The following is a 115343-nucleotide window of genomic DNA, read 5'->3' as shown; positions in this document are numbered from 1 at the left end:
GTTATTTTTCCTTATTTTTCAGTACCTGTGTGTGTAATATATTTTTGTTGAAACGGTTTTAAATGAAAACGCCTATTCAAATCTAAATATTGAATAGGTCGTTTTTAAATGAAACTTAAAAACAGAATTCTTAATTATTAAAAATATAATTAAGAATATTTGCGCCCATTTTTAATGCTTTTTCACGAACATCAAGTGGATCGTTGTTCACTTCTGGATCTTCCCAACCGTCTCCTAAATCACATTCGTAGGTGTAAAGCAATACTAATTTGTTTTCGACAAATATCCCGAAGGCTTGCGGTCGTTTTCCATCATGCTCATGTATTTTTGGCAATCCGTTTGGGAATGAATATGGTTTTTGAAAAATGGCATGATTGGATGGGATTTCAATCAGGTTATTATTTGGAAATATTTTTTTTATTTCTTTTCGTATGTATTGATCCATACCGTAATTATCATCAATATGGAGAAATCCTCCAGCGAGTAAATAATTTTTAAGATTACTACTGTCAGCATCACTAAAAACAACATTTCCATGTCCTGTCATGTGAACATAGGGATAGGAGAATAAGTCAGGACTGCTGGGTTCAACAGTTGATGGTTTTGTTTTTATTCGGGTATTGATATTGGCATTACAATATTTTATCAAGTTGGGCAATGATGTAGGATTTGCATACCAATCACCGCCGCCGCTATATTTTACCAAAGCAATTTCTTGCGAAAATGTTGGTATTGAAAACAATAACAGGAGATAAAATAGTTGTTTCATAATGATTAAAATCGGTTTTTATTCTTCCTCATTGACAAAAACTACGCTATGACAGGCAACAATTGCTGCAGTTTCTGTTCTTAATCTAGTATTGCCTAATGAAACCGGAATAAAACTGTTTTCTAGAGCCAAAGCGATTTCTTTTTCCGAAAAATCACCTTCTGGTCCTATGAGTAATGTTATATCTTCATTGGGTTTCAAAACTGATTTTAGTGTTTTTTTATCCGTTTCTTCGCAATGTGCAATCAGTTTTAAACCTTCTCTTTCAAGTTTAATAAATTCTTTGAAGGTTATGGCATCATTTAATTTGGGTAAATACAATTCATTAGATTGCTTCATTGCAGCCAACAAAATCTTATCAAATCGTTCATTATTAATGACTTTTCGCTCAGAATGATCACAGATAATTGGTGTGATTTCGTGTATGCCTATTTCGGTTGCTTTTTCAAGAAACCATTCGTAACGATCATTCATTTTAGTTGGCGCTACCGCCAAATGCAAATGAAATTTTGAAGCTGGTGCTTTTTCGAAAGAAAGGATTTTAACGGTGCATTTGCTATCCGAAGCCAATGTGATTTCAGTTTTAAATAAAAAACCCAAACCATTGGTTACAAATAATATATCGGTATCTTTCTTTCGTAATACTTTAATAATATGTTTGCTTTCTTCTTTATCAAAAGAAAAAGTTTCGGTAGATTCAGTAATATTTGGATTGTAAAATAATTGCATAATTTATAATTGTATTCTTGCTTTAGAAACAACAGATGAAGTTTCAAATTTTTGGGATAAAAACTTTTGATAACCTACAATTCCAATCATTGCAGCATTATCGGTAGTGTATTCAAATTTAGGAATAAAGGTTTTCCAACCGTATTTATTCTCTGTTTCTTTTAATGTATTTCGGATTCCAGAATTTGCAGAAACTCCTCCGCCAATAGCTATTTGCTTAATTCCGGTTTCCTTTACTGCCAATTTTATTTTGTCCATTAAAATTTCAATAATCGTATGTTGAATGGATGCACAAATATCATTGAGGTTTTCGTCAACAAAATTGGGGTTTTCTAATTTTTTCTTTTGAATAAAATATAAAATAGCCGTTTTTAGACCTGAAAAGCTGAAATCTAATCCCGGAACTTTTGGTTTTGTAAATGCAAAGGCTTTAGGATTTCCTAATTGTGCATATTTGTCAATTAAAGGACCGCCAGGATAGGGAAGTCCTAGTATTTTTGCACTTTTATCAAAAGCTTCGCCAACCGCATCATCAGTGGTTTCTCCAATTACAGTCATGTCAAAATAATTGTCCACTTTTATAATTTGAGTATGTCCGCCGCTTATGGTCAACGCCAAAAAAGGGAAAGTTGGTTTTTCATATCCTTCTTCGTCTATAAAATGGGCCAAAACATGCGCTTGCATATGATTTACGGCAATTAAAGGAATTTGCAAGGCCAAAGCAATTGATTTTGCAAACGAACTTCCCACTAAAAGGGACCCCATCAGTCCTGGACCTTGTGTAAAGGCAATTGCCGATAGCTGTTCTTTTTGTATATTTGCATTACGAAGCGCTGCATCGATTACCGGAACTATGTTTTGTTGGTGGGCACGAGAAGCGAGTTCAGGAACAACGCCTCCATATTGATTATGTATAAGCTGATTTGCAACAACATTTGACAATACTTTATCGTTTTGTAAAATGGCAGCTGCGGTATCATCACAGGAACTTTCGATGGCAAGAATAAAAACCTCAGGATTTTGCATAAAAAGGCACAAATTTTGAATTACATTTGACAAGTCGATTATAAAAATCGTTTTGTAGCAGCCAAAATTAAAGAATTTTTATTTAAGGTGCTTCCGTTTCCAAAGGCAAAAATGAAATATTAGAAAATTTAAATAGTATATAGGTATCAAAAAAATTAAAAAAATAGTATTTCGTTCTCTACTTGGACTAATCCTACTTTTGTTGGTACTCGGTATTGCTCTTACCATGCCATTTGTTCAAACAAAAATTGCTCAATATTTTACAAATAGTATCAATAAAGATTTTGGGACTAATATTAATATTGATGAAGTCGCCATTTCGGTTTTTGGAGGTGTAAAGTTTAAAAAGGTATTGATTCGTGATCATCATAAAGATACTTTAATTTATGCCAATAGAATTTCAACCACTATTTTAGAAGGTAAAAAAATGCTCGATGGAGATTTAATCTTTGATGATTTAGATTTACACGGGCTACTTTTTAATTTGAGAACGTATAAAAACGAAAAGCAATCCAATCTCGATAAGTTTATTGCAGCTTTTGAAACAGGAAAACCATCAAGCAAGAAGTTTCTACTAAAAGCGAATGCATTAAAAATTTATGATGGTCATTTTATTTTGACGGATGACAATCGCGAGAATCCTAAGGATTTAGATTTTACTAAACTGAATGCTTCAGTAACTGATTTCAAAATATACGGTCCGGATGTTACCACAATGATTAATAGAATGTCGTTTTTGGATTTTCGCGGTTTGTATGTTAAAAATTTAAGTTCCAAATTCAGTTATTCAAAAAAGAATATAAAACTGGAAAATTTTGATTTGTTGACTAAAGAATCAACCTTGAAAGGGACTGTTTTATTAAAATATAAAATTGAAGATTTTTCTAATTTTACGGATAAAGTGCAGTTTGATATAAAATTAGACGCAGCATCAATTGCTTCGAATGACATTCGTTATTTTTATAAAGAATTAGGCAGGAACCAACATTTTTATACTAAAGCGAGTATAAAAGGGACACTTAATGATTTAAAATTTAAAAACTTAGAGTTAGTTGATGATCGTAAAACACAAATTAATGGGGACATCGATTTTAAAAATTTGTTTGCTAAAAAAGGGCAAAAATTTTCGATGTATGCTAAGTTTGATAAGTTAACGTCCAGTTATGATGATTTAATCGTAATACTTCCCAATATTTTAGGAAATAAATTACCGACTTCTTTAAAGAAATTAGGAAGATTTACCGCCACAGGAACGTCTAATGTTTCAACAACTGCTGTTGACGCTGATTTTTCTATGATTACCGCATTGGGAAAAGTGACTTCTAATTTAGCAATACAAAATATTGATGTAATTGATAAGGCTTCCTATTTAGGGAATGTTATTTTAGAAAATTTTGATATTGGGACATTATTTGATCAAAAGGAGTTAGGTAATGTAAGTTTGAATATTGATGTAGACGGAAAAGGTTTTAAAAGGGAATATCTTAATACTGCAATCAAAGGAGATATTAGTCAAATCGATTATAAAAACTATAATTATACCAATATTGTTGTCAATGGAACGCTTAAAAGTCCTAATTATAAAGGTCAAATATCTGTAAATGACCCTAATTTGAGTATGACTTTTGATGGTTTATTGGATTTAAGTAAAAAAGACAGCCGATATGATTTTCATATAAATGTTGAAAACGCCGATTTAACTAAATTGAAATTAGTAAAAGATTCTGTTTCTATTTTCAAAGGGGACGTTGTGGTGGAAGCTTCGGGAAATAATATAGAGAATTTTCAAGGAAATGTTTATATTAATAAAACGTCTTATCAAAATACAAAGGGAATTTACAACTTTGATGATTTTACAATAATTTCCAGTTTTGACCAAAACAGAATCCGAACCATAACAGTAAACTCTCCGGATATTGTTGAAGGTGAAATTGTAGGTAAATATGAATTCAATCAGTTGGAGAATTTAGTAAAAAATTCTTTGGGAAGTCTTTATACAAATTTCAAACCAAGTAAGGTCAAAAAAGGGCAGTTTCTTAAATTCAATTTCTCGATTTATAATAAAATCATCGAAATATTTTATCCTGATATTTCAATCGGTTCTAATACTATAGTTAAAGGAAATATAAATTCTGATAATCAAGAGTTTAAACTTAATTTTAATTCGCCTCAAATAGTAGCCTCTGATAATACATTTGATAATATAAGAGTTTCAGTAGATAATAAAAATCCACTTTATAATGCTTACATTGAATTGGATAGCATAAAAACGAAATATTATAAAATTCGTGATTTTAGTGTGATAAATGTGACCATGAAAGATACTTTGTTCTTTCGTTCAGAATTTAAAGGCGGTTCAAAAGGGGAGGATTATTATAATCTGAATTTATATCATACCATCAATAAAGACAATAATAACGTTGTTGGAATCAGTAAATCAGAAGTTAAATTCAAGGACTATCTTTGGTTTTTGAATGAAAATGAAACGCCAAATAATCAGATTGTTTTTGATAAATCATTTAAGAATTTTGACATTGACAATATAATATTGTCGCATGAAAATCAGTCTATTTCGTTAATGGGTGCTTTTAAAGGCTCTAATGTCAAGGATTTGAAATTGAGCTTTAAAGATGTAGATTTAAACCAAATTACGCCCTTCAATAATAAATTTGTTGCACATGGTAATATAAATGGCGAGGTAAATTTCAAGCAAAATAATAATGTTTATCAGCCTACATCTTCTATAGTAATCGATAATTTGAATGTCAATAAAACAGATTTAGGTACTTTGAATTTTGAAATTGAAGGGGATGAAAGCCTTAGAAAGTTTACCATAAATTCTAATTTAGAAAATAAAAATTTTGAATCTTTTAATGCCAATGGAAGCTTTGAAATAGTTAACAAAGAAACTATTCTGGATTTAAAACTAAAATTCGAAAAGTTTAACATTGCAACTCTTAACTCGCTTGGCGGGGAAGTTTTATCGAATATTAGAGGTTCTATTTCCGGTAATGCCACGATTGAAGGAAATCTTAAAAAACCGAATATTAATGGGCGTTTATTTTTGGATGATGCGGGTATAACTATTCCGTATTTGAATGTTGATTATGCATTGAGCAACAATACCATTATTGACCTTACCGATGAGAAATTTCTGTTTAGAAATAATACGCTTACGGATACAAAATACGGAACGATAGGGAAATTGAACGGAAGTATTGAACATAATAATTTTGCAGATTGGAAGCTGGATTTAGCCATTAATTCCAAAAGACTTTTAGCGTTAGATACTCAAGACAGTGAAGATGCCGCTTATTACGGAACTGCTTTTATTGACGGTATAGCCACTATAAAAGGTCCAACAAATTCTTTGTTTATAAAAGTTGACGCAAAATCTGAAAAAGGAACAGCTGTAAAAATCCCTATTAATAATGCCGAAAGCGTAAGTGATAATGTTTTTCTACATTTTGTGACCGCTCAAGAAAAATACAATCTAGAAAACGGAATTACGGATAATTCCAGAAACTACAACGGACTGGAATTAGAGTTTGATTTAGATATTACACCGGATGCTGAAGTAGAAGTAATTTTGGATCGAAATACTGGTCATGGAATGAAAGGGAAAGGTTTTGGATCTTTATTGTTTAAAATAAATACTTTAGGAAAATTCAATATGTGGGGAGATTTCCAGGCGTATGAAGGAACCTATAATTTTAAATATGGAGGACTTATTGATAAGAAATTTGCAGTTAGAAAAGGTGGTTCTATTTCTTGGGAAGGAAATCCGATGAGAGCACAATTAAACCTTGAAGCGGTATATAAAACTACAGCAAATCCTGCTGTATTGTTAGATAATTCATCGTTTAACACTAAAGTTCCTGTTGAAGTAGTGATTGGTATTCGAGGCGATTTGACGAGTCCGGAACCTGATTTTAATATTGAATTCCCAACAGTAAGTAATGTTTTGAAATCAGAAATTCAATATAAATTAAACGATAAGGATGTAAGACAAACTCAAGCTTTGTATTTATTATCATCTGGTGGTTTTTTAAGTCCGGAAGGAGTGAGTCAATCGGATTTTTCAGGAAGTTTATTTGAAACAGCTTCTAGTATACTTGGTGGAATCATACAATCGGATGATGAGAAATTTAAAGTAGGTCTTAATTTCATTGGTGCGGATAGAAGAATAGGAAAAGAAACTGACGGAAGATTTGTAGCTACAATTTCATCAAAAATTAATGAAAGAATTACGATTAATGGAAAACTCGGAGTTCCTTTTGGAGGGATTAATGAATCAGCAATCGTAGGAGATGTTGAAGTTTTGTATAGAGTAAATGAAGACGGAACACTTAATTTACGTCTTTTTAATAAAGAGAATGATATTAATTATATAGGTCAAGGAATTGGATATACACAAGGTTTAGGGGTTTCTTATGAGGTCGATTTTGATACTTTTAAAGAGCTAGTCAATAAAATTTTTAAAAATCTAAAAATAGACCGAGCTACTGTTCCTGTTGCCGAAGATCAAGATTCTGATATGTCTCCGGATTATATTAATTTTTCTAAATCAAATAAATCCGTTCCCAAAAAGATCAAGAAAAATCAAGAAGGTTTGCTTCCTGAGGAAAACTAATAGTTGGTCTTTTTGAATACAAAAACTACGAATTCTGAATAAAAATGCATTTTAATGTTGCTGGCGATTAATATTTCGAACAGTCAATCGCTGTATAAAATCATAATTATTTTTTAAAGTTTACAGAAGAAAACGCTCTTTTTGTATCTTAGTAACAAATAGTTAATGTATTGTCTTGATTTTTAATCAAAAAAACAAGCGAATTGTTAATTATCAAATAAAAATCGATTATTTTTCAATTTTGTTAAATAAAATCCTTTTTATTTTGTTTTTCCAAAAACTTATCAACGAAAACGTTTGAATTTGGAACGGTTTACTAATTTATTAAAAACACAGCTTTAAAAGTGCTGAATGTTTGCTAATTTTACACTTTAATACTTAAATAATGCCAAAAACAATAAAAAAAGTTGGCGTTCTAACTTCGGGAGGAGACTCGCCAGGAATGAATGCAGCTATTCGATCAGTTGTTCGAACATGTGCTTATCATAATATAGAATGCATAGGGATTTATAGAGGATATCAAGGAATGATTGAAGGTGACTTCAAAGAAATGGGACCTCGAAGTGTAAACAACATTGTAAATAAAGGAGGGACGATTCTTAAATCGGCTCGATCTTTAGAATTTAAAACTCCAGAAGGAAGAAAAAAAGCACACGAAAATCTTACTAAAGCAGGAATTGACGCTTTAGTGGTAATAGGAGGTGACGGAACTTTTACCGGAGGTTTATTATTCAATACTGAATTTAATTTTCCAGTAATGGGAATCCCGGGAACTATTGATAATGATATTTTTGGGACGAGTCATACTCTAGGGTACGATACTGCTTTAAATACTGTAGTTGATGTAATTGATAAAATTAGAGATACTGCAAGTTCTCACAACCGATTATTCTTTGTAGAAGTAATGGGAAGAGACGCTGGGCATATCGCTTTGAATGCAGGTATTGGTGCAGGAGCCGAAGAAATTTTAATTCCTGAAGAAGATTTAGGTTTAGACCGATTATTAGAGTCACTGCAAAAAAGTAAAGCTTCAGGAAAATCATCCAGTATAGTTGTTATTGCTGAAGGAGATAAAATTGGGAAAAATGTATTCGAATTAAAAGATTATGTTGAAGCCAATTTGCCTGAATATGATGTTAGAGTTTCAGTTTTAGGTCACATGCAACGAGGTGGTTCCCCATCTTGTTTTGACAGAGTCTTAGCCAGTAGATTAGGTGTAAAAGCCGTTGAATCTTTATTGGAAGGAAAGTCAAATTATATGGTTGGATTGCAAAATGATAAAGTAGCGTTAACGCCTTTAGAACAAGCAATTAAAGGAAAAACAATGATTGATAGAGAATTATTGAGAGTTTCAGACATTATGTCTACATAAGTGGTTAAAGTTTATTGTGAGGAAATTAGACTTTAGGTTGAGTTAATAAAAATAAACAAAAAAATTAAAGTAAAATGTCAAAAGTAAAATTAGGAATAAACGGATTTGGAAGAATTGGAAGAATTGTTTTCAGAGAATCTTTCAACAGAGATAATGTAGAAGTTGTAGCAATCAATGATTTATTAGATGTAGATCACTTGGCTTACTTATTAAAATATGATTCAGTTCACGGTCGTTTCAATGGAACTGTTGAAGTTACTGATGGAAAACTTTTTGTAAACGGAAAAAACATTCGTATTACTGCTGAAAGAAATCCTGCAGATTTAAAATGGAATGAAGTTGATGTTGATGTAGTTGCTGAATGTACTGGTTTCTTTACAACTATTGAAACTGCAAACGAGCACATCAAAGGTGGTGCAAAAAAAGTAATTATTTCAGCTCCTTCTGCTGATGCTCCAATGTTTGTAATGGGAGTAAACCATGAGGAAGCTTTAGCAACTGATATGGTTGTTTCTAATGCATCTTGTACTACTAACTGTTTAGCTCCATTAGCTAAAGTTATCAATGATAACTTTGGAATTGTTGAAGCGTTGATGACTACTGTTCACGCAACAACTTCAACTCAAATGACTACTGATGGTCCTTCTAGAAAAGACTGGAGAGGTGGACGTGCTGCTTCATGTAACATCATCCCATCTTCTACAGGTGCTGCTAAAGCAGTAGGAAAAGTTATTCCTTCATTGAACGGAAAATTAACAGGTATGTCAATGCGTGTTCCTACAACTGATGTTTCTGTAGTTGATTTAACTGTAAAAGTTGAAAAAGAAACTACTTACGAAGAAATTATGGCTGTATTGAAAAATGCTTCAGAAACTACAATGAAAGGTATCTTAGGATATACTGAAGATTTAGTTGTTTCTCAAGATTTCGTTTCTGATTCAAGAACATCTATCATTGATGCTAATGCAGGAATTGGATTGAACTCTACTTTTTTCAAAATCATCTCTTGGTATGATAATGAATATGGTTATTCTAGCAAATTAATTGATTTATCTGTACATATTGCAGGGTTAAAATAATTCTTTATATTTACAAATCCCGTTATATTATATTTAACGGGATTTTATTTTTTGTTTACTTTTTTGAATGTAAATTTTATACTGCACACATTTTAAACTAGAAAAACGAAACACAAAAACCAAAAAAACCAAAAAAAATGAGATTATTAGTTGATAGTGGTTCTACTAAAGCCGATTGGATTGCGATAGATGATGCCGGAAAAGTATTGTTCACCACACAAACATTAGGATTAAATCCAGAAATTCTAGATGGAGATGAAATTATTGAACGTCTAAATGATCGTTTTGATATATTGCAAAATAAAAAAGAGGCCACTCATTTATTTTTCTATGGCGCAGGCTGTGGAACTGATAGAATGAAAATTTCACTTTCACAAATTTTTCAAAACTATTTTCCTAACGCAATTATTGTAGTTGAAGAGGATACTTATGCTGCAGTTTACGCTACAACACCTAAAGGCGAAAAAGCTATTGTCAGCATATTAGGAACCGGATCTAACTGTAGTTATTTTGATGGAAAAGAATTGCACCAAAAAGTACAATCATTAGGATATATCGTTATGGATGATTGTAGCGGTAATGTTTTTGGAAAAGAATTAATCAGAAAGTATTATTTCAATAAAATGCCAAAAGAATTGGCAGTAGAATTTGAGAAAGAATACGATTTAGATCCTGATGCTATTAAAAGTAAATTATACAAAGAAGCAAATCCTAATGCTTACTTAGCAACATTTGCAAAGTTCTTAATTCAACATAAAGACACTGAGTTTTGTAGAAAAATAATTTTAAAAGGAATGAAATCTTTTGTAAAAAATTATATTAAACAATTTGATAATTGCAAGGAAGTACCTGTTCACTTTGTGGGATCTATTGCATTTTATTTGAAAGATGAATTGCAAGAGACTTTCGATAAATATGAATTACAATTAGGTAATGTACTTAGAAGACCAATTGATGGACTTATTGCGTATCATATTGCCAACAAATAAAAATCTAAATGATTGCAATACTCAACTAAAGTATTGCAATCATTGAAATTTCAACATTTACATTTTTTGGCAAACAAGCCACTTGAACCGTTTCACGAGCTGGAGCGGTTTTTTCGTTAAAATAAGAACCATAAACGGTATTTATTTTTCCAAAATCATTCATATCCATGATGAATATGGTTGTTTTTACAACATTTTCAAATGACATTCCTGCTGCTTCAAGTACGGCTTTCATGTTTTGCATTACTTGCTCGGTTTCCGCTTCAATAGTTTCCGTAGTCAATTCTCCAGTTGCAGGATTAATTGCAATCTGACCAGAAGTATATAGCGTATTTCCTTTAAGAACAGCTTGGTTATAAGGCCCGATTGGTGCCGGAGCATTTTCTGTAAAAATTATCTTTTTCATAAAACAATATTTTTATATAGTAAAAAGTTTAAGAATCAATTATCGGTTTATGGTACTTCGCTTATCCCATTTGATATCACTAAGAACACCAGATTTTATTCCGATAAAGAAACCCCAATTTGCATTTGTTCCAAATGGAGACCAATTGAAATCCATTCTCCAACTCAATAAATCCCTTTCAAAACGAAGCTGTGTGAAAGTAACTCCTTTTTGTACAAAATCATAACCTGTAGATACACCGGCTTTCCATTTTGGAGTTATGTCAGCATTTGCTGAAATCATTATAGAATTACCAATGATTTTATTTTCTCTATTGTTATTCCCGTACGTCAAGGAATAAGCAAATGTCATGTCCCAAGGCAACTTTGAGTTGAAAAATTCCGAGATTTTATCTTCACCTTCGTCTTCATCCTCTTCTTCAAATTGACTTCTTCGACTGTCACCTAAATCAGTATTTGTCCCAAATAAATCATCTTCACGACCACCATTTCGTTGACTTTGGGTATTCTTGTCCTTATCGGTTTTGTCTTTGCCCTGGCTCGAAATCGAATAATTTAAAGTCATATTCGAACTTGTCATTCTAAAAAGACTTCCGCCATTATCAATGTTGAACACATTTATTCGGTTTCCTGAATTGTCAATGGCATAAGGGTCTAATGTAGCACCAAAATTGACATTCATTTTGTTGTCTAATAATGTTGTACCACCGCTAACTCTTATTGGAGCAAAAGCAAGCGTAGTTACGCCATCTGCATCAAGATTATAACTAGTGGAAAGGTTCAAGTTATTAAGCAGCATTATTTTTTTAGGTTCTACTTTAGTACTGTCTTTGTCTGTAACTTTTGCTTCAAAAGTATTGCTCAAATCAAAACCTAAAGTATTGGAATTATTTAATCCCGGAGCACCAAAAATTCCGCTTTCAAATCTGGAATATTGTTTCATTGTCCCGCTAGCGTCTGAAGCATAGGTGTCGTAGTATTTTTCAAAACTAGGAGTATAGCCATACGATACAGATGGTCTCATGACGTGTCTTATCGATTTGATTTTTTTGTCATTACCAAAATTAAAAGTTCCATATATAGTTGTTCCTACGCTGGATGAAAAGGAGTACGTTCTAAAAGCGTCAAATCCATTTATGGTTTTATCAACAACTTTACTTTGGTCAACATCATAACTTCTTTCAATTGTTTTGGTATACCAAATTTCCTCGTAGTTCATGGAAGTAGAGGCACTGAAATATTTAAATAATTTAAAATTGGTGCTTAATGGAATGCTGTGTTGAAAACCAACTTTTGCATCTCTAAACATTTGTGGTTTAAAGAATAAGGAGTCAGTAGTTACAATACTATTTCTACCGTTTAAATTGTATTGTAAATTGATGTTTTTGAAAAAACCTTTCTTGACTCCATCTTTACTTACAAAAGGATAAATCCTGTCAACACTCAATTGTAGTGTTGGCAAAGTCATATTGATTTCTTCTGTTTGTGTATTTTGAGAGTGTGTTGCGGTCAAAGACATTCTGACTTGTGGAACCGAAGTAAATGTTTTTGAATACGATATCGAAGAGCTTAATGTATTATTAAGATTCGAACCAATATTAACCTGATTGATGGATTGCTTGAAGTATTTACTACTTCCAAGATTCACAGAGGCTGAAAAACTGGAATTAGGATTTGATTTAGAATCTTTGGAATGAGACCATTGAATGTTATAAATATTTTGTTTCAAATAATCAGGATATCCTCTTTCACTGGTGATTAAATTTTCGAATCTAATGTTTAAGTTTCCTCTATAATTATATCTTTTGGCATAACTGGATTCAAAACGCAAACCATAACTTCCATTGGTATAATAATCTCCCAAAACGGTTAAATCATAATTGTCGCTCAACGCAAAATAATATCCTAAATTTTGAAGAGAAAATCCACGATTGTTGGAGTCGTTATAGCTGGGTAAAATCAATCCTGAAATGCTGGTTTCTTTACTCATTGGAAAAAAAGCAAACGGTAAAGCTATAGGAGTAGGAACATTTGCAATGACCATATTAGTCAATCCGGTAACTACTTTTTTACCGGGAATAAATTTTACTTTGTTGGTTTGGAAATAATATTCAGGATTGTCAACATCTTTTGAAGTGGTGAAACGAGCTCCTTTTAAAAAATAAACGGAGTCATTTTCTTTTTTTGTTATAGAAGCTTTAATTTTAAATTCTCCTTGATCTGATCTGGAATTCCAGATTAAAGCTTTTTTTGTTTTAAAATTAAAACGAATAGAATCTGGTTCTACCACATTTGCGCCTTGCTTGAAATTTGGGTATTGTGTGTAAGCACCAGTTGAATCTTTAATACGTCCTGCGTAAACTTCATTTTTCTCATAATCCATAACGATTATACCAGATTTCAATTCGACATCTTGATAATACAGTTCTGCTTTATCATACAATGTGATGAGCTTTTTCTTTTGGTCAATTTTAGCATATTGATCCGCTTTGTATCTCACCTTTCCATCAAGAAACGCTTTTTGAGGTTTTACAGTGTCTTTTTTTATGGAGTCAGCTTCTTTTTTAACAGATAAAGGAGCAGTATTTTTTTTGCTAGTATCTAAATTGGTAGTGTCTGCTTGTTTTTTTGCGGATATAGCCGTCTTTTTTTTTGTTATATCTTGAGAATATAATTTACCACACCCCAATGACAGGAAAAATGATAATAAAACGATATTAAATAAGTTTGTATGCAAAGGTTTAAATGCTATTTTTGTAAAATTATGGCCTGTTTTTTGACATGTCAAACTTACATATAATTTTTTGTCAAAAATAGCCAAATAAAAAATTTTATGAGGGTAGTGTTTTAATTAAATTAACTTTTGGATTTATGCGTATTACATATAAAATAAAAATAATATTAACTTTTATTTTGACGATAATTTCTTTGTCGAGCTTTAGTCAATCCAATATTTTCAAGGTAACTTTAGATGCAGGCCACGGAGCACATGATTTTGGTGCTGTTTATGAAGGGCGTGTAGAAAAAAATATTGCCTTGGCAGTAGTTTTGAAAGTTGGAAAAATATTAGAAGCAACACCACAGATTAATGTCAACTATACCCGAAAAACAGATGTGTTTATTGATTTAATTGAAAGAGCGAATATTGCCAATAGATTTAACGCTAATATTTTTGTTTCGATTCATTGTAATGCCAATAGAAATACCGCTGCCGATGGAACTGAGACCTACGTAATGGGTTTAAGTAAAGTAGCGTCAAATCTTGAAGCTGCTAAAAAAGAGAACTCTGTAATAACATTAGAGAAAGATTACAAACAAAAATACGAAGGATTTGATCCGAACTCTCCGGAGACTATGATAGGAATGACTTTGATGCAGGAAGAATATTTAGACAATAGCATTTCATTGGCAAGTAAGGTAGAAGATTCTTTTGCAGATTTAGGAAAAAAAATTAGAGGAGGAGGAGTAAAGCAAGCACCTTTTATGGTACTTCATAAAGCTTACATGCCTAGAGTATTAATCGAAATGGGATTTATCTCGAATTCTATTGAGGGAAATATATTAAATTCTGAAGACGGTCAAAATGAAATTGCCAAAGCTATCGCTGATGCAATTATTAGTTATAAAAAAGAATATTTTGGCAATGGTGAAACTGAAATTTTTGAAGAGTTGCCTTCGCAAAAAATCAACGAAAAACCTATAAGAGATACAGTTTCTCCTGCTAAACCAAAAATGATTCCACAACCCACAGCAGAATCTTTACAAGTAAAAAAAACGATTGATAATGCTAAGCCTTTATTTAAAGTGCAGCTTTCAGCCAGTAGTAAAAGATTAGATTTAATTCCAAGAAATTTTAATGGACTTAAGAATATTTCTGTAGCCTATGAAAACAGGGTTTACAAATATATGTATGGTGAAACCTCAGATTATGATGAAGCAAAAAAGCAACTAAGCGAGGCGAAAGAAAAAGGATATAATTCTGCGTTTTTGATTGTATTTAAAAATGGAGAGAAAGTTAATATCCAAGACGTAATTAAATAGTAATAGCTTATCTTTTTTATATTAAATTTGTAAAAAAAATACTTATATTTTGAAAATAACCAGAGGATTCAAAACCACAATTTTAGCGCTATTTCTATTTTTCTGCTCAAATACTTTTTCTCAATCCAATCAAAAGTTTACGGTTATTTTAGATGCGGGTCACGGAGGTAAAGATCCGGGGAATTCCTATCATGGCTTTGTTGAAAAAGAAATTGCTCTTAAAACGACTTTGAAATTAGAAAAATACCTCAAAAAAGATAATAATATTCAAGTTGTTTATACCAGAAAATCAGATGTTTTTATAGAATTAAAGGATAGACCAAAAAAAGCAAATAGTATTGATGCTAATTTATTTGTTTCTATCCATTGTAATTCTGTTGATAACCCAATTCCCTTTGGGACAGAGACTTTTGTAATGGGTTTGGCAAGAAGTAAAGGTAATTTAGAAATTGCTAAACAAGAAAATTCGGTGATATTACTGGAGAAAGATTACAAGCAAACCTACAAAGGTTTTGATCCTAAGAATCCTGAAACCTTGATTGGATTAAAAATTCTGCAAGAAGATTATTTAGATCGAAGCATAAATCTGGCTTCAAAAATTGAGAGTAATTTTAAAAATAAATTACATCGAAAATCAAGAGGTATAAAACAGACTCCACTATGGGTTTTGGATGCAGCTTATATGCCAAGTGTATTGATTGAATTGGGTTTTTTATCCAATAGCGAAGAAGGTCTTTATTTAAATTCAGAGGAAGGACAAAATAATATGGCAGAAGCTATTGCATCAGCGATTATTGCTTACAAGAAAGAATATTTTGGAACGCCATCCAATGATGATTATGAAGAGCTGCCATCTAAAAAAGTAGTCGAAAATGAGATAAAAGATACTTCAAAGAGTATTAAATCAAAACGAATTATAGAAAAACAAGTTTCGCAAAAGCAAGAGTCGAAAACACAAAATTCTGATGTAGTTTTTAAAGTTCAATTTGCCGCCGGAAATAAAAATATTAAATTAAATCCTTCAAATTTTAAAGGATTAAAAAATGTTTCGATGACAACAAGCAATGGATCTTTATATAAGTATGCATATGGCTTAACATCAGACTATAACACTGCAAAAGAGGATTTGAAAGTTGTGAAATCCAAAGGATATACTTCAGCGTATATAATTGCAATTAAAGATGGAAAGAATATTAGTATTCAAGAAGCACTTAAATAATTACAACAAGTCAAATATTTTATATTAAATTTGTAAAAAATACTTAAATTTTGAAAATAACACGAGAAATTAAAACTGCTATTTTAGTAATTGCATCTATTTTATTGTTTATCTGGGGCTACAGTTTTTTGAAAGGAAGAGACCTTTTTACCAATTACAAAACATTTTATGTCGAATATAAAAGTGTAGAAGGTTTAGCCACATCTGCACCCGTTACGCTAAACGGATTAGTTATTGGTAAAGTTAGCAGTATTACAATTGATGAAAACACAGGTGTATTATTAGTTGAATTACAATTAAAAACTGATTTTCCAATTTCTAAATCGAGTACAGCTTCTATTTATGAGCCAGGATTTATCGGAGGAAAACAAATTGCAATTATTCCTAATTTTGATGATAAAACATTAGCTGTTGATGGTCAAAAATTACAAGGCGGGGTAAAATTAGGACTAACAGATAAAGTTGGAGATCAATTAGCACCACTTCAAGAAAAATTAGAAAAGTTATTGGGAAGTACTGAAAAATTAATTTCAGGATTGAATAATGTTTTAGACGAAAAAGGTCAGCATGATTTAAAACTTACCTTAGCGGAATTGAGCAAGACTATTGAGCAATTTCATAAAGCTTCTTTAAGCGTTAATACATTATTAGATGCTAACAAAACTCAAATCAATGGAGTTGTTACTAATTTTAATAAAATATCCGGAAATTTTTCTAAAATATCTGATTCGCTGAATAAAGCTGATTTGGGTAAAACGGTTAAAAATCTAAATGCAACTTTAGCCAGAGTCGATGGTATTATGACTGGTTTAGAATCTGGTAAAGGATCTATGGGCAAATTATTGAACGATGAAGCTTTCTACCAGAATATTAAAAGTTCCACAAAAGAATTAGAATTATTATTGCAGGATGTTCGACTTTACCCAACTAGATATGTAAATATTTCTTTGTTTGGAAAGAAAAACAAGCCTTATGTTGCTCCTGTAAACGATTCTATACCTAATGTAAAAAATTAGCAATTATGAGCTATTTAGACAATATTTTATTTGCCATTCTATTGGTAATTGGTTTTGGATATTTTTTCAACAGTGTTAAAAAAATTAGAAGGAATATCAATCTTGGAACCGATGTAAATCGTTCAGATAATCCCAAAGCACGATGGACTAATATGGCCATGATTGCTCTTGGTCAATCTAAAATGGTGAAAAGACCTATTGCTGGAGTATTGCATATTATTGTCTATGTAGGTTTTGTAATTATAAACATAGAATTATTAGAAATTATTATTGACGGACTTTTTGGGACGCATCGTGTTTTTGCTTTTTTAGGAACTATGTACGATGTACTGATTGCTTCTTTCGAAATTTTGGCTCTTTTAGTTTTAGTTGCAGTTGCTTCTTTTTGGATAAGAAGAAATATCATCAAACTAAAGCGATTTGCTAATCCTGATTTGAATGGAGCACCTAAAAACGATGCTAATTACATCTTGTATTTTGAGGTAGTTTTAATGACATTGTTTTTATTGATGAATGCTTCTGATTTGCATTTACAGCATGTACCTGGAGGTTTTTCTCATTTCATTAAAGCAGGTTCATTTCCAATAAGCCAATTTATTGAGCCATTATTCAATGGAATGTCAAATGAATTAGTGATGCTTCTTTCCGAAATATTCTGGTGGTTGCATATTACCGGAATTCTGATTTTCATGAACTATCTTTATTTTTCTAAACATTTACATATTCTGTTAGCATTTCCAAATACGTATTTTGCGAATCTAAATCCTCAAGGACAATTTGATAATTTAGAATCTGTTACTAAGGAAGTAAAACTAATGATGGATCCAAATGCTGATCCTTTTGCAGCAGCACCAGTAGATGAAAATGCGGTTCCAAGTAAATTTGGAGCCAGTGACGTTCAGGATTTAAATTGGGTTCAGTTATTGAATGCTTATACCTGTACCGAATGTGGTCGTTGTACTTCATCTTGTCCTGCGAATATAACAGGAAAAAAATTGTCTCCACGTAAAATCATGATGGATACAAGAGATCGATTGGAAGAAGTAGGAAGAAATATTGATGCCAATAAAGGTGTTTTTATTCCGGATAACAAAACATTATTGAACGATTATATCACTCCTGAAGAACTTTGGGCATGTACATCATGTAATGCGTGTGTAGAGGAATGTCCTGTAGATATTAGTCCGCTTTCAATTATCATGGATATGAGACGCTATTTAGTAATGGAACAGAGTGCTGCACCAATGCCAATTAATGCAATGATGACTAATATAGAGAATAACGGTGCGCCATGGCAATACAATCAGCAAGACCGATTGAATTGGAAAAACGAATAGTCGTTAAATCGTTTAATTGGTTATTTGTTTAACGAATAACCGATTTATAAATTAAGAATTTGTGATTAACCAAATAAGCAAATAACCGAATCAACAAAATAGTATGTCAGAGAATTTAATAGTGCCAACTATGGCCGAAATGTTAGCTCAAGGGAAACAACCAGAAGTTTTATTTTGGGTAGGTTGTGCTGGAAGTTTTGACGATAGAGCAAAGAAAATAACGAAGGCATTTGTTCGAATTTTAAATCGTGCCAATGTTCCTTTTGCCGTTTTGGGTACTGAAGAAAGTTGTACCGGTGATCCTGCAAAAAGAGCCGGAAATGAGTTTTTGTTTCAAATGCAAGCCATGATGAATATCGAGGTTTTGAATGCATACGAAGCAAAAAAAATTGTTACTGCTTGTCCGCATTGTTTCAATACTTTAAAAAATGAATACCCAGAATTAGGCGGAAAATATGAAGTTGTTCATCATACTGAGTTTTTGAAATCGTTGTTAGACGACGGAAGATTAACCATTGAAGGAGGACAATTTAAAGGAAAACGAATTACGTTTCATGACCCTTGCTATTTAGGAAGAGCCAATAATGTGTATGAAGCGCCAAGAGATTTGATTCTTAAATTGGATGCTGAATTAGTAGAAATGAAACGTTCTAAAGCAAACGGTTTATGTTGTGGTGCCGGTGGTGCCCAAATGTTTAAAGATGCTGAACCTGGAAACAAGGAAGTCAACATTGAAAGAACCGAAGACGCATTAGAAACAAAACCAGAAATTATAGCTGCGGGTTGTCCTTTTTGTAATACCATGATGACTGACGGTATTAAAAACAAAGAAAAGGAAGGCGAAGTAAAAGTTATGGATATTGCTGAATTAATTGCTAATGCACAAGATTTGTAATTATGAAAAAAATATTTTTTATTCTAATTGTACTTTGCAATTCAGTGTCATATTCTCAGGATATTTTTGATGTTATTGGAAAAGAAACTTGTGAATGTTTAAATGCAAAAAAGATAGATTATTTTAAGATGAATAAAAAGGAGATGCAGACCCAAGTTGGAGTGTGTATGATACAAAGTTATTCTTCTCATCTTTCAGAATTTAAACCGGAAGATAAAATAAGTTTTGATGATGAAAAAGGAATGCAAAACTTAGGAGAAAAAGTAGCAATGAAAATGATGGTTAGTTGTCCCGAAATTATTATGGAAATGGGCAAAAGATCTATTGATGAAGATGATTCTATAGAGGAAGTAAAAGAGATTGCTTTTATTGAAGGTGAAGTAACTGAAATAAAAACCGAACAATTTATCACACTTCAGGTAAAAGATAAAAATGGAAGAAATTTTAGTTTTCTATTATTAGATTACTTTGAAACAGCCTCTTTATTAACTAATAATGAGATTAATAAAAAAGATAGTATAAAAGTGAGTTATACTGAAATTGAACTCTTTGATCCAAAAAATAAAGAATTTAGATATTTTAAAGTTATAACTGATTTAGCAAAAAAGTAAATTTTTAATTTTCTGAAAATCTAGAAAAAAATAATATTATGTACGTTCCATTTGAAAATTTACCCGAAGAATCCAGAATCTGGATTTATCAATCAAACAGAAAATTTTCGGATGCCGAGTTTTCTGAAATAGAAACTGCTTTGCAATCCTTTCTTGAAGGTTGGGCTGCACACGGTACCAGTTTAGAATCATCGTATCAATTAAAATACAACCGATTTATCATTATTGCCGTAAATCAGGATGTACAAGCAGCTACAGGTTGTTCTATAGATTCATCTGTGGAATTTATTCAAAGTTTAGAACAAAAATACACGGTTGATTTATTGGATAAAATGAATGTTACTTTCAAACTTGGAGAGCATATAGCCCACAAGCCTTTGATTGATTTCAAGAAAATGGTAAAAGATAAAGCGGTTACTGAAAACACTATAGTTTTCAATAATTTAGTTAATAATATAGAAGAATACAATGAATCTTGGGAAGTTCCTGCCATCGATAGCTGGCATAGTCGCTTTTTTTAAACAAAACAGTTCAATGAGAAAAATAGGCATCAAAATTGTTTTATTTTATGTCTTAATTTTCTTTGTTGCTTCAAGTTGTGTTGGGACAAAAATTAATAAGAATAAAGTAATTGTAGCCAACATTCCGTCCAAAATTGAAAATTTGGACAGTATCAAATCGAGTAATATCCCCACACTTTTTGAATTATCTCCCGAAGGAAATAAATGGGTTGATAGTGTTTACAATGATATGACTTTAGAGGAGAAATTTGGGCAATTATTTATGGTTGCCGCTTATTCTAATAAAGATACCGTACACTTCAAGGGCATTGATAAACTGATTCAGGAAAGCAAAATTGGAGGATTGATTTTCTTTCAAGGTGGTCCTGTTCGTCAAGTTAAATTATCCAATCGTTTTCAATCGAAGTCAAAAATCCCTTTGTTTATTGGTAGTGATGCTGAGTGGGGATTGAGCATGCGATTAGATTCTACCTATCGTTATCCTTGGAATATGACACTTGGAGCCATCCAGGACATGAAATTGTTGGAGAAAGTTGGTCTTCAGATGGGAAAACAAAGCAAACGATTGGGTTTGCAATTTAACTTTGCTCCAGTTCTCGATATCAATACAAATCCCAGAAATCCTATAATAGGTTTTCGCTCTTTTGGCGAAGATAAATTCAAAGTTACTGAACGCGCCATTGCTTTAATGAAAGGGGTTCAGAGTCAAGGAATCTTTTCTACAGGAAAGCATTTTCCTGGTCATGGCGATACTGAAACGGATTCACATAAAGGATTACCAACGATTAATTTTTCGAAAGAAAGATTAATGGATGTAGAGTTTTATCCGTATAAAAAAATGTTTCATGAAGGACTTTCTTCTGTTATGGTGGCGCATTTAAACGTTCCCAGTTTAGAGTCAAGACCTAATTATCCTTCATCGATTTCCTATAATGTGGTTACTGATATTCTTCAAAAAGAATTAGGATTCAAAGGACTTATTTTTACTGATGCTTTGAATATGAAAAGTGTAAGTAACTTTAAATTACCAAGCGAAATTAATTTTGAAGCTTTTATGGCTGGAAATGATGTGTTGTTATTTCCTGAAGATGTTCCTTCAGCAATTGAAAAATTTAAGCTGGCGTATTCAGCTAATTTATTTTCTGACGAAAGATTGGCTTTTTCGGTAAAGAAAATTTTGAAATTTAAATACAAAGCAGGTTTAAACTCTTATAAACCTATTGCAACAGAAAATTTATATAACGATTTAAACTCATCTGAAAATGATGCTTTACAATATGAATTGTATGAAAACGCAATTACTGTTCTAAAAAATACGGCTGCTGTTTTACCAATAAAAAATTTGGACAAACAAAAAATAGCTTATGTAAAAATAGGAGATGACAGTAATGATGCTTTTGTTTCGACTTTGAAAAAATACGCTGACGTAACTGTAGTTGCAGATACTAATTTAGATAGTTTACAAGTAAAATTGCAAGGGTTTACAACTGTAATCATTGGATATCATAAATCAGATGTAGCTTTTAGAAACGATGATTTAAAATCTAATGAATTGTTTAAAATCAATTTTTTAGCTAAAAACAATAATGTAATTCTGGATGTTTTTGCAAAACCGTATTCGTTATTACCCATTACAAATTTTGAAGATTTCGAAGGATTGGTTGTTTCCTATCAAAACAGTACGATTGCACAAATAGTTTCTGCAGAACTAATTTTTGGAGCGATTGAAGCCAAAGGAAAATTACCGGTTTCTATTAATACGAGCTTTAAAGTAAATGATGGTTTAGCAACTGAAAAATTAAATCGTTTAGGATTCACAACTCCTGAAAATGTAGGAATGAATGCTGAAATTTTATCCAAAATTGATGCCATTGCCAACAAAGCGATTAACGGCAAAATGACGCCTGGAATTCAAGTTTTGGTAGCCAGAAAAGGTAAAGTTATTTATCAAAAATCATTCGGGCATCATACGTATGATAAAACGATTAAAGTTCAAGATTCAGATATTTATGATGTTGCTTCATTGACAAAAATTATGGCTACGTTGCCGAATGTTATGTTACAATACGATCAGCAAAAAATAAATCTGGAAACTACATTAGGAACCATGTCTCCCATTTTTAAAGATTCCAATAAAGCAAATATTAATTTTAAAGATTTATTGTCTCATTATGCAGGACTTGCTGCAGGAATTCCATTTTATAAAGCGACAATGGATAAATCTAAATTTCCTTCGGAAGTTTATTTTAGAAAAACCTCCGAAGAGCAGTTTTCTAAACGAATGACAGACAGTCTTTTTATAAGAAATGATTTTAGCGACACCATTATGAAAATGATTGTTAAGAGCAAGCTTTCCTTGAAAAAAGAATACAAGTACAGCGATCTTACTTTTATGATTTTGAAAGATTATTTAGAAAAAACAACGGGTAAAACATTAGATATTTTGATTCAGGAGAATTTCTACCGCTCACTCGGAATGAATAATTCCAGTTTTAATCCGTTAGGGAAATTTGATAAAAACAGAATTCCTCCAACAGAAACTGATACCTATTTCCGTCATCAACTTTTACAAGGATATGTCAATGATTTATCTGCTGCTTTAGAAGGCGGAGTTTCCGGTCACGCAGGTGTTTTTTCGAACGCTATGGATGTGGCTAAAATAATGGAGCTTTACTTGCAAAAAGGAAATTATGGCAATCAGCAGTATTTTTCTGAAAAGACATTTGAAGATTTTAATACGTGTTATTTTTGTGCGGCAGGAAATAGGAGAGGTGTCGGTTTTGATAAACCACAATTGGGTGCAGAAGGACCTACGTGTGGTTGCGCTTCGATGACTAGTTTTGGTCATACCGGTTACACAGGAACTATGGCTTGGGCTGATCCCGAAACGCAAATTGTCTATGTGTTTTTATCGAATAGAACTTTTCCAATAGCAGGTGAAAATAGATTATCCAAAGAAAATATTCGGGAAGATATTCAAAAGGTGATTTATGAAGCGATTATAAACTAAGCTAACTTTGACGGAATAATAAAATAGTCCAAATGAAATTATAGACAATTTCATTTGGACTATTTTTTTGTTAAAATGATTTTATTAGCAGTATTTCATTACAAATTTTGCCTGTATTATAGTATATTTGAGATAAAAACTGTTTGATGAAAAATAGGAATACCGTTTTTACAAAAGTCTATCTAATTGTATTGCTTTTTTGCATGACTTTTGTAAATGCTCAAAATAGTGATATAAATATTTTACGGGATATCAATGTTCATAGAAATAAGAGTTTAGATCCTAGTTTTAAATTAGTAACAAATAGTGCGGTTCCAATCAGTGTTGCAACTCCCATTATTCTATATTCTGTTGCTTTAATAAAGAAAGATAGTACCATCAAGAAACAAGCAATTTTTATAGGAGAAGCATTCTTGGTAAATGCATTTATTACCACAGCATTGAAACATACTATAAAAAGAGACAGACCATTTGAAACCTATCCGGATATCGATCAAGCAACATCGTCTGTTGGTAATTCCTTTCCTTCGGGGCATACTTCTTTAGTTTTTGCAACAGCAACATCACTGAGTTTGGCTTATCCTAAATGGTATGTTATTGCCCCATCATTTGTTTGGGCAGGAGCAGTGGGATATTCTCGAATGCATTTAGGGGTTCATTATCCAAGTGATGTATTTGCAGGAGCAATTATCGGCACTGGCTCGGCTTATCTTAGTTATAAAGTGAATAAATGGATTAATAAAAAAAGTACTAAAAAGGACAAATAGACTTGAAACACTATAATTATTGTTTGAAAATGAAAAGAATTCAAGTCTGAAACATTTTATTGTAAACAAATAATTGTTGGGTAATTATTAGCATTAATTTTATGTGCTGTATCAAAAGATAAAACACTAAATTCAACTAACTTTACAGTAATAGTAACACTTTGGTTAGTATTAGCATTTTTCTTTTACTAAAAATAAATTAGCTATAATGACACACAAACAGGATATGAATGATAAACAAGCTTGCTGTGCTTTAGAAGAAAAAAAAGTCAATAAAGCAGAGCAAGATGCAGGATGTTGTTCTTCTCACAGTGAGTCTGAACATCATGATGAGGAAGATCACGATCATTCTACTGGAAATGAAAGCACTTTCATAATGTTTTTACCTTCCATAATTAGTTTTATAGGATTGCTGATTGCATTATTGTTTGATAATTACGTTCCACAATCTTGGTTTAATGGTTGGATTCGAATCGTTTGGTATGTTATAGCTTATATTCCGGTAGGTTTTCCAGTTTTGAAAGAAGCGTATGAAAGCATCCGTAAAGGAGCTGTTTTTTCTGAATTTTTCTTGATGGGAATTGCTACGTTAGGCGCATTTGGAATTGGTCAATATGCCGAAGGTGTGGCTGTAATGTTATTCTATGCCATTGGTGAATTATTCCAGATGTTAGCCGTAAGAAGAGCAAAATCGAATATAAAATCATTGTTAGACCAAAGACCTGATGTAGCAAATGTAATTGAAGGAGTGAATATTGTTTCCAAAAAAGCTTCGGAAGTAACCATTGGAGAAATCATAGAATTGAAACCAGGCAAAAAATTAGCTTTAGACGGAAAATTACTTTCTGATCATGCCACTTTCAATACTGCAGCATTAACAGGAGAAAGCAAACCTGATACCAAATCTAAAGGAGAAACAATCTTGGCAGGAATGATTAATCTCAATACGGTTTCTCAAGTAGAAGTAACTACAGCTTTCACCGATAGTAAATTATCGAAAATTCTGGAAATGGTTCAGGAAGCTACTGCAAAAAAAGCACCAACCGAATTGTTTATCCGGAAATTTGCTAAAATTTACACACCAATTGTGGTCTATCTGGCGATAGCTATTTGTGTGCTTCCAATGGTATTTATAGACAATTATGTTTTTAAGGATTGGTTGTACAGAGCATTGGTTTTCTTAGTGATTTCTTGTCCTTGCGCATTGGTGATTTCTATTCCGTTAGGTTATTTTGGTGGAATTGGCGCAGCAAGTAAAAACGGAATTTTATTCAAAGGATCTACTTTTCTGGATATAATAGCATCGGTCAAAGTAGTCGTTTTTGATAAAACAGGAACATTGACTAAAGGGGTTTTCAAAGTTCAAAAAGTTGTAGCTGTAGGAATTCCAGAGACCGATTTGATTAGCTATACAGCCGCAATTGAAACTAAATCCACACATCCCGTGGGTTCGGCAATTATAGAATTTGCCAAAGACCATACAAAAGCTACTAGTGTAACTGAAGTAAAGGAAATTCCAGGATTGGGATTAAAAGGTTTTGTGGATGGAAAAGAGATTTTAGTAGGAAATGCTAAGTTGATGAAAAATTACAATATCACTTATGATGCAGAAATTGATACGATTCCATTTACAATTATACTTGTTGCTGTCAATCAAAAATATGCCGGTTATTTTATTATTGCTGATGAAGTTAAAGAAGATGCAAAAGAGGCAATCCAGAGCTTACACAAATTAAATGTCGAAACTATTATGCTTTCTGGCGATAATCAATCAATAGTTTCTGTTGTTGCCAAAGAGTTGAATATTGATCAGGCTTTTGGAAATTTATTGCCTGAAAACAAAGTTGAAAAACTAGAGGCTGTATTGAAGCAAAATTTAAGCGTTGCATTTGTTGGTGATGGGGTAAATGATGCTCCGGTAATTGCTCTAGCAAATGTAGGAATTGCAATGGGTGGTTTAGGAAGTGACGCCACCATTGAAACTGCTGATGTTGTTATTCAAAATGATCAACCCACTAAGATTTATACTGCAATTAATATTGGAAAAAAGACAAAACAAATTGTTTGGCAAAACATTTTTTTAGCTTTTACCGTTAAATTGATAGTTTTGGTAATGGGAGCAGGAGGATTAGCTACGATGTGGGAAGCTGTTTTTGCTGATGTTGGCGTCGCTTTATTAGCGATTTTAAATGCGGTAAGAATCCAACGTATTAAGTTTTAGACTTTAAAGATTTAACTTAAATTTCCATAAAACACATTCCTATTTTTATTAATTTCGTTTCATTAAAATACATAGATGAAAATTGCAATAGTTTGTTATCCTACCTTTGGAGGAAGTGGTGTTGTCGCTACAGAATTAGGTCTTGAATTGGCAAGACGTGGTCACGAAATCCATTTTATAACGTATAGTCAACCTGTACGTTTGGCGCTTTTAAATCCAAATGTGCATTACCACGAAGTGAATGTTCCTGAATATCCATTATTTCATTATCAACCATACGAATTGGCTTTGTCAAGCAAATTAGTGGATATGGTAAAGCTCTATAAAATCGAGTTATTGCATGTACATTATGCAATTCCTCATGCTTATGCAGGTTATATGGCCAAACAAATGCTGAAAGATGAGGGAATTAATATTCCAATGGTGACTACACTTCACGGAACTGATATTACATTAGTTGGGAACCATCCATTTTATAAACCAGCCGTAACTTTTAGCATTAACAAATCTGATTTTGTTACTTCGGTTTCCCAAAGTTTGAAAGATGATACTCATAAATTATTTAATATAAAAAATGAAATTGAGGTAATTCCTAATTTTATAGAATTAGATAAAAACCATAATGATCCAAGTACAGCTTGTCATCGTTCTGTAATGGCTAATAAAAATGAGAGAATCATTACGCACATCAGTAATTTCAGAAAAGTAAAACGAATTCCGGATATAATTAAAATTTTCTATAATATTCAAAAAGAAATTCCTGCTAAATTGATGATGGTAGGGGATGGTCCTGAAAAAGAAAAAGCAGAATATTTATGTCAGGAATTAGGAATTCAGGATAAAGTCATCTTTTTTGGAAACAGTAATGAGATTGATAAAATTTTGAGTTATACTGATTTATTTTTGTTACCATCTGAAACAGAAAGTTTTGGACTTGCGGCTCTCGAAGCAATGGCTTGGAGTGTTCCCGTAATTTCAAGTAATTCCGGAGGTTTGCCAGAAGTGAATTTTGACGGTATTTCCGGATATTTAAGCAATGTTGGGAATACAGATGAAATGGCACAAAACGCTTTGAAAATTTTAAAAGATGACGCTACTCTTCATAAATTTAAAGAAAATGCGCTGTCAGTTGCAAAACAATTTGACATCAAAAACATCTTGCCGCTTTATGAAGCTTTATATAAAAAAGCGATAAAAAAATATGCATAGATTTTATATTTTTCTAAAATAAAAAGTAGTAAAACTTTTTGAAATTAATCCATTAACGAATAAAATGTTGCAATGAAAAAAATAATAGTATCACTAGTTGCTGTCGCTTTAGTTTCCTGCGGTGCAACAGTTACAAAAAGTTCCGATAAAAGTTCTTTATATGAAGTCTTGACGCAACAGACAAACGGTGGTGCAAGTATTCGTTTTTTTGAGATTCTTTCGGAGCCAAATGAAATTGCAATGTTGCAGAACGATGAAAATTTAAAAAATAAAATCAGTTCAAATGATGTTCAGACTGCGAATTTTATAGTTTTGAATATGGGAGAAAAAACATCTGGAGGGTATAGTATAGGGATTGATACTGTTATTGAAACCGATAAAAATATTGTTATCACCATAAAAGAAACTAATCCTGAACCGGGAAGTATGGTTACACAAGCTTTTACAAATCCTTTTTGTGTAGTCAAGATAAATTCCAAGAAAGAGATTATTTTTAAATAAAAAAAACGCCACTATTGCTAGTGGCGTTTTTAATATGTTATCTAAAATATTAGAATTGGTATCTAAGACCTAATGCAATATCAGAACCGTAATTGTTTTCGTAATATCCATTTCCTCCAAACTCAGGTCTGAAATCTAAAGAGATTAACAATGGAATATCAAAGTTATATTCAATACCGATATCTCCAGCAGCAAATACAAAAGTATCATTAAATGATTCGTTATTATTATCATAACTGTAGCTTCCTACACCACCACCAACACCTGCATACCAGTTGAAACCACCATCAATGTTCCATACCCATTGGTACAAAGCTGCTAATTTTACTGCATTGTCATCATAACCATTGTTGTTATAGTTACTTCTGTTTCTCCAACCTAAATCAAGTTCAAGTCTGTTGTTGCTTCCTAATGCTCTTTGGTAAGAAAGTTCTCCACCAAAACCATTATTACCACCTAAACGTAATCCCAATGCGTTTTTCGAAATGTCTTGTGCTTGTGCGGTAAATGCTAATCCAATTAACATTATTGCCGATAAAATAATTTTTTTCATAAGTAAGTTTTTTATAGATACAAATGTATAATTAAGTAGGGTATGAAGTTTATAAAATTTTATAGAAAAGTTATATAATTTACGTTTTTCAGGATTTTGATGCTTTTTTATGTTGGTATTACATTAGGATGTTTTGTTTGGAGAAAAGCGCTGAAGCCACGATTTGATTGCTTAAAATATCTTCCATCTCAAAAAGGTTCTCTTCTTCAATATAATTTGCTTCGGAATAGTTATATAATTTCCAACGTTTTTTATTGTATTCCAATGCTGTTAAGTTTTCAACCCAATCTCCAGAATTCAAATATAAAGTTGACCCGTTTTTAGTTTCTTGATGAATCATTTTTGGTTCATGAATATGCCCGCATATAACATAATCGTATTTTTTTTCGATGGCTAATTCAGTTGCCGTTTTCTCAAAATCAGAAATGTGTTTTACTGCTTTTTTTACACTTGCCTTTATTTTTTTAGAAAAAGAATACGGCTCTCTTCCTATTTTGGATAAACACCAATTGACAAATCGGTTTGAAAGTATTAAATAATCATAGCCTAAACCACCAAGTTTGGCAATCCATTTTGAGTGTTGTACAGAGGCATCAAAAACATCACCGTGAAATATCCAGGCCTTTTTGTCATCGAGATTTAAAACTAACTTGTCCACTAATGCGAAATTACCCATATTCATATCGCTAAATTTTCGGAGCATTTCATCATGATTTCCTGTGATGTAGTAAACCTTTGTCCCTTTGGATGCAAAACTTATAATTTTTTGTATGACTTTTAAATGTGCTTTTGGAAAATAGGATTTTCGAAACTGCCATACATCTATAATATCACCATTTAATACTAGCGTTTTAGGTTTTATAGAAGATAAATAATTATAAAGTTCTTTAGCATGACTACCAAAAGTTCCAAGGTGTACATCAGAAATCACCACTAACTCGACTTTTCTTTTTTTCAATGTATTTGAATTTGAAGTTTACCAAATTAATAGAATTATTAGCAATAGAAATGGAATTAAAGGTTAAGAAATCTAAGACAAGATTAAATTAATATCAATAAATGTGAAATGTTTCTTAAAACTTTATCCCGAAATTTCGGGATAAGCTTTTAAACTTTAAACTAAAATGGTACTTTTGTTCAAAACTAATTATAATGGCAGGAAATAGCTACGGAACACTATTTAGAATAACAACTTTTGGAGAATCACATGGTGAAGCATTAGGTGGTATAATAGATGGTTGCCCTCCTGGAATAACTATAGATTTAGATGCAATTCAATTTGAAATGTCAAGAAGAAAGCCGGGACAATCGGCTATAGTTACCCAACGTAAAGAGCCGGATGATGTACAATTTTTATCCGGAATATTTGAAGGTAAAACAACTGGAACACCAATAGGTTTTATTATTCCTAATACCAATCAAAAATCAGACGATTACTCTCATATAAAAGATAATTACAGACCCAGCCATGCTGACTATGTGTATGAAAAAAAATATGGTGTTCGTGATTACCGCGGTGGCGGAAGAAGTTCTGCTCGTGAAACGGCCAGTAGAGTAGTGGCTGGGGCGGTAGCAAAACAAATGCTGTCAGAAATAAAAATCAATGCTTACGTTTCTTCTGTAGGTCCAATTTTTTTAGAAAAACCATACCAAGAATTAGACTTTTCAAAAACTGAAAATAATCCTGTACGTTGCCCTGATGAAGCTTCAGCGGTAATTATGGAGGAATATATCCGTGATATTCGCAAACAAGGTGACACTGTGGGTGGAACTGTAACCTGTGTGATTCAAAATGTGCCTATTGGTTTAGGAGAACCTGTTTTTGATAAGCTTCATGCTGAATTGGGAAAAGCCATGCTTTCAATCAATGCCGTAAAAGGATTTGAGTTTGGAAGCGGTTTTGATGGAGCCAGAATGAAAGGAAGCGAGCATAATGATTTGTACAATACTGACGGTACTACTAAAACCAATCTTTCAGGTGGTATTCAAGGTGGAATCAGTAACGGAATGGATATTTATTTCCGTGTGGCTTTCAAACCAGTGGCAACCATTATGCAAAAACAAGAATCATTGGATAACAAAGGGAATATTACTGAAATGACTGGAAAAGGACGACATGATCCTTGTGTTGTGCCGCGTGCAGTACCCATAGTTGAAGCAATGGCAGCCATTGTATTAGCTGATTTTTATTTGATAAACAAAACCTATTAATATTAATTTTTGAAGCTTTTCCTGCTTTTTACTTTATTTTTCCTTGCTTGGCAGCAAACAAGAAAAAGATAGTATTGTAAAGAAAATTCACTGAACACTTATAAAGTTGAGTGAAGTAACGGGTTAAGACTAAAACCTAACAATCAATTTAATGAACACCAAAACAACTAAAAAACCATCTTTTTTTTCAGGATTAACGGGACAAATATTAATTGCGATGGTTTTAGGTGCTATTTTAGGCATTGTAATTCATAATTCCATTTCGCCAGAAGCAGCTCAAGGATTCAGTGCAAAAATTAAAATCTTGGCAACAATTTTCATTCGATTAGTTCAGATGATTATTTCGCCATTAGTTTTTACAACACTTGTTGTGGGAATTGCAAAACTGGGAGATATTAAAGCTGTTGGAAGAATTGGAGGAAAAGCAATGGGTTGGTTTTTTACAGCTTCATTCATCTCTTTATTATTGGGAATGTTTTTTGTAAACATACTTGAACCGGGAGTTGGTCTTAATTTATCAAATGTTGATTTGGCTTCTGTTTCTGAAGTTACTGCAAAAACTCAAAATATATCTTTTGAAAATTTTATTGAGCATATTGTACCTAAAAGTATTTTTGAAGCAATGGCAACCAATGAAATTTTACAAATTGTGATTTTCTCTATTTTCTTTGGTTTAGCCGCAGCATCATTGGGAGATTATGTTAAGCCGGTTACAAATGCTTTAGATAAAACATCTCACATTGTTCTTAAAATGGTGAATTATGTAATGAAATTTGCTCCAATAGGAGTTTTTGGAGCCATTGCAGGAGTTTTCGCAGTAAGAGATTTTCAAGAATTAGCGATTACCTATTTCAAATTTTTTGGTTCATTCTTAGTTGGAATTTCATCACTTTGGTTGGTATTAATTGTGGTGGGTTACATTTTTCTAAAAAGCAGAATGACTGTTTTACTTAAAAGAATTGTAAGTCCTTTGATTATTGCTTTTGGGACAACCAGCAGTGAAGCGGTTTTTCCAAAATTGACAGAGGAATTAGAGCGTTTTGGAGTAAAAGATAGAATCGTTTCTTTCATGTTGCCCTTAGGTTATTCATTTAATCTAGATGGGAGTATGATGTACATGACTTTTGCCAGTATTTTTATTGCTCAAGCTTATGGTATTGATTTAGATTTAGGAACACAAATGACCATGCTTTTAGTTTTGATGCTTACCAGCAAAGGAATTGCAGGTGTTCCAAGAGCAAGTTTAGTTGTAGTTGCAGCTACTTGCGGTATGTTTGATATTCCAATTGAAGGAATCGCATTAATTTTACCAATTGATCATTTTTGTGATATGTTCCGTAGTGCAACAAATGTTTTAGGAAATGCCTTAGCTACATCAGTTGTAGGACAATGGGAAGGTAATGATGAAAATGAAACTGTAGCTTCAGAATAGTTATTACGGTACGTTTTCCAATAAATAACATCTTTAACCTGTTCAATTAGTTGAGCAGGTTTTTTTTGGATTTAAAAATTCAAAATTTTAATTGTTTCTTATTTTAAAGATAATATTGCTGTTTTTAAAAAATGTGCTTATTCAATTTTATTTTAATAGATAATATGCACTTATTCCCCTTTTTTTTATTAATAAAATGTATATTTGATAAACTCTAATTGTTTATGTATCATTTACGTATTGTTTTATCGCTATTGTTTGTATTAAATTGTTTTAGTGATAATTCAATTGCCCAAACAAGAACATATTCTAAGCAAGAAATCACTAGCCTTACTGACGAAGCTTCCCGATACTTAAAGGAGTCTAATTTTGAGAAATCTCTGGATATTTCTAAATTGGCACTTCGGTCCTCTATTAATGCTAATGATTTATATTCAACAGCCATTTCCTATATTACAATTGCGGCAAATTATGCCGAGATGGCTGAATTTGATAAAGCAATATTCTTCTATAACAAGAGTTTATCCTATGCTGATAAGACGAGTAATGACACATTAAGAAAACGGATAAATAATAATTTAGGAAATATCTATTGTTTTGAAAAAAAGCAATATGAAAAAGGCATAAATTTTTACGAAAACTCTCTTAAATACAGTCAGAAATTAGCAGATACCAACCAGGTTTTTATGACTAAACTTAATATTGCCTGGGCTTATTTTGATATTGGTCTTTTTGAAAAAGGTTTCCCAAGTTTAGAATTCATTAACAAATACAATAAAAAATATGGTGATGAAACAAACGCTGTAGCTGTAAATATGCTAAATGGAATGTATTATGGTTACAAAGGAGTCCATGATAAAGCAACATCATCTTTTATCAATGCTATAAAATTTGGAAATGAAGGAAATGAAAAATCAGATTTATCCTTTTCATATCTTGAATATTCAAAATATTTATTGAAGAAAGGTGATTATAAAAATGCCTATGAAAATCTCGCCCGTTACAACATAATTACTGACGAATTATATAACGAGAAAAAAATTAAGAAAGCTAATTTAGCCGGGATAAATTTAGAATTAGATGAATACAAAAGAGAGATAGATAAAATTGAAACGGAGAAAGTGGCTCAGCTTCAAAGTTTAAGGAAATCAAAAATCATTGTATTGCTATTTGGAGTAGTTTTTTGCTTTCTGTTATTATTGCTTTATACTTTATTCAAGAATAATAATTTTAAGAAAAAAGCCAATGAGAAGCTTTCTCAAACAAATATAGAATTGCTGGCTGCCAAAGAAAAAGCAGAAGAAGCGTCTATATTAAAATCACAATTTGTCTCTACAATCAGTCATGAATTAAGAACTCCTTTATACGGTGTAGTAGGGATTACAAACATGCTGCTTGATGAGCATAAAGAGTTAGCCGGTAGTCCACATTTAAGTTCTCTTAAATTTTCAGCCCGATATTTATTATCATTAGTGAATGATATTCTGCAAATTAATAAAATTGAGGACAATAGAATTGTTCTTGAAAATTTAACTTTTAATATTTCTGATGAAATTAATATGGTTAAAAGTTCATTATCATTTATAGCTAAAACGAATGATAATGTAGTTCATGTGAATGTTGACCCTAATATTCCGGAATATTTAATTGGTGATAAGTTAAGACTTTCTCAAATCATTATGAATTTAGTCAGTAATGCATTGAAGTTTACCAAAAAAGGAGAAGTAAGCATAAATGTAAACTTGGTGAAAGTAGAAGGTAAATCCCATTTTTTAGAATTTAAAATTCAAGATAACGGAATAGGAATTCATGCTACAGATCAGGAAAAGATTTTTGATAAATTTGTTCAGGTTAGCAGAAAAGAAACGGATTACCAAGGAACCGGTTTAGGTCTTTCTATCGTAAAACAAATGTTAGGATTGTTTGACAGCGATATTTCACTCGAAAGTGCCATAGGAGAGGGAACTTCATTTAAATTTGTAATTGCATTTGAATTTAATCCTGAGCGAACAACTGAAATTATTAATAACATTCAAGTAGATATGAGTTCAACCCAAACCGTTAATGTTTTAGTAGTAGAGGATAACCATATAAATCAGGTTATTACCAGAAAAACGATAGAAAAGAACAACTATAAATGTAGTGTTGTTGACAATGGTTACGCTGCATTAGAAATATTAGAAAAAGAGAATTTTGATGTGATATTAATGGATATTAATATGCCTTTAATCAATGGTTTTGAAACAACAAGAAAAATCCGTCTTAAAGGTATTGGTATACCCATTGTAGCATTGACGGCATTTGATAAAACAGAAATAACGGAAGAAGCTCTTTCAGCCGGAATCAATGATATCATCATTAAACCTTTTGATTCGATTAAATTATTTGAAATCATCAGTATTTTAATATCAAAACCTAAAAGTATCGCTTAATTTATTTTTATATAATCCTGTTTTTAAAAATTGTTTGATGATGAATTTTAATAGATTTTGTATAAAAATTAAAATCGTTAAATCTTCAAAACCAATTATTGATTCCAAGGATTTAACGATTTTTAAGGCGTTATCTAATAACTACTATTGAATACTATTTATTTGATAGCTATAGTTTTATTTGCTTTTTTCTTGCCAATTTCTTTTTTGGCAATGTCCACATGCAAAATTCCATCTTTATAACTGGCTTCAACTTTACTTTCATCAATATATTCAGGTAAAGTAAAAGTTCTGCAGAATGATTGATAATTAAATTCTTTTCTGACGTAATTATCTTTTTTTCTTGTTTCTTCTTTCTCCTCCTTTTTTTCGGATGAAATCATAAGCATATTGTTGTCAATTTCAACTTTGAAATCTTCTTTTTTCATTCCCGGAGCAGCTAATTCCACTTGCAATTTATCATCAGTTTCTTTTAAATTCACTGAAGGTAAATTACTGCCAATAGCAGTAAAATTTTTATCATTCCAATCAAAAAGATCTCTTGAAATAAAATCATCGAAAAATGTATTCACAGTGGGAAATAAACCGTTTCTTTTTACTAAAGTTTCCATAGTTTTATGTTTTAATTGTTTGAAATAAATTGAATCAAATTTAATGATATTATTTATTTACAAATATTATTTAACTTATAAAACGTTGAAAATAAGATATTTAACGATAAAATACCTTTTTAATTTAAACTTAAAAAGGTATTTCTTACGGATGAAAACAAGTATTAAATATTTTTAATACCAGCGTTTTTTGTTTTGTTTAGAAACTTCTGATTTTCTCGATTTGTGAGCTCCACCGCTTCGGTTTGAATTTTTTTGTTGGGATCCAGGAGCAGTTTCTGGACTTCCTGAATGCCAAGGATAAGGATGATCATTTACGATTTTTACATCCACTTTTATTAGTTTTTGGATGTCTTTCCAATAGGTATGTTCGTCCTTACTGCAAAAAGAGATTGCAATACCGCCATTTCCGGCACGACCTGTTCTACCAATGCGGTGAACATACGTTTCTGGAATGTTTGGTAAGTCAAAATTGATTACAAAAGGCAATTGGTCAATATCAATTCCTCTGGCTGCAATATCAGTAGCGACCAAAACGCCAACTTCTTTATTTTTGAAAGCATCCAAAACGCGTTGTCTGGCATTTTGTGATTTGTCACCGTGAATGGCTTCTGCGGCAATATTGTTTTTTCGTAATGCTTTTACAACATTGTCGGCACCATGCTTGGTTCTTGAAAAAACCAAAACATCGGATAGATTTTCATTTTTAATTAAATGATATAGTAAGTTCCTTTTTTCTGTTTTGTCAACAAAATAAACACGTTGTTCTACATTTTCAGCAGTTGAAGATACAGGAGAAACGGTTACTGTTGCAGGATCAGTCAAAAACATTTCAGCTAATTCTCGTATTGCAATTGGCATTGTAGCAGAGAAAAATAATGTTTGTCTGTTTTTTGGCGTAAGCTTTACAATTTTCTTTACATCATTTACAAAGCCCATATCCAGCATTTGATCCGCTTCGTCAAGAACTAAAGTATGTAAATGGTCTAAATCAATAAAACCCTGTTTGTGTAAATCTAGCAGTCTTCCTGGTGTTGCAATCAAAATATCGACACCGTTCTTTAAAGTGTCTACTTGTGGATTTTGTGAAACTCCACCAAAAATGGTAAGCTGTGTCAGGTTTGTATATTTTCCGTAAGTATCAAAGCTTTGTCCTATTTGAACAGCTAATTCACGGGTTGGAGTAACTACTAAAGCACGAATTTGTTTGGCTTTTTTTGAAGAACCTACAATTCGATGCAATTGATGTATAATCGGAATAGCAAATGCGGCTGTTTTTCCAGTTCCAGTTTGCGCGCAACCTATTAAATCTCTTCCTGATAATACAATTGGGATAGATTGTTCTTGAATAGGTGTTGGGTTAAGATAGCCTTGTTCAAATACGGCTTTTTGTATACTTTTTGAAAGTGATAAATCTTCGAATAACATATTTTTGGTATTTAATATCCTGTATTATGTACATAGATAGTGCGACAAAGATAGTATTATTATTTTTGATGGTGGATTACAAGGTATTTAGGGGTACAACTTGTGGATTTTGAATTTAGAAATTCATCAATAAAACAGACTAAATAGTATTAGATTTAATAAAATCAGTTACTAAATATCCTATAAGTTTACCTATCAGATGATTGTTTTTTTCTTCGCCTAAATCTGGTGCGCCTTCGCAAATATGCAAATAGGTCGCATTTTTATTTTTTGCAAAATAGGATATAAATTGGCGCAGTTGCTCCACTGAGAAACCACTCAAAGTCATTGCGCTACAAGCTATATTAGGAATGGAATCCAGATCTATCTCAATTCCAAAAAAATCTTCATTTATAAACTCCAAAGCTAGAGCCATTTCTTGATTGAAATCTTTTTCTTTTCGAATGTTTACGCTATCATAAGTATTGTAGCGCACACGGTCTTCTATTTTTTTAATGATGTCCAATACACTTTTGGAAGTGTAATTTTCGTGCAAGCCAAAAATAAAATATTTCTTTAAAAAACCTTCTTCAAAAGCATATGAAAAACCATTACCGCTGTGACGTCCTTCTAAAATTCTAAAATCAGAATGAGCGTCAAAGTTTATAGCATTGATAGGTTTTCCTTTAGCAAGAGCAGTTCCTTTTATATTTCCATAGGAATTATTATGTCCGCCACCTATAATTATAGGAATTTTGCCCAGTTTTATAATATTGAAAATTATATGAGAAACATCTTTATCAATTTTTTCTACCAGTTGGCTTAATTTAGATCGATCATCAATATCATTAAAATCTAAATGCTCTACTTCTTTCATTTCGGCACTAACATTCAATTGGCCTAATACAAAAAGTTGACTTCCTTTACAAAATCGATTGTGCTGAATATTAGCGATACTTTTAATGGCGCTATCCCATGCTGATGCTGCGCCAGGCCTGCCATAATTAGCTCTTATGCCTATATCTTCCGGAATTCCAAACAATACATATTTTGCGTCACAAGTCTTTAAAAACTCAATAGCATCGGTCTCTTTTGGAACAGTTATCATTTTCTCTCCAAATTTTATTTCACCACTTCTATGGTTCGTAATTTTAGCAAGATCTTTGATGGTAAACGGGATAATTTTTTCCATTAAAAAAAATATTTTTTTTCCAAAAATAATATAATTACGTTAACTTACGTTATTACGTGGTTATATATTGTTAAATTTGTAAAATAAATTAAATTAAATTAAAAGATGGAAAATCAAAAAAGCAGTTCAAGTCTTAAAGCGGTTATAGCAGTATTAGCTATTTTATTAGTGGGAAGTTTAGTTTATATTTTTAAAATGACTTCAGATACCGAAATCGTTAAAACAGAATTGAAAACGACATTAACTGAGAAAGAATCAGTTATGAAAGATTTACAAGAATTAAAATCAACCTATGATGCTGCAATTGCAGAAAACACATCTATGTCTGAAGAGTTAATTCAAGAAAGAGATAAAGTGGTAAACTTAATGTCTGATTTAAGTAAATCGAAAGGGGATGTAGCTTCATTATCGAAATACAGAACTCAATTCAATGCTTTGCAAGGAAATATGAAAGTTTTAATTGCTGAAAATGACAACTTAAAAAAGGCAAATACAACACTTACTACTCAACGTGATAGTACAGTTGTAGTATTAGGAGAAACTAAAAAGAATGTTGAAGCATTGACAGGTCAAAATGAAGAATTGGCTAAAGCGGTTGAAATTGGTTCAAAATTGACGGTTTTAAACACTAGAGGTTCTGCTTTTAAATTAAGAAGTTCAGGAAAACAAATTGAAACTGATAAAGCAAGCAGAGCTGATGTTCTTAGAGTTAATTTTACTATAGCTGAAAACCAAATTGCTAAATCTGGTGATAAAACATATTATGTTCAAGTAATTGACAGTAAAAACAATGTTTTAGGCGATAAAAAAACAGAGACTTTTGGAGACAATACTTTAACATACAGTTTTTTAACTAATGTGAAATATGAAAACAAAACAATCAATGTCACAGAAGATTTAAGAGGTAAAGATTTTGCTAAAGGGACGTACTATATCAATATTTTCGATAGAGATATATTAGTTTCTAAAACAAGTTTTGTTTTAAGATAACAACAATAGTCGACGTAATAAAAAAGAGGAACGTAATGTTCCTCTTTTTTTATGCAAAAATTTTACCTTCTATCAATACAGTATCAATCAGATTACTGCCAAAAGCGTACGGCAATTGATAATAGGAGGGGATAGGTTTTGTAATTATGAGGTTTGCTTTTTTACCAATGGTTATACTTCCGTGGGTTGCTGAAATTCCCAAGGCATAAGCTCCGTTTATTGTAGCCGCATTTATGGCTTCTTCGGGAGTCATTTTCATTTTGATACACGCAGTAGCAACAACAAAGTTCATATTTCCTGATGGAGTTGAACCTGGATTGTAATCGGTTGCAAGAGCTAGAGGAAGTCCGGCAGTTATCATTTCTCGTGCCGGCGTATATGGAATACTCAAAAAATAAGAACAGGATGGTAACGCTACAGGCATTGTTTCTGTACTTTTTAAAGCTTCAATATCTTCGGTTGTCATAACTTCTAGATGGTCAACTGAAAGCGCATTATATTTAATTCCAGCCTGAATTCCGCCAATAGAGTTGAATTGATTGACATGTATTTTTGGCTTTAAGCCAAATTTAATTCCTGCTTCCATTATTTGTTGGGTTTCATCAACAGTAAAATAACCGGTTTCACAAAATACATCTATGAATTCTGCCAGTTTATTTTTGGCAATTTCAGGTAGTATTTCGTTAATGATTAAATCTATATATCCTTGATGATTTCCTTTAAATTCTAATGGGAAAGCGTGAGCACCCAAAAAAGTTGCTTTAATGGTTATTGGATAGTTTTGCGCTAAACGTTGAATCACGCGAAGCATTTTTAATTCTCCTTCAACTGTTAATCCATATCCTGATTTGATTTCTACAGCGCCAGTTCCTAAACGCATGACTTCTTCAAGCCGTGCTTTGGATTGATTATAGATTTCTTCTTCGGTCGTTTCATTCAATTTTTTAGCTGAATTTAAAATTCCACCGCCACGATTGGCAATTTCCTCATAGGTCATACCATTGATTCGATCGACAAATTCTTGTTCTCTATTACCGGCATAAACAATATGGGTATGACTGTCGCACCAAGAAGGCAAAACCATTTTTCCGGTGGCATCAATCGTTTTGTCAGCAAGTATTTGAGGTAGATTATCCATAGAGCCAAAATCAGCAATTAAATTGTCTTTAATTACTAAAAAGGCATTTTTGATAGTTGGAAGAATTGCCATTTCAGCACCGGAAACTTTAGCTATAGCCGTTTCTCGAACCTGAAGTAACTCTTTTATATTGATAATTAACGTTGTCATTTTATATGATAATTACTCTGAAATTTTGATTTCAAACATTTTATTCCAGTTTTTACCGGTAACAAAAATGGTTTTTGTTTTTGGGTTGTAAGCGATTCCGTTTAAAACGTCAGTATCTTCTAATTTAGCAATTTTTGTAGTCAAATCTGCAAGATTAATTATTCCCTCGACCGCTCCATTTTTAGGATTAATGACAGCAATTGCATCTTTTTGGTACACATTTCCATATATTTTTCCGTTAATCCATTCCAGTTCGTTCACTCCCTTTACTTTAGATTTTAAAGAGTAAACATTGATATGGTCAATCGCATTAAAAGTTTCAGGATTTAATACATGTATCGTTTCAGAACTATCAGTCATATATAAGTTTGTACCATTACTCACTAAACCCCAGCCTTCCATATTTTTGTAATATGGAACTGTTTTTTCTTTTTTGAAAGTATCTGCATTATAAACATACGCTTCATTATTTTTATACGTCAATTGATATACTTTATTGTTTAGAATTGTAATTCCTTCGCCAAAATATTGAGCATCTAGTTCTACTTTCTTATAAACTTCCCCAGTTTTATAATTTGTTTTTCTTAAGCTGGAAATTCCTCTTTTTCCAGATGGACCTGATCCGTTTCCTGTACCTTCATAAAGTGTGTCACGGTAAAATTCTAATCCTTGAGTGTACGCTTGAATATCGTGCGGATATGTATTTACGATGGTATACTTCAATAATTTTGGCGCAATATTAGATACTAATTCTACTCTTGCGGTCGCTTCTGAGTTTTGTCCCTCATAATATACTAAAGCCTTTAGGTTTTGATAGCCTAGTTTTTGATCTTTTAATTCAAAAGTTAATTTGTCAACTCCTTTTTTTGAACCAATTTTTTTGTCATTCACATAGTAAATAATACTGTCAATAGTTTTTGAATTGGAGTTCAAAATTTCCAAAGAAAGTGCTTCTTGAGGTTGGTATTGTTCCTTAAATTTTGAATTATCAAAGGTAAATAAAGAATTTTCACCTTTTTTTGTATCACCACAGTTAACGAATAAGGTTCCTAATAAAATGATAGATAGTATGTTATAATTTTTCATAATGTAAAATTTGAATACCCCAATATACAACGTTATTTTAATAGGTGCAAAGCACTTGCAAAAATATAAAAAGGTTGTATATTTGCACCGGCAAGTCCTACACGACCAGCTCCTGCAGACTCCCCCAGGATGGGAACATAGCAAGGGTACGTGGTTGAGCGGTGCGATGTAGGTCGCTTGCCATTTTTTATTTCTTACAAAAGTAGTCTTCCTTCGGGAGGATTTTTTTATTTTTGGACTATTCTAACTGAAGTTGGTTTAGCTTTTTGTAGTTGTACAAGATGTTAAAAACTTTAGACTTTAAACCTTAAACAAAATAAATGAGTAAAGTAGTTCTAATTACAGGAGGTTCTTCGGGAATAGGGAAATCTATTGGCGAATTTTTGCATAAAAAAGGTTTTGTTGTTTATGGAACCAGTAGAAATCCGGAACGAGTTTTAAATTCTGTTTTTCCATTGGTAGCTTTAGATGTTCGGGATGCAGATTCTATTCATACGGCTGTAGCCAAAGTAATAGCTATTTCAGGAAGACTGGATGTTGTAATTAACAATGCCGGTGTGGGTATTACAGGACCATTGGAAGAAATTCCAATGCATGAAATCAAGAACAATTTTGAGACTAATTTTTTTGGTCCAATTGAAGTGATGAAAGCCGTTTTACCACAAATGCGTTCGCAAAAATCAGGATTGATTATCAATATTACTTCAATTGCCGCGTATATGGGCTTGCCATACCGAAGTGTTTATTCAGCTTCCAAAGGTGCTCTTGAACTTATTACGGAAGCATTACGCATGGAAGTGAAATCCTTTGGTGTTCATATTACGAATGTGGCTCCGGGAGATTTTGCGACTAATATTGCTTCGGGACGTTTTCATGCTCCGGTTATAAAAGGTTCTGCTTACGAAAGTCCGTATGAGAATTCACTAAAAACTATGGATGAACATGTCGATAGTGGCAATAATCCTAATGAAATGGCAGAAGCGGTGTATAAAATTATCCAAACTCCAAATCCTAAAATTCATTATAAAGTAGGTGTTTTTATGCAAAAGTTCTCGATTGTTTTGAAGAGAATTTTACCGGATAAAGTATATGAAAAAATGCTTATGAATCATTATAAGTTGTAATTTTGCACCGAATTTTAGCAGCGTGAGATTAAGAGGAGAACGCCAGTGGCTGTCAAGTATTTGAATTTACGTATGCATGAGGGATTGTAGCGGCATCCTTTTTTGTGGCGCTGTGCAAAGCAAAAGCGGAACAAAAAAGATACAGCGAAAAGCCCGACCCGAAGTTTTTTACGAAGGGTCATGCCCAAATTATAAAACACACAATTAAATAGATATATTATGAAGTTTTTTATTGACACGGCTAATTTAGCTCAAATTAAGGAAGCACAAGCATTAGGCGTTTTGGATGGTGTTACAACTAATCCATCATTGATGGCAAAAGAAGGAATCACAGGTAAAAACAGCATTTTGAAACATTACGTTGACATTTGTAACCTAGTTGATGGTGATGTAAGTGCCGAAGTAAATGCTTTGGATTACGAAGGAATGGTTAAAGAAGGAGAAGAATTAGCTGATTTACATGAGCAAATCGTGGTGAAATTACCTATGACTAAAGAAGGAGTTATGGCTGCTAAATACTTTTCGGATAAAGGAATTAAAACGAATGTAACTTTAGTATTCTCTGCTGGTCAGGCTTTATTGGCTGCAAAAGCGGGTGCTACTTATGTTTCTCCGTTTATTGGTCGTTTAGATGATGTATCTACAGACGGTTTGGCTTTGATTGAAGAAATCAGATTGATTTATGATAATTACGGTTATGAAACTCAAATTCTTGCTGCTTCAGTTCGTCACACGATGCATATTGTAAACTGTGCAAAAATAGGTGCTGATGTTATGACTGGTCCATTATCTGCCATTTACGGCTTATTGAAACACCCATTGACTGATATTGGATTGGCACAGTTTGTTGCTGATTTCGAGAAAGGAAATAAATAGATTTGAGATTGCAGATTGCTTCGCCTGTTCGCCTTTAAGGCTCGGGTAACGATTTTTGATTTGAGATTTCGGTAAATAAAAACTCCCATTTTGCTAAGCATAATGGGAGTTTTTTTATTGGTTTGGTTTTGGTTAGTTTGTGTTGAAATTAGTGTCCTCCACCAACTTCTATTTCTTTTCCTATTCCTTGTTTTTCTAAAATTCCAATTACTTTCCAACCGTAGAATGCTATGAATGCAAAACACAAAACTGGAATGAAATAAGAAGGATGAATTCCAATGATATCAGCAAGTTTTCCTTGTAGTGGCGGGATAATTCCACCACCTAAAATCATCATTACCAAGAATGCAGATCCTTGTGATGTATATTTTCCTAATCCGGCAATTGCCAATGAGAAAATACAAGGCCACATAATACTTAAAAATAAACCACCGCTCATAAAAGCAAAAATAGCAGTTGTACCAGTAGTTAATAAACCAATTATCATGGCAACCAGTCCCATTAAACCAAAAATCATTAAGGTTCTTGATGGTTGATCTTTCCCTAAAAAGAAACCTGCAATTTGGAATAAAATTACTAATGCGTAAGCATATAACGGTGTAACATCTTGTCCAGAAATTGCATTAGCAGTCAATACCACTCCAAATGCTACATAAGGAACAACGATAAGTAAAATTTTTCTTAATTGAGATGATGGATTAAAAACGGTGATAGCTCCAGCCCAACGACCAATCATTAAACTTCCCCAATACATAGACATATAAGGTGCTAATGCTGGACCAGAAATAGAACCAAAATCAGCAGTTACCAATAATTCTCCAAGATTACTTCCAATAGTTACTTCGACACCAACGTAAGCGAAAAGCGCTAACATTCCCAAAACTAATTGTGGGTATTTCATGGCACCCCAACCTTCAGGATTTTTCTGAGCTGTAGTATTGGCAAAAAATAAACCGATAACTACAACTAATAATGTAGACACAGTTAAGGCTAAACCTAAATAATCCTTCTCTTTATTCTCGATGAAACGAGTGATAAATTCAGAATCTTCATAACGAGAAAATATATAAGCAAAAATGGCTACCAGAATTACTGTGATAGCAATAAGCGTTTTCATTGCTTTGCTGGCTGTTTCAAAAGTAGAGTCACTTTTACCTGCAGGCAATTTTTTAGAAAAATGAAATAATGCTGCAGCTAATAAAAATAAACCTCCAACAAATACATATAATATTCTCATTGAATCCAATGAGTTTTCTTTTTGAGCAAATTCTTCAATATTTACTCCGGCAACAACACCAAACAAGGCAATAGAAACAACTATTGGTCCTATTGTAGTTCCTAATGAATTGATTCCTCCAGCAAGATTCAATCTGCTTGAAGCAGTATGTGCTTCTCCTAAAGAAGCAGCAAATGGTTGTGCAGAAGTTTGTTGTAGTGAAAAGCCTAATGCAACTATAAATAAAGCTCCTAAAATAAATAAATAACTTCCCTGTGTTACAGCTAAGATCATTAATACAGCTCCAAATGTACTAATCAATAGTCCGTAAATAATTCCTTTCTTGAATCCCCAAGCATTTAAAATGTCCTTTTTTGCGATGCTGCTAAAAATAAATAAAAGTAATGCTCCAATATAATATGCTCCGTAAAAAGCAAAATCTATAAGTTGACTTTGAAATTGATCTAAGCCAAACTTGGCTTTACAAAAAGGGATAAAAATACCGTTTGATGCTCCAATAAATCCCCAAAAGAAAAATACGGTAATGAGCGTATAAAGTGCGGAATTGTTAGACTTTGTTTGTTCTGAATTCATAATTTTAAATTGGTTAATGATTAAGTTAATTACATTTATAGCTGCAAGACCGTAAATATATTTGTTAAGTAAATTAAAAAAAAATTATTTAGAATAAATATTGTTAGAATTATAGAATAATCACTTTTTGTTAAAAAACGATGCTTTTTTTTCGAAGTTTTTGCTTTTTCAAATAAAAATATTGAAATGGAATTTACTCTAAAATTTTACTTTTTACATCTTTGGTGTAATTTCTACCAATTGGTAGCGTGTAAGAAAGGATTTGTATCCTGTTGCCTTCGATTGATTTTACTTTATCAATGGCTATAGTGTACGATTTATGGATGCGCATGAACCTATCAGCAGGTAATTCTTCGGATAAAGAGGTCAATGATTTGTGGGTAATATAAGTTTTATCCGTTGTAACTACCTTTATATATTCCTTCATTCCTTCAATAAACAGGATTTCATCGATGGTTATTTTGACCATTTTCTTATCTACTTTGATAAAAATATGTGGCTCAATTTTATGCGGTTCAATTTTGATATTGTTTTTTAAATTGAAATCGGCTTCAATCTTATGAATGCATTTTATAAATCTTGGTAAGGGTATTGGTTTTACTAAATAGTCTAAAACATCTAAATCGTAACTTTCGGCAGCAAATTCTCTAAAGGCGGTCGTGATAATAATTTTGGTCTTGTATTCTATCAATCGAATCAATTCAAAACCGGTCATCATTGGCATATTAATATCTAAAAAAACCGCATCGACAGAGTTGCTGTTTATAAATTCTAGAGCCTCCAGTGCATTATTGAATGTACCAGTAATTTCAAAGTCGGCAAAATTATTAAAATAATTCTGCAATACTTTCATGGCTAATGGTTCGTCGTCAATCAAAACACATTTAATCTTCATTAGATAGCGGTATTTGTAAGCGGATGATATAAAAATTGAACTTTACCTGTTGTTCTAATTTATATTCTTTCTTGAAAATTAACTTTAATCTCTTCTTAGTATTCGTTAATCCAATTCCTTTTTTTTCTTTAAAATCTGGTGAAAGTACAAAATTATTCAGCATTTCAAAATCAAGTATGTATCCATCAATAATTTTACAATTTATCTTTATTTTAATATTGTTATTATTTACTCCACCGTGTTTAAAGGCATTTTCCACAAAGGAAATCAGCAGTAATGGCGGTACTTTGACTTCATCAATGTTTGATTTTAGGTTTATACTTACCTCTACATTTTCAAAACGGAGTTTTTCAATTTCAATATAATTTTGAATATAATCTATTTCGTTTATTAATGGTACAAATTTAGTGTCTTCGATATCATATAATACATATTCCATCAATTTTGACAACTTTATAATTACATCGGGAACTTTATTAGAAGATTCCAGTGACAATGCGTATAAATTGTTCAGGGTATTGAAGAAAAAGTGAGGCTGAATCTGATTCTTTAAATACTTCAGTTTCATCTTGGATTGATTCTCAATTATGGCTCTGTTTCGTTCTCTTTCTTTGAGCCAAATTTGGGTAAGATAAATGGATGAAGCAATCGCCACTACATATAACTCACCAATGCAAACAGCTACAATATGATTGATGTCAAATGGTTTGTAGTCTCTATTAGCTTCTGGCCAAATATCCTCAGAAATAATGTAATAGGTTAATCCTGTTTTTAATAAGTAGATGATCATTAAACTAAAAAGTAAAGCAACTGTATACTTATAATATTTTGATGTTAATATATAGCGGGGAATAAGAATAAATAAATTGAAATAGACTAATGGAATATGTAGCGAAAATTCTAAAACATTAGATTTAAAAGAATATTCATAATCATTGAAATACGCTCCCCATCGTAGAAAGTTCATCAAAAAAAACAATCCCCAAAACCAAAAATGATTTTGAAGTTTGCTATCGAATTTTTCCTCGTTGGTATGCTTCATTTTTTGTTGGAATTATCTTTTGGAGTAACCATTTTTAAAGAAAGTGATTTTTATGGGACTTAAATCATTTGACACTAAAAATCTTTTTAAATAAAAATATCAAAAATATGCAAATTGATAAGAAAAACTCATAATTGTTGCAGTTGAAAAACGCGTTGTTGACAAAATTGTGTCGTTGGTTTAAAATAAGCTACCGTTGGTATAAATTATTTTCTCAGGAAAAGCGTTTTATTTAATTTTATACTTAGATTAAAACAATTAATATCAACGAAGTAATTAAATCGAATAAATAAAAATAAAATGAAAAGTGCTTTAGAAATTAAACCTGACATCAGCTATAAAAGTGCCGGTAAATTTGAAGAAACGAGATTTGAAAAAATCCACAATGAAATTTTTAAAAACTCAGTAGAAGCGTCTGTTATTGTCGCTCAGGAAATTGCACAATTAATTAGATCCAAACAAGAAGAAAATAAACCTTGTGTTCTAGGTTTAGCAACAGGATCTTCACCAATAAAAGTATATGAAGAATTGGTGCGAATGCATAAAGAAGATGGTCTTAGTTTTAGTAATGTAATCACTTTTAATTTGGACGAATATTATCCAATGACAAAAGAGAACAATCAGAGCTATCATTATTTCATGCACCAACATCTTTTTAATCATATTGATATCAATCCGGAAAATGTAAATATTCCAGAAGGAACGGTAGTTATCGAAGAACTGAATCAATATTGCATTGATTATGAAATGAAAATAAAAAATGCAGGTGGACTTGATTTTCAATTATTAGGAATTGGGCGTACAGGTCACGTTGGTTTCAATGAGCCGGGTTCGCATATCAATTCAGGAACTCGAATAATTACTTTGGATCATATCACCAGAGTAGATGCTTCATCAGACTTTAATGGTATTGATAATGTTCCTAAAAGAGCTATTACGATGGGTGTTTCTACGATTCTAAGGTCTAAAAGAATTGTATTGATGGCTTGGGGACAAAATAAAGCCGATATTATAAAAAGAACCGTTCAAGGAGACATTAGTTCTGAAGTTCCTGCTACTTTTTTGCAAAATCATACCAATACAACTTTTGTTTTAGACCAATCGGCAGCTTCTGAATTAACCCGATTCAAAACGCCATGGTTAGTGGGAGAATGTATTTGGACACAAGAGTTAAAAAGTAAAGCGATTGTTTGGCTGTGCCAAAAAACAGATCAATCAATTTTAAAACTAACCGACAGGGATTACAATAATAATGGTATGTCTGATCTTTTAGCTTTAGAAGGCTCCGCTTACGATTTAAATATCAATATGTTTAATGTATTACAACATACGATAACTGGATGGCCAGGTGGAAAACCGAATACGGATGATACATACAGACCGGAACGCGCTAATCCAGCTAAGAAAAGAGTAATCCTTTTTAGTCCGCATCCAGATGATGATGTAATTTCTATGGGAGGAACTTTTTCAAAATTGATCAAACAAGGACATGATGTTCATGTGGTGTATCAAACTTCAGGAAATATAGCCGTTACTGATGATGAAGCTTTAAAATTTGCCGAAGTTTGTAACGATTTTATTGGTGCGGATGAAACTAAAATTAATTTCAAAGCAGTTATCAATTTTCTAAATAACAAAACAGAAAACCAGATTGATTCATTAGAAGTTCGAAAATTGAAAGGTTTAATCAGAAGACGTGAATCGTATGCTGCCACAAGATATATTGGATTAAAAGATGAAAATATTCATTTTTTAGACTTGCCTTTTTATGAAACAGGACAAATAAAGAAAAATCCATTAGGAACTGAGGATGTAGCCATAGTTGCTGCTATAATTGCAAAAATTAAACCCCATCAAGTTTTTGCTGCTGGAGACCTTGCTGATCCGCATGGAACGCATGAAGTTTGCTTGAATGCAATTTTTGCGGCAATGAAACAACTGAAACCAGAGCCTTACATGAATGATTGTTGGTTATGGTTGTATAGAGGTGCTTGGCATGAATGGGATATTCACGAAATTGATATGGCAGTTCCTTTAAGTCCAGATGAAGTTTTACTAAAAAGACACGCCATTTTGTACCATCAATCTCAAAAAGACAGGGTAATGTTTCAAGGAAACGATTCTAGAGAATTTTGGGTAAGAGCTGAAGATCGAAATAAAAGTACAGCAAAATTATATGATAATCTAGGTCTTGCGGAGTATGAAGCTATCGAAGCTTTCAAGCGTTTCGACTATTAAAAATTAACTTTATAAAACGGATAAATAACATGAAATTCATTCTAATCCTATTATTCTCTGCTTTTGTTTCTAATGCTCAAATACAAAAAGAACAATTAGATCTGATGCCTTGGCCTCAAAATGTAAATTTGACTGCCGGTACTTTTGCTTTAAGCAAAGGATTTAAAGTAAATATTACCGGTAATCCAAATCCTCGAATTTTTGTAGGTGCAACTAATTTTTTACGAAGATTAGACGGTAGGACGGGTTTGTTTTTTGAGCAGGGTTTTTCGACAAAAATTAACGAATATCCAGAGGCTCAATTACAAATTAGTTGTGTTCGCAGCGGAAAAATAGGATTGTATGAAGATGAAAGTTACCAACTGAGTATTGATTCCAATAAAATAAAAATCACTGCAACTACTGATTTAGGGGCCCTACATGGATTAGAAACAGTATTGCAATTATTGCAAAATAATAGTAAATCATATTATTTTCCAGCAGTTGAAATTACAGATTTTCCACGATTTACATGGAGAGGATTGATGATAGATGCAGCAAGACATTTTCAACCTGTAGCAGTAATCAAAAGAAATCTGGACGCTATGGCTTCCATGAAAATGAACGTTTTTCATTGGCATTTAGTAGATGATCAAGGATGGCGAATAGAAATGAAAAATCATCCAAAGTTTACAGAAATGGCTTCAGATGGAGAGTTCTACACCCAAGAAGAAATCAAGAATGTTGTAAAATATGCAGGAGATAGAGGAATTATGGTTGTTCCTGAAATTGATGTTCCAGGCCATGCATCTGCAATACTTGCCGCTTATCCGGAAATAGGCAGTAAAGTGGTGGATTTACAATCGAATTCAGTGGAGAGTAAAAAGCAAAGTATTGCAATTGCAAATTATGCAGTTGAAAGAAGATCAGGAATCTTTGATGCAACATTAGACCCAATAAATCCCAAAACGTATCAATTGTTAGGTGAAATTTTTGATGAAGTTTGTCCTTTATTTCCAGGGGATTATTTTCATATTGGAGGTGATGAAAATAATGGAAAAGAATGGGATGCAAATCCTAAAATTCAAGAATTCAAGAAGAAAAATAAACTGGCCAATAATCATGATTTGCAAACCTACTTTAACATGAAGCTGGTTCCAATGTTAAAAAAGCATAACAAAAAATTAATGGGCTGGGAAGAAATAATGACTGAGAACATGTCTAAAGATGCTATTATTCATGCCTGGAGAGGAACTAATGAAGGGCTTTCGGCTGGAGGATCATTAATCAAAGCAGCTAAAAATGGTTATCAAACAGTTTTGTCAAATGGTTATTACATTGATTTAATGTTAGGAGTAGAAAGTCATTATAAAAATGATCCAATCTCTAAAAACAGTATTCTGACTCCTGAAGAAAAAGCAAGGATTTTGGGTGGTGAAGCGGCTATGTGGAGCGAACTTGCAACACCATTAAATATAGATTCAAGGATTTGGCCACGTACTGCTGCTATTGCGGAACGATTATGGTCTAATGAAAATGTTACTGATATGAATAGTCTTCATAAAAGACTAAAAACGGTTTCTTTTAGGTTAGAAGAGCTGGGCATTACACATCTAAGGAATAAGGAAGTAATTTTAAGGAACATAAGTAATAATCAGGAAACTGTTGCTCTAAATGATTTTTCAAATGTTTGTGAACCTTTAAAAATATATACCCGCAACAGTCATGGAATAAAATATCGCATGTATTCTCCTTTTACTTTATTTGCGGATGCGTGTACAGCTGATGCTTTAGATGTTTTTGATTTTGATACAGCAGTAAATAAATATTTAGCGAATCAAAGCACAGAAAATCAAACAGCAGTAATCAATTATTTAAAAAAATGGGTGGATATGAATACAAAATTGATTGATTTGAGTGCCAATGCACCCTTGGTTCAACCACTTTTACCATTGTCAAAAAGCTTAAGTGCTATATCAGAACAACTTCTAGCAGGAATTGAAAAAAAACAATCTTTAAATTCATCGGTAATGAATGATTTATTGGAACAATGCAATTCAAAAAAACATGCCGATGTAGAATTGGCAGTATATAATAGTTTGAAAAAACTAATCAAATAATGAAAGTTCAAAAATAAAATAGGTTTGTTGAAATTGAGTTTGGTTATTTATATTTTGATTTATTTTATTTTGAATAAATATTAGTTTCTTTAATGATTTGGAGAAAGGTTTGTTTTAAAGAAAATGATATTATAAACCTGGCATTTTGTGTCAGGTTTTTTTTTGATTAGTCATTTAATCGTAAGCGAAATACAATTCCTGAAAATGTGCTTTTTTGGATAAAAAAAATTCGTATTTTTTTCGTATTTTTGCAAAAATTTTATAAAATAAATATTCATGTTAACAGTAAATAATTTATCAGTTCAGTTTGGCAAACGAATTTTGTTTGACGAAGTAAATACTACCTTCACACACGGTAATATCTATGGAGTTATCGGAGCCAATGGCGCTGGAAAATCTACTTTTCTTAAAATAATTGCAGGTGAAATGGATCCAACATCGGGACATATTCACTTGGAACCTGGAAAACGTATGTCGGTTTTGAATCAAAACCACAACATGTTTGACGAAAGTACCGTTCTCGAAACCGTTATGATGGGGAATAAAACCCTGTATGCGATCAAAAAAGAAATGGATGCTTTGTATTTAGATTACAATGATTCGAATGCAGATAGAATAGGGGAATTGCAAGTGCAATTTGAAGAAATGAACGGTTGGAATGCTGATTCTGATGCTGCATCGATGTTATCGAATCTTGGAATTACCGAAGATAACCATTATACTCTAATGGGAGATTTGGAAGGAAAAATAAAAGTACGAGTACTTTTGGCACAAGCACTTTTTGGTAATCCAGATTTGCTTATTATGGATGAGCCTACCAATGATTTGGATTTTGAAACTATCGCTTGGTTAGAGAATTTCTTGGCAAATTATGAGAATACAGTAATTGTAGTTTCTCACGATAGACACTTTTTGGATTCAGTTTGTACCCATATTTCTGATATTGATTTCAATAAAATCAATCATTATTCAGGAAATTATACTTTCTGGTATGAATCAAGTCAATTAGCGGCTAAGCAACGTGCACAACAGAATAAGAAAGCCGAAGAAAAGAAACAAGAATTAGAAGAATTTATTCGTCGTTTTAGTGCGAATGTGGCCAAATCAAAACAAGCTACTTCTCGTAAAAAAATGATCAGTAAGTTGAATATTTCGGAGATAAAACCATCAAGTCGTCGTTACCCGGCGATTATTTTTGACCAAGAGCGTGAAGCAGGAGATCAAATTTTGAATGTGCAAAATCTAAGTGCTTCAATTGATGGTGATGTTTTGTTTAAAGGAGTTGATTTGAATATGGCTAAAGGCGATAAAATTGTTCTTTTCTCAAAAGATTCACGTGCAACTACAGCTTTCTATGAAATTTTAAATGGAAACCAAAAAGCCGATTCAGGAACTTATGATTGGGGAGTTACTACAAACCAAGCGTATTTACCAGTAGAAAATCATTCCTTTTTTGAGAGTGACTATTCTCTTGTAGATTGGTTGCGTCAATGGGTAAAAACTGAAGAAGAGCGTGATGAAGTAAATATTCGTAGTTTCCTTGGGAAAATGATTTTCTCAGGAGAAGAAGCTTTAAAAACCTGTAGAGTATTATCAGGAGGAGAAAAAGTACGTTGTATGTTGTCTCGAATGATGATGGAAAGAGCGAATGTTTTAATGCTTGATGAACCAACGAATCACTTAGATTTAGAGTCTATTACAGCGTTTAATAATTCATTGAAAAACTTCAAAGGATCTGTGATTTTCACCACTCATGATCATGAATTCTCTCAAACGGTTGCCAATAGAGTTATCGAATTGACACCAAATGGAGCGATTGACCGTTACATGACCTTTGATGATTATCTTGATGATGAAAAAGTACAAGAATTGAGAGTTAAGATGTATTCTTAAATAATAAATTCAAATAGAAAAAGGCGATTGTTTTGAAACAATCGCCTTTTTTATTATGTCAATATTGTTGAATTGATTATTTCTAATTACAAGTTAAACCAAGAATAGGCGCAGGTGCAACATTTGGATTATTTGTTGATACAGACCAACTTCCGGTAATTGTACCACCAGTATTAGTAGAATTCCAAGTTACTCTGATTGTTACTTCTGAACATTTAGCGATACCTCCTTCAACTTTTATTATTCTGTTTGAACTTCCACCAGGTGTAGATTGTGTAGTTGTTGTATTAGTACCGCCAGTAACAGTTACAACAGCATTAGCTCCAGTGAAATTAGTCAATCCACCTTGGATTTTAAAATAGGATAAATCAGCATCCGATTTAAACGTGTAAACTGCCTCACGAGATTGACCACACGAAATAGCTTCTGCTGTAAATGAAGTTACACAATCAGTACATATACCAAAAAGGCTATAGTTTACATTAAAAACGGCTTGAGGTCCATTTCCTGCAATTTGTAATGCAAAACTCTTAATGTCACAAGCTTTCCAACCTGAACTTAGCGGAATAACTAAAGTTCCCCATGTATTTTCAGCAACAGGACCTGTTGTCCATGATGAAACACCATTGATTACCAAATCGCTCCATCCATTAGAACTTTTTACTTTCAAAATAAAATCAGTAGTAGTATTGTAATACTCAATGTTTACTGTTTTACTGAACTTGTCATTATTAGGCCCACCCCAAGTTACAATTTGTTGTTCAGAAGTTTTAAAGTAAGGACCGTCAGCTTTAATGCAATCAATACTACAATTTCCGTTAGATATTTTAGTTGAAACAGGAGCTGCAGTTTTTAATGTGTTACTTGCATTTTTGTTATTTGCAGCTTCAGATGTTGTTGTCGTTAATTCTTCTGTTTGGCAAGAATGCAATACAGTAAAAAAGATAAGTAGGTAAGAAAATTTCAAAAAGACTTTAGATTTTAGGGCAATTTTTTTCATATTTATATTTTTAAATTGTTAAAATTTTTGTTAAATTATTAAAAATAGTGCTACAAAAAAATGTTAGTTGACTTATTCTATGAACGGATTCGTAAAAACGATTAAAGGCATTTGAAATTAAAAATTTATAAGATATTTAGGACTAATTATTATTGCAATATTTGTTTACCACTTGAAAAAAGTATTTAAGAATAAAAAATAGAGTAATAAAAAAGCCATCCAAAAATTACTTTCTGGATAGCTTTATTTTGTAGAATGTAAAGTATTCAATAATTAACTAGAAATAATTAATGATACGACATTCAGTTTTTATTTATTTCTGTTGAAAATTTTACTTACAATAAATGCGATAATCGCTAGTACTGCAATGACAATAAAAATACCTACACCAACTCCCGCTTTAAATATACCTTCTATAATTGAACAACTTGTAAATGATACTAATACTACTAAAAGCATTAATATTCTGGTTAGTTTCTTTTGCATGATTTTTATCTTTAAATTGAAATATAAAATTACTAAATCAAGAGGCTAATTTGTTATATAATTTCTACTGTTTATTGTAAAATTTTTTAATAGTTTTAAAAAAAATCACAAAATGCACCTTTAAAAATATTTTTTAAACGACTATTTATGTAAAAAAATATATTTTTGATTTTTATTATTACTATTTAAACCGAGCTATTGATATGACCAACATTACTTTCAATTTAAAAACTCCTCGGATAGACGTAGTTGATGCCTTACGTGGTTTTGCAATTATGTCAATTATGTTACTTCATAATGTAGAACATTTTGAATATTATTATTTACCGGAAAATTTTCCAGCTTGGCTTGTAGCTTTGGATAAAATAATTTGGGATACTTTATTCTTTCTTTTTGGAGGAAAGTCTTATGCCATTTTTGCGCTTCTTTTTGGGTTTAGTTTTTACATTCAAAATGATAATCAAGCTAAAAAAGGGAATGATTTCCGTGGTCGATTTTTTTGGCGCATGATGCTATTATTAGTTTTTGGACTTATAAATACAGCATTTTATCAAGGAGACATTCTGACTTTATATGCTTTTCTTGGGCTTTTATTGATACCGGTTGTTAACTGGAGTAACAAAGCTATTTTTATTACGGCTGTTATCTTGATGCTGCAACCTTTAGAATGGGGAAGGTGTATTTATTATATACTGAATCCGGATTATATAGCGCCGCCTAACGTATCAACTGGATATTATGAAAGTATTGCACTTTATATGAAAAATGGTTCTTTCGTAGATTATGTAGTTGGAAACTTGACATTAGGAAAAATCGCTTCTCTATTATGGTCTTGGGAAAATGGAAGGTTTTTTCAGGCTCCGGCTTTATTTATGTTTGGAATGTTACTGGGTCGAAAACAACTTTTTAATGCAACCGATGCAAACCAGCAGTTTTGGAAAAAAGTATTACTTTACTCGAGTATTTTATTTATACCATTATTTGTATTAAAGACGCATACGGTAGATGTTATAGCCAGAGTAACGTTATCTAATAAACTCACTATTATATTTGCTTCTTGGTCAAACGTAGCATTTATGTTAGTTCTCGTTTCAGGATTTGTTTTGTTGTATCAAAAGGATTCTGTTAATAAAGTATTGTCTAGGCTTATTCCTTTTGGAAAAATGAGTTTGACTAATTACATCATGCAATCTATGATTGGTTCCTTTATTTATTATCGATACGGATTAGGACTTTTTGAATATACGGGAGCAACATATTGTTTATTGATAGGTATTGTGTTATTTATTATCCAATTGTTATTTTGCACCTGGTGGCTTAAAACCCATAAACAAGGACCTTTAGAAACTATTTGGCATAAAGCTACCTGGATTTCATGGGGTAAATAAAAAATGACTCTATTTTCTCTCTTTATAATTATAAAATCATAAATCGGAATTCGTATATTTGCAAAACCAAACAACACACTTTACAATGAGTCAAAAAGTATTACTTACTGCAAAAGAAGTTACTATCATATTACATCGTTTGGCCTGTCAATTAATTGAAAAACACTTAGATTTTTCAGACACTATTTTAGTAGGTATTCAACCAAGAGGCGTTTTTTTAGCAGAACGTTTGAAAGAAATATTAGAAAAAGAATACCAAACACCTGAAATTCAATTGGGCTATTTGGATATTACTTTTTTCAGAGATGATTTTCGAAGAACAGATAAGCCATTAGAAGCTAATAAAACCAAGATTAATTTTATCGTTGAAAACAAAAAAGTTATTTTCATTGATGATGTTTTATTTACAGGACGAAGTATTCGTTCCGCTTTGACAGCCATTCAATCTTTTGGAAGACCTTCAGAAATTGAACTTCTAGTTTTGATTGACAGACGTTTTAGCCGCAATTTACCGATTCAACCGGATTATAGAGGAAGACAGGTAGATGCCATAAATAACGAAAAAGTAAAAGTGAGCTGGGCAGAAAATGAAGGTGAAGATGGTGTATATTTAATTACAAGTTAGATACTGATTTGTTTAAAAGTCTAACATTAAAAACTAATAATCGTAAAAAGAAATGAAAGAATTAAGCGTAAATCATTTATTAGGAATAAAATACATCAACAAGAATGATATTGACCTAATTTTTGAAACAGCCGATCATTTTAAAGAAGTTATCAATCGACCAATTAAGAAAGTACCTTCCTTACGAGATATTACCATTGCCAATATTTTTTTCGAAAATAGCACCAGAACAAAACTCTCTTTTGAATTAGCACAAAAACGTTTATCTGCCGATGTTATTAGCTTTTCGGCAGCACAATCTTCAGTCAAGAAAGGGGAAACTCTAATAGATACTGTTAATAATATACTTTCGATGAAAGTAGATATGGTGGTAATGCGACATGCTAATCCAGGTGCTGCTTATTTTCTTTCCAAAAACGTAAAAGCCAGCATTGTAAACGCAGGAGATGGCGCACATGAGCATCCTACACAGGCCTTACTAGACAGTTATTCGATTAGAGAAAAACTAGGCGAAGTAGCCGGAAAAAAAGTAGTTATTGTAGGTGATGTTTTGCACTCCAGAGTGGCCTTGTCAAATATATATGCGTTGCAAATGCAAGGAGCTGAAGTAAAAGTTTGCGGACCAAAAACGTTGATTCCAAGATACATTGAATCGCTAGGTGTTACAGTAGAACCTAATTTGATAAAAGCGCTCGAATGGTGCGATGTGGCAAATATGTTACGCGTGCAAAACGAAAGAATGGATGTGAATTATTTTCCATCTACAAGAGAGTATGCTCAACAATATGGAGTTGATAAAACGATTTTGGACTCCCTAAATAAAGAAATCATAATTATGCATCCGGGACCAATCAATCGTGGTGTCGAAATTACCAGTGAGGTGGCTGATTCACAACAATCGGTGATTTTAAACCAAGTTGAAAATGGTGTTGCAATTAGAATGGCCGTAATTTATCTTTTGGCATCAAAAATTCAGTAATTTAATATAAAACTTTGTAAATTAGCTATTTATAAATTCTCTACCTTGAGTAGACTTAGAAATTAAAAAGATGAAAGTAGATCAAAAAGGACACACAATTAGCATTAGAGATACGCAAGGTGATTTTACCTCTTTTTTAATGAAGGTTACTCATCAATACAAGACATTTGAAAAGCATAATCTAATCATAGATCTTTTGCTTTACAAAGATTTACCGGCGGGTAATATGAAATTATTTATGCCTTTATCAAAAGTTCATAAAAAAGCTAAAAAATCATTTGTTATAGTTACTTCTGATTTTGATTATAACGCGGTTCCTGAAAAATTAACCGTTGTTCCTTCTTTATTAGAAGCACATGATATTATTGAAATGGAAGAGATTGAAAGAGATTTAGGCTTTTAAAAATAGTAAATGGATTTTTATAACAACAAAAAAAGAGTACATATTTTTAGAATTATTTTATTAGTATGCTTTGTAATTTTACTGTTTGTTAATCTATATAATGTATTCATCAATACGTATTCAGGTAGCTATTGGGGAATAGTAGCCAATTTATTATTAGCGATTTCTATGGCGCTGCAAATTAGAAAATACAACAAGGAAAAGAATATTGATAGTTTATAGTTTGGTTATAAATAACGAAATGTGAATTTTCAATTTTTAATTCTATCCTAACTTTTAAATTGAAATTAAAAATTGAAACTAACAATCCTTGGTTGCTATGCAGCTACACCCCGAACATTTACGAATCCAACCTCACAGATTTTAGAAATAAAAAACAGAATTTTTCTGATTGATTGCGCAGAAGGAACCCAAGTACAATTGCGGAAAAATAAAATCCGATTTTCTAAGATTAATCATATCTTCATTTCTCATTTACATGGAGATCATTTTTTTGGACTAATAGGATTAGTATCTACTTTTACTTTACTGAACAGAACTACCGATTTACATATTTATGGTCCAAAGGGAATTCAAGAAATCATCAAGTTACAATTGAGATTGTCTAATTCATGGACTAATTATGGTTTGTTCTTTCATGAATTAGAATCCAACGAAAGCGAAGTAATTTTTGAAGATGAAAAAGTTTTGGTAAAAACCATTCCTTTAAAGCACCGTGTATATACGAATGGGTTTTTGTTCCAAGAAAAAGCAGCACCGAGAAAACTTAACCTGGATGCTGTTCAAAATTATGAAATTGATACCTGTTATTATCAAAAAATAAAAAACGGAAAAGACATTACTTTAGAAGATGGTCGAGTTATTGAAAATGATAAATTAACATTTGATCCAATTCCTGCAAAAAATTATGCTTTTTGTTCTGATACCGCATATAATGAAGCTATGATTCCAATCATTGAAAATATTGATGTTTTATACCATGAATCAACTTTCTTGCAATCAGAAGAAAATTTAGCTAAAAAGACTTTGCATTCCACAGCAAAAGAAGCGGCTACAATTGCTTTGAAATCTAATGCAAAGCAATTAATTTTAGGGCATTATTCTACTCGATATGAAAATATTGACCTTTTTAAAGAAGAAGCCGCAACTATTTTTCCGGAAGTGCTTTTGGCAGATGATGGAAAAAGCTTTGAGTTTTAAATAAAAAATAATTTATTTCATCCGAATTCACATTTAGTATTTGAATATTCTTAAACTGAATCATTCAAATATCTAATAATCTTAAAATAAAAATCATGAACGATTTAAGTAACTATAGAAAATCTTACGAAAAGAGTGAGCTATTAGAATCAAATATTCCTGAAGACCCAATAAACCTTTTTAACAGGTGGTTTCATGAGGTAGAGGACTTTGGCGGTGATAGCGAAGTTAACGCTATGACGGTATCTACAATAGGATTAGATGGGTTTCCAAAGGCCAGAGTAGTTTTGTTGAAAAAATTTAATGAGGAAGGATTTATTTTTTATACCAATTATAATTCAGAAAAGGGTAGGGCTATTGCCCAAAATCCTAAAATTTGTCTTTCTTTTTTTTGGCACACTATGGAACGCCAGGTTATTATCAAAGGTATTGCCCATAAAACTACAGAAACGATTTCAGATAATTATTTTGAATCCAGACCTGACGGTAGCAAGTTAGGCGCAATAGTTTCTAACCAAAGTGAAATTGTCCCTTCCAGAGAATTTTTAGAAGAAAATCTAAAAGAGTTAGAAAAGGATTTTGATGGTATGGTTATTCCTAGACCAAAACATTGGGGAGGATTTCTTGTGACTCCTTTAGAGGTAGAATTTTGGCAAGGAAGACCTAATAGATTGCATGACAGAATTAGATATAGTAGTCAAGAAGATTTTTCATGGAAAATCGACCGCTTATCACCATAATGTAAGAAAAATACATATTTAAATATTTTTATTGTGTATTTCGTCGATTTTTTTTGGTAGTTTAACGATAAAATAAGTATGTTTGAATAAGAAATAAGAACATATTATTTATTTATTAAAGAAGTTTGCCCCACAATCTACTTTAAACTTAAACTACTATATTATGAAAATAAAATTACTTCGCGCAATATTCCTTGTTATTGTTATTTGTACAATGAATTCTTGTTCTTCAGATGATTCTGAGACACAAACTACTGAAGCAACTGCACAAAAAGTAGTAAGTTATTCTTATAATTCTATTGAGTTAGAAACAATGGATTTAATCAATAAACACAGAATTAGTGTTGGATTAAAACCTTTGGAAAAAATCAATCATATGTCATTCAAGTCAGAAGAACATGACAATTACATGATTGCAAATAATGTAGTTAATCATAATGATTTTGTTGCTCGTTCTGAAAATATAATCAAAACTTTAGGAGCTAAAACTGTAAGTGAAAATATAGCTTACAATTACAATACTCCTGAGGCAGTTTTAAGTGCTTGGTTAGCAAGTCCTACTCACAAAGCTAATATCGAAGGTGATCATACTCATTTTGGAATTGCAATTAAAGAAAATCCTGCAAATGGTAGAAAGTATTACACTAATATTTTCGCAAAAATATAGTTAGAGTTTGTTTTTTAAACTAAAAGGCTGTCTTATCCCCAAAAGACAGCCTTTTATATTTATCAGGTATTTGAAAGATAATTAATAAACGTATAGCTAATTTTAATTTGGTTGTTTGAATAGAAAAGTCCAATGAAATAATTTTCATTGGACTTTTTTGTTTTGAGTAATTATAGGTTGGGTTTTAGTTAACTCTGGAAGATTGATTAAGCTCTAAGAGTGAAACAAATTATACCTAGTTTGTATCGTAATTCATTATTTAAGAAAGTGATGGTGTACAAAAAAGGCTGCCTGATAAAGGCAGCCTTTTAAATTTTTATGATAAATAATATTACAACGCTGTAATAATAAACTCGCTTCTTCTGTTGAGTTGATGTTCGTCTTCGGTACAAATAACATCATCAGCGCATTTGTTTACCAGTTGAGTTTCACCGTATCCTTTACCAGTTAATCTGTTTGCATCAATACCATTTTTAACTAACCATTTGATGGTTGATGCAGCTCTTCTTTCAGATAGCGCTTCATTGTATTTGAAGGTTTGTCTGCTGTCAGTATGCGAACGGATATCAATTTTCATTGTTGGGTTCTGATTTAATACATCTAATATTTTTTCTAAATCCAGAGCCGCTTCTGGTCTGATGTTGGATTTGTCTAAATCAAAATAAATCATTTTGATACCAAAACATTTACCCAAATCATCACCAACAGCTACTTTGCATATTTCTTTTTCTAAAGCAATAGGTAAATATGTTTTTCCTGTTGTTGCGGAGATCGTTATTTTTTCTTCTTTGGTTGCGTATTCTGGTTTTTCAGCTCTTACATTGTACGTCTTTCCACATTCAACGGTAAAGCTGTACTTTCCTTTCTCATCTGAAGTAGCAGAATTGATAACCTTAAATTGACTATCGTATAAGGTGATTTTTGCATTAGCAAGTACTTCACCTGTTTTTATATCGGTGATTTCACCATACAGCAGTTGTTCACAAATCAGCCTTCTTGTTTCCAAAAATTTATAGATGTCGTCATAACCTTGACCACCGTCTCTATTAGAAGTAAAAAATCCTCTTCTTGATTTTGTATCGATTAAATAAGCAAAATCATCTTTAGGAGAGTTCACATCAGCACCCACATTTTGAACTTCACTAAAAGTGCCATCAGTATTTATTCGAGACATAAATACATCTAAACCTCCAAGTCCAGGATGTCCATCTGATGCAAAGTAAATTTCATTTTCATCATTGATAAAAGGGAAGGTTTCTCTTCCTTCAGTATTAATAGTATTGCCTAAATTCTCAGGGGTTCCAAAAGTACCATCTTCGTTTATCTTTACTTTGAACAAATCAGATTGTCCTAAAGTTCCAGGCATATCAGAGGCAAAATACAATGTTTTTCCATCAGGACTTAATGCAGGATGTGCAGTACTGTAATTATCACTATCAAAAGGCAGTTCGGTTACATTTGCCCATTTGTCATTCTCTAAAGTGGCTTTGTATATTTTTATTAAAGTAATTTTATTTCCATCTTTTCCTTTTTTACCATCGAGATAGTTGTTTCGGGTAAAGTACATAGTCTTTCCGTCACTACTAAAAGTAGGCGTAGATTCATGAAACTTCGAATTTATGGTTCCATCAAACTTTTTCGCAGCACCTGGCGTCATGTCTTCTCCTAAATCAGCTGTGTACAAGTTTGTAAAATACTGATTGGTCCATTTGTGTTTTCTTTGTCCAAGACTTCCGGTATCTCTTGCTGAAGCAAACACTAATTTATTCGAATATAGTGCAGTTCCATAATCAGAATACATAGAGTTTATTCCGGCATCTTCAACTTTATACCTTCCGGAATTCGCTTTTATAGCTTCTAAATAGTTGGTATTTTTTTTAAATAGTTTCCCTCTGGTATCGTTACCTGATTTTTGGTTGAATAACTCCATCATCTCATTAGCCTTATCATTTTGGTCCATTGCTCTTAAAGATTGGGCATAACGATAATAATATTCCGGTTCTAAATTGGAGGTATCCATAGTAAATAATTCACCATACCATTTAGCTGCTTTATCGAATTGAGCATTAAAGTAGTAAGCATTCCCCAACTTTTTAAACAGATCTGCAGATTTATATCCTTTTTCAGCAACCCTTTCATAGGTTTTGATGGCATCTACATAAGCATAGCCGTCATACTTTTTATCGGCAGTAGCCAATTTTGTTTTTTGGGAATAAATGTTAATAGAAAAAACACTTACTATTGTTATGTAAAGGAGTATATTTTTTTTCATAATAATTGTTTTTAGAAGAATTTTGGAGTTGTGATTTTATCGTTATTTTCGATTTTTTTTCTCTTTTATTGCCCCTGATTTTTGTTTTAATTTTTCCAGTATTTGATTGGCATTATCATCTTGACCAATAAACAGTAAACTCTTAGCATATTGATAATAATATTCAGGTTCCAAATCATTGCTTATGGCAAATAATTCACAATACCATTTAGCAGCTTTGTCAAAATCTGCATTTGAGTAATAGGAATCTCCAAGTTTTTTAAATAAATCTACTGATTTATACCCTTTTTCAGCAATTCTTTCATAGGTTTTAAGAACATCTATATAAGCATATTTGTCACTTATTTTATCAGTTACATAAAATTTTGCATCTTGTGCATTTCCTTTAAAAGAAACAAGACTTATTATTGTTATGTAAAAGAATATAAATTTTTTCATAGTCTTAATTTCTAGAAGAATCTTGGAGTTGTAATTTTACCATTATTTTTAAATATTTCATAACGTAAAAATATTTCATGGGAACCGGAATTATAGTTATTTAAATTAGTGGTTTCATGGTCATAACCATATCCTATATACATTCCGTCAGAAACTTGAAATCCAACCATCGCACTTACAGCAGCAGACCATCTATACGCTATACCTACAACAAATTTATCACTGAACATAAAGTTTCCTGATACATCCAATTGAAGCGGCGCACCTGCAACAACTTTTGTTAATAATGCGGGTTTAAATTTTATAGATTCATTCAAATCAAAGACATAACCTGCCATTAAATAGTAATTAATTTTTTCTTTAAAAATAGCTACTTCATTATCATCATAACGGTTGCTTTCGATGAAATTGGGGATTGAAAACCCAACATAAGCTTTATCAGAATGTAAATAAACACCCGCTCCAATATTAGGCGTAAATTTATTATTGAAATCATGCAGACTAGGATCATCGTCAACAGGATTTAATCGGTTGACATCCAAATTAAAAAAGTTAGCAGTTGCTTTGATTCCAAAAGATAATTTAAAGGTTTCAGAAGTAGGGACGGTGTATGATAAATCAGCTGAAATCGTGTTTTCAGTAGTAGGCCCAATTTTATCATTTATAATCGATACTCCCAAACCTAAATTACTTTCGTTGAGAGGAGTATTGACAGAAGCTGCATTAGTAACTGGAGCACCATCAAGTCCTACCCATTGTGTACGGTGTAGCGCAAAAATACTTAAAGCACCTCTTGACCCAGCATAAGCGGGATTAATATTGATTGTGTTGTACATGTATTGAGTAAATTGAGCATCTTGTTGCGCATAACTTACAAAGGCTGTAAACATCAAAACGAAAGAAAATAATTTTGTTTTCATAGTAGATATTTATTATTTTAAATTATCTATCGAACTCATTTATAAGAATTCGGCAGGTCGGTTTGATAAATTTCTTTAGGGATAATCATTCTGTAAAATCGGCCTAAAGATATTATTTTTATTAAACCTGAGAACTTTTTTTGTCCTCAGGTACAAGATTAATTATTTTGTTAAGTATAAATATCCGTCTTTTTTATTGGTTATGATTTTTCCATCATTATCAACAGATGTATAATTTAAAATATAGAAGTAAGTTCCTGTTGGTAAACCAGAAGATTGTTGAACAGTTGATCTACCACCAGAAATTCCATCAAATGAATTACTTGCATTATTATATCCTTTTGTTTCATAAACCAATACACCCCAACGGTTGTAAATCTCTACGGTGTTTTCTGGGTAACAAACAGTATCGTCAATATTATCGATTATGAATTTTTCATTAATTCCGTCACCATTTGGAGAGAAGGCATTATGAACTAATACAGTTCCGCAAGCTAATACAATACCACCACAACCAGTATTCACTGTCATTGTAATTCTTATTGTTCTAGGGCAAGTTGCATCATTAATTTTATATTCAAATGTATAATCTCTAACCGAAAGCCCAGCAGCATCAAGAGTACTTCCTTGTAAACCACCTGAGTTATTTACATCTACCCAAGTTCCGTTTGTTGGAGTTCCTACCGGTAATAAATCATTTAGATTCGTCGTTGTGATTTCTCCATCATTACAAATTGAACTGCTTATTGTTACAACACTATTAGGAATTGTAACATTGATGATTTGAGTAAACTCAGATACATTTCCACAAGCATCAGCTACAGACCATTTTCTTACGATTGAATAAGAATTTTCGGTTCTGTTTATGATGTTTTCAGTAAAAATAGCCGGTGAAACTGTAGAACAATTATCAACAAATACAAGTTCAGGTTTAGCTGGAATTGCATCACAATTCACATTAACAGTTGAACTGAATTGAGTAGCAGTTGTAGGACCAACAGTGTCTACTATATTTATTGTTTGCGTAGCTGTTGAAGTATTTCCACAAGCATCAGTAGCAGTCCAAGTTCTAGTTACAGAATACGAACCAGCACATTGACCGTTTGTAGTTACATCCGCAAAAGTCAAAGTTACATTAGAACCACATCCGTCTGTTGCAATGGCTTGAGTAAATTCAGGTGTTGCAGGACAAGAGATAGTTGAAGCTGAAGGTAACGCAGCAATAACTGGAGCAGTTGTATCTTGAACGTTTATAGTTTGTGTAGCTGTTGAAGCATTTCCACAAGCATCAGTAGCAGTCCAAGTTCTAGTTATAGAATACGAACCAGCACATTGACCGTTTGTGGTTACATCCGCGAAAGTCAAAGTAACAGTTGAACCACATCCGTCAGTTGCAATGGCTTGAGTAAATTGAGGCATTGCAGGACAAGAGATAGTTGAAGCAGAAGGTAACGTAGCAATAACTGGAGCAGTTGTATCTTGAACGTTTATGGTTTGTGAAGCCGAAGCAGCATTTCCACAAGCATCAGTCGCAGTCCAAGTTCTAGTTATAGAATACGAACCAGCACATTGACCGTTTGTAGTTACATCTGCAAAAGTCAAAGTTACAGTAGAACCACATCCGTCAGTTGCAATGGCTTGAGTAAATTCAGGCGTTGCAGGACAAGAGATAGTTGATGTTTCAGGTAATGCAGCAATAACTGGAGCAGCTGTATCTTGAACGTTTATTGTTTGTGTAGCTGTTGAAGTATTTCCACAAGCATCAGTAGCAGTCCAAGTTCTAGTTACAGAATATGAACCAGCACATTGACCGTTTGTAGTTACATCCGCGAAAGTCAAAGTTACAGTAGAACCACATCCATCAGTTGCAATGGCTTGAGTAAATTCAGGTGTTGCAGGACAAGAGATAGTTGATGTTTCCGGTAATACAGCAATAACTGGAGCAGCTGTATCTTGGACGTTTATGGTTTGTGTAGCTGTTGAAGCATTTCCACAAGCATCAGTCGCAGTCCAAGTTCTAGTTACAGAATATGAACCAGCACATTGACCGTTTGTCGTTACATCAGCGAAAGTCAAAGTAACAGTTGAACCACAATTATCAGTTGCAATGGCTTGAGTAAATTCAGGCGTTGTAGGACAAGAGATAGTTGATATTTCAGGTAGTGCGCTGATTACTGGAGCAGTTGTATCAATTACATTAATGATTTGTGAAGTTGAAGAGGAATTGCTGCAAGCATCAGTAAATGTCCAAGTTCTCGTAATAACAAATGAGTTAGGACAATCACCTTGAGCAATAACATCAATTCCCTCAGCTGTGATTTCACCATTACAATTATCAATAGCTGTAAGTGTTGTTGATACAGGAACATCTGTAGCACAAGCTAAGGTTATCGTTGCTGGAGCTTCAGGAGCTATAGGGGCAGTAGTGTCTTTTACACTAAATGTAGCTGACGTTGTAGAACTATTTCCACATGCATCTTTTGCTGTAAATAGTACAGTTACTGCAGTTGAACAATCATTAGAAAGTGTACTAAAATTATTAGACCAAGTTACATCTGAACAATTATCAGATGCAGTTGCTCCTCCGTTATTAGATAACCAATCAGCAATTGCATTTTGATTCCCTTGACTATCACATTCAACAGTTATATTTGAAGCAGCTGTATTAATTATCGGAGCAGTTGTGTCTTGAATCGTAATCACTTGAGTAAATACAGCCGAAGTGTTTCCACAATCGTCATTTACCGTCCAAGTGTTGGTATAAGTTCCTGCATTGGCACATTCAGAAGAAGGAACAAACGCACCGCTTACTTTAGTGATATTGGAAACATCCGTATCGCATAAATCAGCAGCAGTAGGTAAAGCAGCTTGGGCTGTTGCCAAAGCTTCAGCATCGCTACATTCTACCGTAGTGTTTAAAGCAGTTGCTAGAGTAGACCAAGTTGGAGCCGTTGTGTCTTGAATCGTAATCACTTGAGTAAATACAGCCGAAGTGTTTCCACAATCGTCATTTACCGTCCAAGTGTTAGTGTAAGTTCCAGCATTGGCACATTCAGAAGAAGCAACAAACGCACCGCTTACTTTAGTGATATTGGAAACATCCGTATCACATAAATCAGCAGCAGAAGGGAAAGCAGCTTGGGCTGTTGCCAAAGCTTCTGCATCGCTACATTCTACCGTAATGTTTAAAGCTGTTGCTAAAGTAGACCAAGTAGGAGCTGTTGTATCTTGAATCGTAATCACTTGAGTAAATACAGCCGAAGTGTTTCCACAATCGTCATTCACCGTCCAAGTGTTGGTATAAGTTCCGGCATTGGCACATTCAGAAGAAGCAACAAACGCACCGCTTACTTTAGTGATATTGGAAACATCCGTATCACATAAATCAGCAGCAGCAGGGAAAGCAGCTTGGGCCGTTGCCAAAGCTACAGTATCGCTACATTCTACCGTAGTGTTTAAAGCAGTTGCTAGAGTAGACCAAGTTGGAGCCGTTGTATCTTGAATCGTGATTACTTGAGTAAATACAGCCGAAGTGTTTCCACAATCGTCATTTACCGTCCAAGTGTTGGTATATGTTCCTGCATTGGCACATTCAGAAGAAGGAACAAACGCACCGCTTACTTTAGTGATATTGGAAACATCCGTATCACATAAATCAGTAGCAGCAGGGAAAGCAGCTTGGGCTGTTGCCAAAGCTTCAGCATCGCTACATTCTACCGTAGTGTTTAAAGCTGTTGCTAAAGTAGACCAAGTAGGAGCTGTTGTATCTTGAATCGTGATTACTTGAGTAAATACAGCCGAAGTGTTTCCACAATCGTCATTTACCGTCCAAGTGTTGGTATAAGTTCCTGCATTGGCACATTCAGAAGAAGAAACAAACGCACCGCTTACTTTAGTGATATTGGAAACATCCGTATCACAATTGTCTTTAGCTATTGGACTTAGAGATTGAGCATTAGCCAAAGCTTCTGGATTATTACATTCGATAGAAGTATTTAAAGCATCTGCACCAGTAATCCAAGTTGGAGAACTAGCATCTATAATTTTGATAGTTTGAGTTGAAGTTGTTTTATTTCCACATGCATCGGTTACAGTCCAAGTTCTAGAGATTACTTTATTTCCTACACAAAGACTAGTAGGTTTCAAACAAACACTTTTAAATTTGACACTACCATTTACATTAGCTTGTTTTTTTGAATATACAAACCAATCTCCGTTCATAGATCCTGTAAATTCTTCAAAACTAGAAACAAAAGACGATACACCAAGAATACTATTCGAAGAAGTAGTTTCTCCATTTGGTATCAAGTTTTGATTAATTCCTTCTTGAATAAAATCGTTATTATTCCATTTTGTATAACCTGAACTATTAGGATAAAAAACAGGTAAATATAATTCTTGAGTATTTGATGATTCATCATCACATTCTCCTCCTTCACAATAAGGTCCAACTAATTTAATTGCTTGACCACTTGGAGCAACTAAAATAAATTCAGCTCTACCTTTTCCTTGATTTGTTTCGAATGCCAAACTAATTTTTTCAATATTAGCAGCTGTTAAATTATCAAAGCCAGATATAGTGAAAGGAAAATAATTCCCATTTCCTGCATTTATTTCTTGCTCATCAAAACTTCCAAAACATTCAGAATCAACATACGTAGCTAATGGATTAGAATCGCAATTATCTAGAATATTAGTTACTGTACCAGTTGAACTTGTACTTATGTCTGCAAGACAATTTTCATCACTTGAAATTGTTATGTCTGCAGGGGTAGTAAAAGTTGGAGCACTATTGTCAATCACAGTAATAGTTTGAACAAAATTAGCAGAAGTGTTTCCACATCCATCCGTAAAGTTCCAAGTTCTAACTCTTACATAAGCATTGGTACAATTAGTATCTGCAGTTGTCACATCGCTCACTAAAACTTTAGTTGGAGCAAGGGTACAATTATCGGTAGCAGCAGGAGACAAAGCCAAAGCAGCAGTTATACCTTCAGTATTGTTGCATTGTAATGTTTGATTTAATGAAGCTGCGGTTGTAGTTACGACAGGAGCGGTATTGTCAATTACAGTAATAGTTTGAACAAAATTAGCAGAAGTGTTTCCACAACCATCCGTAAAGTTCCAAGTACGTACTCTAGTATAAGCATTGGTACAATTAGCATCTGCAGTTGTCACATCGCTCACTAAAACTTTATTTGGAGCAAGTGTACAATTATCGGTAGCAGCAGGCGATAAAGCCAAAGCAGCAGTTATACCTTCAGTATTGTTGCATTGTAATGTTTGATTTAATGAAGCTGCGGTTGTAGTTACAACAGGAGCGGTATTGTCAATCACAGTAATAGTTTGAACAAAATTAGCAGAAGTGTTTCCACAACCATCAGTAAAGTTCCAAGTTCTAACTCTTACGTAAGCATTGGTACAATTAGCATCTGCAGTTGTCACATCGCTCACCAAAACTTTAGTTGGAGCAAGTGTACAATTATCGGTAGCAGCAGGTGATAAAGCCAAAGCAGCAGTTATACCTTCAGTATTATTGCATTGTAATGTTTGGTTTAATGAAGCTACGGTTGTAGTTACAACAGGAGCACTATTGTCAATCACAGTAATAGTTTGAACAAAATTAGCAGAAGTGTTTCCACAACCATCCGTAAAGTTCCAAGTTCTAACTCTTACATAAGCATTGGTACAATTAGCATCTGCAGTTGTTACATCGCTCACTAAAACTTTAGTTGGAGCAAGGGTACAATTATCGGTAGCGGCAGGCGATAAAGCCAAAGCGGCAGTTATACCTTCAGTATTGTTGCATTGAAGGGTTTGGTTTAATGAAGCTGCGGTTGTAGTTACAACAGGAGCGGTATTGTCAATCACAGTAATAGTTTGAACAAAATCGGCAGAAGTGTTTCCACAACCATCAGTAAAGTTCCAAGTTCTAACTCTTACATAAGCATTGGTACAATTAGCATCTGCAGTTGTTACATCGCTCACTAAAACTTTAGTTGGAGCAAGCGTACAATTATCGGTAGCAGCAGGTGATAAAGCCAAAGCAGCAGTTATACCTTCAGTATTATTGCATTGTAATGTTTGGTTTAATGAAGCTACAGCATTGGTTATAATAGGTAATGTTTCGTCTACAACTGTAACGGTTTTTGTACAAGTTGAAATACATCCATTGGCATCAGTAATTATTAATGATAACAAAAATGTTGCATTACAACCTGAACCAGCGGTTACCGATACAGATTGAGTATTTGTATTTCCCACAATGGTTCCATTTCCTGAAATACTCCATGCATAATTAGCGCTGACCGGAGCGGAATAAATATTAGAAGTAGAAGACGGACACAAAGGACCATCTGAACCCGATATAGAGCAGGTTAGTGGTTGATTCACAGTTATGGTTACATCATCAGTTACTGTACATTGTGATCCTGAACCAGATATTGGTCCTGTTACAACTGTAAGTCGGAATGTTGCAGAACTTCCAGTGATATTTACAATTGAATTGAGATTTGTTGGATCCTGTATGGTTGCGGAACCACTTAAAACAGACCAAGTTTTGGATATAACTTGATATCCATTGCTAGGTACTGCTGATCCTTGAAGCGTATATGGCAGTCCTGAACAAACTGTAGCATCATCTCCTGCATCAGAACTTCCTAGAGTAAGGTTATCAATAGCAACGGGATTAAAAAAATCTTTAATAGCTGCAGATGAGGATGTAGAAGTTTTTGATTTAACAAAAACAGTTTTTATTTTAAGACTTGTACATGGATCAATCGCTCCTAATACTGCTGTTAAATTTACTGCTGATTCAATAAATGTATTTTGAAGATAACTGTTAACCCCAAATGCCGGATAAGGCACTGGAACAGTACTTGTATTTCCTGCAGCAAATACTGAGTTAAGCGGTAAAGATGCAAAGTAAGTTTTGTATTCCCATGTACTGCCAATAAGTTCCCATCGTTGAATGTCAAATTTAGCAACGCCATTTTCAAAATATACGGTTAATAAAAAATCGCCCAATGTTCTTCCACCAGTTGAAGCTGGAGCAGCAGTAGCAAATCCAGTACTTGTTTTAGTCATCGGTGTTTGAAGAAATTCAAAATCAACATAAGCATTTCCACTGTTACTTAGACGATCCGCTGCAAAAACAACCCATACATTTCCATTTGAATCAGTAGTTAAATGGATTAATGCATTGTTCATGTCGGTTTTATCATTGGCTGTACCAGGTGTCCATGTCCAATTGTTAGGATTATCGCCTACTTTATCTCCTCCTCCAAAAATATTGTCTGATGAAGTGTTATACAGATCATACAAATGATATGTAGTTCCTGTATTTAAAGCACCTCCTGAATTATTAAGGATAAAACCGCCTGTGCCAGTTCCATCTACCCAATCTCCTGCGGCAGTATTTGCAATAAGAGTACCGTCAATATTAAATCCTCCACTTGGAGTATTAATAGGAGCAATACCAGGGCCTATTTGAGCAAGAGATACTGTTGTAAAACTTAAAAAAAATAATAAGAAAATTGTAAATAATCTTGTCGAATGAGTAAAATTTGATTTCATATTGATTTGTTTTAAATCGTTAGAAAGTTTGAATATCTTAAAATTGCTAAATATATTTTCGGCAATTTTTATCAGAGTTAGTAGATGAATAGCTTGGATTAAAATATTTAGTTGGCATTGGATTTGAATCAATGTTTATTGAAACTAAATGGTATATCGATGAATTAATACACAAAATTCTGTTAGATTCAGAACCTATTATTTGTATTAAATTTTCCCAGTATTTTAGAGTTTTAAATGGAGAATATAGGTTACTCACAAACGTTAAAGAAGTAAGTATAAGGAAAGTAATTTTTGCATTCATACTATCAAATTTTTAATTTATTATTTATAAAAATGACGGATGTGATATTATTTTTTCGACTTAATTATGATGTATAGATGTATTTAATAGCATCTAATATTATGATTATAGTGGGGTGGTTCTGTTTGGAAATTAGAATACAAGCAAGCTTAATTATCTAATTTTTTATCTTTGAAGATTTTTTTTTCATTGTATTCAACTTTTTTTGATTAAAAATATAATGATTGTGATTTGTCAAACAGAAAAATTTATCTTTTCAATAATATTATTTTTTAAATCAGTTCCAGATTAACATTTCAAAATTAAGATCTAAAATTTAGAGATATTTCTAAATTTTTTCAAGGAAGAAAGCTTTTTTTTGGGGTTAAAGAATCTTTTCCTCGTAGAGCAATTAGCTATATTTATTAAAAAAAATATTTAAAAATGAAGCTTAATCGGTACAATTTTAATTAATACTTTTTTAATCAGTTGTAAATTTATATTTCAAAATTAAGATCTAAAAATTTAGGTACATTTCTAAATTTTTTTCAGGGATGAAAGATTTCTTTTTGGGGTTAAAGAATCTTTTCCTCGTAAAGTACTTAGCTGTTTTCTTAAGATATTTAACAGACTGTTGGTTTCTATTATAAAATTACGAAGAATTGGTAACATTGATTTTTTTTTTCTACCAGTAACCTAAATACTCGTTGAAATGTAATTTTTTATTAAAAAAGCTTTTTTTTATTTTAAATTTTTAACATTTATTTAGTTTTAAAATAAGTTATACCATAATAATTTTAATATTTTATTTTAAAATAAGTTAAGACATAGAAAATAATTATTAAAAGGGTGTTAAAAATTATAGAATAAAAATAAGCAATGTGATTTTTTTAACACATTTTTTTAATTGATTTACTTTAAAAAAAACTAATCCTTTTGATTGTAAATTTTGAATTCATCTTAATATTCAATGGTTTGTTTTTAAAATTAATAAACCTCGAAAGTAAAACTCCCAAGGTTTATAATTATTTAATATGATTAACTATTTTAAATACAAGTGTAATTACAAAGCAGTAATAATAAATTCACTTCTTCTGTTGAGTTGGTGTTCTTCTTCGGTGCAAATTACATCATCGGCGCATTTGTTTACCAGTTGAGTTTCACCGTATCCTTTACCTGTTAATCTGCTTGGATCAATACCATTTTTAACTAACCATTTGATGGTTGATTTAGCTCTTCTTTCAGATAAAGCTTCATTGTATTTGAAGGTTTGTCTGCTGTCAGTATGCGAACGGATGTCAATTTTCATTGTTGGGTTCTGATTTAAAACATCTAATATTTTTTCTAAATCCAAAGCCGCTTCTGGTCTGATGTTGGATTTGTCTAAATCGAAATAAATCATTTTGATACCAAAACACTTCCCTAAATCATCACCAACAGCGACTTTACATATTTCTTTTTCTAATGCAATAGGTAAATAGGTTTTTCCTGTTGTTGAGGAGATCGTTATTTTTTCTTCTTTAGTTGCGTATTCTGGTTTTTCAGCTCTTACATTGTACGTCTTTCCACATTCAACGGTAAAGCTATATTTTCCTTTCTCATCTGAAGTAGCAGTATTAATAACCTTAAATTGACTATCGTATAAGGTGATTTTTGCATCAGCAAGTACTTCACCTGTTTTTATATCAGTGATTTCACCATAAAGCAGTTGTTCACAAATCAGCCTTCTTGTTTCCAAAAATTTATAGATGTCGTCATAACCCTGACCACCGTCTCTATTGGAAGTAAAAAATCCTCTTCTTGATTTTGTATCAATTAAATAAGCGAAATCATCTTTAGGAGAGTTCACATCAGCACCTACATTTTGAACTTCACTAAAAGTGCCATCGGTATTTATTCGAGACATAAATACATCTAAACCTCCAAGTCCAGGATGTCCATCTGATGCAAAGTAAATTTCATTTTCATCATTGATAAAAGGGAAGGTTTCTCTTCCTTCAGTATTAATAGTATTGCCTAAATTCTCAGGGATTCCAAAAGTACCATCTTCATTTATCTTTACTTTGAACAAATCAGATTGTCCTAAAGTTCCAGGCATGTCAGAAGCAAAATACAATGTTTTTCCATCAGGACTTAATGCAGGATGTGCAGTACTGTAATTATCACTGTCAAAAGGCAGTTCGGTTACATTTGCCCATTTGTCATTCTCTAAAGTGGCTTTGTATATTTTTATTAAAGTAATTTTATTTCCATCTTTTCCTTTTTTACCATCGAGATAGTTGTTTCTGGTAAAGTACATAGTTTTTCCGTCACTACTAAAAGTAGGAGTAGATTCATGAAACTTAGAATTTATGGTTCCATCAAACTTTTTTGCAGCACCCGTTGTCAAGTCTTCTCCTAAGTCAGCCGTGTACAAGTTTGTAAAATACTGATTGGTCCATTTGTGTTTTCTTTGTCCAAGACTTCCGGTATCCCTTGCTGAAGCAAAAACTAATTTATTCGAATATAGTGCAGTTCCATAATCAGAATACATAGAGTTTATTCCGGCATCTTCAACTGTATACCTTCCGGAATTTGCTTTTATAGCTTCTAAATAGTTGGTGTTTTTTTTAAATAGTTTTCCTCTGGTATCGTTTCCTGATTTTTGGTTGAATAACTCCATCATCTCATTAGCCTTATCATTTTGGTCCATTGCTCTTAAAGACTGAGCATAACGATAATAATATTCCGGTTCTAAATTGGAGGTATCCATAGTAAATAATTCACCATACCATTTAGCTGCTTTATCGAACTGAGCATTAAAGTAGTAAGCATTCCCCAACTTTTTAAACAGATCCGCAGATTTATATCCTTTTTCAGCAACCCTTTCATAGGTTTTGATGGCATCTACATAAGCATAGCCGTCATACTTTTTATCGGCAGTAGCCAATTTTGCTTTTTGGGAATAAATGTTAATAGAAAAAACACTTACTATTGTTATGTAAAGGAGTATATTTTTTTTCATAATAATTGTTTTTAGAAGAATCTAGGAGTTATAATTTTAGCATTATTTTTAAATATTTCATAACGTAAAAATATTTCATGAGAACCGGAATTATAGTTATTCAAATTAGTGGTTTCATGGTCATAACCATATCCTATATACATTCCGTCAGTAACTTGAAATCCAACCATCGCACTTATTGCGGCAGACCATCTGTAAGCTAGCCCAACAACAAATTTATCATTGAACATAAAATTTCCTGATACATCCAGTTGAAGCGGTGCTCCTTCAACTATTTTAGAAAGCACCGCAGGCTTAAATTTAATTGAATTATTTAGATCAAATACATAACCTGCAATTAAGTAATAATTGATTTTTTCTTTAAAAATGGCTACTTCATTATCATCGTAACGGTTACTTTCTATGAAATTAGGAACAGAAAACCCTATATAGGCTTTGTCTGAATGTAAATAAACACCAGCTCCAATATTTGGGGTGAATTTATTATCGAAATCATGCAGACTAGGATCATCATCAACAGGATTTAATCGGTTGACATCCAAGTTGAAAAAGTTAGCAGTTGCTTTGATTCCAAAAGATAGTTTAAAAGTTTCAGAAGTGGGGACTGTGTATGATAAATCAGCTGAAATTGTATTTTCAGTGGTAGGCCCAATTTTATCATTTATAATTGATACTCCCAAACCTAAATTATTTTCGTTGAGTGGAGTATTTACAGAAAGTGCATTAGTAACTGGAGCACCATCAAGTCCTACCCATTGTGTACGATGTAGTGCAAAAATACTTAAAGCACCTCTTGATCCGGCATAAGCAGGATTAATATTGATTGTGTTGTACATGTATTGAGTAAATTGGGCATCTTGTTGTGCAAAACTTACTATGGCTGTAAACATCAAAACGAAAGAAAATAATTTTGTTTTCATAGTAGATATTTATTATTTTAAATTATCTATCGAACTCATCTATAAGAATCCGGCAGTTTAGTTTATAAATTTAATAACTGTTATCGGTTAGTTGAAATAGGGCTATTTTTATTATTTTTTATTATACATGAGGACTTTTTGTCCTCATGAATACATTTCATTATTTAGTAAGGTATAAATATCCGTCTTTTTTATTGGTTATGATTTTTCCATCATTATCAACAGATGTATAATTTAAAATATAGAAGTAAGTTCCTGTAGGTAAACCTGAGGATTGTTGAATAGTTGATCTACCACCTGAAATTCCATCAAATACATTACTTGTATTATTATATCCTTTGGTTTCAAAAACCAACACTCCCCAACGATTATAAATCTCTACCGTGTTTTCTGGGTAACAAACAGTATCGTCAATATTATCGATTATGAATTTTTCATTAATTCCGTCACCATTTGGAGAGAAGGCATTGTGAACTAAAACTGTTCCACAGGCTAATACAATACCACCACAATCAGTATCTATTGTCATATTAATTCTTATAGTTTCTGAACAGGCATTGTCAATTTTATATTCAAATGTATAATTTCCACCAGTAAGTCCCGAAGCATTAAAAATGTCACCTTGTAATGAACCAGAATTATTTACATCAATCCAAGTTCCGTTTGTAGGCGTTCCCAATGGTAAAAGTTCTCTTAGATTTGCAGTTGTAATTTCTCCGCTATTACAAACTGAACCGTTTATAGAGACAATACTGTTTGTAACAGCAACATTGATGATTTGAATAAACTCAGATGTATTTCCACAAGTATCTGAAACAGACCATTTTCTAACAATTGAATAGGAATTATCAGTTTTGTTAATAATTGTTTCTGAATATACTGCTGTTGTAACAGTAGAACAATTATCTACAAATACAAGGTCAGGTTTTACAGGAATTGAATTACAATTGGTATTTACTGTTGTATTGAATTCAGTAGTTGTAATGGGACCAGTTGTGTCAATTACATTTATGGTTTGTGAAGTTGTAGCAACATTTTCACAAGCATCTTTTGCGGTCCAAGTACGCGTTAGTGTATAAGCACCGGCACATAAACCTGGAGTAGATGTTTGGCTGAAAGTTACTGTAGCATCTCCACAATTATCAGTAGCGGTTAAGGTAGGGGCAGTTGGAACAGCACTACACTGAACAGTTACATTCGCTGGTAAAGCTTCCACAAATACAGGAGCAGTTGTATCTTCCACAGTCACAATTTGAGTATGGGTTGCAGTAAGACCACAAGCATCTTTTGCAGTCCAAGTACGCGTTAGTGTATAAGCACCGGCACATAAACCTGGAGTAGATGTTTGGCTGAAAGTTACTGTAGCATCTCCACAATTATCAGTAGCGGTTAAGGTAGGGGCAGTTGGAACAGCACTACATTGAACAGTTACATTCGCTGGTAAAGCTTCCACAAATACAGGAGCAGTTGTATCTTCTACAGTCACAATTTGAGTATGGGTTGCAGTAAGACCACAAGCATCTTTTGCAGTCCAAGTACGCGTTAGTGTATAAGCACCGGCACATAAACCTGGAGTAGATGTTTGGCTGAAAGTTACCGTAGCATCTCCACAATTATCAGTAGCGGTTAAGGTAGGGGCAGTTGGAACAGCACTACACTGAACAGTTACATTCACTGGTAAAGCTTCCACAAATACAGGAGCAGTTGTATCTTCCACAGTCACAATTTGAGTATGGGTTGCAGTAAGACCACAAGCATCTTTTGCAGTCCAAGTACGCGTTAGTGTATAAGCACCGGCACATAAACCTGGAGTAGATGTTTGGCTGAAAGTTACTGTAGCATCTCCACAATTATCAGTAGCGGTTAAGGTAGGGGCAGTTGGAACAGCACTACACTGAACAGTTACATTCGCTGGTAAAGCTTCCACAAATACAGGAGCAGTTGTATCTTCCACAGTCACAATTTGAGTATGTGTTGCAGTAAGACCACAAGCATCTTTTGCAGTCCAAGTACGCGTTAGTGTATAAGCACCGGCACATAAACCTGGAGTAGATGTTTGGCTGAAAGTTACTGTAGCATCTCCACAATTATCAGTAGCGGTTAAGGTAGGGGCAGTTGGAACAGCACTACACTGAACAGTTACATTCGCTGGTAAAGCTTCCACAAATACAGGAGCAGTTGTATCTTCTACAGTCACAATTTGAGTATGTGTTGCAGTAAGACCACAAGCATCTTTTGCAGTCCAAGTACGCGTTAGTGTATAAGCACCGGCACATAAACCTGGAGTAGATGTTTGGCTGAAAGTTACTGTAGCATCTCCACAATTATCAGTAGCGGTTAAGGTAGGGGCAGTTGGAACAGCACTACACTGAACAGTTACATTCGCTGGTAAAGCTTCCACAAATACAGGAGCAGTTGTATCTTCCACAGTCACAATTTGAGTATGGGTTGCAGTAAGACCACAAGCATCTTTTGCAGTCCAAGTACGCGTTAGTGTATAAGCACCGGCACATAAACCTGGAGTAGATGTTTGGCTGAAAGTTACTGTAGCATCTCCACAATTATCAGTAGCGGTTAAGGTAGGGGCAGTTGGAACAGCACTACATTGAACAGTTACATTCGCTGGTAAAGCTTCCACAAATACAGGAGCAGTTGTATCTTCTACAGTCACAATTTGAGTATGGGTTGCAGTAAGACCACAAGCATCTTTTGCAGTCCAAGTACGCGTTAGTGTATAAGCACCGGCACATAAACCTGGAGTAGATGTTTGGCTGAAAGTTACCGTAGCATCTCCACAATTATCAGTAGCGGTTAAGGTAGGGGCAGTTGGAACAGCACTACATTGAACAGTTACATTCGCTGGTAAAGCTTCCACAAATACAGGAGCAGTTGTATCTTCCACAGTCACAATTTGAGTATGGGTTGCAGTAAGACCACAAGCATCTTTTGCAGTCCAAGTACGCGTTAGTGTATAAGCACCGGCACATAAACCTGGAGTAGATGTTTGGCTGAAAGTTACTGTAGCATCTCCACAATTATCAGTAGCGGTTAAGGTAGGGGCAGTTGGAACAGCACTACACTGAACAGTTACATTCGCTGGTAAAGCTTCCACAAATACAGGAGCAGTTGTATCTTCTACAGTCACAATTTGAGTATGGGTTGCAGTAAGACCACAAGCATCTTTTGCAGTCCAAGTACGCGTTAGTGTATAAGCACCGGCACATAAACCTGGAGTAGATGTTTGGCTGAAAGTTACTGTAGCATCTCCACAATTATCAGTAGCGGTTAAGGTAGGGGCAGTTGGAACAGCACTACATTGAACAGTTACATTCGCTGGTAAAGCTTCCACAAATACAGGAGCAGTTGTATCTTCTACAGTCACAATTTGAGTATGTGTTGCAGTAAGACCACAAGCATCTTTTGCAGTCCAAGTACGCGTTAGTGTATAAGCACCGGCACATAAACCTGGAGTAGATGTTTGGCTGAAAGTTACCGTAGCATCTCCACAATTATCAGTAGCGGTTAAGGTAGGGGCAGTTGGAACAGCACTACACTGAACAGTTACATTCGCTGGTAAAGCTTCCACAAATACAGGAGCAGTTGTATCTTCTACAGTCACAATTTGAGTATGGGTTGCAGTAAGACCACAAGCATCTTTTGCAGTCCAAGTACGCGTTAGTGTATAAGCACCGGCACATAAACCTGGAGTAGATGTTTGGCTGAAAGTTACTGTAGCATCTCCACAATTATCAGTAGCGGTTAAGGTAGGGGCAGTTGGAACAGCACTACACTGAACAGTTACATTCGCTGGTAAAGCTTCCACAAATACAGGAGCAGTTGTATCTTCCACAGTCACAATTTGAGTATGTGTTGCAGTAAGACCACAAGCATCTTTTGCAGTCCAAGTACGCGTTAGTGTATAAGCACCGGCACATAAACCTGGAGTAGATGTTTGGCTGAAAGTTACTGTAGCATCTCCACAATTATCAGTAGCGGTTAAGGTAGGGGCAGTTGGAACAGCACTACACTGAACAGTTACATTCGCTGGTAAAGCTTCCACAAATACAGGAGCAGTTGTATCTTCCACAGTCACAATTTGAGTATGGGTTGCAGTAAGACCACAAGCATCTTTTGCAGTCCAAGTACGCGTTAGTGTATAAGCACCGGCACATAAACCTGGAGTAGATGTTTGGCTGAAAGTTACTGTAGCATCTCCACAATTATCAGTAGCGGTTAAGGTAGGGGCAGTTGGAACAGCACTACATTGAACGGTTACATTCGCTGGTAAAGCTTCCGCAAATACAGGAGCAGTTGTATCTTTTACGGTAATCACTTGTGATTTAGAAGATTCATTACCACAAGCATCTTTAGCTATCCAAGTTCTGGTCAACGTATAGTTACTGGCACAAGTTTCGTTCATATTAGATTTCACTTCTTTGTATGAAACCACTGGATTTGCATCACAATTATCGGTAGCGGTTAAAATAGCTGCTTCAGGCACTGCATTACATTCCACTGTTACATCGATAGGAACTTCGCTTAAAATAGGAGCAGTATTGTCTTGAATTTTTATAGTTTGATTAGCTGTAGTTTTATTTCCGCATGCATCAGTTACGGTCCAAGTTCTTGAAATAATTTTATTTCCAGCACATTCACTAGCAGGTTTCATACAAACACTTTTGAATTTGATGCTACCATTTACACTAGCTTGTTTTCTTGAGAAGATAAACCAAGTTCCATTCATCAAACCTGTGAGATTTTCAAAGCTTGAAACAAAAGAAGTCAAACCAGTAATAGTATTCGTAGAGGTTGTAGCTCCGTTCGGAGTAAAGTTTAGACTTACGCCTTCTTGAATATTATTATTGTTATTCCATTGTGTATATCCTGAACTATTTGGATAAAAAACAGGGGAATATGTTTCGGTGGAGCTTGGAGAAGCATCATCACAATTTCCGCCTTCACAATAAGGTCCAACTAAAATTACTGCTTGCCCATTAGGAGCCACTAAAGTAAATTCAGCTCTACCTTTCCCTTGATTGGTTTCAAAAGTTAAAGCAATATTTTCAATCTTACTAGCAGATAGACCATCATAACCAGAAATTGTAAATGGGAAATAATTACCATTTCCAGCATTAATTTCTGTATCATCAGCAGTTCCAAAACAATCAGTATCTGAGTAGCTTACTGCTGGATTTGAATCACATGTGTCTTTTATGTTAGTTACTGTTCCTGTTGTAGAAGGATCAACATTTGCAATACAATTTGCACCAGCATTTATGGTAATATTTGCAGGTACTGTAAAAGTAGGAGCAGTGATGTCTTGAACATTAATCGTTTGTGATTTTGTTGAAGAATTGCCACAATCGTCAACAGCCTTCCAAGTTCTAGTTACAGAGTATGAACCTGCACATTGACCTTTAGTCGTTACATCGTCAAAAGTCAAAGAAACGGATGTGTCAACATAATCTGTTGCACTTGCTTCAGCAAACTCAGGTTTTGCAGGACAGTTAATAGTTATTTCATTTGGTAGTTGACTAATTACGGGAGGAGTACCATCTCCATCTGTCACGGTAGCCGAAGCAGTGGTAGTACAATTATTAGTATCTGTTATAGTCACATTGTAAGTTCCTGCAACAACAGAGTCAAGGTCTTGCGATATTGCTCCATTACTCCAAAGGTAAGTATACGGTGCAGTTCCACCAGAAACGGATAAGTCAACGGCTCCATTCCCGCCTTTACAAAGCACGGCAGTTGCAGTTGCCGAAGCAGCTAAAGCATTCGCTGGTTCCGTCACGGTAGCCGAAGCAGTGGTAGTACAATTATTAGTATCTGTTATAGTCACATTGTAAGTTCCTGCAACAACAGAGTCAAGGTCTTGCGATATTGCTCCATTACTCCAAAGGTAAGTATACGGTGCAGTTCCACCAGAAACGGATAAGTCAACGGCTCCATTCCCGCCTTTACAAAGCACGGCAGTTGCAGTTGCCGAAGCAGCTAAAGCATTCGCTGGTTCCGTCACGGTAGCCGAAGCAGTGGTAGTACAATTATTAGTATCTGTTATAGTCACATTGTAAGTTCCTGCAACAACAGAGTCAAGGTCTTGCGATATTGCTCCATTACTCCAAAGGTAAGTATACGGTGCAGTTCCACCAGAAACGGATAAGTCAACGGCTCCATTCCCGCCTTTACAAAGCACGGCAGTTGCAGTTGCCGAAGCAGCTAAAGCATTCGCTGGTTCCGTCACGGTAGCCGAAGCAGTGGTAGTACAATTATTAGTATCTGTTATAGTCACATTGTAAGTTCCTGCAACAACAGAGTCAAGGTCTTGCGATATTGCTCCATTACTCCAAAGGTAAGTATACGGTGCAGTTCCACCAGAAACGGATAAGTCAACGGCTCCATTCCCGCCTTTACAAAGCACGGCAGTTGCAGTTGCCGAAGCAGCTAAAGCATTCGCTGGTTCCGTCACGGTAGCCGAAGCAGTGGTAGTACAATTATTAGTATCTGTTATAGTCACATTGTAAGTTCCTGCAACAACAGAGTCAAGGTCTTGCGATATTGCTCCATTACTCCAAAGGTAAGTATACGGTGCAGTTCCACCAGAAACGGATAAGTCAACGGCTCCATTCCCGCCTTTACAAAGCACGGCAGTTGCAGTTGCCGAAGCAGCTAAAGCATTCGCTGGTTCCGTCACGGTAGCCGAAGCAGTGGTAGTACAATTATTAGTATCTGTTATAGTCACATTGTAAGTTCCTGCAACAACAGAGTCAAGGTCTTGCGATATTGCTCCATTACTCCAAAGGTAAGTATACGGTGCAGTTCCACCAGAAACGGATAAGTCAACGGCTCCATTCCCGCCTTTACAAAGCACGGCAGTTGCAGTTGCCGAAGCAGCTAAAGCATTCGCTGGTTCCGTCACGGTAGCCGAAGCAGTGGTAGTACAATTATTAGTATCTGTTATAGTCACATTGTAAGTTCCTGCAACAGCAGAGGCAAGGTCTTGCGATATTGCTCCATTACTCCAAAGGTAAGTATACGGTGCAGTTCCACCAGAAACGGATAAGTCAACGGCTCCATTCCCGCCTTTACAAAGCACGGCAGTTGCAGTTGCCGAAGCAGCTAAAGCATTCGCTGGTTCCGTCACGGTAGCCGAAGCAGTGGTAGTACAATTATTAGTATCTGTTATAGTCACATTGTAAGTTCCTGCAACAACAGAGTCAAGGTCTTGCGATATTGCTCCATTACTCCAAAGGTAAGTATACGGTGCAGTTCCACCAGAAACGGATAAGTCAACGGCTCCATTCCCGCCTTTACAAAGCACGGCAGTTGCAGTTGCCGAAGCAGCTAAAGCATCAGCCGGTTCCGTCACGGTAGCCGAAGCAGTGGTAGTACAATTATTAGTATCTGTTATAGTCACATTGTAAGTTCCTGCAACAGCAGAGGCAAGGTCTTGCGATATTGCTCCATTACTCCAAAGGTAAGTATACGGTGCAGTTCCACCAGAAACGGATAAGTCAACGGCTCCATTCCCGCCTTTACAAAGCACGGCAGTTGCAGTTGCCGAAGCAGCTAAAGCATTCGCTGGTTCCGTCACGGTAGCCGAAGCAGTGGTAGTACAATTATTAGTATCTGTTATAGTCACATTGTAAGTTCCTGCAACAACAGAGTCAAGGTCTTGCGATATTGCTCCATTACTCCAAAGGTAAGTATACGGTGCAGTTCCACCAGAAACGGATAAGTCAACGGCTCCATTCCCGCCTTTACAAAGCACGGCAGTTGCAGTTGCCGAAGCAGCTAAAGCATTCGCTGGTTCCGTCACGGTAGCCGAAGCAGTGGTAGTACAATTATTAGTATCTGTTATAGTCACATTGTAAGTTCCTGCAACAACAGAGTCAAGGTCTTGCGATATTGCTCCATTACTCCAAAGGTAAGTATACGGTGCAGTTCCACCAGAAACGGATAAGTCAACGGCTCCATTCCCGCCTTTACAAAGCACGGCAGTTGCAGTTGCCGAAGCAGCTAAAGCATTCGCTGGTTCCGTCACGGTAGCCGAAGCAGTGGTAGTACAATTATTAGTATCTGTTATAGTCACATTGTAAGTTCCTGCAACAACAGAGTCAAGGTCTTGCGATATTGCTCCATTACTCCAAAGGTAAGTATACGGTGCAGTTCCACCAGAAACGGATAAGTCAACGGCTCCATTCCCGCCTTTACAAAGCACGGCAGTTGCAGTTGCCGAAGCAGCTAAAGCATTCGCTGGTTCCGTCACGGTAGCCGAAGCAGTGGTAGTACAATTATTAGTATCTGTTATAGTCACATTGTAAGTTCCTGCAACAACAGAGTCAAGGTCTTGCGATATTGCTCCATTACTCCAAAGGTAAGTATACGGTGCAGTTCCACCAGAAACGGATAAGTCAATGGCTCCATTAGTCCCGTTACAAAGAACATTTGTAGTAGTGGTTGAAGTCAATAATGCAGCGGGCTGTGTTATAGTTGCTGACGAAGTTGTAATACAACCCTTTGCATCTGTAACTGTAATTGTATAAGTTCCAGAGGCAAGACCAGTAGCTGTTGCTGAAGTCTGAATGGGAGTACTATTCCATAAATAGGTATAAGGTAATGTTCCGCCTGATGGCATAGTAGTTAAAGATCCGTTATTTCCTCCGTTACAAGATACATTAGTTTGTTGAGAAATAGAAGTAATAAGTTTGTTAGGAAGATTTATAGTTTTAGATACTGTATTAGTGGCTGGTATTGGTGTTCTTGAATCAGTAACAGTTAATGTGGCAGTAACATTTACTCCAGTGGTAGTGTAATTATGAAGTGGACTTATAGCTGTAGAGGTTGTTCCGTCTCCAAAATTCCATAAATATGTGAATGGAGCTTTTCCACCATTTGTTTTATTAGAAAATTGCACAGCTACACCACTATTAGTTGCACAAGAGGTAGAATAATCATATTGAACAGCTAAAGGAGCTGTAAAAACTGTAGTTGTGCCAAATTCACATTGCGAGTTCGAATAGGTTTGACAATCATAAGTACTGTTTGCGTTAAGTTCAGAATCTCCATTACCAGGTTTCCAAACCACCAATACATTAGTAAACGATAAGGTTTGACCGCAAACCCAGTTTACTGGAACTGTTGTCAATTTAATTTTCCCCCCAGATGTTCCTTTTGTTGAGGCTAAAGTCCCAACATATGTATTAATCTGCATTGGTGTACCGCCACCTATTGATAATGTAGCAAATACTCTTGTATTTGGAATGTCATTATTTTGATTTTGGGTATAATTTAGCCAAATAGTTACGCTATAAGTGTCTACACCAGCGATGCAAGTAGGATAAACATCTTCTAAAGGAGTCCCGTCATTAATAGTTGCGCTTAGATAAACATTTTTGGCAGTTACATTTCCGGATGGGCATGAATAATTACATGATCTTAAATCTGGATGTTGAGCATCAATTTGTGAATATATATTACCAGCAAACATAAACAAAGCCAGTAAAAGAAGGGTAATTTTTGTTTTCATACAATCAAATTTTTTATATGCTGTTTGTAATTAATTTTATTGATAGATTATGGGCATTTTTATAAAAATTATCATTTTAATCACAACTGAATTAATTTAAATGATTCTTTTTCTTATTCAAATCCTTGATTTCTATGCTAAACTAATTAGAATGATTTAATTCTAATTTTTTTTCCTATCAACTACCTAAATACTCGTTGAAACGACATTTCTTGTTAATTAAATATTAAATAAAAGCACTTGTTTACTATGTTTGTTAATGTTTTTTTTCATCTTTTTAACATTTTTAAATTTTTATTGCAATTCTTGTTATGAAATAAAAAACAAGATAAAACTTAATAATTTACGAATACTATCTCTTTTCTTTGTAAGAATAGTTTCTGTATAAATGTGTTTTTATTTATAAAAGAAAAATAATTCATAAAATTTAATTTTCATCATTTGAATTTAAATAAGCAATTGCATTTAAAATTTATTTTTGTAATTTGTAAGCTCAAATAAATTGAAACAATGCCATTGATAAATAAATATTGATAGTATGAAAAATCTAATTTTAGTTCGGCATGCAAAATCAAGTTGGGAAGTCCCAATGCATGATAAAGATCGTGGTTTGACTTGTCAGGGAATGAAAGATGCGCATCTTGTTTCTGCTCATGCTAAAGATTTTATCCCCAAAACGTATATTATTTGGGCCAGTTCTGCAAAAAGAGCAACAGACACAGCGTTAATTTTTGCTCAAAATTTGGCCTATCCTATTGAAAGTATCGTTTACAAAGACGACCTTTATACCTTTGATGAAAAAAAACTGGAGGAAATTATTAAATCATGCAGTAATCTTTTCGAAAGTGTTATTGTTTTCGGACATAATGGTGCCATTACAAATTTTGTTAATAAATTTGGGGATGATTATTTTGATAATATTCCTACAAGCGGTTTTGTATCCTTGAAGTTTGATACCGATGATTGGAAAAAAATTAAAAAAGGTAAAATAAAAAAAACAATATTTCCCAAAGATTTAAGATGAATAAAGTATTAGAATATAAATACATTGATAGAGAAAAAAGTTGGTTAGCTTTCAATGCCAGAGTACTTCAAGAAGCTGGTGATAATTCAGTTCCACTATTAGACAGACTACGATTTTTAGGTATATTTTCGAATAATTTAGATGAATTTTTCAGAGTTCGTTTCGCCGCTATAAGACGATTAAGTCTTACAGGAATCACTGGAGAAAAGTATCTCGGAGGGATTTCTGCTCAGCAATTAGTAAAAGATATAACTGAAATTGTAATCCAACAACAATCAGAAAGTTTACGAATATTAAATATTATTGAAGCTGAACTTGAGACTGAAAATATATTTATTATTACTGAAAATGATATTACAATTGAGCAGGAAATCTTTTTGAAAGACTTTTTTATTCAAAAACTAAGTCCTGAATTAGTAACCATAATTTTGAATGATTTAGCAGAATTTCCCGTGTTGAAAGACACTTCGGGATATTTAGCCATTAAACTGGTTATGAATAAAAATTCTGAAGTTCGTTATGCCGTAATCGAAATTCCAAAAACAATTAACCGTTTTGTTGTTTTACCATCCAATAATGAAAAGCATTATATCATACTTCTGGATGATGTAATTAGACATAATTTGAGTAGTATTTTCAATATTTTTGACTACAAAAGTGTTTCTGCACACATGATAAAAATTACCAGAGATGCTCAATTAGACATCGATAGTGATTTAAGCAAAAGTATGATTGAAAAAATATCATTGAGTGTTAAAGATCGTAGAATTGGTGAACCGGTTCGCTTTATTTACGACCAATTAATAGAAGAAGATACCTTGCAATTTTTTCTTGATAAAATGAAAATCGTTTCTACTGACAGTATTATTCCTGGCGGAAGATACCATAACAGACGCGATTACATGAATTTTCCAAATCTGGGTAGATTCGATTTATTATACAAAACCAATGATCCTTTGCCAATTCCTGGATTGAGTCTTGAAGGCAGTATGTTAGAAAAAATAAGCGAAAGAGATTATTTGCTAAATGCTCCATATCAATCCTTTTCATATCTGACAAAGTTTTTGCGTGAAGCGGCATTAGACCCAAAAGTAACTTCAATTAAAATTACTTTGTATCGATTGGCCAAAAATTCTCAAATCATTAGTTCTCTTATAAATGCAGCCAAAAACGGAAAAAAAGTAACCGTTCAAATCGAATTGCAAGCTCGTTTTGATGAAGCTTCCAATATTTCGTATGCTGAGCAAATGCAAACAGAAGGCATCGAGTTAATTTTTGGAATAAAAGGACTAAAAGTACACAGTAAAATATGTGTTATTGAAAGAAATGAGAATAATAAAATAAGACGATACGGCTTTATTTCGACAGGGAATTTCAATGAATCTACTGCAAAAGTGTATACTGACGTAACTCTTTTTACGAGTCATCAACAAATTCTGAAAGATATCATGCGAATATTTGAGTTTTTTGACATCAATTATAGAGTGCATCGCTACAAACATCTTATTGTTTCCCCGCATTACACCAGAAGCCGATTTATAAAATTAATTGATAGAGAGATTACGCATGCATTAGCAGGAAGAAAAACACATATAAAGCTAAAAATGAATAGTTTATCTGATTTTGAAATGATAGATAAACTGTACGAAGCGAGTAGAGCAGGAGTGAAAATTCAACTTGAAGTCAGAGGAATTTGTTCTTTGATACCAGGAATTCCAGGAATGAGCGATAATATTGAAGCTATAAGTATAGTAGATAATTATTTAGAACATTCTAGGATTTATATTTTTGGTAATGCAGGACAAACTGAAGTTTACATTTCTTCAGCTGATTTTATGACCAGAAATCTCGATGGGCGTGTTGAAGTTACCTGTCCAATATACGATCAGGAAATAAAAAATGAGTTAATTGACAACTTCGATATAGGTTGGAAAGGCAATGTAAAAGCCCGTTTTCATTCTTATAAATTAGATAATAAATACAGAGTCCGAAATCATAATCCTGTTTTTAGAGCGCAATTAGAAACTTACAAATACTATCAGAGTAAAGTTGAATTAGAGTCAAAAACGGAAAAAATAGTATAATTATTTATTCAAGTTTAGTTTAATATTTCAATAATTTTTTGATTTTAGAATTAATAAATAGACTAATTAATTACTAAAAGAATAAACGAATCAAATCCAAAATGATTAAAATAAAAAAATATGCAGCAATCGATATTGGCTCTAATGCCATGCGTTTATTGATTGTGAATATTGTAGAACAAGAAGGAAAAGAGCCGCAGTTTAATAAAAGTTCATTAGTGCGTGTTCCAATTCGTCTTGGCCAAGATGCCTTTACTGTAGGTGAAATTTCTGAAGAGAATTTAGAAAGAATGTGTGATGCTATGAAAGCTTTTAATCTTTTGATGAAGGTGCATAAAGTGGAACGTTATATGGCATTTGCAACCTCAGCTATGCGTGAAGCTTATAATGGTAAGGAAGTTGTAGCACTGATTAAGAAAAAAGCCGATATAAAAATAGAAATTATAGACGGTAAAAAAGAAGCAGCAATAATTGCTTCAACTGATTTGCATCATTTATTAAAAACGGACCAGACTTATCTTTTTGTAGATGTTGGTGGTGGAAGTACAGAGTTTACCTTATTTTCTAATGGTAAAATGATAAATTCAAGATCATTCAAAGCAGGAACAGTACGTTTACTAAATGATATGGTTTGTGATGTTGTATGGGATGAAATTGAAAAATGGATTAAGACAAATACAGAGGAATACGAAGAAGTTATTCTAATAGGATCTGGCGGAAATATTAATAAGCTGTTCAAGATGTCCGGAAAAATACAAGAAAAACCATTGTCGTATATTTATATGAATTCCCAATACGCTTTCTTGAATTCACTTTCGTATGAACAAAGAATCTCAGAATTAGGTTTGAATCCGGATCGTGCCGATGTTATTATTCCTGCTACAAGAATTTATCTGAATGCCATGAAATGGAGTGGAGCAAGAAATATTTATGTTCCTAAAATTGGACTTTCTGATGGTATTGTAAAAGCGATGTATTACGGTAAAATATAATTTATAGATATGAATAAAAACAGACTTGAAGCATTTAGCGATGGAGTTTTGGCTATCATAATTACTATAATGATACTGGAAATAAAAGTTCCGGAAGGAGCAAATTTCAGTGATTTAATGATGCTTGCGCCTAAATTTTTAAGCTACATATTGAGTTTTGTTTACGTGGGAATTTATTGGAATAATCACCATCATATGCTTCAAAGTGTAACTAAAGTGAATGGTAAAATTCTTTGGGCAAATCTTCATTTGTTATTTTGGTTGTCATTAATTCCGCTATCATCGGGATGGATGGGAGAACACAATTTTGCTAAAGCCACGATTACTTTTTATGGAGTTATTCTGTTTTTTTCAGCAATAGCTTTTTGGTTATTGCAAAATATAATTATTGCCAGTGAAGGGCAAAAATCTATATTAGCAAAAGCGCTTGGAAACAATTTTAAAGGAAAAATATCGAATCTTTTGTACTTAATCGGAATAGTTATTTCTTTTTTCTATGAATTCATAGCAGCCGCAATTTATATTATCGTTGCAATAATTTGGCTTGTACCTGATAAAAGAATTGAAAAAGTGATTAACTCTAAAGAATAATTACAATCCTTATTTTAAAAATTAAGCATCTAAATCTAATCCAAATGTTGTTCGTAAAAGTTCAATATTTGGATTTATTTCATGAAGTCTGTTGTAGCGATCTTGGTCGTTAAAGCTTCTTTTACTTTCAATACTTTCATTCACAATAACCTCAATTGTGATGTCGTGATTGTGCAAATGCCCTTTTAAATGTCCTAAAAGTCCATTCAATTCTTTTTCAAAATCTAATTTAGAACCTTCATTTGGCAATTCAATTGTGATAGCAGTTCCATTTAGTTTAGGATCGTTAATAAGCAATAACGACTCCATAATTTTATAACCTTTATCTCCTAAACGTTGTGCATATTTGTTCCAATGCAGTAACATTTCTGTTTCAGTAAAAGATTCTGTTGGCAAATGTGCCACTTCTTTTACAATTCCTCTAGTACTTTCTTCCAATGCTTTTTTGGCACGGATACTCGATAATGAAAACGCAGAAACCTTAGGTTCGTTAGATTGTGGAATCTCGATTTTTACTGTAGGACTTGGAACAGGAATTGAAGGAGCACTAACTATAGCTTTCGGTTCTTTTTCTTGAACACTCGCTACAATTGGAGTGTTTGCAATACTTTCTATTTTAGCTTTTGGACTTTCTACAATCGAGTAATCGTTCTTTCTAAAATAAGTAGGTGGAATTATATATTGCTCAACTTTTTTTTTTCTCCATCAAAAGTGATAGAGGCAAGTTGCATCAGGCAAAGTTCAACAAGAAGTCGTTGATTTTGGCTGAGTTTGTATTTTAAATCACAATCATTTGCAATTTCAATTCCTTTCAAAAGAAAGTCTTGACTGCATTTTTGAGCTTGCACGCCATACATTTGTTGTGCTTGTTCACCAACTTCTAATAAAGATAAAGTTGCGGGCGTTTTAGAAACTAATAAATCTCTAAAATGCGAAGCCAATCCGGATACAAAATGATGGGCATCAAATCCTTTGGCAAGAATATCGTTGAAAGCGATTAGTAAATCTGGAATTTTGTTTTCCAGAATCAAATCGGTGGTATTAATATATGTTTCGTAATCCAACACATTCAAGTTTTCCGTAACGGCCTGACGTGTTAAATCTTTACCACAAAAAGAAACTACTCGGTCAAAAATAGACAAAGCATCTCGCATCGCACCATCAGCTTTTTGAGCTATGATATGCAAAGCGTCATCTTCAAAGTTCACACCTTGACTGGTGGCCACTTCGGCAAGATGTTCTTTAGCATCTTTTACGGTAATTCTTTTGAAATCAAATATTTGGCAACGAGAAAGTATCGTTGGAATAATTTTATGTTTTTCGGTCGTAGCCAATATAAAAATGGCATGTTTTGGCGGTTCTTCCAATGTTTTCAAAAAAGCATTAAAAGCGGCCGAAGACAACATGTGAACCTCATCTATAATATACACTTTGTATTGTCCCGTTTGTGGCGGAATACGAACTTGGTCAATTAGATTACGGATATCATCAACAGAATTGTTTGAAGCAGCATCTAATTCGAAAACATTAAAAGCAAAATCTTCATTTGGATCATCATACCCCGGTTGATTTATCTTTCGAGCCAAAATACGGGCGCAAGTTGTTTTACCAACGCCACGCGGTCCTGTGAATAATAATGCTGAAGCTAAGTGATTGCTTTCTATGGCATTCAATAAAGTATTGGTAATGGCTTTTTGTCCTACAACATCTTTAAATGTTTGAGGACGATATTTACGAGCCGATACAACAAATTGTTCCATAGAATTTTTATTCGAAAGCAAATATAGGTTTTAATTTAATGATGGAAAAATTTAAGGATTGAAAGATTTTATAATTTTTTAAATGGTTTTTATATGCCAAATTTCCTAGCCCAGATAAAAGTGGGAATCATTATGAGTCGTGGTTCGGCGAATAAGATTGTAATGGATAGCTGGACACGAGCGAAGCGAACAGTAGAATAAATTGCTCCTGATAAATTGTAATTTCAAGTGTTTAAAACTCTTGAAGAATTTAAAAATTTCAATCCCGAAAGTGGATATTCCGAAACTCCTTTTTGTTGTATTAATACTTTGAATTTCATACCCATATCCATTAATAATCTATAATTTATAAGTGATTCTTGCATGGCTAATGCTACATTATTTGGATTATTATTTAATATTGAATTTTGATATTCTTTTATACCCAGTGCTAATAAAAATTCAGCTTGATTCACAATTCCACAAGGTTCTATCCCGTATTGTAAACCCCAATGTGATATAGCTGAAAAGTTGATATGAGTTGTGATGTCTTGTTGGCCAATAAACTGATACGGATTGTCGCTTTTATGATGTTTATAATAACACAGGAGTGTCCCGAAACTTCTCCGATTGTTATATAATTCAGACGATAACGAGCCATAATCAATCGTGATTACATAGCCTTTTTGTAAAGATTGAGAAACTTCTTTTATCCAAGATAAGGCTTCCAAATTGACTTCTGTTCGAAATCCTTCAGGCAATTGTACTTTTAATGTTTCGAAATATTTAATAAGTTCAGTCTTTGCAGGTTTTAAAATTTCAATAAAACCATCTTTGTAATCAACGAACACTTCTTTAAGCTGTTCTTCCATAATTACTTGATGAACAGAAAAATTATCAATCAATTCATTTGATAACACACAGCCGTTAATTTCAGGGATATCTTTAATGGAGTTGTACCAGTTTACTTTTTTGCGTAAATGTTTCTTTTGAATCTCCCGCATACTGGTACTTTTCTCGATAATGCAGTAGGTTAGGTTCTCATATAAAGGAATGTTGTTTTCGAGATAATCTAAAATATCATGACACAATAAACCGGTTCCAGCACCATATTCAATAATTTTAAAAGGTTTTTTTTCTAAGTTTTGCCACATTTCTTCGATTTGGCGTCCTATCATTGCGCCAAAATCAGCAGTAAGATTTGCACTGGTGTAAAAATCACCATCTGCTCCAATCTTGTTTTGGGCCGAATTATAATATCCTAATTCCGGGTAATACAATGCCATCTCCATAAAATCCCGAAAAGAGATTGGTCCTTTTTTCTTAATCCGCTCTATTATGATTTCGGAAAGTAGCATCGAACTTAAATAATTAAATTTCTTGAAGTTCTATTTCTTAAAATAAGAAGCTATACAATAATTAGAGTTTGCATTGTCCACTGGATTCAATGCATAATTTTTCCAGAACAAGCGCAGCTTCACTATCTGAATTTGCGGAAAAACCAGCTACAAAAACTCCTTTTTCTCCAGAAGCAGCACTGATACCATAAACCACAGATTCTTCTCCAGGGTCAGTATCTCCTTCATAGCGATACACATGATTTACTTCAAATTTATGTGGATTTGCTTTAATATCATCCTGATGAATATTAAAATCATAGGTAAAACCTTTTTCTTTTAAATCTTCTAAAGCTTCTATAACGGTGGTATAATGGTACGTTGGTTTCATGATTAATGGAAGATTAATTGTTATTTATAAAGATAACTATTTTATTACTAAGTCATTGTGAAATGGTTGTTAAAGTAAATAATCTAAAATTGAGATACATGAAAAATTGTTGTAATTTCGCACCGCAGACCGCCTTATCGCCGTTTTGAGCAATCAAGAGGGAGGAAAGTCCGGACACCATAGGGAAGCATAGCGGGTAACTCCCGTCGGTTCGAGTAATCGGATTAGGACAAGTGCAACAGAAAGTATGTACAGGTAATGCTGTAGTGAAACCAGGTAAACTCTATGCGGTGAAATATCAAGTATATCAGCATTTAAGGGCGTCTCGTTCGTTGCTGAAGGGTAGATAGCTTGAGTCCCGAAGTAATTCGGGATCTAGATAAATGATAAGGCTCTGATTTATCGGAGACAGAATCCGGCTTATAGGTCTGCATTTTTTTATTAAACCATTTAATAAAAGTAAGGATTGTGAAATCTAAAAGAGAACCATTAAGAAATTAAGTTTCATTAAGTCGCAATGCTTAATTTTCTAAATTTCTTAATGGTTTAATTTTTAAATAGCAGGTATGAAAACAAGAATTGGGATTTTAGGACTCGGAGGAGTAGGCGGTTATTTTGGAGGATTATTGGCTAAAGCTTATTTTGAATCAGATACTATCGAAATCATATTTATTGCCCGAGGCGAAACCCAAAAAGTAATAGCCCAAAATGGATTGAAAATTATTGCTGATACTAAAGAACTAATTGTTTTCCCTAGTTTGGTTTCCAATAATCCAGATGAAATTGGGAAACTCGATTACCTTATTTGTGCGACTAAAACCTATGATATCGAAACCAGTTTTGAATCCATAAAAAACTGTATTACCAAAAACACGATAATCCTACCTTTATATAATGGTGTCGATGCCACGGAACGCATACAAATACTATTTCCTAAAAATACGGTTTTGCAAGGTTGTGTGTATATAGTTTCGATGATTGAATCACCGGGAATTATCAAGAAAATAGGTCTTTATGAAAAACTATTTTTTGGTTCTAAAAATGCTCCGGTTTCTAAGTTGAATGAATTGCAATCCATTTTCGAAAATGCTAATATCGAAAGTTATCTTGTAGAAAATATTGAAGAAACGGTTTGGGAAAAGTTCATTTTTATTTCCGCTTTGGCTTCAGCAACTTCGTATTTAAACCAAAACATAGGAGGGATTTTGAATCATCCTGAAAATAAAGCGGTTTATATTTCATTGTTAAACGAGATAACTGCTGTCGCTTTTGCAAAAGGGCTATCGTTACCAGATGCTATTGTTGCTCAAACAATTATCAAACTAGAAAAAACTCCAAAAGACGCCACTTCATCGATGCACAGAGATTTATTGGCAGGAAGAAATACCGAAGTAGTTTCCTTAACAGAATATGTGGTAAAAGCAGGTGTAGAATATGGTGTTGCAACTCCGATGTATCAGATTATTTTAGATGAATTAAGTAGAAATAAAGCTTAATTTTAAAATAAAATTCTGACAAATTAGAATTTAATTATTATGTTTGCTCCCGATTTAATCAAATGATGTATCGACAACTTAATAATAATTATACATGCAATTATCAGTATTTAAAAATGGTAAAGTGGCTCTTGTAGCTCTTTTTATTTTAATAACAATTTCACACACTTACGCACAAGAAAAACCAGCCGTAGAAAAAAGTCAATTTAAGATAAATGTGTTGCTTCCGGGATTTGTTTACGAACATGGCTTAAGCGATAAAAACACTCTTTACTCTGAATTGAGTTCAGGTTACGGATACACATCTAATAGTTTTGGGAAAACCTGGACCTTCTATCCTTATATTAATGAGCAGTTTCGTCATTATTATAATTTAGAGAAAAGGGCAGGAAAAGGAAAAGTTACTTCCCATAATTCCGGAGGATTTGTTGCTATGGCCGCTTTATATAATTTCAGATCGATTTCTACGAATGATAACTTTTTACCTGAAAATGCATCGATAACTCTAGCGCCGGTTTGGGGTTTTCAACGAACGTACAAAGGCAATTTTAATCTTGATTTGAATATGGGTGTTGGTTATAATTTTGACAAAAACGACAGTGAATTAGCTGTAGTTTTAAACTTTACTTTGGGTTGGGTAATTGGGAAATAGTTGCTTTAAATGGTTAGTAAAAACAAAAAAGCTCTTGTAATTTACTAGAGCTTTTCTGTTTTATATTCTATCAAGATTATTCTTCTTCACCATCGTTTTGGTCTGATCCGTTTTCAGAATCTTCTTTATCACCAGAGCCTATTTCGAAGAAACTAAAAATAGAACCTCCATAACTTTTTTGGAACGAAAAGTGAATCATGTGATCCAGTTTGGTATATTTCGAATGTTCAATTACCATCATTCCTTCTTCATTAAGCAATTCTTTTTCGAAAACTAATAAGATAATTTTCTCGAAAGTTTTTTGGTCCAAAGCATAAGGTGGATCTGCAAAAATAATATCATAAGACGTTTTACATCTTTCTAAATACGTGAAAACATCACTTTTTGTGGCGGCAATATTAAAATCATATTCGGCTGCGACTTGCTTGATAAATTTTACACAACCAAAATCACCATCAACAGAAGTGATTGGCGTGCTTCCTCTGGAGGCAAATTCGTAACTGATGTTTCCGGTTCCTGCGAATAAATCTAATATTTTAAGTCCTTCAAAACTGAAATGGTTGTTCAAAACATTAAATAATGCTTCTTTAGACATATCGGTTGTGGGACGAACGGGTAATCCTTTTGGTGGAAAAATGCGTCTTCCTTTGTATTTTCCTGAAATGATTCTCATGAGTTGAAAAGTATAAAATGATTTCTGTTTTCGGCCTCAGAAAAATAATTGTTCCATCGTAAATCCTCTACATCAATAAGAGAAACGTTGCGAATGTATTTGTAAGCGATTTTATAATAATCACTTTCGGTATCAATATTTCCGATTAGTTCCAATGGGAAGTTTTCGGGATTTAAATTCAATTGTTCGGCAGTAAATAAAATGTAATACAAGAAATCTTCCGGCGTGTTGTAATCAAAAGAATTGAAAAGTAATAATTTTTGGTTCTGAACCACAATGATTTCAAAATGACCAGTATTAATATGTACAAACATTTTTTTCTCATCCTTATTTTTGGAAGCAATCAAAAGTTTTGAAACCAAAATACTGTTGGCATGTTTGTAATCGAAAGCACCAAATTGGTCAATGAAAAAATTATTGATATTCACATACGGAATATACACCGCATTCATTTGATAGTTTGGTATTTCATCAAAAGCAAAAAAATCGGTTTCAAAAACTTTAGTGTTGTATTGCAGATAACTTCCTAAAAAGTTTTCGTCAAATAACGGTTCCGGAACAAAAGTAGAAAGGTTGTTATTGTGAATCACTAAAATTTCATCATACGAATCCTTTAATTCTGGATAATCTCTAAAAGCATCGGCAAACAAATCTTCAATTTTTGTGGCTTTGTGAAAGGTCTCAAAATGCACTTCGTTAAAGGAAGTTACTGTATTATTTAGCGTGTCAAAACAACAAAAAGAAAGTCCCGTCAAGGAAACTTGAATGGAAAGTTTTTTATATTTTTTTTCGGCTATGTTCATAATACTATTGATTTTTTCAACAACGCAAACTTACAAATTTTAAAATCAATAACAATATCAATATCAATTGCAATGGCAAAAATCAATAGTAGTAATTGAAAATTGAAATTGCTATTGGCATTGAAATTGAAAAAACATTCTTTACTTTGCAGTCAAATAATACGAAATGAATTCCTCCCTGTTTTATAGTCTTTTACAAAAAAAGTTCCCTTTTCAACCCACGTATAAACAGGATATTTTTTTTCAAAAAATTGCTATTTTTTTAACCGAAACGGATAATAAAACCATCTTCGTATTAAAAGGATATGCGGGAACGGGAAAAACAACCGTAATTTCTACGATTGTAAACAGTTTATTGGACATCAATAAAAAATATGTTTTGTTAGCACCAACAGGTAGAGCGGCAAAAGTGATTGCCAATTATTCGAACAAACCGGCTTTTACAATTCATAAAAAAATATATTTCCCCAAGAAATCTTCCGGTGGTGGCGTTTCGTTTACGTTGCAACAAAACAAACATAAGAACACGATTTTCATAGTCGATGAAGCTTCGATGATTTCGGATACGAATTCCGATTCTAAGTTATATGAAAACGGTTCCTTATTAGATGATTTGATTTCGTATGTATATTCAGGAACCAATTGCAAAATGATCTTATTGGGAGATACCGCTCAGTTGCCTCCGGTGAATTTAGATATCAGTCCGGCTTTGGACATTCGTACTTTGGGAATGAATTATGATAAGGAAGTAGAACATATAGAATTGGACGAAGTCATGCGTCAAGAAGAAAATTCCGGAATTTTGCATAATGCAACTGAACTTCGGGAATTATTAAAAGATTCCTTTATTGATGAATTCAAATTTGATGTTAAGAAATTCAAAGATATTGTTCGGTTGACCGATGGCTATGATATTCAAGATGCCATCAATTCTGCCTACAGTAATTATAGTATTGAAGATACCGCGTTTATTGTTCGTTCCAATAAAAGGGCGAATCAATATAATGAGCAAATCAGAACCAAAATCCTCGATAAAGAAAGCGAACTTTCCACAGGCGATTTTTTGATGGTGGTGAAAAACAATTATTTTTGGTTGAAAGATTCTGATGAAGCGGGTTTTATTGCCAATGGTGATATTATAGAAATATTAGAAATTTTCAATATCAAAGAATTGTACGGTTTTAAGTTTGCCAAAGTAAAAATTAGAATGATTGATTACCCCAATCAGATTCCATTTGAAACGGTATTGTTAATGGACACCATAAAAAGTGAATCGCCATCTTTAACCTATGAAGAATCCAATAGATTGTATCAGGAAGTGTTGAAAGATTACGAAGGCGAAACGAAGTACAAACAATTCCAAAAAGTAAAAGCCAACGAATATTTCAATGGTTTGCAAGTGAAATTCTCGTATGCCATAACCTGTCACAAATCACAAGGTGGACAATGGAATACGGTTTTTATAGAACAACCGTATTTACCTGATGGCATCAATAGAGATTACATCCGTTGGTTGTACACTGCAATGACCCGAGCAAAAAATAAATTATATTTGATAGGATTTAAGGATGAGAATTTTGTAGAGTAAATTTGATAAACATATAAGTCATATAAGCTAAAATCAAAGAAAAACTTAAATGACCTTATATGACTTATATGGTTCAATAATTTTAAAATAGTTTGGTAATGAAAACTTTAAACGACTTACATAAAATTTCAGGTTCTTTTTCGAATACCGAAAAAATGCCAGTGTTGTTTCTAGGACATGGAAGCCCGATGAACGCCATTGAAGAAAATCAGTTTGTGACGGGTTTTCGAAACTTGGCTAAAACGTTACCACAGCCAAACGCCATTTTGTGTATTTCGGCGCATTGGTTTACCAAAGGGACAAAGGTTACCGCAATGGAAATGCCACGAACGATTCACGACTTTGGCGGTTTTCCGCAAGCATTGTTTGACGTGCAATATCCTGCAAAAGGAAGTCCGGAATTAGCAATAGAAACCAAACAATTGTTAACACCAGTAGAAGTAGAGCTGGACGAACATTGGGGTTTGGATCACGGAGCGTGGAGTGTAATTAAACATTTATATCCAGAAGCTAATGTTCCCGTGATTCAGTTGAGTATTGATTACACTAAATCCGGGCAATACCATTTTGAGTTGGCTCAAAAACTAAGTGCGTTGCGAACCAAAGGAATCCTGATTGTAGGCAGCGGAAATATTGTGCATAATTTAAGGTTGGTCGATTATCATAATTTCGATAAAGACAATTACGGTTACGATTGGGCAATTGAAGCAAGGGAATCAGTAAACAATTATTTACTGGATGGAAATTTCCAACCCTTGATTGATTTTGAGAAACAGAGTAAAGCATTTCAATTAGCGATTCCTACGCCAGAACATTATTTACCTTTGATTTATACTTTAGGATTAAAAGGAAAATCCGAAGAACTGAGTTTGTTTAATGATAAGTTATTGGCGGGTTCTTTGAGTATGACTTCGGTGAAGATTATGTAGGATTGTTTTTTAAAACAAATCTTACGTATTAATTTACTGATATGATAATAATGAATTAGTGGTTAGTTAAAAAAAATAAAATGAAGAAAATAATTTGTTTACTGTTTCTAATCTCTTTGAAAATATCTTACTGTCAAAATATAAAACCGAATGATATAGAAATTAAAATTTTGAAAATCGATAAATTACAACAACAAAGTAAATTAGAGATTTTAGGAATTGATGATATGAAAACTTGCGGTGGAAATTTAATAGGGTATTTTTATAATAACAAATTACTACTTTTAATTTCTCAAAATGGTGGAGAGACTGGAACAATAACAAATAAATATTATGTTGAGAACAACAAAATAATAAAAATTGAGAATTTGGAAGATTATATATTTATGAATAATAATTCAAATACTGACACATCTAAGACAAAAAAAATTATAGAGAAAAAAGAGTTTTACTTTACTCCTAAAATATTTATTAAAAAGAATTTTAAGAAAGAAAAAATAATTACTTATTCCGATGAACAAATAATTACTTGTGGAAAAAATATGATTAAATTATTGAATGAAAGAAAAATGATAAACTAAATACTCCTATTAACACTAAAACAAATCCTCAAAACCAATTATTGTGAAAACACAAGACGATAAAAAATTAGATAATCCGGTTTTGTTTTCGATATCAGAAACGCATCAAAGTTTTGCGGTAGATTACGGCAGTGTAAAATTTTATCATTCTGATTATTGTCCGTTTGGTGGTTTTGAAAAAGGAAATGCGATTGCAAAGTCTATCGATGAATATTCGATGATGGTTGATAGTTTTTTTATTGTTGGAGAAAAACCAGAACTTTCAAATCTATTAAAGTTAAATAAAGAATTGGTTTGTCTTCAAATGATTGTTTACAATCCAATCGATGTTGCCATTAATGATGCAATCGTAAAACTTACGGATGAACATATTGATGTTTTATATGAGTTAGTGAACTTGGTACAACCGGGATATTTTAAAAATAAAACTGCTTTATTAGGTAATTATTACGGCATTTTCAAAAATGAGGAGCTTGTTGCCGTAGCTGGTGAGCGCATGCAAATGAATGACTTTATTGAAGTCAGCGCAGTAGTCACACATCCCAATCATACCGGAAAAGGATACGCAAAACAATTAGTTGTTTATACCGTAAATGAAATTTTCAAGCAAAATAAAACGCCTTATTTACATGTGCTTGAAGAGAATAAAGGTGCAATACAATTGTACGAGAAATTAGGTTTTACAATCAGGCGTAAAATTAGTTTTTGGAATATCACCAAGCAAATTTAAGGATTGAGAACAATTTTGTAAATCCTAAAAACATACTAACTTAGCGCTTTAGCAATTCCATATAAAATGAAAATAATAGCAGTCATTCCCGCCCGTTACGCTTCGACACGATTTCCCGCAAAACTGATGCAGGATTTGGGAGGTAAAACGGTCATTTTAAGAACCTATGAAGCAGCCATAAACACACAATTGTTTGATGATGTTTTTGTGGTAACGGATTCGGATTTAATTTTTGATGAAATTGTTTCTCATGGTGGAAAAGCCATTCGAAGCATCAAAGAACATGAATCGGGGAGTGATCGAATTGCGGAAGCAGTCGAAAATCTGGATGTTGATATTGTGATTAATGTGCAAGGTGACGAACCATTTATTGATGCGGAACCTTTGGCAAAAGTGATTGAAGTTTTTAAAAATGATTTGGATAAAAAAGTGGATTTAGCTTCTTTGATGCGCGAAATCACAAATGAAGACGACATCAATAATCCTAATAATGTAAAAGTGGTGGTGGATCAAAACGGATTTGCATTGTACTTTTCACGTTCGGTAATTCCATATCCAAGAGAAAAAAATGTGGGCGTTCGCTACATGCAACACATCGGGATTTATGCTTTTAGAAAACAAGCTTTATTAGATTTTTATAGTTTACCAATGCAATCTTTGGAAGCATCCGAAAAACTGGAACAATTGCGTTATTTGGAATTTGGAAAAAGAATCAAAATGATTGAAACCACTCATGTCGGAATTGGAATTGATACTCCGGAAGATTTAGAAAAAGCCAGGAGAATGATAAAATAAAAAGGCTTTTGTTTTAGGCTATTTTTTCAATAACAATCAACTCATTATGGACTTCAACTCTAGGAATGGTTCTTATTTTAAATTGGTTTTTGTAAAATTCAGATACGTATTTTTTGTTTCTTAGATTTTGGCTTTCGTTCAATAGCATTGTATTGAAAAGAATAAAACCGCGACTTTTTAAAAGGGAACAAATTCTATTGGTGAAAAAAGTTTCAAATAGAAAACTAGGCATTGTAGTATCTTGAAAAATATCGATAATAATTAAATCGTATTTGGTTTTGGTTTTTAAAACAAATTCGAAAGCATCATCAATTACAATTTCAAGATTTTTTACTTTATTTAATTTAAAATAGGTGTTGGCAATATTTATTATTTCCGGGTCAATTTCTACTCCAGTGATTTTTCCCTTGTATTTTATTTCATCAACCAAAGTTTTTATTACGCTTCCGCCTGCAACTCCCAAAACTAATATATGATTCATTGGAACTATTTTTTCATAGCCAATGTTTTTTAATCCTAATCTTAAGATGCGCTGCAAACTGCCATATGAATAATTTGCATTTTCAGAATCCAAAACCAATTCCCCATTTGCCCAAGTCACCTCTATTGATTTACTCAACGAAGATTTGGTCTCATAAATTTTTATTGGAATTAGATAACTGAATATTTTTTTAATCATTGGTGGCAGTTTTACTCAAAAATAAGATATAAATTATTTATTTTGTACTAAATAATAAAGAATGAAGAAACAATTTTACAAATGGATATTTTTCAAGCTTATGGGTTGGAAAATAGTTGGGACAATTGATGCGGATATCAAAAAATGTGTCATGATGGTGATGCCGCATACAAGTGCGCATGATTTTTATTTGGGAATTTTTACCAGAGGAATAACTGGATTAGAAATGAACTGGGTTGGTAAAAAGGAATTGTTTCGTTTTCCTTTCGGATTTTATTTTAGGTATATGGGCGGCGAACCATTGGATCGTTCTGGAGGTTTGAACAAAGTCGATTCTATTGCGGCAATTTTCCAAAGAAAGGAAATTTTTCGTTTGGCTGTTGCTCCGGAAGGAACCCGTGAAAAAGTTACGGAACTAAAAACCGGATTTTATTATATTGCTTTGAAAGCAAATGTTCCTATTATTCCTGTAGCTTTTAATTTTGGTAAGAAAGAAGTAAATTTAGGAAATCCAGTTTTTCCTTCTGGCAATATCGAAAGCGATATGACTATTTTGAAAAAACATTTTATAGGTGTTGAAGGTAAAATTCCAGAAAAAGGATATTTATTTTAGCAAAAGTTATAATAGGATTAAAAGGTTAAAACCAAAACTTTGAATTTTCCGTATATAGAATTATATTCTAAAAATGATTCACACGAAAAGTTTATTGTTAGTTGCGCTTTTTTGATGTTGCTTTTCGCTTCGTGCGATAATATGTAAGAGTTGAAGCTAGTGGAATTTCAGTTTTTTGTTTTTAGAAAATAAAATTACAATTTAGTTTTTTTTTGAATGACCCCAATTTGGAAATCTGAATTGGGGTTATTTTTTTAATCGGGGATATAACTTTTAAAAGTTCCATTTTTATAAAAAATTACGATTTTATCAATTTCATCAGAATGCGATTCTTTGGAGCTATTTTGATTTTCTATTTTTTTTGTTTCCAATGCAGGAATTGGATTTGGAATTTTTATTTCCGAAAATAAATTCTCAGGAATTATTTCAGTAAGCGGAGGAGTAGCAATATTTTGTTTTACTATTTGCTCAACGCTGTTTTCTTTTTTATCAAACTGTTCTGAATTTTTGGGAAAGTTTCCTTTTCCATTCAAAATCCAATACAAATCCACATCGGGGAAAACCTCCAATATTTTAAGTATAAAATCCAAGCTGGGTTTGTTTCTTCCTGAAAGTAGGTGAGACAAACTGGAACGCTGTACGCCAATTTTATCAGCAAAAGAAGAAGCATTCAAACTGTAGTAATCCAGTATAATTTCTAATCTTTTTATAAAATCCTCTATGTTTACCATTGTAAATTAATATTAAAAATTAACTATTTACAAATGTAATCAAAATAGATTGAAACACCAAAATTACAAGTGTAAATAGTATTTATTACAGTAAATAATGTAAAGTTTAAATCGATATAAGTGCGCTTAACTATTTGATAAATAAATACATAATTCATATTCTAAAAACAGGTAACAATTGTCAATTATAGGAACTAGGTTTACTACGGCTAAACGCTAAATACTGTTTACATCATTGAAATTTATGAATTATAAATAGCTTACAAATGTAAATATAAAGATGTTTACTTTTGTAAATCAAATAAAACAGCATGAATTTAGAACAGTTATTCAGTCAATATAAAGAAGAATCTATTCGAGGTCGTTACATAACTTTAGATTCGATTGAGCCATTATTACAAAAATTAAACACCAATAATCAACTAAGTATTATTGGAAAATCAGTTCTTGGAAAATCTATTTATTCGTATGAAATCGGAGCAGGTAAAACTAGAATTTTTCTTTGGTCACAAATGCATGGAAATGAAAGTACAACTACAAAAGCGTTGTTTGACTTTTTAAATGTATTGCATAGTGGTTCAGAATTGGCTCAAAAATTACTAAATATATTTACTTTTTGCAGTATTCCTATGTTGAATCCTGATGGCGCAACATTATATACAAGGGAGAATGCTAATAAAATAGATTTAAATCGCGATTCGCAAGATCTCACGCAGCCAGAAAGCAAGCTTTTAAGAGAGACTTTCGAGACTTTTAAGCCGGATTATTGCTTTAATCTTCATGATCAGCGTACTATTTTTGGTGTAAGCGATACGGGTAAACCTGCTACATTGTCGTTTTTGGCGCCTTCTTATAATGAAGAACGGGAAATAAACGAGTCTAGATTGAAAGCTATCAATTTGATTGCGAGTATAAATGAAGTACTTCAGGAATATTTACCAAATCAAATTGGTCGTTTTGATGATTCGTTTAATATAAACTGTATTGGAGATACGTTTCAGTATTTAGGAGTGCCTACTTTATTGTTTGAAGCCGGACATTTTGCAAATGATTATGAAAGAGAAGAAACGCGTAAATATGTTTTTATGGCGCTAATTTCGAGTTTTATGTCACTTTGCGAAAACGTTATAGTTAGCAACGGAATTAATAAATATTTGAATATTCCTCAAAATAAAGTCGTTTTTTATGATTTTATGTATAAAAACATCAAAATAAATTATGATGGTATCGAAATAATCACCAATTTTGCATCACAATACAAAGAGGAGTTAATTGAAAATCGGGTTTGTTTTAATGCCTATGTTTCACAAATAGGGGATTTAGAAAATTATTTCGGTCATTTTGAATACGATGCTAAAGGAGCTTTATATAAAGATGATTTTGATAATATTCCTAAATTGAATCAAAAAGCTGATTTTTATTTAGATAATAACATAAAAGTTGTTAACGGAATGATAAAAATATAATATTTATGTCTTTTTGTTGTTTTTATGTATATTTTTATACTTTGTTATAGCAATTAATAATATTAATTTAAGAATTATGAGTAAATTTCGTTTAGATGAAGTAGATCACCAGATTTTAGATATGTTGATAGACAATACAAGAGTCCCTTTTACGGATATTGCAAAAAAATTATTGATTTCTGCAGGAACTGTTCATGTCAGAGTAAAAAAAATGGAGGATGCCGGAATTATCATGGGATCTTCATTAGTTCTTGATTATGATAAATTAGGATATTCTTTTATCGCTTATGTTGGTGTTTTTCTAAACAATACCTCTCAAACAAAATTTGTTTTAGAGCGGATTAATGAGATTCCTTTTGTGACAGTAGCTTCTGTTACTACAGGGAAATTCAATATCTTTTGTAAAATTAGAGCTAAAGATACTAAGCATGCAAAGGACGTTATCTTTATGATTGATGATATTGACGGTGTTTACAGAACTGAAACTATGATCTCACTTGAGGAAAGCATAAATGATAAGAAGCGCTTGATGCATACTATTTTTAAAAATATGTAATTAATCTTGAATACGCTATATTATAAATATAACCTCAAGTTAATTCTTGGGGTTTTTTTATGACAAATTAACTAACTAAACCAACTACAACTGATTATGTACACGCTACCAAAAATTGAACGTTTCAATCAGGACGTTCTTTCTAAATACCACATTTATAATAGTGTTTTTATAACATTACCCTTTGATTCTATTGATAATACTGGGGTTTTGCTGCCTTTATTTACAGATGTTTGTGAAATCGGTTTCAAAAAACAGGAAACACCTAAGGAAATTGTCGATTTTTTTGCCAAAAGATATTTGCAAAGTGCTTCAGAGACAGAGAAAATTGATTTAATGTTTCGATTTATTCAATATATCGAGCGTCAAATTGTATTGTTTGATGCCATTGAGGACGCTGCTTTTCCGGTTGTTAATAACATGGAAGGAAGAGGTTCGTTGAGAGATATCAAGGAAAAGTCAGATGCAAAAGACAAGAAAGAAGAATTGATTGATTTTCTGGAAGATTTCAATGTGAGAACCGTTTTGACTGCGCATCCTACGCAATTTTATCCTGGTGCTGTTCTTGGGATTATCAATGATTTGACAGAAGCTATTCGAAAAAATAACTTACTGGATATTAAGCAATTGTTGGCTCAATTAGGTAAGACGCCTTTTATTCAAAACGAAAAACCAAATCCTTTTGATGAAGCAGTTAGTTTAATCTGGTATCTTGAAAATGTGTTTTATCAAACTTCTGGTGAGATGGTGCATTACCTTCAAAAGAATATATATAATGGTGACTCCATAAAAAATCCATTGATTAAGCTTGGATTTTGGCCAGGTGGTGATCGTGATGGAAATCCTTTTGTGACAACGGAGATAACTTTGAAAGTAGCGGAACGTTTGCGAACGTCTATTTTAAAGTGCTATTACGTAGAAATGAGAAATTTAAAAAGAAAATTAACTTTCTCAGGTGTAGATACTTTGGTGACCGAATTGGAACAAAAACTTTACAGGTCTGTTTTTTATTCTAAAGGTGAAATTTTTATCACTTTGAATGAATTTAAATCGCAATTGAATAAAATAAAACAAATTGTTATAGACCAACACCAGTCTTTATATCTGGATGAATTAGATGCGCTTTTGATAAAAGTTAATCTGTTTGGTTTTCACTTTGCGTCTTTAGATATTCGTCAAAACAGCAAAATACACGATACCGTTTTTAAAGACGTAGTAGGATTATATTCAAATTCGAATACATTAGTTTTTCCTAAAAATTATTATGAGCTTTCTGAAGAAGAGAAATTTTCAGTATTGTCTAAGGTTAAAGGTAATCTTGACCCGATTGTATTTGAAAATGAGATGACAAGATCTACAATTGAGTCGATTCAAGCCATAAAAACTATTCAAGAAAACAATGGGGAATTTGGTGCAAACCGTTATATAATAAGTAATAACGAAAGTGCGCTTAATGTGATGGAGACTTTTGCGTTATTCCGTTTGAGTAATTGGGAAAATCCATCCGTTGATATTATTCCGCTTTTTGAATCTGTTGATGATTTACAAAACGCGCATGAAATCATGGAGAAATTATATACGAATCCTGCTTATGCGAAGCATTTGACCAATAGAAACAACAAGCAAACAATCATGCTTGGTTTTTCTGATGGGACTAAAGATGGTGGGTATTTAATGGCGAATTGGAGCATTTACAAGGCAAAAGAGGAGCTTACTGAAATCTCAAGAAAATATGGTATAAAAGCAATTTTCTTTGATGGTCGTGGTGGACCGCCAGCTCGTGGTGGTGGAAAAACACATAAATTCTATGCTTCATTAGGTCCAAACATTGAAAACAACGAGATTCAGGTTACGGTACAGGGACAAACGATTAGTTCTAATTTTGGGACTTTAGATTCTTGTCGTTATAACTTGGAGAATTTGTTAAGCGCTGGTGTAACCAATCAGGTCTTTAGTAAAGGGCAAAATGAGTTGACTGTTAATGAAAAAGATATTTTAGATCAATTAGCAGGTTTAGGATATGAAAAGTATTTGAGTTTTAAAAATCATCCTAAATTCATTCCGTATTTAGAGCAAATGAGTACGTTGAAGTATTATGCTAAAACAAATATTGGAAGCCGCCCATCTAAAAGAAGTAAATCGGAGCATTTAGATTTTGCTGATTTACGTGCGATTCCTTTTGTGGGTTCTTGGAGTCAGTTGAAGCAAAATGTACCCGGATTTTTTGGAGTAGGTACTGCTTTAAAGCATTTTGAAGATACGGATCAATGGAATAAAGTTCAAGATTTATATGATAATTCTTTGTTCTTTAAAACCTTGTTAGAAAACAGTATGATGTCATTGGCAAAATCATTTTTTCCATTAACGGCTTACATGAAAAAAGATCCTCAATTTGGGGCTTTTTGGCAAATAATTTATGACGAATTTTTAGAAACAAAAAGATTACTTTTGAAAATTGCAGGTCATAAAGAGCTTATGGAAAATTATCCTGACGGTAAAGCATCAATACAAATAAGAGAGCGTATAGTATTGCCATTGTTGACAATACAACAATATGCATTACTTCGTATAAATGAATTAAACAAAGAGGATAAGCCAGATGAAGCTTTAATAAAAGTATACGAAAAAATCGTTACCCGTTCTCTTTTTGGAAACACTAATGCCAGTAGAAATTCAGCTTAATTATAAAAAAATGAAAACATATCAATTGCCTGTAAACGAGTATTCAAGTTTTAATGCAACTTATATTCAAGCTGCCGGAAATGTTGAAATGATTGAAGAATTAGAAATTTCTCTTCACGATTTTATTCGTTTTGTACAAAATATTCCAATGGATAAATTTGATTATAGATATGCTGAAGGGAAATGGACAATCAAAGATATTATTCAGCACATCATAGACACAGAGCGCATTTTTGCCTATAGAGCATTGCGAATTTCCAGAAATGATGAAACGCCTTTACCGGGTTTTGATGAGAATCATTATGTAGATAATACGGACGCTAATAGTAGAAATATTCAAGATTTATTAGCAGAATTCTCAGCGGTTAGACATTCTAATTTATTTCTTTTTAAAAGCTTTTCAGAAGAGCAAATGAAAAGAACCGGAACAGCATCTAATACAGTTGTCTCAGTTCGTGCAATTGCTTTTATAATTATAGGTCATTTAAAGCACCATCAAAAAGTTTTTCAAGAAAGATATTTATAATTTATTAGAAGCAAGTTGACCAATTTTTCAGCTTGTTTTCAAATGACATGGTATTAGCAGGACTAGTGGAAGGCATCACATAATACGTGATGTCTTCTATTTGTCCAAATTTTTTCAGAAAGTATTTATGGCTTTCTTTTCCGTTAAAAATGATTTTAGTGATTCCTGGGAATTCTCTAAACAAGGTTTTAAAATCATTTTCCTTTTGATTTTTGATATGAATATCCAGACTTCCTTTTCTTTCGCAATTTTCTAAAACATCCCAAAGTCCTATTTTATTCGCTTGGAGTAATTGTATTTTTTCCTCGAATTTTTCAGATATTGGTAAATTATGCAATAGCGTATACATTATTTTCCAAAAATGATTTCTTTGATGTGCATAATATTCCTGCTTTTCCAGAGAGGCGATTCCAGGCATTGTTCCCAAAATCAAAATTTCGGTTTGAGAATTTACAAAAGGAGGGAATGAATTGATCATTTTAAGTTTTTTAAAGTGCTGTATTTTCTTTTTCTAGTATTGCTAATGCCAAACGGATTTTTCCATAATCTATTTTTTCTTCTAAATAATCAAAATAAGGTTTTAAGGCATTTGGCGATTCCAGTTTTATTTGCGCTTCAGCAATTTGAGAAACTTCTTTTTTTGAGATAAACGGATTCAAATCTACTTCAGCTCCATCAACATAAAGTTTCGCTAAATGGGACATAATCGTACTTAAACCTAATTTTCTTTTTTGAGCAATTTCCTCTACTGATAATCCATTTTTATAAAGTTCTAATGTTTCTTTGTAGGTAGTGGCTTCTTTCTTTTTTCTGACAACTTTAGATTTTTGAAAATCAATAATTGCTTTGATAAAAGCATCACCATATTTTTCCAGTTTTGCTCTACCAACGCCATCAATTGCTAATAATTCGGTATCACTCATTGGTCTTTCAGTTTCCATTTGGCGTAAAGCCGCATCGCTAAAAATTACATAAGCAGGAACTTCTTCTTCTTTGGAAATCTCATAACGTAATTTTCGTAAGGTTTCAAAAAGTGAATTTGCAACCGATTTACTTTTCGTTTCTTTGACTTCGTGCTTCTCAATGTTGATTTTCTGAACCGTGGTTAGTTGTACTTTTTCTCCTTCAAACAATACTTTTTTGGCAAGAGCCGTTAATCTGATTTTGTTTTGTTTATGAAAAGCAATTTCGCAATAGCCCAGATTGATGAGTTGGATTAGATATTGATTCCAATCAAACCACGAAAGATCAACTCCAACGCCGTATGTTTTTAGATTTTGATACTGTTTTTCGTAGATATAGGCATTTTTTGAGCCGCGCAGAAAGTCAATGATTACAGGTAAAGGTTCCGTTTCCTGCAAACGAATAATTGCCGATAATGCTTTTTGAGCAATCACCGTTCCATCAAAAAACAGCGGCGGATTTTTGCAAATATCACAATTCCCGCAATTTTCAGTAATGAGTTCCCCAAAATAGGAAAGTAATATCTTTCTGCGGCAACTTAAGGCGTCTGCATATTGTTTCATTCGCTCCAGTTTAGCCAGTTGCACTTCGGCATTTAAGCCTTCGGAGGCAAATTTCTGCAATTGAATCACATCGCCATAACTCTCAAACAATACTGTTTCTGATGGCAAACCATCTCGACCGGCACGACCGATTTCCTGGTAATAGCCTTCGATATTTTTCGGCAAATTATAATGAATGACCCAGCGCACATTTGATTTGTCAATTCCCATTCCAAAAGCAATGGTTGCACAAACCACTTTACAATCATCGTTGATAAATTCGTCTTGTGTTTTAGAGCGAATTTTAGTGTCTAAACCAGCATGATAGGCTTTTGCACTAATACCAATTTTTTGTAGTTTATCTGCAAGTTCTTCTGTTGTTTTTCTGCTTAAGCAGTAAATAATTCCAGATTCATTTGGTTTTTCTTGAATGAAATCTATAATTTGTTTGACTCTGTCTAAAGCGGGACGCACTTCTAAACTTAAATTTTTTCGATCAAAAGAAGCTACAAATAATCTAGGGTTTTTTAAATTTAATTGTTCGCTAATGTCTTTGCGTGTAGCTTTATCGGCTGTGGCAGTTAAAGCTAAAATTGGAGTGGAAGGGAAGCGGTTTTTTAGATAACCCAAGTTAGTATACGCTGGACGAAAATCGTGTCCCCAAGACGAAATACAATGCGCTTCGTCAATTGCAATAAGGCTTATGCTTAAACTGTTGAAGATAGAATCCAGAAAAGATAAACTTTCGGGAGCAATGTAAACTAACTTAATTGTATTAGATTTTAAACGTTCCAAATAAAACTGTCGTTCCTCTTCGGTTTGGCTGCTGTTGATGTAACAGGCTTCAATTCCGTTTGCTTTCAAGCCATCGACTTGATCTTTCATCAAAGCAATTAACGGAGAAATTACGATTGTAATTCCTGAAAAAATCAGTGCAGGCAATTGAAAGCAAATTGATTTTCCACCACCCGTTGGCATAATCGCTAGTGTATCTTGGCCGGAAAGAATACAATTTATAATGTCTTCTTGATTGGGTCTGAATTTTTCAAAACCAAAGCTCTCTTTCAGTTTGGCGTGTAAAATTTCATGGGTCATTGTGGCGTGTATTTAGAGGTCTAAAGTAATAAAAAAAGGAACTCGTGGTGAGTTCCTTTATAAATGTATTTTTAAAAATGAGATTAATTAATCCTCATCTTCTTCGTCATCATCTTCATCTGAAAAGTCTTTTTCGTCTGAATCGTCATCGTCTTCATCATCTCCTGAATCAGAATCTGGTTTATCGATAGCATCTTCATCATCGTCATCATCAATATCGTCATCTAAATCTAAACCTTTGATTGGTTCAACAACATCGTCTATGATTATTTCATCATCTTCATCATAATTTTCAATTCTATCAGCAAGTTTAGTGCTCACTTTTACTAAATAAATAGTGTCTTCAGTTCGTACTTCAACTGCTTCAACTAATTCATTTTTAGCGTTTCTAAAACTAATAATGTTTGAATCATCATAACCATCTGGAAATTTATCCACCAATAGGTTTAAAATTTCATTGGTAAGTTTTGCGTAATCAACAATTACTCTTTTCATAAAAATATTCTATAAGTCTAATAAATAAGCGAAAATTAAAGGTGCTACAATGGTAGCATCGGACTCAATAATAAACTTTGGAGTTTTAATGTCTAATTTACCCCAAGTAATTTTTTCATTTGGCACCGCTCCAGAATACGAACCATAACTGGTCGTTGAATCTGAAATCTGACAGAAATAACTCCAAAACGGAATGTCATGCATTTCCATATCTTGGTATAACATTGGTACAACACATATTGGAAAATCTCCAGCAATACCACCACCAATTTGAAAGAAACCTACGCCGTTTGTACTGTTTTTTGGATACCAGTCTGACAAGAAAACCATATATTCGATACCGGATTTCATTGTAGAAGCTTTCAAATCTCCCTTAATTACATACGATGCAAATATATTTCCCATAGTACTGTCTTCCCAACCCGGTACAATAATAGGCAAATTTTTCTCAGCAGCTGCATACATCCAACTGTCTTTTAAGTCAATTTCGTAATATTCTTCAAGAACACCTGAAAGTAACATTTTGTACATAAATTCATGCGGAAAGTATCTTTCACCTTTATCATCAGCATCTTTCCAGATCTTGTAAATATGCTTTTGCAAACGACGGAATGCTTCGTGCTCCGGTATACAAGTATCTGTAACACGATTTAAACCTCTCTCCAGTAAATCCCATTCGTCTTGAGGAGTCAAATCACGATAATTAGGCACTCTTTCGTAGTGAGAATGCGCTACCAAATTCATGATATCTTCTTCAAGATTTGCACCAGTACAAGAAATAATTTGCACTTTGTCCTGACGAATTATTTCGGAAAAAATCTTTCCAATCTCTGCTGTACTCATAGCTCCAGCCATGCTCACCATCATTTTTGCACCATTGGCTAATTGTTGTTCGTAAGCCTTAGCTGCGTCAACTAAAGATGCAGAATTAAAATGCAAATAATGCTTTTCAATAAACTGACTGATTGGTCCTTTGCTCATTTTTTAAAATTTAAATACTTAAAAATCACTATGTTAAAAATACTATTTCAAATTTAACGAATTTTTAAATTGACTAATTGAATTATTGTGAATTTATTTTTTCTTATCGTACCCTAATATTTTCAGAACGTCTTCAGAGGTTTGTTGCTCTGAGAATACCTCAGTTGCCAAAAATCCGTTTTCGTCTCTGTCAATCAATATGTGTTTAGGCTGTGGAATCAAACAGTGATGTAAACCGCCGTAACCCCCAATTGTTTCCTGATAGGCTCCAGTATTAAAGAATCCAATGTATAATGGTTTTTCTTTATTGTATTTTGGTAAATAGATGGCATTCATGTTTTGTTCTGAGTTGTAATAATCATCGCTGTCACAAGTCATTCCACCCAATAAAACCCTTTCGTATGTATCATTCCAGCGATTGACTGCCAGCATGATGAAACGTTTGTTGATTGCCCAAGTATCCGGTAAAGTAGTGATGAAAGATGAATCAATCATGTTCCACTTTTCTCTGTCATTTTGTTGTTTTTGATACAATATCTGGTAAATGGCTCCACCACTTTCACCTACAGTATACGAACCAAATTCAGTGAAAATATTTGGAACATCGACTTCGGCTTCATCACAAGCTATTTTAATCTGATTGATGATTTCGTCAATCATATATTGATAATCGTACTCAAATGCCAATGAGTTTTTTATTGGAAAACCTCCACCAATATTTAATCCGTCAAGAGTAGGGCATTCCTTTTTTAATGCTACGTAAACCTTGATACATTTTACTAATTCATTCCAGTAATAGGCATTGTCATTGATACCTGTATTGATAAAAAAGTGCAACATTTTCAGTTCCAATTTCTTATTTTCTTTGATTTCCTTTTTGTAAAACGGAACAATGTTTTTGTATCCAATTCCCAATCTAGAAGTATAAAACTCAAATTTAGGCTCTTCTTCTGCAGCAATTCTAATTCCAATCTTGAATTTGTTTTTTATCTGACCTTGAAGTAAATCAAGTTCTTCATAATTGTCAATAATTGGAATTGTGTTTTTATGACCAGTATTAATAAGTCGCGCTATATTCTCAATATATTGGTCTCTTTTGAAACCATTACAAATTACATACGTGCTTTTATTGATTTTTCCGTTTGCCAATAAATTCTCAACAATATTAATGTCGAAAGCAGACGATGTTTCAATATGGATGTTATTCTTGAAAGCCTCATTCATAATGTATTCAAAATGAGAGCTTTTAGTACAATAGCAATAATAATATTTTGCCTCATACTTATTTTTTTCCATTGATTTACGAAACCAGCTTTTGGCTTTGTTGATATTATTGGAAATTTGAGGTAAATAAGTAAATTTTAAAGGCGTACCATATTTTTCTACTAGTTTCATCAAATCAATATTGTGAAACTGAAGATTATCTTTGTTTAAAGTAAATTCTTCTTGAGGAAAGTAATAGGTTTGATTGATTAAATCAGAATATTTTGTATTCATTATATTTTAGAATTATAGATTAAAATAGTGTGTATAACTTAATCTAAAATTCAAACTCTGATATTTGCATAAACAATCTGAAGCTTCTCGTTTTCTGCCTTCATGTATTGGAAAATATCAAAACTAAAGTTTCCTTTAATAGAATAAAACCGTT

87 protein-coding genes and 2 other RNA genes are annotated in these 115343 nt (G+C 33.0%); 52 read left to right on the top strand and 37 right to left on the bottom strand.

Translation table 11 applies throughout. From position 1 onward, the window contains the following. Nucleotides 1-130: 130 nt before the first annotated feature. The 3 genes from CLV00_RS13520 to tsaD are packed head-to-tail and all read right to left on the bottom strand — an operon-like array spanning nt 131 to nt 2524. Nucleotides 131-769: a DUF4159 domain-containing protein gene (locus tag CLV00_RS13520; protein WP_099715677.1), complete on the bottom strand. Its 639-nt coding sequence runs from the start codon at nt 767-769 to the stop codon at nt 131-133. An 18-nt stretch (nt 770-787) separates the two neighbouring features. Further along, nucleotides 788-1498, bottom strand: coding sequence for a 16S rRNA (uracil(1498)-N(3))-methyltransferase (locus CLV00_RS13515; protein WP_099715676.1), 711 nt, complete (start codon nt 1496-1498; stop codon nt 788-790). A 3-nt stretch (nt 1499-1501) separates the two neighbouring features. Next, on the bottom strand, nt 1502-2524 hold the full coding sequence (gene tsaD, locus CLV00_RS13510) for a tRNA (adenosine(37)-N6)-threonylcarbamoyltransferase complex transferase subunit TsaD (protein WP_099715675.1): 1023 nt from the start codon (nt 2522-2524) through the stop codon (nt 1502-1504). Nucleotides 2525-2750: 226 nt separating this feature from the next. On the opposite strand from tsaD, the gene CLV00_RS13505 reads away from it, so the two are divergent. From CLV00_RS13505 to CLV00_RS13490, 4 genes are all read left to right on the top strand, one after another. Further along, nucleotides 2751-7157 carry a translocation/assembly module TamB domain-containing protein gene (locus tag CLV00_RS13505; RefSeq protein WP_099715674.1) on the top strand — a complete coding sequence of 1469 codons (4407 nt, stop codon included), beginning with the start codon at nt 2751-2753 and terminating at the stop codon, nt 7155-7157. A 385-nt stretch (nt 7158-7542) separates the two neighbouring features. After that, a complete protein-coding gene (gene pfkA, locus CLV00_RS13500) occupies nt 7543-8529 on the top strand; it encodes a 6-phosphofructokinase (RefSeq protein WP_099715673.1) in 987 nt (328 codons plus the stop codon). A 74-nt stretch (nt 8530-8603) separates the two neighbouring features. Continuing rightward, entirely contained in the window at nt 8604-9608 is a 1005-nt protein-coding gene (gap, locus tag CLV00_RS13495) for a type I glyceraldehyde-3-phosphate dehydrogenase (protein WP_099715672.1), read from the top strand. 137 nt (nt 9609-9745) lie between these two features. Further along, nucleotides 9746-10597, top strand: coding sequence for an N-acetylglucosamine kinase (locus CLV00_RS13490; RefSeq protein WP_099715671.1), 852 nt, complete (start codon nt 9746-9748; stop codon nt 10595-10597). Nucleotides 10598-10622: 25 nt separating this feature from the next. Here the strand turns inward: CLV00_RS13490 and CLV00_RS13485 are convergent, their stop codons facing one another. Both CLV00_RS13485 and CLV00_RS13480 read right to left on the bottom strand, forming a co-directional pair. Beyond that, nucleotides 10623-11003: a Rid family detoxifying hydrolase gene (locus tag CLV00_RS13485; RefSeq protein ID WP_099715670.1), complete on the bottom strand. Its 381-nt coding sequence runs from the start codon at nt 11001-11003 to the stop codon at nt 10623-10625. Nucleotides 11004-11042: 39 nt separating this feature from the next. Continuing rightward, a complete protein-coding gene (locus CLV00_RS13480; RefSeq protein ID WP_099716352.1) occupies nt 11043-13790 on the bottom strand; it encodes a putative LPS assembly protein LptD in 2748 nt (915 codons plus the stop codon). A gap of 83 nt (nt 13791-13873) precedes the next feature. On the opposite strand from CLV00_RS13480, the gene CLV00_RS13475 reads away from it, so the two are divergent. The 12 genes from CLV00_RS13475 (at nt 13874) to CLV00_RS13420 (ending at nt 28350) form a co-directional block, all read left to right on the top strand. Next, the gene (locus CLV00_RS13475) at nt 13874-15043 is read left to right on the top strand and encodes an N-acetylmuramoyl-L-alanine amidase (protein ID WP_099715669.1); all 1170 of its coding nucleotides are present in this window, start codon (nt 13874-13876) and stop codon (nt 15041-15043) included. 49 nt (nt 15044-15092) lie between these two features. Continuing rightward, entirely contained in the window at nt 15093-16262 is a 1170-nt protein-coding gene (locus CLV00_RS13470; protein WP_233206907.1) for an N-acetylmuramoyl-L-alanine amidase, read from the top strand. A gap of 50 nt (nt 16263-16312) precedes the next feature. Further along, nucleotides 16313-17278: an MlaD family protein gene (locus CLV00_RS13465; protein WP_099715668.1), complete on the top strand. Its 966-nt coding sequence runs from the start codon at nt 16313-16315 to the stop codon at nt 17276-17278. Nucleotides 17279-17283: 5 nt separating this feature from the next. Beyond that, the gene (locus CLV00_RS13460; RefSeq protein WP_099715667.1) at nt 17284-18615 is read left to right on the top strand and encodes a (Fe-S)-binding protein; all 1332 of its coding nucleotides are present in this window, start codon (nt 17284-17286) and stop codon (nt 18613-18615) included. Between the two features lie 103 nt (nt 18616-18718). Next, nucleotides 18719-19510, top strand: a complete 792-nt coding sequence (locus tag CLV00_RS13455) for a (Fe-S)-binding protein (protein ID WP_099715666.1) — start codon at nt 18719-18721, stop codon at nt 19508-19510. Nucleotides 19511-19512: 2 nt separating this feature from the next. Beyond that, nucleotides 19513-20121, top strand: a complete 609-nt coding sequence (locus CLV00_RS13450; protein WP_099715665.1) for a hypothetical protein — start codon at nt 19513-19515, stop codon at nt 20119-20121. A gap of 38 nt (nt 20122-20159) precedes the next feature. After that, a complete protein-coding gene (locus CLV00_RS13445; RefSeq protein ID WP_099715664.1) occupies nt 20160-20642 on the top strand; it encodes an ABC transporter ATPase in 483 nt (160 codons plus the stop codon). Nucleotides 20643-20655: 13 nt separating this feature from the next. Then, nucleotides 20656-23652 (top strand): glycoside hydrolase family 3 N-terminal domain-containing protein, encoded by a 2997-nt coding sequence (locus CLV00_RS13440; RefSeq protein ID WP_099715663.1) that lies wholly within the window; start codon nt 20656-20658, stop codon nt 23650-23652. A 146-nt stretch (nt 23653-23798) separates the two neighbouring features. Then, entirely contained in the window at nt 23799-24419 is a 621-nt protein-coding gene (locus tag CLV00_RS13435) for a phosphatase PAP2 family protein (protein ID WP_099715662.1), read from the top strand. Between the two features lie 208 nt (nt 24420-24627). Then, a complete protein-coding gene (locus tag CLV00_RS13430; RefSeq protein ID WP_199074804.1) occupies nt 24628-26640 on the top strand; it encodes a heavy metal translocating P-type ATPase in 2013 nt (670 codons plus the stop codon). 75 nt (nt 26641-26715) lie between these two features. Next, nucleotides 26716-27849 (top strand): N-acetyl-alpha-D-glucosaminyl L-malate synthase BshA, encoded by a 1134-nt coding sequence (gene bshA, locus CLV00_RS13425; RefSeq protein WP_099715661.1) that lies wholly within the window; start codon nt 26716-26718, stop codon nt 27847-27849. Nucleotides 27850-27921: 72 nt separating this feature from the next. Further along, a complete protein-coding gene (locus CLV00_RS13420) occupies nt 27922-28350 on the top strand; it encodes a protease complex subunit PrcB family protein (protein ID WP_099715660.1) in 429 nt (142 codons plus the stop codon). 49 nt (nt 28351-28399) lie between these two features. Here CLV00_RS13420 and CLV00_RS13415 read toward each other — a convergent pair whose 3' ends face one another. Both CLV00_RS13415 and CLV00_RS13410 read right to left on the bottom strand, forming a co-directional pair. Continuing rightward, nucleotides 28400-28903 carry a hypothetical protein gene (locus tag CLV00_RS13415; protein ID WP_099715659.1) on the bottom strand — a complete coding sequence of 168 codons (504 nt, stop codon included), beginning with the start codon at nt 28901-28903 and terminating at the stop codon, nt 28400-28402. Between the two features lie 118 nt (nt 28904-29021). Then, nucleotides 29022-29861 (bottom strand): UDP-2,3-diacylglucosamine diphosphatase, encoded by an 840-nt coding sequence (locus CLV00_RS13410; RefSeq protein ID WP_099715658.1) that lies wholly within the window; start codon nt 29859-29861, stop codon nt 29022-29024. A 194-nt stretch (nt 29862-30055) separates the two neighbouring features. Here CLV00_RS13410 and aroC point away from each other — a divergent pair, with 194 nt between their 5' ends. The 3 genes from aroC to CLV00_RS13395 all read left to right on the top strand — a co-directional run bounded on the left by aroC (nt 30056) and on the right by CLV00_RS13395 (nt 34978). Further along, a complete protein-coding gene (gene aroC, locus CLV00_RS13405) occupies nt 30056-31114 on the top strand; it encodes a chorismate synthase (RefSeq protein WP_099715657.1) in 1059 nt (352 codons plus the stop codon). 151 nt (nt 31115-31265) lie between these two features. Next, nucleotides 31266-32546: a dicarboxylate/amino acid:cation symporter gene (locus CLV00_RS13400; protein WP_099715656.1), complete on the top strand. Its 1281-nt coding sequence runs from the start codon at nt 31266-31268 to the stop codon at nt 32544-32546. 224 nt (nt 32547-32770) lie between these two features. Next, nucleotides 32771-34978, top strand: a complete 2208-nt coding sequence (locus CLV00_RS13395) for a response regulator (RefSeq protein WP_099715655.1) — start codon at nt 32771-32773, stop codon at nt 34976-34978. Nucleotides 34979-35136: 158 nt separating this feature from the next. Here CLV00_RS13395 and CLV00_RS13390 read toward each other — a convergent pair whose 3' ends face one another. From CLV00_RS13390 to CLV00_RS13380, 3 genes are all read right to left on the bottom strand, one after another. After that, on the bottom strand, nt 35137-35589 hold the full coding sequence (locus tag CLV00_RS13390) for an Hsp20/alpha crystallin family protein (RefSeq protein WP_099715654.1): 453 nt from the start codon (nt 35587-35589) through the stop codon (nt 35137-35139). A 174-nt stretch (nt 35590-35763) separates the two neighbouring features. Next, complete coding sequence (locus CLV00_RS13385) at nt 35764-37017, bottom strand: DEAD/DEAH box helicase (protein ID WP_099715653.1); 1254 nt, start codon at nt 37015-37017, stop codon at nt 35764-35766. 139 nt (nt 37018-37156) lie between these two features. Further along, nucleotides 37157-38188 carry a formimidoylglutamase gene (locus tag CLV00_RS13380; RefSeq protein ID WP_099715652.1) on the bottom strand — a complete coding sequence of 344 codons (1032 nt, stop codon included), beginning with the start codon at nt 38186-38188 and terminating at the stop codon, nt 37157-37159. Between the two features lie 105 nt (nt 38189-38293). Between CLV00_RS13380 and CLV00_RS13375 the strand changes: the two genes are divergently transcribed. After that, on the top strand, nt 38294-39178 hold the full coding sequence (locus tag CLV00_RS13375; protein WP_099715651.1) for a hypothetical protein: 885 nt from the start codon (nt 38294-38296) through the stop codon (nt 39176-39178). Between the two features lie 49 nt (nt 39179-39227). Here CLV00_RS13375 and hutI read toward each other — a convergent pair whose 3' ends face one another. Continuing rightward, on the bottom strand, nt 39228-40466 hold the full coding sequence (gene hutI / locus CLV00_RS13370; RefSeq protein WP_099715650.1) for an imidazolonepropionase: 1239 nt from the start codon (nt 40464-40466) through the stop codon (nt 39228-39230). A 12-nt stretch (nt 40467-40478) separates the two neighbouring features. Beyond that, entirely contained in the window at nt 40479-41552 is a 1074-nt protein-coding gene (locus CLV00_RS13365) for a glutaminyl-peptide cyclotransferase (RefSeq protein WP_099715649.1), read from the bottom strand. A gap of 88 nt (nt 41553-41640) precedes the next feature. On the opposite strand from CLV00_RS13365, the gene ffs reads away from it, so the two are divergent. The 3 genes from ffs to fsa all read left to right on the top strand — a co-directional run bounded on the left by ffs (nt 41641) and on the right by fsa (nt 43552). After that, an RNA gene (gene ffs / locus CLV00_RS13360) (signal recognition particle sRNA small type) lies at nt 41641-41738 on the top strand. A 134-nt stretch (nt 41739-41872) separates the two neighbouring features. Continuing rightward, nucleotides 41873-42676, top strand: a complete 804-nt coding sequence (locus CLV00_RS13355) for an SDR family oxidoreductase (protein ID WP_099715648.1) — start codon at nt 41873-41875, stop codon at nt 42674-42676. 219 nt (nt 42677-42895) lie between these two features. Then, nucleotides 42896-43552, top strand: coding sequence for a fructose-6-phosphate aldolase (gene fsa, locus CLV00_RS13350; RefSeq protein ID WP_099715647.1), 657 nt, complete (start codon nt 42896-42898; stop codon nt 43550-43552). Between the two features lie 148 nt (nt 43553-43700). Here the strand turns inward: fsa and CLV00_RS13345 are convergent, their stop codons facing one another. The 3 genes from CLV00_RS13345 to CLV00_RS13335 all read right to left on the bottom strand — a co-directional run bounded on the left by CLV00_RS13345 (nt 43701) and on the right by CLV00_RS13335 (nt 47299). Continuing rightward, entirely contained in the window at nt 43701-45362 is a 1662-nt protein-coding gene (locus CLV00_RS13345) for an MFS transporter (RefSeq protein WP_099715646.1), read from the bottom strand. A 193-nt stretch (nt 45363-45555) separates the two neighbouring features. Continuing rightward, nucleotides 45556-46257 carry a LytTR family DNA-binding domain-containing protein gene (locus tag CLV00_RS13340; protein ID WP_099715645.1) on the bottom strand — a complete coding sequence of 234 codons (702 nt, stop codon included), beginning with the start codon at nt 46255-46257 and terminating at the stop codon, nt 45556-45558. Continuing rightward, nucleotides 46247-47299 carry a sensor histidine kinase gene (locus CLV00_RS13335; protein WP_099715644.1) on the bottom strand — a complete coding sequence of 351 codons (1053 nt, stop codon included), beginning with the start codon at nt 47297-47299 and terminating at the stop codon, nt 46247-46249. The genes CLV00_RS13340 and CLV00_RS13335 overlap by 11 nt, the downstream gene beginning before the upstream one ends. 300 nt (nt 47300-47599) lie before the next feature. On the opposite strand from CLV00_RS13335, the gene nagB reads away from it, so the two are divergent. The 3 genes from nagB (at nt 47600) to CLV00_RS13320 (ending at nt 53529) form a co-directional block, all read left to right on the top strand. After that, nucleotides 47600-49537, top strand: a complete 1938-nt coding sequence (nagB, locus tag CLV00_RS13330; RefSeq protein WP_099715643.1) for a glucosamine-6-phosphate deaminase — start codon at nt 47600-47602, stop codon at nt 49535-49537. A gap of 29 nt (nt 49538-49566) precedes the next feature. Beyond that, nucleotides 49567-51636, top strand: a complete 2070-nt coding sequence (locus CLV00_RS13325; RefSeq protein ID WP_099715642.1) for a beta-N-acetylhexosaminidase — start codon at nt 49567-49569, stop codon at nt 51634-51636. A gap of 276 nt (nt 51637-51912) precedes the next feature. After that, the gene (locus CLV00_RS13320; protein WP_099715641.1) at nt 51913-53529 is read left to right on the top strand and encodes an ABC-F family ATP-binding cassette domain-containing protein; all 1617 of its coding nucleotides are present in this window, start codon (nt 51913-51915) and stop codon (nt 53527-53529) included. Between the two features lie 82 nt (nt 53530-53611). Here the strand turns inward: CLV00_RS13320 and CLV00_RS13315 are convergent, their stop codons facing one another. Continuing rightward, nucleotides 53612-54529 carry a hypothetical protein gene (locus CLV00_RS13315; protein WP_099715640.1) on the bottom strand — a complete coding sequence of 306 codons (918 nt, stop codon included), beginning with the start codon at nt 54527-54529 and terminating at the stop codon, nt 53612-53614. Between the two features lie 309 nt (nt 54530-54838). Next, nucleotides 54839-55015: a hypothetical protein gene (locus CLV00_RS16485; RefSeq protein ID WP_199074802.1), complete on the bottom strand. Its 177-nt coding sequence runs from the start codon at nt 55013-55015 to the stop codon at nt 54839-54841. A gap of 203 nt (nt 55016-55218) precedes the next feature. On the opposite strand from CLV00_RS16485, the gene CLV00_RS13310 reads away from it, so the two are divergent. The 8 genes from CLV00_RS13310 to CLV00_RS13275 all read left to right on the top strand — a co-directional run bounded on the left by CLV00_RS13310 (nt 55219) and on the right by CLV00_RS13275 (nt 61017). Beyond that, entirely contained in the window at nt 55219-56403 is a 1185-nt protein-coding gene (locus CLV00_RS13310) for a DUF418 domain-containing protein (protein WP_199074799.1), read from the top strand. An 85-nt stretch (nt 56404-56488) separates the two neighbouring features. After that, nucleotides 56489-57028, top strand: coding sequence for a bifunctional pyr operon transcriptional regulator/uracil phosphoribosyltransferase PyrR (gene pyrR / locus CLV00_RS13305; protein ID WP_099715639.1), 540 nt, complete (start codon nt 56489-56491; stop codon nt 57026-57028). 52 nt (nt 57029-57080) lie between these two features. After that, nucleotides 57081-58007, top strand: coding sequence for an aspartate carbamoyltransferase catalytic subunit (locus CLV00_RS13300; RefSeq protein ID WP_099715638.1), 927 nt, complete (start codon nt 57081-57083; stop codon nt 58005-58007). Between the two features lie 70 nt (nt 58008-58077). After that, a complete protein-coding gene (locus tag CLV00_RS13295; protein ID WP_099715637.1) occupies nt 58078-58410 on the top strand; it encodes a ribonuclease Z in 333 nt (110 codons plus the stop codon). Nucleotides 58411-58419: 9 nt separating this feature from the next. Beyond that, entirely contained in the window at nt 58420-58632 is a 213-nt protein-coding gene (locus CLV00_RS13290; protein ID WP_099715636.1) for a hypothetical protein, read from the top strand. Nucleotides 58633-58704: 72 nt separating this feature from the next. Continuing rightward, nucleotides 58705-59610 (top strand): ribonuclease Z, encoded by a 906-nt coding sequence (locus CLV00_RS13285; RefSeq protein ID WP_099715635.1) that lies wholly within the window; start codon nt 58705-58707, stop codon nt 59608-59610. 95 nt (nt 59611-59705) lie between these two features. Next, nucleotides 59706-60350, top strand: coding sequence for a pyridoxamine 5'-phosphate oxidase (gene pdxH / locus CLV00_RS13280; protein ID WP_099715634.1), 645 nt, complete (start codon nt 59706-59708; stop codon nt 60348-60350). 163 nt (nt 60351-60513) lie between these two features. Further along, nucleotides 60514-61017, top strand: a complete 504-nt coding sequence (locus CLV00_RS13275) for a CAP domain-containing protein (protein WP_099715633.1) — start codon at nt 60514-60516, stop codon at nt 61015-61017. A gap of 331 nt (nt 61018-61348) precedes the next feature. Here the strand turns inward: CLV00_RS13275 and CLV00_RS13270 are convergent, their stop codons facing one another. From CLV00_RS13270 to CLV00_RS13235, 7 genes are all read right to left on the bottom strand, one after another. Beyond that, the gene (locus CLV00_RS13270) at nt 61349-63289 is read right to left on the bottom strand and encodes an OmpA family protein (RefSeq protein WP_099715632.1); all 1941 of its coding nucleotides are present in this window, start codon (nt 63287-63289) and stop codon (nt 61349-61351) included. 42 nt (nt 63290-63331) lie between these two features. Continuing rightward, nucleotides 63332-63727, bottom strand: a complete 396-nt coding sequence (locus tag CLV00_RS13265; RefSeq protein WP_099715631.1) for a flagellar motor protein MotB — start codon at nt 63725-63727, stop codon at nt 63332-63334. An 11-nt stretch (nt 63728-63738) separates the two neighbouring features. Continuing rightward, nucleotides 63739-64647, bottom strand: coding sequence for a type IX secretion system membrane protein PorP/SprF (locus CLV00_RS13260; protein ID WP_099715630.1), 909 nt, complete (start codon nt 64645-64647; stop codon nt 63739-63741). A 162-nt stretch (nt 64648-64809) separates the two neighbouring features. Next, entirely contained in the window at nt 64810-72222 is a 7413-nt protein-coding gene (locus CLV00_RS13255; RefSeq protein ID WP_099715629.1) for a gliding motility-associated C-terminal domain-containing protein, read from the bottom strand. A 1346-nt stretch (nt 72223-73568) separates the two neighbouring features. Further along, nucleotides 73569-75509, bottom strand: coding sequence for an OmpA family protein (locus tag CLV00_RS13245; protein WP_099715627.1), 1941 nt, complete (start codon nt 75507-75509; stop codon nt 73569-73571). An 11-nt stretch (nt 75510-75520) separates the two neighbouring features. Beyond that, nucleotides 75521-76429 (bottom strand): type IX secretion system membrane protein PorP/SprF, encoded by a 909-nt coding sequence (locus CLV00_RS13240; RefSeq protein WP_099715626.1) that lies wholly within the window; start codon nt 76427-76429, stop codon nt 75521-75523. 160 nt (nt 76430-76589) lie between these two features. Next, nucleotides 76590-85958 carry a gliding motility-associated C-terminal domain-containing protein gene (locus tag CLV00_RS13235; protein WP_099715625.1) on the bottom strand — a complete coding sequence of 3123 codons (9369 nt, stop codon included), beginning with the start codon at nt 85956-85958 and terminating at the stop codon, nt 76590-76592. A gap of 538 nt (nt 85959-86496) precedes the next feature. Between CLV00_RS13235 and CLV00_RS13230 the strand changes: the two genes are divergently transcribed. From CLV00_RS13230 to CLV00_RS13215, 4 genes are all read left to right on the top strand, one after another. Then, the gene (locus tag CLV00_RS13230; protein WP_099715624.1) at nt 86497-86982 is read left to right on the top strand and encodes a histidine phosphatase family protein; all 486 of its coding nucleotides are present in this window, start codon (nt 86497-86499) and stop codon (nt 86980-86982) included. After that, entirely contained in the window at nt 86979-89066 is a 2088-nt protein-coding gene (gene ppk1 / locus CLV00_RS13225) for a polyphosphate kinase 1 (protein WP_099715623.1), read from the top strand. The genes CLV00_RS13230 and ppk1 overlap by 4 nt, the downstream gene beginning before the upstream one ends. 101 nt (nt 89067-89167) lie before the next feature. After that, on the top strand, nt 89168-90058 hold the full coding sequence (locus CLV00_RS13220) for a Ppx/GppA phosphatase family protein (RefSeq protein ID WP_099715622.1): 891 nt from the start codon (nt 89168-89170) through the stop codon (nt 90056-90058). A 9-nt stretch (nt 90059-90067) separates the two neighbouring features. After that, nucleotides 90068-90649: a TMEM175 family protein gene (locus tag CLV00_RS13215; RefSeq protein ID WP_099715621.1), complete on the top strand. Its 582-nt coding sequence runs from the start codon at nt 90068-90070 to the stop codon at nt 90647-90649. 21 nt (nt 90650-90670) lie between these two features. Here the strand turns inward: CLV00_RS13215 and CLV00_RS13210 are convergent, their stop codons facing one another. Beyond that, complete coding sequence (locus CLV00_RS13210) at nt 90671-91087, bottom strand: DNA polymerase III subunit gamma/tau (protein WP_233206906.1); 417 nt, start codon at nt 91085-91087, stop codon at nt 90671-90673. A gap of 7 nt (nt 91088-91094) precedes the next feature. Between CLV00_RS13210 and CLV00_RS16650 the strand changes: the two genes are divergently transcribed. After that, on the top strand, nt 91095-91226 hold the full coding sequence (locus tag CLV00_RS16650; protein WP_255409052.1) for a hypothetical protein: 132 nt from the start codon (nt 91095-91097) through the stop codon (nt 91224-91226). 97 nt (nt 91227-91323) lie between these two features. Here the strand turns inward: CLV00_RS16650 and dnaX are convergent, their stop codons facing one another. The 3 genes from dnaX to CLV00_RS13195 all read right to left on the bottom strand — a co-directional run bounded on the left by dnaX (nt 91324) and on the right by CLV00_RS13195 (nt 94116). Further along, the gene (gene dnaX / locus CLV00_RS13205; RefSeq protein WP_099715620.1) at nt 91324-92409 is read right to left on the bottom strand and encodes a DNA polymerase III subunit gamma/tau; all 1086 of its coding nucleotides are present in this window, start codon (nt 92407-92409) and stop codon (nt 91324-91326) included. 224 nt (nt 92410-92633) lie between these two features. After that, nucleotides 92634-93746: a class I SAM-dependent methyltransferase gene (locus CLV00_RS13200; protein ID WP_099715619.1), complete on the bottom strand. Its 1113-nt coding sequence runs from the start codon at nt 93744-93746 to the stop codon at nt 92634-92636. Between the two features lie 61 nt (nt 93747-93807). Beyond that, entirely contained in the window at nt 93808-94116 is a 309-nt protein-coding gene (locus CLV00_RS13195) for a hypothetical protein (RefSeq protein WP_099715618.1), read from the bottom strand. 121 nt (nt 94117-94237) lie between these two features. Here CLV00_RS13195 and rnpB point away from each other — a divergent pair. From rnpB to CLV00_RS13180, 3 genes are all read left to right on the top strand, one after another. Next, nucleotides 94238-94555: RNase P RNA component class A (gene rnpB / locus CLV00_RS13190), an RNA gene on the top strand. Nucleotides 94556-94682: 127 nt separating this feature from the next. Further along, nucleotides 94683-95612 carry a ketopantoate reductase family protein gene (locus CLV00_RS13185; protein WP_099715617.1) on the top strand — a complete coding sequence of 310 codons (930 nt, stop codon included), beginning with the start codon at nt 94683-94685 and terminating at the stop codon, nt 95610-95612. A gap of 94 nt (nt 95613-95706) precedes the next feature. Then, nucleotides 95707-96264: a hypothetical protein gene (locus tag CLV00_RS13180; protein WP_099715616.1), complete on the top strand. Its 558-nt coding sequence runs from the start codon at nt 95707-95709 to the stop codon at nt 96262-96264. A gap of 76 nt (nt 96265-96340) precedes the next feature. On the opposite strand, the gene CLV00_RS13175 is transcribed toward CLV00_RS13180, so the two are convergent. Beyond that, on the bottom strand, nt 96341-96937 hold the full coding sequence (locus CLV00_RS13175) for an RsmD family RNA methyltransferase (protein WP_099715615.1): 597 nt from the start codon (nt 96935-96937) through the stop codon (nt 96341-96343). Further along, nucleotides 96934-97740, bottom strand: coding sequence for a DUF3822 family protein (locus CLV00_RS13170; RefSeq protein ID WP_099715614.1), 807 nt, complete (start codon nt 97738-97740; stop codon nt 96934-96936). The genes CLV00_RS13175 and CLV00_RS13170 overlap by 4 nt, the downstream gene beginning before the upstream one ends. 166 nt (nt 97741-97906) lie before the next feature. On the opposite strand from CLV00_RS13170, the gene CLV00_RS13165 reads away from it, so the two are divergent. From CLV00_RS13165 to kdsB, 5 genes are all read left to right on the top strand, one after another. Then, nucleotides 97907-99328, top strand: a complete 1422-nt coding sequence (locus CLV00_RS13165; RefSeq protein ID WP_099715613.1) for an ATP-dependent RecD-like DNA helicase — start codon at nt 97907-97909, stop codon at nt 99326-99328. 98 nt (nt 99329-99426) lie between these two features. Continuing rightward, nucleotides 99427-100257: a 4,5-DOPA dioxygenase extradiol gene (ygiD, locus tag CLV00_RS13160; protein ID WP_099715612.1), complete on the top strand. Its 831-nt coding sequence runs from the start codon at nt 99427-99429 to the stop codon at nt 100255-100257. An 80-nt stretch (nt 100258-100337) separates the two neighbouring features. Next, nucleotides 100338-100838, top strand: coding sequence for a hypothetical protein (locus CLV00_RS13155; RefSeq protein WP_143394898.1), 501 nt, complete (start codon nt 100338-100340; stop codon nt 100836-100838). A 43-nt stretch (nt 100839-100881) separates the two neighbouring features. Next, nucleotides 100882-101568 (top strand): GNAT family N-acetyltransferase, encoded by a 687-nt coding sequence (locus CLV00_RS13150; protein WP_099715610.1) that lies wholly within the window; start codon nt 100882-100884, stop codon nt 101566-101568. Between the two features lie 66 nt (nt 101569-101634). Beyond that, a complete protein-coding gene (kdsB, locus tag CLV00_RS13145) occupies nt 101635-102363 on the top strand; it encodes a 3-deoxy-manno-octulosonate cytidylyltransferase (RefSeq protein ID WP_099715609.1) in 729 nt (242 codons plus the stop codon). A 13-nt stretch (nt 102364-102376) separates the two neighbouring features. Here kdsB and CLV00_RS13140 read toward each other — a convergent pair whose 3' ends face one another. Beyond that, complete coding sequence (locus CLV00_RS13140; protein WP_099715608.1) at nt 102377-103042, bottom strand: spermidine synthase; 666 nt, start codon at nt 103040-103042, stop codon at nt 102377-102379. Nucleotides 103043-103103: 61 nt separating this feature from the next. Here CLV00_RS13140 and CLV00_RS13135 point away from each other — a divergent pair, with 61 nt between their 5' ends. Next, nucleotides 103104-103655, top strand: coding sequence for a 1-acyl-sn-glycerol-3-phosphate acyltransferase (locus CLV00_RS13135; RefSeq protein ID WP_099715607.1), 552 nt, complete (start codon nt 103104-103106; stop codon nt 103653-103655). Nucleotides 103656-103909: 254 nt separating this feature from the next. Here CLV00_RS13135 and CLV00_RS13130 read toward each other — a convergent pair whose 3' ends face one another. Next, nucleotides 103910-104386, bottom strand: coding sequence for a helix-turn-helix transcriptional regulator (locus CLV00_RS13130; RefSeq protein WP_099715606.1), 477 nt, complete (start codon nt 104384-104386; stop codon nt 103910-103912). A gap of 311 nt (nt 104387-104697) precedes the next feature. On the opposite strand from CLV00_RS13130, the gene CLV00_RS13125 reads away from it, so the two are divergent. From CLV00_RS13125 to CLV00_RS13110, 4 genes are all read left to right on the top strand, one after another. Then, nucleotides 104698-105852: a M14 metallopeptidase family protein gene (locus CLV00_RS13125; protein ID WP_099715605.1), complete on the top strand. Its 1155-nt coding sequence runs from the start codon at nt 104698-104700 to the stop codon at nt 105850-105852. 76 nt (nt 105853-105928) lie between these two features. Beyond that, nucleotides 105929-106408 (top strand): Lrp/AsnC family transcriptional regulator, encoded by a 480-nt coding sequence (locus tag CLV00_RS13120; protein ID WP_072943262.1) that lies wholly within the window; start codon nt 105929-105931, stop codon nt 106406-106408. A 96-nt stretch (nt 106409-106504) separates the two neighbouring features. Then, nucleotides 106505-109090 (top strand): phosphoenolpyruvate carboxylase, encoded by a 2586-nt coding sequence (locus CLV00_RS13115; protein ID WP_099715604.1) that lies wholly within the window; start codon nt 106505-106507, stop codon nt 109088-109090. A gap of 10 nt (nt 109091-109100) precedes the next feature. Continuing rightward, a complete protein-coding gene (locus CLV00_RS13110; RefSeq protein ID WP_099716347.1) occupies nt 109101-109616 on the top strand; it encodes a DinB family protein in 516 nt (171 codons plus the stop codon). A gap of 4 nt (nt 109617-109620) precedes the next feature. Here CLV00_RS13110 and CLV00_RS13105 read toward each other — a convergent pair whose 3' ends face one another. The 5 genes from CLV00_RS13105 to CLV00_RS13085 all read right to left on the bottom strand — a co-directional run bounded on the left by CLV00_RS13105 (nt 109621) and on the right by CLV00_RS13085 (nt 115189). Continuing rightward, nucleotides 109621-110094: a DNA-deoxyinosine glycosylase gene (locus tag CLV00_RS13105; protein ID WP_099715603.1), complete on the bottom strand. Its 474-nt coding sequence runs from the start codon at nt 110092-110094 to the stop codon at nt 109621-109623. A 10-nt stretch (nt 110095-110104) separates the two neighbouring features. Continuing rightward, on the bottom strand, nt 110105-112216 hold the full coding sequence (gene recQ, locus CLV00_RS13100) for a DNA helicase RecQ (protein ID WP_099715602.1): 2112 nt from the start codon (nt 112214-112216) through the stop codon (nt 110105-110107). Between the two features lie 87 nt (nt 112217-112303). Next, nucleotides 112304-112711: a DNA primase gene (locus CLV00_RS13095; RefSeq protein ID WP_099715601.1), complete on the bottom strand. Its 408-nt coding sequence runs from the start codon at nt 112709-112711 to the stop codon at nt 112304-112306. 9 nt (nt 112712-112720) lie between these two features. Next, nucleotides 112721-113692, bottom strand: coding sequence for a deoxyhypusine synthase family protein (locus tag CLV00_RS13090; protein ID WP_099715600.1), 972 nt, complete (start codon nt 113690-113692; stop codon nt 112721-112723). 93 nt (nt 113693-113785) lie between these two features. Then, nucleotides 113786-115189, bottom strand: a complete 1404-nt coding sequence (locus CLV00_RS13085) for an arginine decarboxylase (protein ID WP_099715599.1) — start codon at nt 115187-115189, stop codon at nt 113786-113788. Between the last annotated feature and the right edge of the window lie 154 nt (nt 115190-115343).

The organism is Flavobacterium sp. 11 (assembly GCF_002754315.1).
Lineage (GTDB): Bacteria > Bacteroidota > Bacteroidia > Flavobacteriales > Flavobacteriaceae > Flavobacterium > Flavobacterium algoritolerans.
The sequence above is the reverse complement of the archived record's forward strand: the minus strand, read 5'-3'. Positions and strand labels throughout refer to the sequence as shown.

Bases quoted from the DNA above. Each gene is read 5' to 3' on its own strand.
- CLV00_RS13520 (WP_099715677.1), bottom strand. From the start codon at position 769: ATGAAACAACTATTTTATCTCCTGTTATTGTTTTCAATACCAACATTT.
- CLV00_RS13515 (WP_099715676.1), bottom strand. From the start codon at position 1,498: ATGCAATTATTTTACAATCCAAATATTACTGAATCTACCGAAACTTTT.
- tsaD (WP_099715675.1), bottom strand. From the start codon at position 2,524: ATGCAAAATCCTGAGGTTTTTATTCTTGCCATCGAAAGTTCCTGTGAT.
- CLV00_RS13505 (WP_099715674.1), top strand. From the start codon at position 2,751: ATGCCATTTGTTCAAACAAAAATTGCTCAATATTTTACAAATAGTATC.
- pfkA (WP_099715673.1), top strand. From the start codon at position 7,543: ATGCCAAAAACAATAAAAAAAGTTGGCGTTCTAACTTCGGGAGGAGAC.
- gap (WP_099715672.1), top strand. From the start codon at position 8,604: ATGTCAAAAGTAAAATTAGGAATAAACGGATTTGGAAGAATTGGAAGA.
- CLV00_RS13490 (WP_099715671.1), top strand. From the start codon at position 9,746: ATGAGATTATTAGTTGATAGTGGTTCTACTAAAGCCGATTGGATTGCG.
- CLV00_RS13485 (WP_099715670.1), bottom strand. From the start codon at position 11,003: ATGAAAAAGATAATTTTTACAGAAAATGCTCCGGCACCAATCGGGCCT.
- CLV00_RS13475 (WP_099715669.1), top strand. From the start codon at position 13,874: ATGCGTATTACATATAAAATAAAAATAATATTAACTTTTATTTTGACG.
- CLV00_RS13460 (WP_099715667.1), top strand. From the start codon at position 17,284: ATGAGCTATTTAGACAATATTTTATTTGCCATTCTATTGGTAATTGGT.
- CLV00_RS13455 (WP_099715666.1), top strand. From the start codon at position 18,719: ATGTCAGAGAATTTAATAGTGCCAACTATGGCCGAAATGTTAGCTCAA.
- CLV00_RS13450 (WP_099715665.1), top strand. From the start codon at position 19,513: ATGAAAAAAATATTTTTTATTCTAATTGTACTTTGCAATTCAGTGTCA.
- CLV00_RS13445 (WP_099715664.1), top strand. From the start codon at position 20,160: ATGTACGTTCCATTTGAAAATTTACCCGAAGAATCCAGAATCTGGATT.
- CLV00_RS13440 (WP_099715663.1), top strand. From the start codon at position 20,656: ATGAGAAAAATAGGCATCAAAATTGTTTTATTTTATGTCTTAATTTTC.
- CLV00_RS13435 (WP_099715662.1), top strand. From the start codon at position 23,799: ATGAAAAATAGGAATACCGTTTTTACAAAAGTCTATCTAATTGTATTG.
- CLV00_RS13430 (WP_199074804.1), top strand. From the start codon at position 24,628: ATGACACACAAACAGGATATGAATGATAAACAAGCTTGCTGTGCTTTA.
- bshA (WP_099715661.1), top strand. From the start codon at position 26,716: ATGAAAATTGCAATAGTTTGTTATCCTACCTTTGGAGGAAGTGGTGTT.
- CLV00_RS13420 (WP_099715660.1), top strand. From the start codon at position 27,922: ATGAAAAAAATAATAGTATCACTAGTTGCTGTCGCTTTAGTTTCCTGC.
- CLV00_RS13415 (WP_099715659.1), bottom strand. From the start codon at position 28,903: ATGAAAAAAATTATTTTATCGGCAATAATGTTAATTGGATTAGCATTT.
- aroC (WP_099715657.1), top strand. From the start codon at position 30,056: ATGGCAGGAAATAGCTACGGAACACTATTTAGAATAACAACTTTTGGA.
- CLV00_RS13400 (WP_099715656.1), top strand. From the start codon at position 31,266: ATGAACACCAAAACAACTAAAAAACCATCTTTTTTTTCAGGATTAACG.
- CLV00_RS13395 (WP_099715655.1), top strand. From the start codon at position 32,771: ATGTATCATTTACGTATTGTTTTATCGCTATTGTTTGTATTAAATTGT.
- CLV00_RS13390 (WP_099715654.1), bottom strand. From the start codon at position 35,589: ATGGAAACTTTAGTAAAAAGAAACGGTTTATTTCCCACTGTGAATACA.
- CLV00_RS13385 (WP_099715653.1), bottom strand. From the start codon at position 37,017: ATGTTATTCGAAGATTTATCACTTTCAAAAAGTATACAAAAAGCCGTA.
- CLV00_RS13380 (WP_099715652.1), bottom strand. From the start codon at position 38,188: ATGGAAAAAATTATCCCGTTTACCATCAAAGATCTTGCTAAAATTACG.
- CLV00_RS13375 (WP_099715651.1), top strand. From the start codon at position 38,294: ATGGAAAATCAAAAAAGCAGTTCAAGTCTTAAAGCGGTTATAGCAGTA.
- hutI (WP_099715650.1), bottom strand. From the start codon at position 40,466: ATGACAACGTTAATTATCAATATAAAAGAGTTACTTCAGGTTCGAGAA.
- CLV00_RS13365 (WP_099715649.1), bottom strand. From the start codon at position 41,552: ATGAAAAATTATAACATACTATCTATCATTTTATTAGGAACCTTATTC.
- CLV00_RS13355 (WP_099715648.1), top strand. From the start codon at position 41,873: ATGAGTAAAGTAGTTCTAATTACAGGAGGTTCTTCGGGAATAGGGAAA.
- fsa (WP_099715647.1), top strand. From the start codon at position 42,896: ATGAAGTTTTTTATTGACACGGCTAATTTAGCTCAAATTAAGGAAGCA.
- CLV00_RS13345 (WP_099715646.1), bottom strand. From the start codon at position 45,362: ATGAATTCAGAACAAACAAAGTCTAACAATTCCGCACTTTATACGCTC.
- CLV00_RS13340 (WP_099715645.1), bottom strand. From the start codon at position 46,257: ATGAAGATTAAATGTGTTTTGATTGACGACGAACCATTAGCCATGAAA.
- CLV00_RS13335 (WP_099715644.1), bottom strand. From the start codon at position 47,299: ATGAAGCATACCAACGAGGAAAAATTCGATAGCAAACTTCAAAATCAT.
- nagB (WP_099715643.1), top strand. From the start codon at position 47,600: ATGAAAAGTGCTTTAGAAATTAAACCTGACATCAGCTATAAAAGTGCC.
- CLV00_RS13325 (WP_099715642.1), top strand. From the start codon at position 49,567: ATGAAATTCATTCTAATCCTATTATTCTCTGCTTTTGTTTCTAATGCT.
- CLV00_RS13320 (WP_099715641.1), top strand. From the start codon at position 51,913: ATGTTAACAGTAAATAATTTATCAGTTCAGTTTGGCAAACGAATTTTG.
- CLV00_RS13315 (WP_099715640.1), bottom strand. From the start codon at position 54,529: ATGAAAAAAATTGCCCTAAAATCTAAAGTCTTTTTGAAATTTTCTTAC.
- CLV00_RS16485 (WP_199074802.1), bottom strand. From the start codon at position 55,015: ATGCAAAAGAAACTAACCAGAATATTAATGCTTTTAGTAGTATTAGTA.
- CLV00_RS13310 (WP_199074799.1), top strand. From the start codon at position 55,219: ATGACCAACATTACTTTCAATTTAAAAACTCCTCGGATAGACGTAGTT.
- pyrR (WP_099715639.1), top strand. From the start codon at position 56,489: ATGAGTCAAAAAGTATTACTTACTGCAAAAGAAGTTACTATCATATTA.
- CLV00_RS13300 (WP_099715638.1), top strand. From the start codon at position 57,081: ATGAAAGAATTAAGCGTAAATCATTTATTAGGAATAAAATACATCAAC.
- CLV00_RS13295 (WP_099715637.1), top strand. From the start codon at position 58,078: ATGAAAGTAGATCAAAAAGGACACACAATTAGCATTAGAGATACGCAA.
- CLV00_RS13290 (WP_099715636.1), top strand. From the start codon at position 58,420: ATGGATTTTTATAACAACAAAAAAAGAGTACATATTTTTAGAATTATT.
- pdxH (WP_099715634.1), top strand. From the start codon at position 59,706: ATGAACGATTTAAGTAACTATAGAAAATCTTACGAAAAGAGTGAGCTA.
- CLV00_RS13275 (WP_099715633.1), top strand. From the start codon at position 60,514: ATGAAAATAAAATTACTTCGCGCAATATTCCTTGTTATTGTTATTTGT.
- CLV00_RS13270 (WP_099715632.1), bottom strand. From the start codon at position 63,289: ATGAAAAAAAATATACTCCTTTACATAACAATAGTAAGTGTTTTTTCT.
- CLV00_RS13265 (WP_099715631.1), bottom strand. From the start codon at position 63,727: ATGAAAAAATTTATATTCTTTTACATAACAATAATAAGTCTTGTTTCT.
- CLV00_RS13260 (WP_099715630.1), bottom strand. From the start codon at position 64,647: ATGAAAACAAAATTATTTTCTTTCGTTTTGATGTTTACAGCCTTTGTA.
- CLV00_RS13255 (WP_099715629.1), bottom strand. From the start codon at position 72,222: ATGAAATCAAATTTTACTCATTCGACAAGATTATTTACAATTTTCTTA.
- CLV00_RS13245 (WP_099715627.1), bottom strand. From the start codon at position 75,509: ATGAAAAAAAATATACTCCTTTACATAACAATAGTAAGTGTTTTTTCT.
- CLV00_RS13240 (WP_099715626.1), bottom strand. From the start codon at position 76,429: ATGAAAACAAAATTATTTTCTTTCGTTTTGATGTTTACAGCCATAGTA.
- CLV00_RS13235 (WP_099715625.1), bottom strand. From the start codon at position 85,958: ATGAAAACAAAAATTACCCTTCTTTTACTGGCTTTGTTTATGTTTGCT.
- CLV00_RS13230 (WP_099715624.1), top strand. From the start codon at position 86,497: ATGAAAAATCTAATTTTAGTTCGGCATGCAAAATCAAGTTGGGAAGTC.
- ppk1 (WP_099715623.1), top strand. From the start codon at position 86,979: ATGAATAAAGTATTAGAATATAAATACATTGATAGAGAAAAAAGTTGG.
- CLV00_RS13220 (WP_099715622.1), top strand. From the start codon at position 89,168: ATGATTAAAATAAAAAAATATGCAGCAATCGATATTGGCTCTAATGCC.
- CLV00_RS13215 (WP_099715621.1), top strand. From the start codon at position 90,068: ATGAATAAAAACAGACTTGAAGCATTTAGCGATGGAGTTTTGGCTATC.
- dnaX (WP_099715620.1), bottom strand. From the start codon at position 92,409: ATGGAACAATTTGTTGTATCGGCTCGTAAATATCGTCCTCAAACATTT.
- CLV00_RS13200 (WP_099715619.1), bottom strand. From the start codon at position 93,746: ATGCTACTTTCCGAAATCATAATAGAGCGGATTAAGAAAAAAGGACCA.
- CLV00_RS13195 (WP_099715618.1), bottom strand. From the start codon at position 94,116: ATGAAACCAACGTACCATTATACCACCGTTATAGAAGCTTTAGAAGAT.
- CLV00_RS13185 (WP_099715617.1), top strand. From the start codon at position 94,683: ATGAAAACAAGAATTGGGATTTTAGGACTCGGAGGAGTAGGCGGTTAT.
- CLV00_RS13180 (WP_099715616.1), top strand. From the start codon at position 95,707: ATGCAATTATCAGTATTTAAAAATGGTAAAGTGGCTCTTGTAGCTCTT.
- CLV00_RS13175 (WP_099715615.1), bottom strand. From the start codon at position 96,937: ATGAGAATCATTTCAGGAAAATACAAAGGAAGACGCATTTTTCCACCA.
- CLV00_RS13170 (WP_099715614.1), bottom strand. From the start codon at position 97,740: ATGAACATAGCCGAAAAAAAATATAAAAAACTTTCCATTCAAGTTTCC.
- CLV00_RS13165 (WP_099715613.1), top strand. From the start codon at position 97,907: ATGAATTCCTCCCTGTTTTATAGTCTTTTACAAAAAAAGTTCCCTTTT.
- ygiD (WP_099715612.1), top strand. From the start codon at position 99,427: ATGAAAACTTTAAACGACTTACATAAAATTTCAGGTTCTTTTTCGAAT.
- CLV00_RS13155 (WP_143394898.1), top strand. From the start codon at position 100,338: ATGAAGAAAATAATTTGTTTACTGTTTCTAATCTCTTTGAAAATATCT.
- kdsB (WP_099715609.1), top strand. From the start codon at position 101,635: ATGAAAATAATAGCAGTCATTCCCGCCCGTTACGCTTCGACACGATTT.
- CLV00_RS13140 (WP_099715608.1), bottom strand. From the start codon at position 103,042: ATGATTAAAAAAATATTCAGTTATCTAATTCCAATAAAAATTTATGAG.
- CLV00_RS13135 (WP_099715607.1), top strand. From the start codon at position 103,104: ATGAAGAAACAATTTTACAAATGGATATTTTTCAAGCTTATGGGTTGG.
- CLV00_RS13130 (WP_099715606.1), bottom strand. From the start codon at position 104,386: ATGGTAAACATAGAGGATTTTATAAAAAGATTAGAAATTATACTGGAT.
- CLV00_RS13125 (WP_099715605.1), top strand. From the start codon at position 104,698: ATGAATTTAGAACAGTTATTCAGTCAATATAAAGAAGAATCTATTCGA.
- CLV00_RS13120 (WP_072943262.1), top strand. From the start codon at position 105,929: ATGAGTAAATTTCGTTTAGATGAAGTAGATCACCAGATTTTAGATATG.
- CLV00_RS13115 (WP_099715604.1), top strand. From the start codon at position 106,505: ATGTACACGCTACCAAAAATTGAACGTTTCAATCAGGACGTTCTTTCT.
- CLV00_RS13110 (WP_099716347.1), top strand. From the start codon at position 109,101: ATGAAAACATATCAATTGCCTGTAAACGAGTATTCAAGTTTTAATGCA.
- CLV00_RS13105 (WP_099715603.1), bottom strand. From the start codon at position 110,094: ATGATCAATTCATTCCCTCCTTTTGTAAATTCTCAAACCGAAATTTTG.
- recQ (WP_099715602.1), bottom strand. From the start codon at position 112,216: ATGACCCATGAAATTTTACACGCCAAACTGAAAGAGAGCTTTGGTTTT.
- CLV00_RS13095 (WP_099715601.1), bottom strand. From the start codon at position 112,711: ATGAAAAGAGTAATTGTTGATTACGCAAAACTTACCAATGAAATTTTA.
- CLV00_RS13090 (WP_099715600.1), bottom strand. From the start codon at position 113,692: ATGAGCAAAGGACCAATCAGTCAGTTTATTGAAAAGCATTATTTGCAT.
- CLV00_RS13085 (WP_099715599.1), bottom strand. From the start codon at position 115,189: ATGAATACAAAATATTCTGATTTAATCAATCAAACCTATTACTTTCCT.